The sequence below is a fragment of the Marilutibacter spongiae genome (genome assembly GCF_014145325.1).
In the GTDB taxonomy this organism is placed as follows: domain Bacteria; phylum Pseudomonadota; class Gammaproteobacteria; order Xanthomonadales; family Xanthomonadaceae; genus Marilutibacter; species Marilutibacter spongiae.
Genome location: NZ_JACHTF010000007.1, coordinates 1 through 113,911, shown reverse-complemented (window position 1 = coordinate 113,911; position 113,911 = coordinate 1). Strand labels below are relative to the sequence as shown.

General features: G+C 69.8%; 102 protein-coding genes and 2 tRNA genes (1 of these 104 cut by a window edge). 66 read left to right on the top strand and 38 right to left on the bottom strand.

The genetic code is table 11. From position 1 onward, the window contains the following. Together hisS and H4F98_RS08155 are read left to right on the top strand one after the other, a co-directional pair. A protein-coding gene (hisS, locus tag H4F98_RS08160; protein ID WP_281368135.1) for a histidine--tRNA ligase crosses the window boundary here: on the top strand, positions 1-1,096 show its 3' portion. It extends 296 nt beyond the left edge of the window; only the last 1,096 of its 1,392 coding nucleotides appear in the window; its start codon lies beyond the left edge, outside the window; it ends in the stop codon at positions 1,094-1,096. A gap of 156 nt (positions 1,097-1,252) precedes the next feature. After that, the gene (locus H4F98_RS08155) at positions 1,253-3,148 is read left to right on the top strand and encodes an HAL/PAL/TAL family ammonia-lyase (protein WP_182686595.1); all 1,896 of its coding nucleotides are present in this window, start codon (positions 1,253-1,255) and stop codon (positions 3,146-3,148) included. 9 nt (positions 3,149-3,157) lie between these two features. Here H4F98_RS08155 and H4F98_RS08150 read toward each other — a convergent pair whose 3' ends face one another. Next, on the bottom strand, positions 3,158-5,002 hold the full coding sequence (locus H4F98_RS08150; RefSeq protein WP_182686593.1) for a sensor domain-containing diguanylate cyclase: 1,845 nt from the start codon (positions 5,000-5,002) through the stop codon (positions 3,158-3,160). A gap of 183 nt (positions 5,003-5,185) precedes the next feature. On the opposite strand from H4F98_RS08150, the gene H4F98_RS08145 reads away from it, so the two are divergent. From H4F98_RS08145 to H4F98_RS08095, 11 genes are read left to right on the top strand one after another with little or no spacing between them, the layout of a single operon-like run. Continuing rightward, on the top strand, positions 5,186-5,509 hold the full coding sequence (locus tag H4F98_RS08145) for a YerC/YecD family TrpR-related protein (RefSeq protein ID WP_182686592.1): 324 nt from the start codon (positions 5,186-5,188) through the stop codon (positions 5,507-5,509). Next, positions 5,506-6,420: an ATP phosphoribosyltransferase gene (hisG, locus tag H4F98_RS08140; RefSeq protein WP_182686590.1), complete on the top strand. Its 915-nt coding sequence runs from the start codon at positions 5,506-5,508 to the stop codon at positions 6,418-6,420. The genes H4F98_RS08145 and hisG overlap by 4 nt, the downstream gene beginning before the upstream one ends. Beyond that, positions 6,417-7,715, top strand: coding sequence for a histidinol dehydrogenase (hisD, locus tag H4F98_RS08135; RefSeq protein WP_182686588.1), 1,299 nt, complete (start codon positions 6,417-6,419; stop codon positions 7,713-7,715). Before hisG ends, hisD begins: the two co-directional genes overlap by 4 nt. Then, positions 7,712-8,797: a histidinol-phosphate transaminase gene (gene hisC, locus H4F98_RS08130; protein ID WP_182686586.1), complete on the top strand. Its 1,086-nt coding sequence runs from the start codon at positions 7,712-7,714 to the stop codon at positions 8,795-8,797. The genes hisD and hisC overlap by 4 nt, the downstream gene beginning before the upstream one ends. Beyond that, on the top strand, positions 8,794-9,879 hold the full coding sequence (gene hisB, locus H4F98_RS08125; protein ID WP_182686584.1) for a bifunctional histidinol-phosphatase/imidazoleglycerol-phosphate dehydratase HisB: 1,086 nt from the start codon (positions 8,794-8,796) through the stop codon (positions 9,877-9,879). Before hisC ends, hisB begins: the two co-directional genes overlap by 4 nt. After that, positions 9,879-10,478, top strand: a complete 600-nt coding sequence (hisH, locus tag H4F98_RS08120) for an imidazole glycerol phosphate synthase subunit HisH (RefSeq protein WP_182686581.1) — start codon at positions 9,879-9,881, stop codon at positions 10,476-10,478. Before hisB ends, hisH begins: the two co-directional genes overlap by 1 nt. Continuing rightward, complete coding sequence (gene hisA / locus H4F98_RS08115) at positions 10,475-11,227, top strand: 1-(5-phosphoribosyl)-5-[(5-phosphoribosylamino)methylideneamino]imidazole-4-carboxamide isomerase (RefSeq protein WP_182686579.1); 753 nt, start codon at positions 10,475-10,477, stop codon at positions 11,225-11,227. The genes hisH and hisA overlap by 4 nt, the downstream gene beginning before the upstream one ends. Continuing rightward, positions 11,221-11,997 carry an imidazole glycerol phosphate synthase subunit HisF gene (gene hisF / locus H4F98_RS08110; RefSeq protein WP_182686577.1) on the top strand — a complete coding sequence of 259 codons (777 nt, stop codon included), beginning with the start codon at positions 11,221-11,223 and terminating at the stop codon, positions 11,995-11,997. Before hisA ends, hisF begins: the two co-directional genes overlap by 7 nt. After that, positions 11,987-12,592 carry a bifunctional phosphoribosyl-AMP cyclohydrolase/phosphoribosyl-ATP diphosphatase HisIE gene (gene hisIE, locus H4F98_RS08105; protein WP_246372995.1) on the top strand — a complete coding sequence of 202 codons (606 nt, stop codon included), beginning with the start codon at positions 11,987-11,989 and terminating at the stop codon, positions 12,590-12,592. Before hisF ends, hisIE begins: the two co-directional genes overlap by 11 nt. Positions 12,593-12,648: 56 nt before the next feature. Continuing rightward, positions 12,649-14,238 (top strand): calcineurin-like phosphoesterase C-terminal domain-containing protein, encoded by a 1,590-nt coding sequence (locus H4F98_RS08100; protein WP_182686574.1) that lies wholly within the window; start codon positions 12,649-12,651, stop codon positions 14,236-14,238. Continuing rightward, positions 14,235-14,813 carry a YdeI/OmpD-associated family protein gene (locus H4F98_RS08095; protein WP_182686572.1) on the top strand — a complete coding sequence of 193 codons (579 nt, stop codon included), beginning with the start codon at positions 14,235-14,237 and terminating at the stop codon, positions 14,811-14,813. The genes H4F98_RS08100 and H4F98_RS08095 overlap by 4 nt, the downstream gene beginning before the upstream one ends. Positions 14,814-14,846: 33 nt before the next feature. On the opposite strand, the gene mtnC is transcribed toward H4F98_RS08095, so the two are convergent. The 5 genes from mtnC to nhaC all read right to left on the bottom strand — a co-directional run bounded on the left by mtnC (position 14,847) and on the right by nhaC (position 19,694). Continuing rightward, entirely contained in the window at positions 14,847-15,563 is a 717-nt protein-coding gene (gene mtnC / locus H4F98_RS08090; RefSeq protein ID WP_182686570.1) for an acireductone synthase, read from the bottom strand. Further along, positions 15,560-16,117 carry a 1,2-dihydroxy-3-keto-5-methylthiopentene dioxygenase gene (locus H4F98_RS08085; protein WP_182686568.1) on the bottom strand — a complete coding sequence of 186 codons (558 nt, stop codon included), beginning with the start codon at positions 16,115-16,117 and terminating at the stop codon, positions 15,560-15,562. Before H4F98_RS08085 ends, mtnC begins: the two co-directional genes overlap by 4 nt. Then, entirely contained in the window at positions 16,114-16,746 is a 633-nt protein-coding gene (locus tag H4F98_RS08080; RefSeq protein ID WP_182686566.1) for a methylthioribulose 1-phosphate dehydratase, read from the bottom strand. The genes H4F98_RS08085 and H4F98_RS08080 overlap by 4 nt, the downstream gene beginning before the upstream one ends. A 67-nt stretch (positions 16,747-16,813) precedes the next feature. Then, a complete protein-coding gene (locus H4F98_RS08075; RefSeq protein ID WP_281368136.1) occupies positions 16,814-18,169 on the bottom strand; it encodes a sodium-dependent transporter in 1,356 nt (451 codons plus the stop codon). 64 nt (positions 18,170-18,233) lie between these two features. Beyond that, positions 18,234-19,694, bottom strand: coding sequence for a Na+/H+ antiporter NhaC (gene nhaC, locus H4F98_RS08070; RefSeq protein WP_246372994.1), 1,461 nt, complete (start codon positions 19,692-19,694; stop codon positions 18,234-18,236). Positions 19,695-20,047: 353 nt separating this feature from the next. Between nhaC and H4F98_RS08065 the strand changes: the two genes are divergently transcribed. Continuing rightward, positions 20,048-20,533 (top strand): NUDIX hydrolase, encoded by a 486-nt coding sequence (locus tag H4F98_RS08065; RefSeq protein ID WP_246373009.1) that lies wholly within the window; start codon positions 20,048-20,050, stop codon positions 20,531-20,533. Positions 20,534-20,594: 61 nt separating this feature from the next. On the opposite strand, the gene yeiP is transcribed toward H4F98_RS08065, so the two are convergent. From yeiP to H4F98_RS08030, 7 genes are all read right to left on the bottom strand, one after another. Further along, on the bottom strand, positions 20,595-21,161 hold the full coding sequence (yeiP, locus tag H4F98_RS08060; protein WP_141518813.1) for an elongation factor P-like protein YeiP: 567 nt from the start codon (positions 21,159-21,161) through the stop codon (positions 20,595-20,597). Between the two features lie 102 nt (positions 21,162-21,263). Then, positions 21,264-22,034: an SDR family NAD(P)-dependent oxidoreductase gene (locus tag H4F98_RS08055; protein ID WP_182686559.1), complete on the bottom strand. Its 771-nt coding sequence runs from the start codon at positions 22,032-22,034 to the stop codon at positions 21,264-21,266. A 77-nt stretch (positions 22,035-22,111) separates the two neighbouring features. Next, positions 22,112-24,688: a sensor domain-containing protein gene (locus H4F98_RS08050; RefSeq protein WP_182686558.1), complete on the bottom strand. Its 2,577-nt coding sequence runs from the start codon at positions 24,686-24,688 to the stop codon at positions 22,112-22,114. Next, positions 24,688-25,587, bottom strand: coding sequence for a hydroxymethylglutaryl-CoA lyase (locus H4F98_RS08045; RefSeq protein WP_182686557.1), 900 nt, complete (start codon positions 25,585-25,587; stop codon positions 24,688-24,690). Before H4F98_RS08045 ends, H4F98_RS08050 begins: the two co-directional genes overlap by 1 nt. Then, positions 25,584-26,279, bottom strand: a complete 696-nt coding sequence (locus tag H4F98_RS08040) for a hypothetical protein (protein ID WP_182686556.1) — start codon at positions 26,277-26,279, stop codon at positions 25,584-25,586. The genes H4F98_RS08045 and H4F98_RS08040 overlap by 4 nt, the downstream gene beginning before the upstream one ends. Next, positions 26,276-28,279: an acetyl-CoA carboxylase biotin carboxylase subunit gene (locus H4F98_RS08035; protein WP_182686713.1), complete on the bottom strand. Its 2,004-nt coding sequence runs from the start codon at positions 28,277-28,279 to the stop codon at positions 26,276-26,278. Before H4F98_RS08035 ends, H4F98_RS08040 begins: the two co-directional genes overlap by 4 nt. 162 nt (positions 28,280-28,441) lie before the next feature. Beyond that, a complete protein-coding gene (locus tag H4F98_RS08030; protein WP_182686555.1) occupies positions 28,442-29,221 on the bottom strand; it encodes an enoyl-CoA hydratase-related protein in 780 nt (259 codons plus the stop codon). A 147-nt stretch (positions 29,222-29,368) separates the two neighbouring features. Here H4F98_RS08030 and H4F98_RS08025 point away from each other — a divergent pair, with 147 nt between their 5' ends. Genes H4F98_RS08025 through H4F98_RS08015 form a run of 3 tightly spaced genes read left to right on the top strand, consistent with a single transcriptional unit; the run spans position 29,369 to position 31,745 of the window. Continuing rightward, complete coding sequence (locus tag H4F98_RS08025; RefSeq protein WP_141518807.1) at positions 29,369-29,623, top strand: FeoA family protein; 255 nt, start codon at positions 29,369-29,371, stop codon at positions 29,621-29,623. Then, complete coding sequence (gene feoB / locus H4F98_RS08020) at positions 29,620-31,485, top strand: ferrous iron transporter B (protein WP_182686554.1); 1,866 nt, start codon at positions 29,620-29,622, stop codon at positions 31,483-31,485. The genes H4F98_RS08025 and feoB overlap by 4 nt, the downstream gene beginning before the upstream one ends. Beyond that, a complete protein-coding gene (locus H4F98_RS08015) occupies positions 31,485-31,745 on the top strand; it encodes a DUF6587 family protein (RefSeq protein ID WP_182686553.1) in 261 nt (86 codons plus the stop codon). Before feoB ends, H4F98_RS08015 begins: the two co-directional genes overlap by 1 nt. Positions 31,746-31,755: 10 nt before the next feature. Here the strand turns inward: H4F98_RS08015 and H4F98_RS08010 are convergent, their stop codons facing one another. Next, positions 31,756-32,637: a M28 family metallopeptidase gene (locus tag H4F98_RS08010; RefSeq protein ID WP_182686552.1), complete on the bottom strand. Its 882-nt coding sequence runs from the start codon at positions 32,635-32,637 to the stop codon at positions 31,756-31,758. A 149-nt stretch (positions 32,638-32,786) separates the two neighbouring features. Between H4F98_RS08010 and H4F98_RS08005 the strand changes: the two genes are divergently transcribed. After that, on the top strand, positions 32,787-33,431 hold the full coding sequence (locus tag H4F98_RS08005; protein ID WP_182686551.1) for a response regulator: 645 nt from the start codon (positions 32,787-32,789) through the stop codon (positions 33,429-33,431). Between the two features lie 97 nt (positions 33,432-33,528). Here the strand turns inward: H4F98_RS08005 and H4F98_RS08000 are convergent, their stop codons facing one another. Then, entirely contained in the window at positions 33,529-36,750 is a 3,222-nt protein-coding gene (locus H4F98_RS08000) for an Rne/Rng family ribonuclease (protein WP_182686712.1), read from the bottom strand. Between the two features lie 497 nt (positions 36,751-37,247). On the opposite strand from H4F98_RS08000, the gene H4F98_RS07995 reads away from it, so the two are divergent. Beyond that, a complete protein-coding gene (locus H4F98_RS07995) occupies positions 37,248-38,225 on the top strand; it encodes an RluA family pseudouridine synthase (protein WP_182686549.1) in 978 nt (325 codons plus the stop codon). Here H4F98_RS07995 and H4F98_RS07990 read toward each other — a convergent pair whose 3' ends face one another. Beyond that, the gene (locus H4F98_RS07990; RefSeq protein WP_182686547.1) at positions 38,226-38,645 is read right to left on the bottom strand and encodes an energy transducer TonB; all 420 of its coding nucleotides are present in this window, start codon (positions 38,643-38,645) and stop codon (positions 38,226-38,228) included. It abuts the gene before it with no gap. Positions 38,646-38,666: 21 nt separating this feature from the next. Further along, positions 38,667-39,008, bottom strand: coding sequence for a 4a-hydroxytetrahydrobiopterin dehydratase (locus tag H4F98_RS07985; protein ID WP_141518800.1), 342 nt, complete (start codon positions 39,006-39,008; stop codon positions 38,667-38,669). A 123-nt stretch (positions 39,009-39,131) separates the two neighbouring features. On the opposite strand from H4F98_RS07985, the gene H4F98_RS07980 reads away from it, so the two are divergent. Both H4F98_RS07980 and H4F98_RS07975 read left to right on the top strand, forming a co-directional pair. Further along, on the top strand, positions 39,132-39,728 hold the full coding sequence (locus tag H4F98_RS07980) for an NfuA family Fe-S biogenesis protein (RefSeq protein WP_182686545.1): 597 nt from the start codon (positions 39,132-39,134) through the stop codon (positions 39,726-39,728). Between the two features lie 12 nt (positions 39,729-39,740). Next, positions 39,741-41,516, top strand: a complete 1,776-nt coding sequence (locus tag H4F98_RS07975; protein ID WP_182686543.1) for a hypothetical protein — start codon at positions 39,741-39,743, stop codon at positions 41,514-41,516. A 219-nt stretch (positions 41,517-41,735) separates the two neighbouring features. On the opposite strand, the gene H4F98_RS07970 is transcribed toward H4F98_RS07975, so the two are convergent. Both H4F98_RS07970 and H4F98_RS07965 read right to left on the bottom strand, forming a co-directional pair. Next, the gene (locus tag H4F98_RS07970; protein WP_182686541.1) at positions 41,736-42,179 is read right to left on the bottom strand and encodes a c-type cytochrome; all 444 of its coding nucleotides are present in this window, start codon (positions 42,177-42,179) and stop codon (positions 41,736-41,738) included. A 14-nt stretch (positions 42,180-42,193) separates the two neighbouring features. Continuing rightward, the gene (locus H4F98_RS07965) at positions 42,194-42,568 is read right to left on the bottom strand and encodes a c-type cytochrome (RefSeq protein WP_182686710.1); all 375 of its coding nucleotides are present in this window, start codon (positions 42,566-42,568) and stop codon (positions 42,194-42,196) included. A gap of 425 nt (positions 42,569-42,993) precedes the next feature. Here H4F98_RS07965 and H4F98_RS07960 point away from each other — a divergent pair, with 425 nt between their 5' ends. The 3 genes from H4F98_RS07960 to H4F98_RS07950 are packed head-to-tail and all read left to right on the top strand — an operon-like array spanning position 42,994 to position 50,756. Then, positions 42,994-44,151 (top strand): efflux RND transporter periplasmic adaptor subunit, encoded by a 1,158-nt coding sequence (locus H4F98_RS07960; RefSeq protein WP_182686539.1) that lies wholly within the window; start codon positions 42,994-42,996, stop codon positions 44,149-44,151. A 15-nt stretch (positions 44,152-44,166) separates the two neighbouring features. Beyond that, on the top strand, positions 44,167-47,670 hold the full coding sequence (locus H4F98_RS07955) for an efflux RND transporter permease subunit (RefSeq protein ID WP_425487581.1): 3,504 nt from the start codon (positions 44,167-44,169) through the stop codon (positions 47,668-47,670). After that, positions 47,667-50,756: an efflux RND transporter permease subunit gene (locus tag H4F98_RS07950; protein WP_182686537.1), complete on the top strand. Its 3,090-nt coding sequence runs from the start codon at positions 47,667-47,669 to the stop codon at positions 50,754-50,756. Before H4F98_RS07955 ends, H4F98_RS07950 begins: the two co-directional genes overlap by 4 nt. 154 nt (positions 50,757-50,910) lie before the next feature. Here the strand turns inward: H4F98_RS07950 and H4F98_RS07945 are convergent, their stop codons facing one another. The 8 genes from H4F98_RS07945 to ykgO form a co-directional block, all read right to left on the bottom strand. Next, positions 50,911-52,158 (bottom strand): TraB/GumN family protein, encoded by a 1,248-nt coding sequence (locus H4F98_RS07945; RefSeq protein WP_246372992.1) that lies wholly within the window; start codon positions 52,156-52,158, stop codon positions 50,911-50,913. Between the two features lie 128 nt (positions 52,159-52,286). Further along, on the bottom strand, positions 52,287-53,213 hold the full coding sequence (locus H4F98_RS07940; protein WP_246372990.1) for an alpha/beta hydrolase: 927 nt from the start codon (positions 53,211-53,213) through the stop codon (positions 52,287-52,289). A gap of 33 nt (positions 53,214-53,246) precedes the next feature. Beyond that, a complete protein-coding gene (locus H4F98_RS07935) occupies positions 53,247-53,861 on the bottom strand; it encodes a TetR family transcriptional regulator C-terminal domain-containing protein (protein ID WP_182686533.1) in 615 nt (204 codons plus the stop codon). A gap of 54 nt (positions 53,862-53,915) precedes the next feature. Further along, on the bottom strand, positions 53,916-54,485 hold the full coding sequence (locus H4F98_RS07930) for a GNAT family N-acetyltransferase (protein ID WP_182686531.1): 570 nt from the start codon (positions 54,483-54,485) through the stop codon (positions 53,916-53,918). 13 nt (positions 54,486-54,498) lie between these two features. Continuing rightward, a complete protein-coding gene (locus H4F98_RS07925; RefSeq protein ID WP_182686529.1) occupies positions 54,499-55,383 on the bottom strand; it encodes a carbon-nitrogen hydrolase in 885 nt (294 codons plus the stop codon). Between the two features lie 97 nt (positions 55,384-55,480). Continuing rightward, positions 55,481-56,515 (bottom strand): agmatine deiminase family protein, encoded by a 1,035-nt coding sequence (locus tag H4F98_RS07920; RefSeq protein WP_182686527.1) that lies wholly within the window; start codon positions 56,513-56,515, stop codon positions 55,481-55,483. A gap of 7 nt (positions 56,516-56,522) precedes the next feature. Then, the gene (locus tag H4F98_RS07915; protein WP_182686704.1) at positions 56,523-56,855 is read right to left on the bottom strand and encodes a hypothetical protein; all 333 of its coding nucleotides are present in this window, start codon (positions 56,853-56,855) and stop codon (positions 56,523-56,525) included. Positions 56,856-57,042: 187 nt separating this feature from the next. Continuing rightward, positions 57,043-57,168: a type B 50S ribosomal protein L36 gene (ykgO, locus tag H4F98_RS07910; RefSeq protein WP_029213509.1), complete on the bottom strand. Its 126-nt coding sequence runs from the start codon at positions 57,166-57,168 to the stop codon at positions 57,043-57,045. Positions 57,169-57,325: 157 nt separating this feature from the next. On the opposite strand from ykgO, the gene cmk reads away from it, so the two are divergent. The 8 genes from cmk to galU all read left to right on the top strand — a co-directional run bounded on the left by cmk (position 57,326) and on the right by galU (position 65,782). Next, a complete protein-coding gene (gene cmk, locus H4F98_RS07905) occupies positions 57,326-57,994 on the top strand; it encodes a (d)CMP kinase (RefSeq protein ID WP_182686525.1) in 669 nt (222 codons plus the stop codon). 175 nt (positions 57,995-58,169) lie between these two features. Continuing rightward, the gene (gene rpsA, locus H4F98_RS07900) at positions 58,170-59,858 is read left to right on the top strand and encodes a 30S ribosomal protein S1 (RefSeq protein ID WP_182686524.1); all 1,689 of its coding nucleotides are present in this window, start codon (positions 58,170-58,172) and stop codon (positions 59,856-59,858) included. Positions 59,859-60,010: 152 nt separating this feature from the next. Beyond that, a complete protein-coding gene (locus H4F98_RS07895) occupies positions 60,011-60,316 on the top strand; it encodes an integration host factor subunit beta (protein WP_182686522.1) in 306 nt (101 codons plus the stop codon). A 160-nt stretch (positions 60,317-60,476) separates the two neighbouring features. Next, entirely contained in the window at positions 60,477-60,770 is a 294-nt protein-coding gene (locus tag H4F98_RS07890; RefSeq protein WP_182686520.1) for a lipopolysaccharide assembly protein LapA domain-containing protein, read from the top strand. A 3-nt stretch (positions 60,771-60,773) separates the two neighbouring features. Then, a complete protein-coding gene (lapB, locus tag H4F98_RS07885) occupies positions 60,774-61,952 on the top strand; it encodes a lipopolysaccharide assembly protein LapB (RefSeq protein WP_182686519.1) in 1,179 nt (392 codons plus the stop codon). Continuing rightward, positions 61,945-62,934: an MraY family glycosyltransferase gene (locus H4F98_RS07880; RefSeq protein ID WP_425487580.1), complete on the top strand. Its 990-nt coding sequence runs from the start codon at positions 61,945-61,947 to the stop codon at positions 62,932-62,934. The genes lapB and H4F98_RS07880 overlap by 8 nt, the downstream gene beginning before the upstream one ends. Positions 62,935-62,954: 20 nt before the next feature. Continuing rightward, on the top strand, positions 62,955-64,868 hold the full coding sequence (locus H4F98_RS07875) for a polysaccharide biosynthesis protein (RefSeq protein ID WP_182686514.1): 1,914 nt from the start codon (positions 62,955-62,957) through the stop codon (positions 64,866-64,868). Further along, positions 64,868-65,782: a UTP--glucose-1-phosphate uridylyltransferase GalU gene (gene galU, locus H4F98_RS07870; RefSeq protein WP_182686512.1), complete on the top strand. Its 915-nt coding sequence runs from the start codon at positions 64,868-64,870 to the stop codon at positions 65,780-65,782. The genes H4F98_RS07875 and galU overlap by 1 nt, the downstream gene beginning before the upstream one ends. Before the next feature lie 42 nt (positions 65,783-65,824). Here galU and H4F98_RS07865 read toward each other — a convergent pair whose 3' ends face one another. Beyond that, on the bottom strand, positions 65,825-66,262 hold the full coding sequence (locus H4F98_RS07865) for a hypothetical protein (protein ID WP_182686510.1): 438 nt from the start codon (positions 66,260-66,262) through the stop codon (positions 65,825-65,827). A 45-nt stretch (positions 66,263-66,307) separates the two neighbouring features. Between H4F98_RS07865 and H4F98_RS07860 the strand changes: the two genes are divergently transcribed. Further along, positions 66,308-67,597 (top strand): NAD(P)/FAD-dependent oxidoreductase, encoded by a 1,290-nt coding sequence (locus tag H4F98_RS07860; protein WP_343064747.1) that lies wholly within the window; start codon positions 66,308-66,310, stop codon positions 67,595-67,597. Between the two features lie 17 nt (positions 67,598-67,614). Further along, entirely contained in the window at positions 67,615-67,947 is a 333-nt protein-coding gene (locus H4F98_RS07855) for a tRNA-binding protein (protein WP_182686508.1), read from the top strand. 87 nt (positions 67,948-68,034) lie between these two features. Here H4F98_RS07855 and H4F98_RS07850 read toward each other — a convergent pair whose 3' ends face one another. The 3 genes from H4F98_RS07850 to H4F98_RS07840 all read right to left on the bottom strand — a co-directional run bounded on the left by H4F98_RS07850 (position 68,035) and on the right by H4F98_RS07840 (position 72,419). Next, a complete protein-coding gene (locus H4F98_RS07850; protein ID WP_182686507.1) occupies positions 68,035-69,240 on the bottom strand; it encodes an acetyl-CoA C-acyltransferase in 1,206 nt (401 codons plus the stop codon). Positions 69,241-69,355: 115 nt separating this feature from the next. Then, positions 69,356-71,743: a 3-hydroxyacyl-CoA dehydrogenase/enoyl-CoA hydratase family protein gene (locus H4F98_RS07845; RefSeq protein ID WP_182686505.1), complete on the bottom strand. Its 2,388-nt coding sequence runs from the start codon at positions 71,741-71,743 to the stop codon at positions 69,356-69,358. A 40-nt stretch (positions 71,744-71,783) separates the two neighbouring features. Continuing rightward, on the bottom strand, positions 71,784-72,419 hold the full coding sequence (locus H4F98_RS07840) for a TetR/AcrR family transcriptional regulator (RefSeq protein WP_182686503.1): 636 nt from the start codon (positions 72,417-72,419) through the stop codon (positions 71,784-71,786). Positions 72,420-72,671: 252 nt separating this feature from the next. On the opposite strand from H4F98_RS07840, the gene ndk reads away from it, so the two are divergent. The 11 genes from ndk to H4F98_RS07785 all read left to right on the top strand — a co-directional run bounded on the left by ndk (position 72,672) and on the right by H4F98_RS07785 (position 83,740). After that, the gene (gene ndk / locus H4F98_RS07835) at positions 72,672-73,097 is read left to right on the top strand and encodes a nucleoside-diphosphate kinase (protein ID WP_182686501.1); all 426 of its coding nucleotides are present in this window, start codon (positions 72,672-72,674) and stop codon (positions 73,095-73,097) included. Between the two features lie 20 nt (positions 73,098-73,117). After that, positions 73,118-74,401, top strand: a complete 1,284-nt coding sequence (rlmN, locus tag H4F98_RS07830; RefSeq protein ID WP_182686499.1) for a dual-specificity RNA methyltransferase RlmN — start codon at positions 73,118-73,120, stop codon at positions 74,399-74,401. A gap of 13 nt (positions 74,402-74,414) precedes the next feature. Next, complete coding sequence (locus tag H4F98_RS07825; RefSeq protein ID WP_246372988.1) at positions 74,415-75,251, top strand: tetratricopeptide repeat protein; 837 nt, start codon at positions 74,415-74,417, stop codon at positions 75,249-75,251. Next, complete coding sequence (locus H4F98_RS07820) at positions 75,248-76,090, top strand: helix-turn-helix domain-containing protein (RefSeq protein WP_182686497.1); 843 nt, start codon at positions 75,248-75,250, stop codon at positions 76,088-76,090. Before H4F98_RS07825 ends, H4F98_RS07820 begins: the two co-directional genes overlap by 4 nt. A gap of 120 nt (positions 76,091-76,210) precedes the next feature. Continuing rightward, a complete protein-coding gene (locus H4F98_RS07815; RefSeq protein WP_182686495.1) occupies positions 76,211-76,840 on the top strand; it encodes a YfgM family protein in 630 nt (209 codons plus the stop codon). Then, positions 76,840-78,030, top strand: coding sequence for an outer membrane protein assembly factor BamB (gene bamB, locus H4F98_RS07810; RefSeq protein WP_182686493.1), 1,191 nt, complete (start codon positions 76,840-76,842; stop codon positions 78,028-78,030). Before H4F98_RS07815 ends, bamB begins: the two co-directional genes overlap by 1 nt. A 188-nt stretch (positions 78,031-78,218) precedes the next feature. Beyond that, positions 78,219-79,616 carry a ribosome biogenesis GTPase Der gene (gene der / locus H4F98_RS07805; RefSeq protein WP_182686491.1) on the top strand — a complete coding sequence of 466 codons (1,398 nt, stop codon included), beginning with the start codon at positions 78,219-78,221 and terminating at the stop codon, positions 79,614-79,616. 68 nt (positions 79,617-79,684) lie between these two features. Next, positions 79,685-80,293: a molybdenum cofactor guanylyltransferase gene (gene mobA / locus H4F98_RS07800; RefSeq protein ID WP_182686489.1), complete on the top strand. Its 609-nt coding sequence runs from the start codon at positions 79,685-79,687 to the stop codon at positions 80,291-80,293. Beyond that, positions 80,290-81,510, top strand: a complete 1,221-nt coding sequence (locus H4F98_RS07795) for a molybdopterin molybdotransferase MoeA (RefSeq protein WP_182686487.1) — start codon at positions 80,290-80,292, stop codon at positions 81,508-81,510. The genes mobA and H4F98_RS07795 overlap by 4 nt, the downstream gene beginning before the upstream one ends. Further along, a complete protein-coding gene (gene moeB, locus H4F98_RS07790; RefSeq protein WP_182686485.1) occupies positions 81,503-82,639 on the top strand; it encodes a molybdopterin-synthase adenylyltransferase MoeB in 1,137 nt (378 codons plus the stop codon). Before H4F98_RS07795 ends, moeB begins: the two co-directional genes overlap by 8 nt. Positions 82,640-82,822: 183 nt before the next feature. After that, a complete protein-coding gene (locus H4F98_RS07785) occupies positions 82,823-83,740 on the top strand; it encodes a DUF2272 domain-containing protein (protein ID WP_182686483.1) in 918 nt (305 codons plus the stop codon). 7 nt (positions 83,741-83,747) lie between these two features. Here the strand turns inward: H4F98_RS07785 and H4F98_RS07780 are convergent, their stop codons facing one another. Beyond that, entirely contained in the window at positions 83,748-84,536 is a 789-nt protein-coding gene (locus H4F98_RS07780; protein ID WP_182686481.1) for an alpha/beta hydrolase, read from the bottom strand. After that, positions 84,533-84,838 (bottom strand): DUF1244 domain-containing protein, encoded by a 306-nt coding sequence (locus H4F98_RS07775; RefSeq protein ID WP_182686479.1) that lies wholly within the window; start codon positions 84,836-84,838, stop codon positions 84,533-84,535. Before H4F98_RS07775 ends, H4F98_RS07780 begins: the two co-directional genes overlap by 4 nt. Positions 84,839-84,921: 83 nt before the next feature. Here H4F98_RS07775 and folD point away from each other — a divergent pair, with 83 nt between their 5' ends. From folD to tadA, 5 genes are all read left to right on the top strand, one after another. After that, positions 84,922-85,830 carry a bifunctional methylenetetrahydrofolate dehydrogenase/methenyltetrahydrofolate cyclohydrolase FolD gene (gene folD, locus H4F98_RS07770; RefSeq protein WP_182686477.1) on the top strand — a complete coding sequence of 303 codons (909 nt, stop codon included), beginning with the start codon at positions 84,922-84,924 and terminating at the stop codon, positions 85,828-85,830. Positions 85,831-85,962: 132 nt separating this feature from the next. Continuing rightward, entirely contained in the window at positions 85,963-87,420 is a 1,458-nt protein-coding gene (guaB, locus tag H4F98_RS07765) for an IMP dehydrogenase (RefSeq protein WP_182686475.1), read from the top strand. Between the two features lie 109 nt (positions 87,421-87,529). Beyond that, positions 87,530-89,095 carry a glutamine-hydrolyzing GMP synthase gene (guaA, locus tag H4F98_RS07760; RefSeq protein WP_182686473.1) on the top strand — a complete coding sequence of 522 codons (1,566 nt, stop codon included), beginning with the start codon at positions 87,530-87,532 and terminating at the stop codon, positions 89,093-89,095. Between the two features lie 40 nt (positions 89,096-89,135). Next, positions 89,136-90,137, top strand: a complete 1,002-nt coding sequence (locus H4F98_RS07755; RefSeq protein ID WP_182686471.1) for an alpha/beta fold hydrolase — start codon at positions 89,136-89,138, stop codon at positions 90,135-90,137. Positions 90,138-90,141: 4 nt separating this feature from the next. Further along, entirely contained in the window at positions 90,142-90,615 is a 474-nt protein-coding gene (gene tadA, locus H4F98_RS07750) for a tRNA adenosine(34) deaminase TadA (RefSeq protein WP_425487579.1), read from the top strand. 6 nt (positions 90,616-90,621) lie between these two features. Here tadA and H4F98_RS07745 read toward each other — a convergent pair whose 3' ends face one another. Both H4F98_RS07745 and H4F98_RS07740 read right to left on the bottom strand, forming a co-directional pair. Next, entirely contained in the window at positions 90,622-91,311 is a 690-nt protein-coding gene (locus H4F98_RS07745; protein WP_182686467.1) for a nitroreductase family protein, read from the bottom strand. A gap of 19 nt (positions 91,312-91,330) precedes the next feature. After that, complete coding sequence (locus H4F98_RS07740) at positions 91,331-92,026, bottom strand: GntR family transcriptional regulator (RefSeq protein ID WP_182686465.1); 696 nt, start codon at positions 92,024-92,026, stop codon at positions 91,331-91,333. A gap of 55 nt (positions 92,027-92,081) precedes the next feature. Between H4F98_RS07740 and fdxA the strand changes: the two genes are divergently transcribed. Continuing rightward, positions 92,082-92,408, top strand: coding sequence for a ferredoxin FdxA (fdxA, locus tag H4F98_RS07735; protein ID WP_182686463.1), 327 nt, complete (start codon positions 92,082-92,084; stop codon positions 92,406-92,408). Between the two features lie 5 nt (positions 92,409-92,413). On the opposite strand, the gene H4F98_RS07730 is transcribed toward fdxA, so the two are convergent. Continuing rightward, entirely contained in the window at positions 92,414-92,893 is a 480-nt protein-coding gene (locus H4F98_RS07730; protein WP_182686462.1) for a DUF2721 domain-containing protein, read from the bottom strand. Between the two features lie 60 nt (positions 92,894-92,953). On the opposite strand from H4F98_RS07730, the gene orn reads away from it, so the two are divergent. Then, positions 92,954-93,526: an oligoribonuclease gene (gene orn, locus H4F98_RS07725; RefSeq protein WP_182686460.1), complete on the top strand. Its 573-nt coding sequence runs from the start codon at positions 92,954-92,956 to the stop codon at positions 93,524-93,526. A 26-nt stretch (positions 93,527-93,552) separates the two neighbouring features. On the opposite strand, the gene H4F98_RS07720 is transcribed toward orn, so the two are convergent. Next, positions 93,553-94,458, bottom strand: a complete 906-nt coding sequence (locus H4F98_RS07720) for a mechanosensitive ion channel family protein (RefSeq protein WP_246372979.1) — start codon at positions 94,456-94,458, stop codon at positions 93,553-93,555. A 105-nt stretch (positions 94,459-94,563) separates the two neighbouring features. Then, complete coding sequence (gene ppsA / locus H4F98_RS07715; RefSeq protein ID WP_182686455.1) at positions 94,564-96,945, bottom strand: phosphoenolpyruvate synthase; 2,382 nt, start codon at positions 96,943-96,945, stop codon at positions 94,564-94,566. Positions 96,946-97,104: 159 nt separating this feature from the next. Here ppsA and ppsR point away from each other — a divergent pair, with 159 nt between their 5' ends. The 14 genes from ppsR to H4F98_RS07645 form a co-directional block, all read left to right on the top strand. After that, positions 97,105-97,923 (top strand): posphoenolpyruvate synthetase regulatory kinase/phosphorylase PpsR, encoded by an 819-nt coding sequence (ppsR, locus tag H4F98_RS07710; RefSeq protein ID WP_182686453.1) that lies wholly within the window; start codon positions 97,105-97,107, stop codon positions 97,921-97,923. 114 nt (positions 97,924-98,037) lie between these two features. Continuing rightward, on the top strand, positions 98,038-98,532 hold the full coding sequence (locus tag H4F98_RS07705; protein WP_182686451.1) for a DUF1249 domain-containing protein: 495 nt from the start codon (positions 98,038-98,040) through the stop codon (positions 98,530-98,532). Positions 98,533-98,576: 44 nt separating this feature from the next. After that, a tRNA-Ala gene (locus tag H4F98_RS07700) sits at positions 98,577-98,652 on the top strand. Positions 98,653-98,690: 38 nt separating this feature from the next. Continuing rightward, positions 98,691-98,766, top strand: a tRNA-Glu gene (locus H4F98_RS07695). A gap of 164 nt (positions 98,767-98,930) precedes the next feature. Then, complete coding sequence (locus H4F98_RS07690) at positions 98,931-99,362, top strand: CopL family metal-binding regulatory protein (RefSeq protein WP_182686449.1); 432 nt, start codon at positions 98,931-98,933, stop codon at positions 99,360-99,362. 130 nt (positions 99,363-99,492) lie between these two features. Beyond that, a complete protein-coding gene (locus tag H4F98_RS07685) occupies positions 99,493-101,304 on the top strand; it encodes a copper resistance system multicopper oxidase (RefSeq protein WP_182686447.1) in 1,812 nt (603 codons plus the stop codon). After that, the gene (locus H4F98_RS07680) at positions 101,301-102,323 is read left to right on the top strand and encodes a copper resistance protein B (RefSeq protein WP_182686445.1); all 1,023 of its coding nucleotides are present in this window, start codon (positions 101,301-101,303) and stop codon (positions 102,321-102,323) included. The genes H4F98_RS07685 and H4F98_RS07680 overlap by 4 nt, the downstream gene beginning before the upstream one ends. A gap of 14 nt (positions 102,324-102,337) precedes the next feature. After that, on the top strand, positions 102,338-102,949 hold the full coding sequence (locus H4F98_RS07675) for a DUF411 domain-containing protein (RefSeq protein WP_246372977.1): 612 nt from the start codon (positions 102,338-102,340) through the stop codon (positions 102,947-102,949). A gap of 116 nt (positions 102,950-103,065) precedes the next feature. Continuing rightward, complete coding sequence (locus H4F98_RS07670) at positions 103,066-103,464, top strand: heavy metal-responsive transcriptional regulator (RefSeq protein WP_182686443.1); 399 nt, start codon at positions 103,066-103,068, stop codon at positions 103,462-103,464. A gap of 95 nt (positions 103,465-103,559) precedes the next feature. Next, on the top strand, positions 103,560-105,890 hold the full coding sequence (locus H4F98_RS07665; RefSeq protein ID WP_246373008.1) for a heavy metal translocating P-type ATPase: 2,331 nt from the start codon (positions 103,560-103,562) through the stop codon (positions 105,888-105,890). Between the two features lie 25 nt (positions 105,891-105,915). Then, entirely contained in the window at positions 105,916-106,374 is a 459-nt protein-coding gene (locus H4F98_RS07660; RefSeq protein ID WP_182686439.1) for a DUF305 domain-containing protein, read from the top strand. 421 nt (positions 106,375-106,795) lie between these two features. Next, a complete protein-coding gene (locus H4F98_RS07655; RefSeq protein ID WP_182686438.1) occupies positions 106,796-109,282 on the top strand; it encodes a penicillin acylase family protein in 2,487 nt (828 codons plus the stop codon). After that, the gene (locus H4F98_RS07650; RefSeq protein ID WP_182686436.1) at positions 109,279-111,039 is read left to right on the top strand and encodes a cyclic peptide export ABC transporter; all 1,761 of its coding nucleotides are present in this window, start codon (positions 109,279-109,281) and stop codon (positions 111,037-111,039) included. The genes H4F98_RS07655 and H4F98_RS07650 overlap by 4 nt, the downstream gene beginning before the upstream one ends. Before the next feature lie 240 nt (positions 111,040-111,279). After that, positions 111,280-113,911: non-ribosomal peptide synthetase (locus H4F98_RS07645; protein ID WP_182686434.1), on the top strand; the 2,632-nt coding region annotated here is incomplete at its 3' end.

Below are 113,911 nucleotides of genomic sequence, written 5' to 3'. Positions count from 1 at the left end.
TGTCGCTGAGCACGAACACGAGCTGGCCTTCCCCTTCCGCCGCTACCAGATGCAGCGCGTGTACCGCGGCGAGCGCGCCCAGCGCGGCCGCTTCCGCGAGTTCTACCAGTGCGACATCGACGTGATCGGCAAGGACGCGCTGAGCGTGCGCTTCGACGCGGAGATGCCCGCCGTCATCCACGCCGTCTTCTCGGAAATGGCGATCGGCAAGTTCACCATCCAGCTCAACAACCGCAAGCTGATGCGCGGCTTTTTCGAGTCGCTGGGCATCGCCGACGCCGAGCGCCAGGCGCTGGTGCTGCGCGAGGTCGACAAGCTGGACAAGCGCGGTGCCGAGCACGTGCGCGCCACGCTCGAGGGCGAAGGCTTCGCGCTGGCCGCCGGGGTGGTCGACCGCATCCTCGCGTTCGTCGAGGTGCGCTCCAGCTCGCACGCCGACGCGATGGCGCGCCTGGACGCCTTGCCCGATGCCAACGACGCGATCCGCGACGGCGTGGCCGAGCTGCGCGAAGTGCTGGAGCTGGTCAGGGCGCTGGGCGTGCCCGAGTCGCACTATGCGCTCAACTTCTCCATCGCCCGCGGCCTGGACTACTACACCGGCACCGTCTACGAGACCACGCTGGACGACTACCCGCAGATCGGCTCGATCTGCTCGGGCGGCCGTTACGAGGACCTGGCCAGTCATTACACGAAGTCGAAGCTGCCCGGCGTCGGCATCTCGATCGGCCTGACCCGCCTGTTCTGGCAGCTGCGCGAGGCGGGCGTGATCGACGTCGCCGAGAGCACCGTCGAGGCCATGGTCGCGCTGATGGACGGCGACATGCTGGCCGACGCGCTGGACATCGCCCGCCACCTGCGCGCCGGCGGCATCAACACCGAGGTGCAGATGGAGCCGCGCAAGATCGGCAAGCAGTTCCAGTACGCATCGCGCGCGGGCATCCGCTTCGTGGTGCTCGCGGGCGACGACGAGCGCGCGCGCGGCGTGGTCGCGGTCAAGGACCTCAAGCGCGAGATGCAGTTCGAGGTCACCCGCGAGGAACTGGCGCGCAGCCTGCGCGTGGAACTCGAGCAAAGCCGCGCCCTGTCCGGGCGCTGAGGACACACGGCCCGCGCACCGGCGCTGCCAGCAGGCGCCGATGCGGCGGGCTTCCACCGCCGGGCCAAGCGTGGACCGGCGGCCTTTCAAGCAAGCGCGGGCGGTCGGTCGCGATCGCCGGCGAGGGTGGCAGGCCACCCAGGGAGAACACGCAAGATGAAGCCGATCCTGCTCGATGGCCGTTCGCTGTCCCGGGCCCAACTGGTCGACGTGGCGTATGGCGCGCACGTCGAACTCTCCGCCGCGCAGCTGCCGGCCGTGGAACGCGCCGCGGCCTTCCTGGCCGAGCAGGTCCGCCGCGAAGAGCCGATCTACGGCGTCTCGACCGGCTTCGGGAGCAACGCCGACCGCCTGCTGGGCGCGCACCGCCTGCGCGAGGCACTGCCCGGCGAAGCGGCCTCGGCCGAAACCCTGCACGAGGAGCTGCAGCGCAACCTGATCGTGACCCACGCGGTCTGCGTCGGCGAGCCGTTCGCCCCCGAGATCGTCCGCGCGATGCTGTGCATCCGCATCAACACCCTCATGCGCGGCCACTCGGGCATCCGCGTCGAGACGCTGCAGGCGCTGGTGGCCATGCTCAATGCCGGCGTCGTGCCGGTGGTCCCGCAACTGGGCTCGGTGGGCGCGTCGGGCGACCTGGCCCCGCTGTCGCACCTGGCGATCGTCCTGCTCGGGGGCGGCGAAGCCTTCTTCGAAGGCGAGCGCATGGCCGGCGCCGACGCGCTGGCGCAGGCCGGGCTCGCGCCGGTCGCGCTTTCCTACAAGGAGGGCCTGGCGCTGAACAACGGCACCGCGCAGATGCTTGCCTGCGGGGTGCTCTCGCTGCATCGGCTGGAGGAACTGCTCGATACCGCCGACCTGGCCGCGGCGATGAGCATCGATGCCTTCGCGGGCCGGCTCGGCGCGTTCGCCGAAGAGGTGCATGCGCTGCGGCCGCATCCAGGCCAGGTCCAGGTCGCGTCCAACCTGCGGCGCCTGCTCGATGGCTCGACGCTGTCGGACATCCCGTACCACCTGGTGCCGCGCTTCCGGCCATGGTTCCCCAGCAGCTGGTCCACGCCGGACGCGCAGGCGCTGCGCTTCGACATCGGCTGGGACTGGGTGCCCCTGGACCAGCGCCACGGCCGCGAGAAGTTCTACACCCGCTTCCGGCCCTTCCGTGGCGGCAAGAAGCACCAGCCGCAGGACAGCTATTCGCTGCGCTGCATCCCGCAGGTGCACGGCGCGGTGCGCGATGCCGCGGCACAGGCCGCGCGCGTGCTCGAAGTCGAGCTCAATGCGCTGACCGACAACCCCATCGTGTTCCCGGATGCCGAGGCCGAGCACGTCGAGCAGCAGGTGATCTCGGCCGGCCACTTCCACGGCATGCCGCTCGCGCTGGCGATGAGCTACGTCAAGGCCGCGATCCCGGTGCTGGCCAGCATCTCGGAGCGTCGCCTCAACAAGCTCGTCGACCCGGCCACCAACGACGGCCTGCCGGGTTTCCTGATCGGCAACGAGGACGCGACCGAGTCGGGCCACATGATCGTGCAGTACACCGCCGCGGCCATCGTCAACGACCTGTGCAGCCGGGCGATGCCGGCCTCGGTCTATTCGATCCCGACCAGCGCCAACGCCGAGGACCACGTCTCGATGGGCGCGAACGAGGCGCGCCACGTGCTGGCCATGGTCGCCGACCTGGGCAAGGTCCTGGGGCTGGAGCTGTACACCGCCGCGCAGGCGCTGGACCTGCGCCGGGACATGATCAACGCCGCGCGCGAACTGGCGCGCCGGGGCGATGCCGACGCCCTCGCCGCGAAGGTCGCGGGCCCGCCGGCGACCGACGCCGCCGCGCGTGGGGCGTTCCTGCGCGAGGTCGAGGGCCTGCGCGCGGAACTGGCCGGATCCGAGGAGTTCCGCCCGGGGCGCGCGGTCGCCGCCGCCCACGCGGCGATCCGCGAGGCGATCCCGTTCCTGGAGCGAGACCGGGCGATGGATGGCGAGGTCGCGATGGCGGTGCGCCTGGTCGAGGAGGGCACCGTCCTCGCGGCCGCCCGCAGCCTGGACGCCTGATCGCCGGCCTCAGCCGGGCAATGCCTCGCCCGCGCTCCTGACGCAGTCGCGGCCGTCGGACTTGGCCCGGTAGAGGGCGCGGTCCGCGCGCTCGAGCGCCTGGTCGATGCCCTCGTCGTTGGCCAGGTCCACTTCGTGCACGCCGATGCTGGTGGTGATGCGCAGCGGGGTGTCGGCCGAGTCGCATGCACTGGCCGCGAGGGCCTGGCGCGCCTTTTCCGCCAGCCGGGTGGCGGCCTCCAGGTCGTGGCCCGGCAGCGCGACGACGAACTCCTCGCCGCCGAAACGGGCCATGACCGCATGCGCCGGCCGCAGGGTGGCGGCCAGCACGCGCGCGGCCCAGCGCAGGCAACTGTCGCCGGCCAGGTGGCCGTGCTCGTCGTTGATCGACTTGAAGTGGTCCAGGTCGACCATCAGCAGCGACAGCGGCGCCGACTGGGCGCGCGCCTCCTGAAGCAGGGCGGGAAGGCGCTCGTGGAAATGGCGGCGCGTGTACAGGCCGGTCAGGGCGTCGCGCTGGCTGGATTCGCGCAGGCGGGCGTGCGCATCGCCCAGCTGCGACAGCGCGTTCTGCAGTTCGCTCGTGCGCGCCTTCACCTCGTGCATCAGCTGCTGCCGGCCGTCGCGGATGATCCGCTCGTTCTCGTTGCGCAGCGATGCGTAGCGATGCCCCAGGGCGATCGACAGCAACAGCATTTCCAGCGCCGATCCTATCTGCACGCCGTACTCGGTGACGAAGGTCTTGGGCAACAGCGCGAAGGCCACCGCGGCGAACATCGCCGTCCCGACCAGGAAGGCCGCCCAGGCGGCGAGGAAGATCTTCGCCGGGGCATACCCGCGCCGCAGGACCATGATCGCCTCCACCGCCACCCAGCCGGTGCTGACGAACACGCCCGCGGAGGCGATCGGCACCGAGATCCGGTAGGGCAGGAAGGCCGACGCGATGCCCAGCAGGGCGAACGCCGCGATCAGCAGCAGGCCCACGCGGTCGCCGCGTTTCCAGCGGTTGCCGAGGTCGAGGAACTTGCGCGCGAACTGCTGCACGCCCACCTGGGCCAGGCAGATCGACAGCGGCACCGACTTGTCGGCCAGCCAAGGCGAGCGCGGCCACAGGTACTCGAAGCCCAGGCCGTTGAGCGTGAACAGCACCAGCCCGAAGGCGGTGAGATGGAAGACGTACCAGAAGTAGCTGGAGTCCTGCGTGGTCAGCCAGAGCACCAGGTTGTAGAAGAACAGGGCGAGGAGGATGCCGTAGTACAGGCCGATCGCGAACTGGGCGTCGCGCGAGACTTCCGCGAACGCGGTCGGCGTGTACAGGCCCAGCGGGATCTGCATGGAGCTTTCGCTCTGGATCCTCACGTAGACGTCGACCGGCGTGTCCGGGGGCAGTTCGAGCCAGAAATTCGGGTGCCGGTAGCGGATCGCGCGCGACTGGAAGGGGCGGTGGTCGCCGCCTGACGCGCGTTCCCAGTGTCCGTCGGGATAGCGGGCATGGATCTCGATGTCGTCGCTCAGGGCGTACTGCTGCACGAGCAGCCATCGCGGGGTGGCGGCATCGGTGTTGAGGACGCGGGCATGGAACCAGTACGCGCCGGACTGGAAGCCGAAGGAATTCTTGCCCGGCGGCACGTCCGCGAAGCCGCCGTTGCGCTGCAGCCGATCGGCCTCGTCGGCCTGTATGCGGGCGTCGGCATCGTGCAGGTAGCCCAGGTACGGGTTGATGCCCACGACAGTGTCGCCGGGGACCAGGGACAGGGTGTCGCGCGCCTGCGCGGGCAGGGCGGCGCACAGGCCGGCCAGCACGCACAGCAGCGTGCACAGCAGCCCGATGGCCCCGGTATGTATTCGGCCCATGCCTGCTCCCTGGATGCGTTCCTCGTGTTGGACGTGCCCGGCCGTCCCTCCAGGCCATCCCGAGCGCAGTCTACTGCAGGGCCGCGCCGCGGAAGCGCGCTGAACGGGGACGCCCACGCCGTTATTGACTCGCCGGTACGTTTTCTTTAACGTATTAGCACGTTAATACATTAGAAGCCGCCAATGAAGCGCCGACACACCGACGACGAGGTCGAGGATTCTATCGCCCAGCTGGCGAGGGCCATGCTGGGCCTGCGTACCACGCAGGCCATGCAGGCGTTCCTCGTCGACCTGTGCACCCCCGCCGAACTCGAGGCCATGACCGACCGCTGGCGGGTCGTCCCGCTGGTCGCCGAGGGCGTGCCGTACCGGGAGATCCACGAACGCACCCTGGTCAGCGTGACCACGATCGGGCGGGTCGCGCGCACCTTCGAGCGCGGCGCCGGCGGCTATGCCGCGGCGCTGGCAGGCAGCCGACCGTCCAGCAACCGGGAGTCGGCGGCATGAGCCAGTCCACCGTACAGGGCGGTCGCGACCGCCTGCGCATCGCCATCCAGAAGTCCGGTCGCCTCGCCGATCCAGCGCGAGCGCTGCTGACCGCCTGCGGCCTGAGCTGGCGCGAGAGCCGCGACCGCCTGTTCTGCTACGGCGAAAGCCTGCCGATCGACCTGCTGCTGGTCCGCGACGACGACATCCCCGGCCTGATCCGCGATGGCGTCTGCGACCTGGGCGTGGTCGGCCGCAACGTCCTCGCCGAGCAGGACATCGCGCTGCGCCGCGACCAGGGCGCGTCGGCGTTCCGGGAGTGGCGCTCGCTGGGCTTCGGCGGCTGCCGCCTGTCGATCGCCATCCCGGACAGCTGGGAATGGAGCGGGGCGGAACAACTGGCCGGACTGCGGATTGCCACCAGCTACCCGGCCATCCTCGGCGACTGGCTGCACGCGCAGGGTGTGGACGCCGGCGTCGTCGAACTGTCGGGCTCGGTGGAGATCGCGCCCAAGCTGGGGCAGGCCGACGCGATCTGCGACCTGGTCGCCAGCGGCGCCACGCTTGCGGCCAACCAGCTCAAGCCCACGGTCACCCTGCTCGAGAGCGAGGCGGTCCTGGCCGGGCCGGTGAAGGCCTTCGAGGACAGCCGCGCCGCGCTCGCCGAGCTGCTGCTGCGCCGCCTCGATGGGGTGCTGCGCATGCGCCACAGCAAGCTGCTCATGTTCCAGGCCTCTCGCGAAGCCGTGCCCGGCCTGCTGCCATTGCTGCCGGATGCCGAGTCGCCCACCGTCATGCAGATCGACGGCGGCGACGGGCTGGCGCTGCAGGCCTTGTGCCACGGTGCGGTGACCTGGCAGCGGCTGGAAGAGCTCAAGCGTGCCGGTGCGCGTGGCCTGCTGGTGCTGCCGGTGGAGGGCATGCTGGCATGAACCGGGTCCAATGGAGCCGCCTCGATGCGGGCGCGCGCGCGGCATTGCTGGCGCGGCCGGCGGAAATGAACGCCCCCGACGTGAGCGAACAGGTCGCGGCCATCCTGGCCGACGTGCGCGAGCGCGGCGACCGGGCCGTGCGCGATTACACGCAGCGCTTCGACGGCATCGTACTCAACGAGCCGCGGGTCAGCGTGGCCGACATGGACGAGGCGTCGGCGACGCTGCCCGCCGCGCTTCGTACCGCCATCGAGGAAGCCGCAGCACGCATCGAGGCCTTCCACCGCGCGGGCATGGCCGCGGACTATGCACTCGATACCGCGCCCGGCGTGCGCTGCGAACGCATGCTGCGCCCGATCGCCCGCGTCGGCCTGTACGTGCCGGCCGGCTCGGCGCCGCTGCCGTCGACGGCGCTGATGCTCGGGATTCCCGCGCGGCTCGCGGGCTGCGAAGAGGTCGTGGTGTGCACGCCGCCGCGCGCCGACGGACGCGCGGATCCGGCGGTGCTGCACGCCGCCCGCGTGTGTGGCATCGACCGGGTCTACCGGATCGGAGGCGTGCAGGCGATCGCGGCCATGGCCCGCGGGACGGCCAGCGTGCCCGCCTGCGACAAGCTGTTCGGACCGGGCAACGGCTGGGTCACCGAAGCCAAGCGCCAGGTGTCTTCCGGTGCCGGCGCGGTCGGCATCGACATGCCCGCCGGTCCGTCCGAGGTGCTGGTGATCGCCGATGCAGGGGCGAATCCCGGCTTCGTCGCGGCCGACCTGCTGTCGCAGGCCGAGCATGGTCCCGATTCCCAGGTGATCCTGCTCTCGGACGACGACGCGATGCTCGACGCGGTCGACGCCCAGGTGCGTGCGCAACTCGCGCAGTTGCCCCGCGCGGGGATCGCCCGCCAGGCACTCGCGTGTTCCCACCTCGTCCGCGTGGCCAGCCTGGACGAGGCGTTCGAGATCAGCAACCGCTACGCGCCCGAACACCTCATCCTGGCCCTGCGCGACGCGCGTGCCTGGCTGCCCCGCGTCCGCCGCGCGGGATCGGTGTTCCTCGGCGACTGGGCCCCGGAAGCGCTGGGCGACTATTGCAGCGGCACCAACCACGTGCTGCCGACCAGCGGCGCGGCACGCTATTGCAGCGGCGTCAACGTGTCCAGCTTCCAGGTGGCGATCACCGTGCAGGAAGTCTCGGCCGAGGGCCTGGCCCAGGTGGGTCCCTGCGCGGCCGAGCTGGCCTCGGCCGAGGGCCTTGAGGCGCATCGCCGCGCCGTCACCCTGCGCCTGGAGGCCGCGGCATGAGCGTGATGGACCTGGTGCGCGAGGACCTGCGCGACTTCGCCGGCTACCAGTCGGCACGCAAGGCACGCATCACCGGCGATGTCTGGTTGAACGCCAACGAATCGGCATGGGAGAACGCGGGTGTCGGCGATGCCGTGCTGCGCCGGTATCCGGAACCGCAGCCGCCGGGCCTGCGCGATGCCCTGGCCGGTCTGTACGGCTGCGCACCGGAGCGCCTGCTCGCCGGTCGCGGCAGCGACGAGGCCATCGACCTGCTGATCCGCGCCTTGTGCCGGCCCGGCGGCGACGCCATCGTGGTCACGCCGCCGACCTTCGGCATGTACGCCGTCTGCGCGCGCCTGCACGGCGTGCCGGTCGTGGAAGCGCCGCTGGTCGACGACGGACAGGGCTTCGCCTGCGACTTCGACGGCGTGGAGGCGCGTTGCCGTGACGCGCGCGCACGCCTGGTGTTCCTGTGCTCGCCTGGCAACCCGGTGGGTGCGGCGCTCCCGCTTGAGCGCGTCGCCTGGCTGGCCGCGCGCCTGCGCGACCAGGCCGTCGTGGTGGTCGACGAGGCCTACGTGGAGTTCGCCGGCGGAGCGTCCGCCATCGGGCTGATCGACGCGCATGACAACATCGCCGTGTTGCGGACCCTGTCGAAGGCGCACGCGCTGGCCGCCGCACGCATCGGCGTGGTGGTGGCCGCCGCGCCGCTCATCGAGGTCCTGCAGCGCTGCCAGTCGCCGTACCCGATCGCCTCGCCCTGCGCGCAGGTCGCGCTCGAGGCCTTGGCCGACGACGCCCGCGCCGTCACCTCGGCCCGTGTCGAGGCCGTCGTCGCCGAGCGTGGACGGCTGGCCGCCGCGTTGGCGGACGCCCCCGGCGTGCGTACGGTCTACCGCTCCGACGGCAATTTCCTGCTGGTGCGGCTGGTCGATGCCGGGCGCGCCTTCCGCGCCCTGCTTGAAGCCGGCATCGTCGTGCGCGACGTGCGTGCCCAGGCCGGCCTGGACGACGCCTTGCGCATCAGCATCGGCACCCCGGCGCAGAACGATCGCGTGATCGCCGTCGTGGCGGCGCTCGAAGCGGAGGTGGACGCATGAGCGGCACGAAGGCACCGGTGCTGTTCGTCGACCGCGACGGCACCTTGATCGAGGAGCCGGCCGACCACCAGGTCGACCGCTTCGAGAAGCTGCGTTTCGTCGCGGGTGTCGTTCCGGCCATGCTCCGCCTGCGCGATGCCGGCTATCGCTTCGTCATGGTCACCAACCAGGACGGGCTTGGCACCGACGCCTATCCGCAGGCCGATTTCGACGGACCGCAGGGCTTGATGATGCAGCTGTTCGAGAGCCAGGGCATCCGCTTCGAAGAGGTGCTGGTGGACCGCAGTTTCCCCGCGGACAACGCGCCCACGCGCAAGCCGGCCATCGGCCTGGCGATGCACTACCTCAAGGACCGATCGATCGACTGGGATCGCTCGGCGATGGTCGGCGACCGCGAGACCGACAACGCCTTCGCGCGCAACATGGGCATCCGTGCCTTCCAACTGCGCACGGATGAGTTCGGCGGCGAGTGGGACTGGCCGGGCATCGCGCACGCGCTGGCCGACGCGCCGCGCGTCGCCCGCGTCCGGCGCGACACGCGCGAAACCCGCATCGAGGTCGAAGTCGACCTGGACCGGGTCGCCGAGCCCCACGCGAGCACCGGCATCGGCTTCTTCGACCACATGCTCGAGCAGGTCGGCAAGCACGGCGGCTTCGCCCTGCGCGTGGAATGCGAGGGCGACCTGCACATCGACGAACACCATACCGTCGAGGATTGCGCCCTCGCGCTGGGCCAGGCCCTGCGCGAAGCGCTGGGCGACAAGCGCGGGATCGGGCGCTACGGCTTCACCCTGCCGATGGACGAGACCCTGGCCAGCGCGGCGCTGGATTTCTCGGGGCGACCATACTTCGTGTTCGACGGCCGGTTCGACAGCGAACGCGTCGGCGCGCTTTCGGTGCAGATGGTCCCGCATTTCTTCCGCTCGCTGTGCGAGACCGCCGGGCTCAACCTCAACCTGCAGGTGCGCGGCGACAACGATCACCACAAGGTCGAGGCCTGTTTCAAGGTGGTCGCGCGCGCACTGCGCCAGGCGATCCGCCGCGAGGGCAGCGAGTTGCCCAGCACCAAGGGCGTGCTCTGATGCGCGTGGTCCTGATCGATTCGGGTGGCGCCAACATCGGATCGGTGCTGTACGCGCTCGAACGCCTGGGCGTGGACGCGGTGCTGAGCGCGGATGCCGGGACCATCCTCGGCGCCGACAAGGTCATCCTGCCCGGCGTCGGCGCGGCCGGCGCGGCGATGGCGCGCTTGCGCGCGCACGGGCTGGTCGAGGTGGTGCGTTCGTTGTCGCAGCCCTTGCTGGGCATCTGCCTGGGCATGCAACTGCTGTACGAATCCTCGGAAGAGGGCGATGTCCAGTGCCTGGGCCGGATCGCCGGCCGGGTGCGCCGCATGGAGGGCGGCGAGGGGCTGCGCATCCCGCACATGGGATGGAACACCCTGGACATCGTCGCTGCATCGCCACTGCTCGAGGGCGTGGCGACCGGGCAGAATGCGTACTTCGTGCATGGCTTCGCGGCACCGGTGGGCGCCGACAGCCTGGCGACGAGCACGCACGGCCAGCCGTTCACGGCGGTGGTCGGGCGCGGTCGATGCTTCGGTGCCCAGTTCCACCCCGAGCGTTCGGCCGACGTCGGCGCGAGGATCCTCGAGAATTTCATCGCCCTGGAGGCGACATGAGTGCGTTCACCGTATTGCCCGCGATCGACGTGCGGGAGGGGCGCGTCGTGCGCCTGCACCAGGGCGACTTCGCCCGCGAGACCCGTTATCCCGTCGAGCCGCTCGCGGCGGCACGGAACTACGCCGAGGCGGGCGCGCAATGGCTGCACCTGGTCGACCTGGACGCCGCGCGCAACGGCGGCTTCGGGCTGGCCGCCCTGGTCGACTCGATCAAGGCCTGCACTTCGCTCAAGGTCCAGACCGGGGGCGGCGTGCGTCGCGCCGCCGACGTGCAGGCGATCCTGGACGCCGGCGCCGACCGCGTCGTCGTCGGCTCGCTGGCGGTGCGCGAGCCCCAGCGCGTGATCGAGTGGGCCACGGCGCATGGCGCCGAGCGCCTCACCGTCGCGCTGGACACGCGTCGCGACGCCGATGGCCAGTGGCGCCTGCCCGTCGCGGGCTGGACCGAGCGCAGCGAACTGACCCTGGCCGAGTTGCTGGGCATCTATTCCACGGCCGGCATCCGCCACCTGCTGTGCACCGACATCGACCGCGACGGCACCCTGGCCGGGCCGAACCTGGCCCTGTACCGCGAGGTGCTCGCACTGGCCCCGCGCCTGCGCCTGCAGGCGTCGGGCGGCATCCGCGACCTCGCCGACATCCAGGCCGCGCGCGAGTCCGGTTGCGCGGGCGCGGTCCTGGGCAAGGCCCTGCTCGAGGGCCATTTCGAACTGGCGGACGCGCTCGAGCTGGAGGCCCCGGCGTGCTGAGCCGGCGCATCATCCCCTGCCTGGACGTCCGCGATGGGCGGGTCGTCAAGGGCGTGCGTTTCCGCGACCACGTGGACATGGGCGACATCGTCGAACTGGCGCTGCGTTATCGCGACGAGGGTGCCGACGAGCTGGTCTTCTACGACATCACCGCCAGTCCCGAAGGGCGCTGCGTGGGCCGCGACTGGGTCGAACGGGTTGCGCGCGCGATCGACATCCCGTTCTGCGTCGCCGGCGGCATCCGCAGCGTCGAGGACGCGCGGACCGTGCTGCACGCCGGAGCGGACAAGATATCGGTCAACACGCCCGCGCTGGACCGGCCCGGACTGCTGGGCGAGTTGGCCGCGGAGTTCGGCATCCAGTGCGTGGTGGTGGGCGTCGACAGCCTGCGCGACGACGACGGCGAGTGGCGCGTGCGCCAGTACACCGGCGACCCGTCGCGCACCCGGGCGCTGCCTCGGCGCACGCTCGACTGGATCGTCGAGGCGCAGGAACGTGGCGCCGGCGAGATCGTGCTCAACTGCATGGGCAGCGATGGCGTCCGCCAGGGCTACGACATCGAACAGCTGCAGCAGGCGCGTCGCCTGTGCCGCGTGCCGCTGGTGGCCTCGGGTGGCGCGGGCGCGGTCGGGCACTTCGCCGAGGCATTCGGCGTGGCCGACGTGGACGGTGCGCTCGCGGCCAGCGTGTTCCACACCGGCGCCATCGCCATCCCGGCATTGAAGCGCGAACTCCAACGCAATGGCATCGAGGTGCGGCATGTTGACTGAACCAGGGGCGCTCGACTGGGACAAGCAGGCCGGATTGTTGCCGGTCGTGGTGCAGGACGCGAGCACGCTGCGCGTCCTGATGGTGGGGTACATGGACCGCGAGGCCCTGGCCGCGACGCTCGAGAGCCGCCGGGTGACCTTCTACAGCCGCACGCGCCAGCGCCTGTGGATGAAGGGCGAGCAGTCCGGCAACGTACTCGAGCTGGTGTCGCTGGAGGCCGATTGCGACAACGACACGCTGCTGGCCCTGGTCCATCCGCGCGGGCCGACCTGCCACCTGGGCACGCGCAGCTGTTTCCGGCAGGCGCCGGGCAACTTCCTCGGCGAACTCGAGCAGGTGGTGGTACGGCGCCAGCTCGAGCGACCCGAAGCGAGCTACACCACGCGCCTGTTCGAGGCGGGCACGCGCTCGATCGCGCAGAAAGTGGGCGAAGAGGCGGTGGAGACCGCGCTCGCCGCGGTAGTGCAGGACGAGGCGGCGCTGTGCAACGAATCGGCGGACCTGCTCTACCACCTGCTGGTGCTGCTGCATGCGCGCGGGCTGTCGCTCGAAGACGTGGTCGACGTGCTCAAGCAACGCCACCAGATCCGTTGAGCGACACCGGACGGGCACGGGCATAATTCCCGGATCGATCCGACCGGGATACGTGGATGTCCGTTTCGTTCGCACTGTCGTTCGTGCTTGCCGCCGCCCTGGCGATACCGGGCCAGCCCAGGGCCGCGCCCGCATGCCCGGGTGGCATCGTGTATCGCGATGCGGACCGCGACGGCCGCCACGGCCCCGACGAGCCGGGCGTTGCCGGCGTGCGCGTGTCCGATGGCGTCGATATCGTCGAAACCGATGCCGAAGGGCGCTACCGGCTGCAGGCCCGCGCCGATCGCCCGCGTTTCATCGTCAAGCCGCCCGGCTACCGGGTCCCCGACGCCACGAACGGCCTGCCGGCATTCTGGCGGACGCCCGACGAGACGGGCGCCGCTTGCGGCGATTTCGCCCTCTGGAGCGCCGACGCCCGTCCGGACGACGCCCCGCTTGAGGTCCGCGTCATGGCCGATCCCCAGCCCAAGTCGACGGTCGACGTCGACTACTACGCGCGCGACATCGTCGAACCGCTCCTGGCGTCGAGCGGACCGGGCGACGCGCCTGCCGACCTCGGCCTGAGCCTGGGCGACATCGTCAACGACGACCTGTCCCTGTATCCGGCGATGATCGCCCAGACCGTGCGCCTGGGCGTGCCCTGGCTGCACGTGGCGGGCAACCACGACCTCGACGGGGGGGCGGCCGACGACTCGGCCTCGCTGGCGACCTTCCGACGCCACTTCGGTCCCGACACCTTCGCCTGGGAGACGCCGCAGGCGAGCTTCCTGTTGTTCGACGACGTGGTGCACATGCCCGGGGCTTCGCCCTCGTACGTCGGCGGCCTGCGCGAGGACCAGTTCCGCTTCATCGAGGCCTACCTGGCCGGCGCGCGTCGCGACCGCCTGCTGGTCCTGGGCGTGCACATCCCCTTCTTCGATGCGGCGCCGGGACGGGAGACCTTCCGGCACGAGGATCGCGCGCGCCTGTTCCGCCTGCTCGAACCGTTCGACCGCGTACTGCTGTTGAGTGGGCATGGGCACGTGCAGCAGCATGTCTGGCACGGGCCCTCGAGCGGATGGCACGGCCCCCGGCCGCTGCACGAATACAACGTCGGCGCCGCGTGCGGCGCGTTCTGGTCCGGCGTCGCCGATGCCCAGGGCATTCCCGACGCGACGATGAGCGACGGCACGCCCAATGGCCACGCTCGGATGGACATCGATGCGGGCGGCGATTACCGGCTCGCATGGCTGCCCGCGCGCGATGCGACGGGCGAGCGCAGCGGCATGTCGTTGCACGCGCCTCGGGTGTTGCGGCGCGGTGCCTGGCCGGGCTTCGCGGTGTACGCCAACGTCTTCATGGGCGATGCCGACAGCCGGGTCGAATACCGCATCGACGGCGGCGAATGGACCCCAATGACGCGCGTCGTGCAGGCCGATCCCAGGGTCCTGGCGACCAACCTCGCCGACGATGCCGCCGAGACCTTGCGTGGCTACGACCGCGCGCCTGAGGCCAAGCCGTCGCAGCACCTGTGGCGGGGCAGCCTGCCGACCGACCTCGCGGCCGGCGAGCACCGGATCGAGGTACGCGCCCGGGACCGCTGGCGCGGCGAACTGCAGGCGTGGAGCGCCTACCGCCTGGTCGAGCGCGAGGTGGGCGTCGAATGAGCGCGCAGCCCACGGACCTGCCGGTCAGGCGCTTCGCCACGGAAGCGGCGTGGGAGCGTTGGCTGGAAGCGCACGAAGGCTCGCCCGGGATCTGGTTGAAGATCGCCAAGAAGGACGGCGGCGCACGCAGCATCAGCTACGCCCAGGCCCTGGACGTGGCGCTGTGCCATGGTTGGATCGACGGCCAGAAGCGCAGTCTCGACGCGCAGTTCTTCCTGCAACGCTTCACCCCGAGGCGTCCGCGAAGCCTGTGGTCGAAGGCCAACGTGGCGAAGGTGGAGGCCCTGGTCGCCGCCGGCCGCATGCGCACCGGCGGCCAGCGCGAGGTCGACGCCGCCAGGCATGATGGGCGCTGGGAGGCTGCCTACGCGTCGTCCAGCCGCATGGAGGTGCCCGAGGCGCTGGCCCGGGCGCTTGAAGGCAACGCGAAGGCGCGGGCGTTCTTCGAGACGCTGGACCGGGCGAATCGCTATGCCTTCTGCTGGCGCGTGCACACCGCGAAGAAGCCCGAAACCCGGTTGGCGCGCGCGGAGAAGTTCGTGGCGATGTTGGCCCGGGGCGAGACGCTGCACTGAGGCAGCGTCGAGAGTACCCGCCGTCCCGGGGCCTCAGGCGAGCGCGTCGAAGCCTTCGATCCGCGCGTGGCCGTGGGTGGCCTCGCCCGTGCGCGGGTCCGGATAGTCCTCCAGGCGGTCGACCAGCACCGTGTCGAGGCCGGCCTCGCGGGCGGCGTCGAGCTCGGCGACGACGTCCGACAGGAACAGCACGTCCCCGGCGGGCAGGCCGATGGTCTCGATGATGCGCCGGTAGCTGGCCGCTTCGCGCTTGCCGCCGATCTCGGTGTCGAACCAGCCGGAGAACATCGCGGTCATGTCGCCCGCGTCGCTGTGCCCGAAGAACAGGCGCTGGGCGGGTACGCTGCCCGAGGAGTAGACATACAACGGGATCCCGTCGGCATGCCAGCGCTTGAGCGACTCGGCGGCGTCCGGGTAGATGTGGGCGGTGAAGTCCGCGCTGCGGTAGCCGTCCGCCCAGATCATGCCCTGCAGTGCCTTGAGCGCGGTGTGCTTGCGGTCCTGGTCGATCCAGCCCTGCAGCACCTCCGCGATCATCCGGTCGCTGCACATGCCGCCGTTCTCCGTGGCGACCGCATCGAGCCACTTGCGGACCGCGGGCTCCCGCCCGCGGGTCTGCACGAAGGCGGGCAGGGCGCGCCGGGCGTAGGGGAACAGCACGTCCTTGACGAATGAAATGCTGCTGGTGGTGCCCTCGATGTCGGTCAGGATCGCCTTCGGCCGGCGGGCGGTGTCGCTGGCGGCGCTCACAGCGCCTGGCCCTTCTCGTAGCGCGGGAACCGCTGGGCGATGTCGGTGCCGGTGAAGTGGCCGACCCAACCATCGGGCTCGGTGAAGAAGCGGATGGCCACGAAGCTCGGCGACGGGCCCATGTCGAACCAGTGCGTGGTGCCGTCGGGTACCGCGATCAGGTCGCCGGCCTCGCACAGCACTTCATACACCGCGTCGTCGACGTGCAGGGTGAACAGGCCCGAGCCGGCGACGAAGAATCGCACTTCGTCTTCCTTGTGGAAGTGCTCGTCGAGGAACTTCGCGCGCATCGCCGCGCGCTCGGGATGGTCGGGTGCGATGCTGACCACGTCGACCGAGCGGAAGCCGCGTTCGGCGACCAGGCGGTCGATGTCGCCGCGATAGGCGTCCATGATGGCCTCCGGGCTGTCGCCGGGGGCGACCGGCTGCCGCGCCTCCCACTGCTCGAAGGCGACGCCGATGCGCGAAAGCTCCGTGGCCATGCGCGCGGGATCGTCGGTCGACAGTCGTGGGGTCGCGGGATCGGCGTCGCCGAAGATGCGCAGGCGGCTCATTTCAGTTTCCTCGTTTCGAGTTCGCAGGCGAGCAGGAATTCGAACGCCTCCAGGTGGCGCCGGGCCTCGGCCATGTCGCGGCCCCAGGCGTACAACCCGTGCCCGTCGATCAGGTAACCCCACATGCACTGGGCGTCCAGGAGGGCATCGACCTGCGCGGCGAGCACGGTCATGTCCTGGCTGTTGGGCAGGACCGGCAGCTCGATGGCCATTTCATGGGTGCTGTTGCCAGCGAAGGCCTTGAGCAGCTCGTAACCCTCCAGGTGCACGTGGCCGGCGCCGGCGTACAGGCGCGAGGCGACGGTCTGCACCAGCGAATGGGTATGCAACACGCAGCCGACCTCGCCGAAGCGCTGGTACAGGCGCGTGTGCAGCAGGGTTTCGGCCGAGGACCGGCGGTCGGTCGCGACCGGCCTGCCTTCGAGGTCGACGACCATGATGCCGTCCTCGGTCAGGCGGCCCTTGTCGCCGCCCGAGACGGTGATGGCGGCATGCCGTTCGTCCATCCGCATCGAGAAGTTGCTGCTCGTGGCCGGGGTCCAGCCCCGGGCGGCGAGCTCGCGGATGTTGACGATGAGTTCGCCCGTGCAATGGGACAGGCGTTCGGGGTCGTAGGGGAGAGCGCTCATGCCCCCAAGTTTAGGCGTTGTTGGCCCCCCGGGAGTAGGCCAACAACGCAAATGCCCCAAAGCCGGTTCAGTCGAGCACGAACGGACTGATCAGCACCGCCAGCACCAGCAGCGGCGCCACCACCCGGACCACCCAGCGCCAGAGCGCCAGCACGCCCGGCGACAGGGTGTCGAGTTCGTCCTTGAGCAGGCTCTTCTTGACCACCCAGCCGGCGAACAGCGCGATCAGCAGGCCGCCCAGGGGCAACATCAGGTTGTTCGAGACGAACTCGATCATGTCCATGACGTTCTTGTTGCTGATCACGCCCATGCCCTCGGGGACCCGGACGCTGGACCAGATGTTGAACGAGAACACCGTCGCCAGCCCGACGATCCAGCAGATGCCCGCGACCAGCAGCGCGGCCTTGCGACGGGTCATGCCGACGCGCTCGACCAGGTAGGCGGTGGCCGGCTCCATCAGCGATATGGAGGAGGTCCAGGCCGCCACCGAGAGCAGGGCGAAGAACAGCAGGCCGTACGCGATGCCGAAGGGCATGGCGTTGAAGGCATGCGGCAGCGAGGTGAAGATCAGGCCCGGCCCGCCGCCCTGCGGGTCGATGCCGAAGGAGATCACGATCGGGAAGATCGCCAGGCCCGCCAGCAGCGCCACGCCGGTGTCGGCCAGGGCCACGGTCACGCCGACCTGCGGGATGGACACGCCCTTGGGCAGGTAGGCGCCGTAGGTCATCATCGTGCACATGCCCAGGCTCAGGGTGAAGAAGGCCTGGCCCATCGCGTCGATGAAGGTGCGGCCGCTGATCTGGGACCAGTCGGGCTTGAACAGGAATGCCGCGGCCTCGCTGAGGTGACCGGTGGTGGCGCCGTAGATGACCAGGGTCAGCAACAGGATGAACAGGGCCGGCATCAGGAAGCGCACCGCGCGCTCCAGGCCTTTTTCCACGCCCAGCGCGACCACTGCCACGGTGAGCACCATGAACACGGCGTGCCATGCGGAAAGTTCCAGCGGGTTGCCCAGCAGGCCGCTGAAGGTGGCGCCGGGATCGGTGATCGCGGGTGCGCCGAACAGCTGCGAGAAGTACAGCCAGCTGTAGTGCAGCGTCCAGCCGGCGACCACGCTGTAGAAGCTCAGGATGAGCACGCCGGCGACCATGCCGATCCAGCCGATGCTGATCCAGCCCTTCGAGGCGCCGAGGTCGCGGACCAGGTCGGTCAGGGCATTGACCGGGCTGCGGCGGCCGTGGCGGCCCAGCAGCACTTCCGACATCAGGATCGGCAGGCCGACCAGGGCGATGCAGGCCAGGTACACCAGCACGAAGGCGCCGCCGCCGTTGTCGGAGGCCATGTAGGGGAACCGCCAGATGTTGCCCAGGCCCACGGCCGACCCGGTGGCCGCGAGGATGAATGCCATGCGGGAGGACCACATGCCGTGGATCGAAGTCTTTTCCATATGCAGTGTCGGTAGTCGGTTCGGGCCGTGAGGCGGTGGGTCAGGAATGGGTCACGACGTTCGGCGAGGGCGTGGTGCGCAGGATCTTGAAGCCCGCGTAGGCCAGCAGCGCCGAGAGTATCGGATTGATGAGGTTGAAGAAGGCGAACGGCAGGTAGTCCAGCGTGGCCACGCCGAGCGTGGCCGCCATGTAGGCGCCACACGTGTTCCAGGGCACCAGCGGCGAGGTGATGGTGCCGGCATCCTCGAGCGCGCGCGACAGGTTGACCGGCGCCAGGCCGCGGCGTTCGTACTCGGGGCGGTACAGGCGGCCGGTCAGCACGATCGACATGTACTGGTCGGCGGCGACTGCGTTGGAGCCGATCGCGGTGGCCAGGGTCGCGGTGATCAGCGCGCCGGTCGACTTGGCGGCCTTGAGCACGCTGCGGACCATGCGCTCCAGGAGGCCGGTCTTCTCCATGATCGCGCCGAAGCCCATCGCGCAGAAGATCAGCCAGATCGTGTTGAGCATGCTGCTCATGCCGCCGCGGCTGAGCAGCTCGTCCACCGCCGCGTTGCCGGTGTTGGCCTTGTAACCGTCGGCGAGCGCGCTCCAGACGCCGGTCATCAGCGCCATCGGCTGCGACAGGCCCTCCTTGCCGGCCAGCTTGACCACAAGCTCGGGCTGGAAGAGCACTGCGAACAGGCCACCGAGCAGCGCGCCGATCATGATCGTCGGGTAGGCGGGGAACTTGAGCACCGCCAGCGCGAACACCACCAGCAGCGGGATCAACAGGTGCAGGCCCAGGTTGAACTGGCTGCCGAGGATGGCCGGCAGGTCGCCGAAGCCGCTGTCGGTGCCGGGCGCGGGCGTGCTGCCCAGGCCGACGGCGGTGAACAGCAGCAGGGCCAGCACGATGCTGGGGCCGGTGGTCCACACCATGTGGCGGATGTGAGCGAACAGTTCGCTGCCGGCGGCCGCGGGGGCGATGTTGGTGGTGTCCGACAGGGGCGACATCTTGTCGCCGAAGTAGGCGCCCGAGATGACGGCGCCGGCGGTGATCGCGGGCGACATGTGCAGGCCGCTGGCGACGCCGATCAGGGCCACGCCCAGCGTGCCGGCCACTGTCCAGGAGCTGCCGATCGCCAGGGCCACGATCGCGCAGATCAGGCAGGCGGCCGGATAGAAGAAGGAGGGGTGCAGGAGCTTGAGGCCATACACGATCAGGGTCGGCACGGTCCCGCAAAGGATCCAGGTGCCGATCAGGGCGCCGACGGCGAGCAGGATGAAGATGGGCACGATCGCCAGCGAGATGCCGTGCACCAGGCTTTCCTGCATCTCGCCCCAGCGCAGGCCGTTGCGCAGGCCGACCAGGGCGGCGACGCCGGCGGCGAGCATGAGAGAGACCTGGTTGGCGCCGTAGGACGCATCGGCACCGTAGACGCGAACCGCCCAGGCCAGGAGGGCGGCGAGGAAGAACAGGGGCAGGAAGGCCTGGAGCAGGCTGGGCGAGCGGGTCATCGGCGGCATCCGCGGGCGTTCCCGGCATGGGCGTTGGCGGCCGGACGGCCCCGTGCATCTGCGTTGTTCGGCATCCGGTTCCCCAAGGAAGAAGCACGCCCGCGTGGCGTGGATCGCGCGCACGGCGAGTCGTGCGGCGGGCCACCATAACCCAGTGAAGAAAAGGTGAGCAAGGGAGGGCGCAACACGCTGGATTTGCGCATACTCCCCCGCGTTTCCCCCCGCAAGGCTTCAACGCAATGCCAGAACATCACCCCCCCTGTCCGATCGGGACGCGCCAGGGCGCAGGACCCGATCCGGCCGCCCTGTTCGCCGACTACGCCCGGCGCTGGCCGGATGAACAGGCGGTGGCGATGCAGTTCGCCGGGCTCCTCGACGACCCCGCGGACCCCTTCGTGAGGGGCCGGCTGGCGGGCCACTTCACCGGCTCGGCCTGGCTGGTGGACATGGCCGGCGAGCGCGTGTTGCTCACCCACCACCGCAAGCTCGGGCGCTGGCTGCAACTGGGCGGCCATGCGGACGGGGATCGCGACCTCGCCCGCGTCGCCCTGCGCGAGGCGGAAGAAGAGTCCGGGCTCCCTGGGCTGGTGGTGGAGGACCTGCCGTTCGACATCGATCGCCACTGGATCCCGGGCCGCGACGACGTGCCGGGCCATTGGCACTACGACGTGCGCTACGTGGTGCGGACCACGGGCGGCGAAGACTTCGTCGTCAGCGACGAGTCACTGGCGCTGGCGTGGCGGGACATCCGCGAGATCGCGATGGATGCGGCGTCGGATGCGTCGATGGAACGGATGGCCCGCAAGTGGCTGGCGCGCACGGAAGCATCCGTGCGCTAGCGGGGCGCCGCGATGGCGGCGCGGGGAGCGGGGCATCGCCGCCGCACCCCCGCCGAAAGGGTCAGTCGGCGCGGCCGGAGAACTCGCCGGTCGTGGTGTTCACCTGCACGCGCTCGCCGTTGCTGATGTACTCGGGCACCATGATCTCCAGGCCCGTGGAGAGTCGCGCGGGCTTCGGCCGCTTCGTTGCGGTCCCGCCCTTGAGCTCGGGCGGGGTGTCCACCACTTCCATCACCACGGTCTGCGGCAACTGCAGGCCCACCGGCGCATCGTCGATCAGCTGCACGTAGCAGCCGGCCAGGTCCTGGACGATGTAGCCCGCGTCGTCGCCGACCACGTTCGCGTCGAGCATGTAGGGGCTGTAGTCCTCGTCGTCGAGGAACACGAAGGCATCGCCGTCGCGGTAGGAATAGGTGGCCTGGCGACGGCTCAGCTCGACTTCCTTCAGGTCGTCGTCGGCATCGAAACTGGCATCGGTCTTGTTGCCGCCCGGCACGCTGTACATGGTGAAGCGGAAGCGCACGTTGCCGCCGCGGCCCTGCGGCGAGCTGCGCTCGATGTCGCGGATCTGGTACACGCCGTTGTTGTGCTCGACGACGTTGCCCTTCTTGATATCGCTGGCTTTCATGAGCTTGGTAATTCGTGATTGGTGATTGGTGATTGGGGTTCAGTGATCGCTTTTGGTTTTTCGCTCTTGCGAACGACGAATAACGAATAACGAATCACCACCTCACTTGGGGGCCAACCGCGTCGCGCCGTCCAGGCGGATGGTCTCGCCGTTGAGGTAGGTGTTGCCGAGGATGTAGGCGACCAGGTCGGCGAACTCCTTCGGCTGGCCGAGGCGGGAGGGGAAGGGGATCGACGCGGCCAGCGATTCCTGCACCGAATCGGGCATGCCGTCGACCATCGGGGTCCAGAACACGCCCGGGGCGATGGTCATGACACGGATGCCGAAACGGGCCAGCTCGCGGGCCATCGGCAGGGTCATGCCGACCACGCCGCCCTTGGAGGCGGAGTAGGCGGCCTGGCCGATCTGGCCTTCGTAGGCGGCGACCGAGGCCGTGTTCACGATCACGCCGCGCTCGCCGTCGGTGCCGGCGGCGTTGTGCTGCATGAGGTGGGCGGCGGCCTTGGCGACGTTGAAGCTGCCCACCAGGTTGACCATCACGGTGGCCTGGAAGTTGCCCAGCGGCATCGGCGCCTCGCGGCCGAGTACGCGGCCCGCGCCGAGGATGCCGGCGCAGTTGACCACGGTGTTCAGCCCGCCCAGGAACTCGTGCGCGGCGGCGACGTTGCCGCTCACGCCGTCCTCGGAGGTCACGTCGGTCTTGAAGTAGCGTGCGTTCGCCTCGCCGAGCGCGGCCACCGCCGCGGCGCCCTTTTCGTCGTTGACGTCGAACAGGGCGACCTTGCCGCCGTGGGCGACCAGGTGCTCGGCAACCGCGAGGCCGAGGCCGGACACGCCGCCGGTGATGATGGCGAGGGAAGAGGCAAGCTGCATGAGGGGATCCAGTGGCTTGGGGAAGCCGGTGATTCTACCCGCTCGCCGGGCCCGGGCGCAGGTCCGCGCCGGCATGCTCAGCGCGAGTGGGCCAGCGGTTGCCCAGCGTAGCGCTGCAGCAGCTGCGCGGGCATCAGGCCGGGCGCGTACAGGAAGCCCTGGCCGGTGCGGATCCCCATCGAGAGCAGGTAGTCGCGCTGGGTCACCTGCTCGATGCCCTCGGCGACGACCCCGAGCCCGAGGCTGTTGGCGATCCCGGTCACCGCCGAGCAGACGGCGACATCGGATTCGTTGTCGGGGATTCCCTGCACGAACAGCTGGCTGAGTTTCAGGCCGGTGATCGGCAGGCGGCGCAGGTAGTTCAGGGCGCTGTAGCCCTCGCCGAAATCGTCGATCGACAGCGCCACGCCCATGGCGCGGAGCTCGTCGAAGGCCCGGCGGGTGTCGGGCTCGTCTTCGATGAGCACGCGCTCGGTGAACTCCAGCTCGAGCATGCGACCTTCCAGGCCGGTTTCGCCCAGGGCTTCGCGCACGCTCTGGATCAGGTCCTGGCTGAGGAACTGGCGGTAGGACACGTTGACCGCGATGCGCTCGATGGCCAGGCCGTCCTGCCGCCAGTCGCGCAGCTGGCGGCAGGCTTCCCTCAGTACCCAGCGGCCGATGCCGACGATGTCGCCGGTGGTCTCGGCGTGGTCGATGAAACGGTCCGGGCGCATTTCGCCCAGCGAGCGGTTGCGCCAGCGGATCAGGGCTTCCGCGCCGCTCAGGCGGCCGCTCTCGAGGTCGACCTGCGGCTGGTAGACCAGGTGGAATTCGTCGTTGCGCACCGCGCGCCGCAGGTGGGTCTCAAGCTGCAGCCGCTGCAACTGCTGTTCGGCCAGTTCGGGCGTGAAGCTCTGCCGCCCGTTGCGTCCGCGACGCTTGCTGTCGTACATCGCCACGTCCGCGCTCTGGATCAGCTGGGGCGACCCCATCCCGTCCTGAGGCGAGCGGGCGATGCCGATGCTGGCGGTGATGCTGAACTCCTCGCCGTCGACGCGGAAGTTCTCGGCGAAGCTGGCCAGGATCGCGTCGGCCAGCCGCTCCGGCCGGTCGGGATCGTCGTGGAGCATGCACACGACCAGGAATTCGTCGCCGCCGAAGCGCGCGAGCAGGCCCTCGACGTCGACCACGCGCTCGATGCGCTTGGCCGCCGTCGCCAGCAGGCGGTCGCCGGCGGCGTGGCCGAGCACGTCGTTGACGACCTTGAAACGGTCCAGGTCGATGTAGAGCACGGCGATCTGTGCGTTGCGCGCGTCCTCCAGCCAGCTCTCGAGCTCCTGCAGGATCGCGTCGCGGTTGAGCAGGCCCGTGAGCGGGTCGGTACGGGCCTGTTGGCGCAGGGACTCCTCGGCATGCCGGCGGTCTGTGATGTCCTGCAGGGTGCCGGTCAGGCGTGCGCTGTGCGCCGAGCCGACGATGGCCTCGCCGATGACCCGGATCCAGAAGGACTGGCCGCTGCCGCGCACGCCCTCCAGTTCCAGGTCGATGCCGTAACCGGTCGCCAGGGCCCGGGCGATCGCCTCCTGCAGGCGGGCCCGGTCGGGATCGCGCAGGCAGTCCAGCAGGCCGTCCATGTCCTGTGGCGCGGGATGGTTGCCGATGATCCGCTGGGCCTCGTCGGTGAGGTAGAGGTGGTTGCGGCCGGTGTCCCATTCCCAGCCGCCGATCTGCGCCAACGACTGCGCCCGGTCGAACAGGGCGCTGTCGCGCTTGAGCGCGGTCACGTCGGTGAACAGCGACAGGACCTGGCGCGGGCGGTCGCCGCCGGCCGGGTAGTGGGGTACCGAGGTGACCGAGAGCCAGGTCAGGTGGCGGCGTTCGCGGTGGTAGAAGCCCAGCAGGGTGCTCTCGATCGTGCGTCCCCAGTGCAGGGCGCGCTGCGCCGGCAGTTGGCTGGCCGAAATCTCGCGGCCGTGCTCGTCGATGATGCGCCAGTGCTGGGGCTGCAGTTCGTCCTCCAGCTGGCGACCCTTGCCGATGCCGAAGATCCGCATCGCCGTGGCGTTGGCGAACAGGTAATGGCCCGCGGCGTCCTGCACGAGGATGCCCTGGTCCAGCGTTTCCACCAGCTCGCGATAGCGCAGTTCCGCGTCGCGGCGGCCGCTGAGGTCGCGCGCGACGGCGACCAGCGCCGGACGGCCGTCGTACTGCATCGCCGCCGAGTGGACTTCCACCGGGAAGCGCGTGCCGTCGGCGCGCATGTTGGTGACTTCGATGACGTAGGTGTCGCCGCGGTCCAGCGTCTCCAGGACCGGCACGAGGTGGTCGCGCGGCAGGTCCGGATTGAGGACGTGGATCGGCCGGCCGATGATCTCGCCGCGGCTGCGGCGGTAGGCGGCGATGCCGGCCTTGTTGAGGTCGAGCACGATGCCATCGTGGTCGATGATGCTGACCGGGTCGGGCACCGCGTCGAACAGGGCGTCGTAGCGCTGTCGCGCGTGCTCGGCGGTCTCCAGCGATGCGTGCAGCGCGTCGCGGGCATCGGCGAGCAGCGCGCGGATGTCGTCGGGGATGTCGTCGCGCGACATCGCCAGGTCGAGCGCATCGACCGTGCCGGCCCCCGTCATCCGGGGGGTGCCCGCAGGCGGCGATGCGCTCGGGTGGCGGCTCATCAGCCGGCTCCGCCGCCCAGCGCCCGTCCGACCTTGCTGCCGGTCTCCCGGCCGAGCCGGCCCGCGAGCCAGCGTCCGGTATCGGCCAGCGCGGCCAGGTCGACCCCGGTCTCGATGCCCAGGCCCTGGAGCATGTAGACCACGTCCTCGGTGGCGACGTTGCCGCTGGCCCCCTTGGCATAGGGACAACCGCCGGCGCCCGACACGGAGGCATCGACCACGGCGACGCCGGCCTCCAGGCAGGCGAGGATGTTCGACAGCGCCTGCCCGTAGGTGTCGTGGAAATGCACCGCGAGCGCCGGCATCGGCACTTCGGCGGCGACGGCCAGGAGCATGTCGCGCGCCTTGCCGGGCGTGCCCACGCCGATCGTGTCGCCCAGCGAGACTTCGTAACAGCCCATCGCGTGCAGCTGCCGCGCCACGCGGACCACGTCGGCCAGCGGCACCTCGCCCTGGTAGGGACAGCCCAGCACGGTCGATACGTAGCCGCGGACGCGCACGCCGTCTTCGCGGGCGCGCTCGAGCACCGGCGAGAAACGCGCCAGCGATTCGTCGATGGAGGCGTTGATGTTCTTGCGGTTGAACGTCTCCGAGGCCGCGGTGAACACGGCGATCTCCTCGACGCCGACCTCGCGGGCGCGCTCGTAGCCCTTTTCGTTGGGGACCAGGACCGGGTAATGCACGCCCTCGCGACGTGCGATCCCGGCGTAGACTTCGGTCGCGTCGGCGAGCTGCGGCACCCAGCGCGGGCTGACGAAACTGGTCGCCTCGATGCTCCGCAGCCCGGTCGCGGAGAGGCGGTCGATCAGGGCGATCTTGTCGGCGGTCGCGACCTGCGTCTTCTCGTTCTGCAGGCCATCGCGCGGACCGACCTCGACGATGCGGACGGCCGGCGTCATGGCAGCACCCCCAGGTCCAGCGCCCCCAGGTAGGGCGCGTACAAGGCCAGGGCCTGGTCGTGGTCCCGCACCGGCGCGTCGCATTCGATCGTGAGCACGTAGCGGTCCTTGAGCACCGACAGCAATGGCTCGCTGCCGGGTTCGGCGTCCGCGGACGCGGGGACCGAGATCGCATACGCGTCGCCACTGGACGTGCTGCCGACCACCGGCAGCGCCGCCGGACCGCCGCGCACGCGCAGCATGACCGGGTCGCCCTCCAGCGACTTGCGCGACTCGGCCAGCATCTCGATGTTGGCGCGCGCCATCTCGCGGATCAGCCCGCGCGTGTTCTCGAGGGTTTCCTGCATGCCGAGCGCTCGGGCGCTCTCCGGGATCGGGTAGCGCGAGTCCGCGATCTCGATGCGGCAGCTGTCATCGCCGTTGCCGTCGGCGTCCTCCTCGCCATAACTGGCGACCACTTCCTGGACCGAACACTGCGTCCAGGCCAGCGGCCGCCCGGCGATGATGGTCGCCGCGGGCAGGGCCCGTGCCATCGCGATGTCGTCGCAGTCGTCGTCGGTGCCGGCGTCCGTCTTGCCGGGTGCGATCGCCGCGGCCTTGCCGGGGTCGACGACGTCCTGGCCACATGCCGAAAGCACCAGCAGCAGGACCGCCGCACCGGTGCGGCGCAGGGCAGGGCCGGGCAGGCTCACGCCACCTCCAGGGCGACGAGGACGGCGTCGGCTTCGACGAATTCGCCTTCGGCGGCGGAAATGCGGGCGATGGTGCCGTCGCGGGGAGCCTTCAGGCTCAGCTCCATCTTCATCGCTTCGATCACCATCAGCTCCTGTCCCGAGACCACCGTGTCGCCCACCGCCGATTTCACCACCACCACGCGCCCCGGCATCGGCGCGAGCACGTTGTCGGCGGCGGCGCTGTCGCTGCCCCCTTCGCGGCGGTACATCGCGACGGACTGCAGCCGCAGCCGCTGGCGACCGTCGTGGACCACCCACATCGATCCGTCCACGTTCACCGAAACGCGCAGGCCCTGACCGTCGATACGCAAACCGAGGGCGCCATCGGCCAGCGTACGGGCGCCGCGGACCTCATGGACATGGCCGTCGAACTCGATGCGGTAGTCGCCGCCACTGCCTTGCGCGTGCAGTTCCAGGCGCTGGTCGCGGTGCAGGAACGCGAGGCTGCGGCGACCGCCGTGGCCGAGCCGCCAGCCGTCGCTGGTGGCCCAGGGCGAACCGGGATCGTGCGAGGCGAGTGCCCGCTCGCGGCTCTCGCGCTCCTGCGCCATCAGGCGCGCGGTCGCGGCGGCGAGCAGCATCCGCGCATCGACCGCCTCGTCGACGGCGGTGAATTCCTCCAGGTGGCGGTCCAGGTAGCCGGTGTCGATCGTGCCGTCGACGACCGCCGGGTGCCGGGCCAGGCGCTCGAGGAAGGCGATGTTCGACTTCGGGCCCTCGATCGCGCACGCGGCGAGCGCGTCGCGCAGGCGCGCGAGCGCGCGCGGCCGGTCCAGGTCCCAGACGATCAGCTTGGCGATCATCGGGTCGTAGTGGATGGTGACGGTGTCGCCTTCCACCACGCCCGAGTCGATGCGCACGTGCGCGCCCGGGGCCGGCAGGCGCAGCCGCTCCAGGCGTCCCGAGCCGGGCAGGAAGCCCGCTTCCGGGTCCTCGGCGTAGAGCCTGACCTCGATCGCGTGCCCATTCTGGCGGACCGCGTCCTGGGACATCGGCAGCGCCTCGCCGGCGGCGATGCGCAGCTGCCATTCCACCAGGTCCAGCCCGGTGACCATCTCGGTGACCGGATGCTCCACCTGCAGGCGGGTGTTGATCTCCATGAAGTAGAACTGGCCGTCCTGGCCGACGATGAACTCCACGGTGCCGGCATTGACGTAGTCGATCGCCAGCGCGGCCTGCACCGCGGCCTGGCCCATCGCCTGGCGCAGCTCGGGGGTCAGGAACGGCGACGGCGATTCTTCCAGTACCTTCTGGTAACGGCGCTGGGCCGAGCATTCGCGCTCGTTGAGGTGCATCGCCGCGCCATGGCTGTCGCCGAAGACCTGGATCTCGATGTGGCGCGGCTTCTCGACGTAGCGCTCCAGCAGCACGCGATCCTTGCCGAAGGCGTTGCGGGCCTCGCGCTGGCAGCTCTCGAGGTTCGACATGAACTCCCCGGTGGCGCGGACGATGCGCATGCCCTTGCCGCCGCCGCCGTGCGCGGCCTTGATCATCAGCGGATAGCCGATCCGGTCGGCCTCGGCCTGGAGCAGGTCGGCGGACTGGTCCTCGCCGGTGTAACCGGGCACCACCGGTACGCCGGCCGCCTGCATCAGGTCCTTGGCGCCGGCCTTGCTGCCCATCTTGCGCATCGAGGCCGCGCGGGGGCCGATGAAGGCGATGCCGGCGGCCTCCACCGCATCGGCGAATTCGGCGTTCTCGCTGAGGAAGCCGTAGCCGGGATGGATGGCCTGGGCGCCCGTGCGGCGCGCGACCTCGAGGATCGCGTCGCCGCGCAGGTAGCTGTCGGCCGGCCGGGGGCCACCAATGCAGTGGGCTTCGTCGGCCTGTCGCACGTGCTGGGCATCGGCATCGGCCTCGGAGAACACCGCGATGGTGCGGATGCCGAGCCTGCGGCAGGTGCGGATCACCCGGCAGGCGATCTCGCCCCGGTTGGCGATCAGGACGGTGTCGAACATCGGCTGGGGCTGCTTGGGCGGCATCATGCGGTCTCTTCGGTGGCGGGACGGACGACGCCAGGACGCACGGAAGCGTCGTCGTGCGGTGGGCGGGGCGGGCGGGCGGGACGTGCGGCGGGGGCGGCCATCGGGGCGGTCATGGACGTGATCGCGGCGCGGCGCTCAGGCCCACTGCGGCCTGCGCTTGTCGAGGAAGGCCGAGAGCCCTTCCTGGCCCTCGGGCGAGACCCGCAGGCGGGCGATCAGGGCCGCGTTGTCGGCATCGTGGCGGTCGCGCTCGGCGTGGGAGGCGACCTGGCGGACCAGTGCCTTCGCCGACGCGGAGGCGATCGGGCCGGCCTTGAGCAGGAGCTCGACCTGGCGGGCGATCGCCGCGTCCAGCGCCTCGGGTTCGACGGTCTCGTGCAACAGGCCCATCCGCGCGGCCTGGTCGGCATCGAAGATCTCCGCGGTGGCGAACCAGCGCCTTGCCTGGCGCGGACCCATCGCCTCGACCACGTAGGGCGAGATGACCGCGGGCAGCAGGCCGAGCTTGCTTTCGGTGAGGCCGAACTTCGCGCCGCGGGCGCCGATGGCGATGTCGCAACAGGCCACCAGGCCGACGCCGCCGCCGAAGGCAGCGCCATGGACGCGGGCCACGGTCGGCCTGGGCAGCTCGTCCAGGGTGCGCATCAGGCGCGCGAGGGCGAGCGAATCCTCGCGGTTCTCCGCCTCGCTGGCGGCGGCCATGCCGCGCATCCAGTTGAGGTCCGCGCCGGCCGAGAACGAGGCCCCTTCGGCCTCCAGCACCACCACCCGCACCGCCGGGTCGCGGCCCAACGCTTCCAGCGACCCGGTCAGGGCCGCGATCAGCCCGGCGTCGAAGGCATTGTGGAGGTCGGGCCGGTTCAGCCGCAGGTACGCCACGGCGCCCTCCGTCCGGCTCAGCAAGGGTGGGTTCATCCGCGCACCATACCTGTCATGTCCGTAAGCCCTTCATGATAGCCGGAGGCCGGGGCGGGGGACGATGCGGCCACATCCGGGCACGTTCGCGGCGGGCGCTAGGATGCTATTATTGAGAACAATTCGTATTTGCTCCCAGGTGCTCATTTGAAGCTGTCTGAACTGCCGCGCCGCACCGCGGCCACGGTCGAATGCGTGGAGGACGCGCTGCCCAACGACGCCATCGCCCGTCGCCTGCGCGAACTGGGCTTCGTCGCCGGCGAGCGCGTGGAGCTGATGGCGGCCGGCCCGTTCTCGGCCGAGCCGCTGCTGGTCCAGGTCGGCTATACGCGCTTCGCCCTGCGTCGCAGCGAGGCCGCGCGCGTGCGCGTGTCCACCGCTGCCGTGGGAGAGGCGGCATGAGCGCCGCCGCCATGCGCCTGGCCCTGGTGGGCAACCCGAACTGCGGCAAGACGGCGCTGTTCAACCAGTTGACCGGCAGCCGGCAGAAGGTCGCCAACTACAGCGGCGTGACCGTGGAGCGCAAGGAAGGCGCATTCAGCGCGCCGTCGGGCCGCCGCTACGCGATCCTCGACCTGCCGGGCGCCTACAGCTTCCATGCCGCCAGCCTCGACGAGGCGGTGACGCGCGACGTCTGCCGCGGCTTCTATCCGGGCGAGGCGCCCCCGGACGTGGTGATCTGCGTCGTCGACGCGACCAACCTGCGCCTGCACCTGCGCTTCGCCCTGGAGGTGCGCGAGCTGGGCAAGCCGATGGTGCTGGCGGTCAACATGATGGACGCCGCCGAGCGCCGCGGGGTCCGGGTCGACCTGGAGGCGCTCGAGCGCGAGCTCGGCGTGCCGGTCGTGCCGACCGTGGCGGTGCGGCGCGACGGTGCGCGCGAACTGGTGGCCCGGCTCGACGGCATGACCGCCGCCGCGCAGCCGCCGGGAAAACGCATGCCGGAGGGCACCGCCGAGGATGCCGAGGCGCTGCACGCCGAGACCCGGCGCCTGCTGGCGCTCGCGGTGAGCATGCCGCGGCGCACCGCGAGCATCGACGACGCGCTCGATCGCTGGTTGCTGCACCCGGCGTTCGGCCTGGCGGCCCTGGCCACGGTGATGTTCCTGATCTTCCAGGCGGTCTACGCCTGGGCGACGCCGCTGGCGGACGGCATCGAAGCGGCCACCGGCGCGCTCGGCGGCTGGACGGCCGCTGTTCTGCCGGCGGGTCCCGTCAACAGCCTGTTGACCGACGGCATCATCGCCGGCCTCGGCGGGGTGATCGTGTTCCTGCCGCAGATCCTGATCCTGTTCACCTTCATCCTCGCCCTCGAGGAATCGGGCTACCTGCCGCGCGCGGCCTTCCTGCTGGATCGCCTGATGGCGTCCGCGGGACTGTCGGGCCGGTCCTTCATCCCGTTGCTGTCGAGCTTCGCCTGCGCGATCCCGGGCATCATGGCGACGCGCTCGATCCAGGATCCGCGCGACCGCCTGGCGACGATCATGGTCGCGCCGCTGATGACCTGCTCGGCGCGCCTGCCGGTCTACACCTTGCTCATCGGTGCCTTCATCCCGGCCCAGAAGGTGGGCTGGTTCAACCTGCAGGGCCTGGTGCTGTTCGCGCTCTACATGGCCGGCATCTTCAGCGCGCTGGTGGTGTCGTGGGTGATGAAGAAGTGGCGTCGCGACAAGAGCGAGCACGCGCTGATGCTCGAACTGCCGTCCTACCGCATCCCGCATCCGCGCGATCTCCTGATCGGGCTGTGGGAGCGCGCCTGGATCTTCCTGCGCCGGGTCGGCGGCATCATCCTGGCCCTGACCGTCCTGCTGTGGTTCCTCGCAAGCTACCCGGCGCCGCCGGAGGGCGCCATCGGACCCGCCATCGACTACAGCCTGGCCGGCCGCATCGGCCATGCGATGACGGCGGTGTTCGCGCCGCTGGGCTTCAACTGGCAGATCTGCATCGCGCTGATCCCGGGCATGGCCGCGCGCGAGGTGGCGGTGTCCTCGCTGGCGACGGTGTACGCGCTGTCGTTCACCGACGACGATGCCGCGATCGAAGCGCTCAAGCCGATCATCAACGACGGCTGGTCGCTGGCGACCGCGCTGGCCCTGCTGGTGTGGTTCATCTACGCGCCGCAATGCATCTCCACGCTGGCCACGATCAAGCGCGAGACGGGCTCCTGGAAGCAGGTCGCGATCAGCGCCGGCTACCTGTTCGGGCTGGCCTACCTGGCCGCGTTCGCGACCTACCAGATCGCCGTCGCCCTGGGGGCCGGATGATGGATGCCTCGCTGTTCGCGCAGTACGTGGCGATCGCGCTGGCGGTGCTTGCCAGTGCCGTCCATGTACTGAACCGGCAGCTGCCAGGGCCGATGCGGCGCCTGCGGGTCGCGTGCGCGGTGCCCCTGTTGCGGGCGGGACGGCCGGCCTGGGCCGCGCGCCTGGGCCGCTGGATCGCGCCGACGCCCGCCGCCGGCAAGACCGCCTGCGGTGGCTGCGACGGCTGTGGCCCCGGCGAGACCGCGACCCGCCAGCACTGAGGGGCGACGCTCAGCCCGCCATCGCGTCCCAACGGCGCAGGGCGTCCTCGACCACGTCCAGTGCCCGCGCGGCGGCTTCGGCGTCGACCTTCTCGACGGTGTCGTGCTCGCTGTGGATGACTTCCATCACCCGAGGCGCCGTCGCCGGCGGCTTGCCTGCGTACATCGACAGGATGCCCTCGATCTCGGACGCGCCGACCAGCGAATAGGACACCGCCGGCCAACCGGCCTTCAGGAAGGCCTGGTGGTCGGTGGGCGGGTACTGCTCGCCGACCGACAGCCCGATGCCCGCCTCGCGCGCGCCCTCGCGCGTGGCACGGGCGAGGGCGCCGTCCGCGTCGGGGCTCATCATCCAGATCGTGTCGCCCCAGCCGAAGACGTCGAAATTGACATAGAGGGCCGGGCGCTCGCCGTCCTGTTCGACATAGGCGTGCGCGCCGACCAGGCCGCGCTCCTCCAGGTCCCAGAGTGCGACCGCGACGCGGTGGTGGGCCAGTGGGCGTGCGCGCAGCCGCTCGGCCAACGCCAGCACGACGGCGGTCCCGCTGGCGTTGTCGGTCGCGCCACGACCCGTGTCCACGCGGTCGAAATGCGCGCCAAGCAACAGCAGCGGCGCATCGGCCATGCCCGCGACCGGCGCCAGCAGGTTGGTGCCGCGCTCGTCTTCGCGGGCGAAGGGCGCGGCCCGCCAGTCCAGGCCGATCGCCGACAGGCGGCGTTCGACGGCCTTGCGACGTCCGTCCGCATCGTCGGCGGTCGCGATCGCGGCGACGTCCTGGCGCCAGGCGTCGGCAAGGCTGCCCGGTGGGGGCGCGGGCATGTCGGCGGGTGCGTGCGCACAGGCCGCCAGCGCGAGGCCGAGCAGGGCGAGGGTGGTGTGGCGGATCGACATGCGGTGTTCCCCTGTAGGTCTGCCCGCAGTGTGCCGCAGTCGCGGGCCCGCGGCGTAGGCCAGGGGTCACGAAGTTGCGCGGGTCCGGGGCTGCGCGTAGCCTCCCGCGGAGTCACGGAACGAATTGCCTCAAGGCAGGTGGTGCAAGGATGACGATCCGGGTGTACCTCATCGACGACCATGCGCTCGTGCGCGCCGGCATGCGCATGATCCTGGCCGGCGAGACCGATATCGAGGTGGTCGGCGAGAGCGAGAGCGGCGACGCCGGCCTGCCGGAGATCCGGCGGCTGGCGCCGGACGTGGTGCTGTGCGACCTCCACCTGCCGGGGATGAGCGGGCTGGAGGTGACCGAGCGCATCGTCCGCTCCGGCGGTCCGCGGGTGATCATTGTTTCCGTCCTGGAGGACGGGCCCATGCCGCGCCGCCTGCTCGACAGCGGCGCCTGCGGTTACGTCGGCAAGGGCGGCGATGCCAGCGAGCTGCTCAATGCCGTCCGCGATGTCTCCCGCGGCAAGCGTTACCTGGCGAGCAGCGTCGCGCAGCACCTGGCCTTTTCGAGCATCGACGGCGACCGCTCGCCCTTCGAGGCGCTGTCGGCGCGCGAACTCGAGGTGGCGATGCTGCTGGTGCAGGGCATCCGCCAGGAGGAGATATCGCGGCGCCTGAGCCTGAGCCCCAAGACCGTCAGCACGCACAAGCGGCGCCTGTTCGCCAAGCTGGGCGTCGAGGACGCCATCGCGCTGGCGCGGCTGGCCGATCGCCACGGGCTCAGCGACCCGGCCCTGCTGGGCTAGGCGTCCCCCTGGCCAGCGTCGCGGCCACGAAAAAGGCCGCCCGGAGGCGGCCTGTTCGCTGGTTTCGAGGCGGGGCGCCAGGGCGCCCCGCGTGCGCTCAGGCGTGGCGCTTGTCGGCTTCGCCCGGGTTCGCGTCACCGTCCTGGGTCGCGACGGTTTCCTCTTCTTCCTCGGCGTCGCCGCTGGCGGTCGCCTCGTCGGTCGTGGCCGGCGTATCGAAAAGGGACGCGGTGCGGGGCATCGCGGCCACCGCTGTCGCGGCCACGTCGGCGGGCGCGGATTCGCGGGCGACCTCGGCCTCGGCGACCCCGCTTGCGACCTCGACGGCATCGGCGCTGCTCGCCGCTTCGACCGGTGCGGGCGCGGAGCGGGGGGCCGGTGCGTCGTTCACTTCGGCCGCGATTGCGGGCTCGTCTGCCGGCGTCGCCGCCGGCTCGGCTGCCACGACCTCGCGGGACACGGCTTCGCTGGACGCGACCTCGGCCTTTTCCGGGCGGTCTGCTGCGCTGGCGCCCGCGGCCGCGGCCGCGGCCACGTCCGCAGCCGCTTCGGTCGCCGGCTGCGCGCGCGTGCCGGGTTCGGCTTCGGCTGGGGCGGGAGTTGCCTGCGCCGTATCCGCCACCGCACGGGGGGCTTCAGGCGGTGCAGCCGCGGCGACCTCGTCGCGCCGGGCGCCAGCCTGGGCCGCGTCCGCGCGTGCCGCGGCCTTGGCGGCGGGGGCGGGGAGGTCGTCGAAGTCGAACTCGGGCTGCGATCGGCTGACGTCGAGCGTGACCGCCGGCGCTTCCTCGGCCGTCGAGCTTGCGGTCGGGCCCGGGGTCGGTGCTTTCGCCTCCGCGTCCGCGGTCCGCGACTCGGAGTCGGCATCGTCGTGGTGCGACCCGGTTGCGCCGGTGCTCGTGGCCTCGTCGGCGTTCGTCATCGACTCGCCCGACTCGTTGCCTTCACCGGCACCCCCGCTGCGGCGACGGCGACGGCCACCGCGACGGCCGCGACGACGGCGTGCGCCGCCCTCGCCGCCATCCTGCGCGCCGTTCGGGTCGTGCTGCGGCGTGGCCTGGGCATCGCCCTGTGCCGCGCTGGCGGCATTCGCATCCTGGGTCGGTGCGACCGAATCAGCGGCCTGCGCGGTCTCGACCACGGGTTCCGGGGCCGGGGCTGCCGCGATCGCGGCAGCAGCCGGGGCCTCGGGGCGGGGCCTGGAAGCGGGCCTGGTCTCGGCGGCCTCGGACGCGTTCTGCGTGCGGGTGTCGACGGTGTCGGCGCTGCCGGATTCCTGGCGGCCCTGGCGGCCTCCGCGCGAACGACGGCCGCGGCCCTCGCCCTGGCGCGATTCGCCCTTGGCCTCGCTGGACTTGGCGTCCTGCTTGGCGTCGCGGGGCGCGTTGGCCTTGGCCGCTTCGCGCGTGGCGTCGCGCCCGGCGTCCTTCTGGCCGTTGCCGCGTCGCCCGTCGTCGCGACGGTTCGAGGCCTTGCGGCCGTCGCGGCCATCGCGACGGCTGTTGCCGCGCGACTCGCCCCGGCCTTCGCCGCGGTCGTTGCCACGCTCGGCGCGCTTGGAAGATCCCTCGGGCTTGCGCGCCGGCTTGGGCGCCTCTTCCGAGGTGCCGCCACGGAAGAAGCGCAGGATGCGCTCGACCATGCCGACCGAATGGGTCGGGGCGGCCACCGGTGCGGCCGCGACCGGCGCGGGTTCGGCTTCGGGTGCGGGCTCGCGCAACGGCGCGGGACGGGTCGGCTTGACCTTGGTCACGGCCGGCGCCGCCGGGATGTTGAGGTGGGCCTTGGTCAGCGCATGCGTCGGCAGCTTGCGCGGCGTGCCGCGGCGGTAGCTGGGCTTGTTGCTTTCCTCGTCCAGCTCGTTCTCGCGGATGCGGGTGACTTCGTAATGGGGCGTGTGCAGCTGTTCGTCGGCGACGATGACGATGGGCGCATCGTGGCGCTGCTCGATCTCGCTCAGTGCCCGGCGCTTTTCGTTCAGCAGGAAGGTCGCGATCTCGGTCGGCGCCTGCACCAGTACCTGCCCGGTGTTGTCCTTCATCGCGTGCTCTTCGGCCAGGCGCAGGATCGACAGCGACAGCGACTCGACGCTGCGCATGCGGCCATGGCCTTCGCAGCGCGGGCAGACGATCTGGCTGGATTCGCCCAGCGACGGACGCAGGCGCTGGCGGCTCATCTCGAGCAGGCCGAAGCGCGAGATGCGGCCGACCTGGACGCGGGCCCGGTCCTGCTTGAGCGCCTGGGCGAGGCGGTTCTCGACCTCGCGCTGGTGGCGGTTGGAGGACATGTCGATGAAGTCGATCACGACCAGGCCGCCCAGGTCGCGCAGGCGCATCTGGCGGGCGACCTCCTCGGCCGCCTCCAGGTTGGTGTTGAACGCCGTTTCCTCGATGTCGCCGCCCTTGGTGGCGCGCGCGGAGTTCACGTCGACCGCGGTCAGGGCCTCGGTCTGGTCGATCACCAGCGCGCCGCCGGACGGCAGGCGCACCTCGCGCTCGTAGGCGCTCTCGATCTGCGACTCGATCTGGAAGCGGTTGAACAGGGGCGTGTCGTCGGTGTAGTGCTTGAGCTTGCGCAGGTTGTGCGGCATGACCTGCTCGACGAACTCGCGCGCCTCGGCGTACATCTCGTCGGTGTCGACCAGGATCTCGCCGATGTCCGGGCGCATGTAGTCGCGCAGCGCGCGGATGATCAGGCGCGACTCCTGGTAGATCAGGAACGGCGAGGGCTTGCTCAGCGCCGCGCCGGTGATCGAGGTCCACACGCTGACCAGGTAGTCCAGGTCCCACTGCAGCTCTTCGGCATCGCGGCCGACGCCGGCGGTGCGGATGATCACGCCCATGTCGTCGGGGATCTGCAGTGCGTCCATCGCGCGCTTGAGTTCGGCGCGATCCTCGCCCTCGATGCGGCGGGAAACCCCGCCGGCGGTCGGCGAGTTGGGCATCAGCACCATGTACCGGCCGGCCAGGGAGATGAACGTGGTCAGGGCCGCGCCCTTGTTGCCGCGTTCTTCCTTCTCGACCTGGACGACCACTTCCTGGCCTTCCTTCAGGAGCTCGCGGATCGACGCCTTGTTGTGGTCGACGCCGGACTGGTAGTAGTCGCGGGAGATTTCCTTCAGCGGCAGGAAGCCGTGGCGCTCGGAACCGTATTCGACGAAGGCGGCTTCGAGGGAGGGCTCGAGTCGGGTGATCTTGCCCTTGTAGATGTTGGACTTCTTCTGTTCCTGGGCCGGCTGTTCGATGTCGATGTCGTACAGGTTCTGCCCGTCCACGATCGCGACACGCAGTTCTTCTGCCTGCGTTGCGTTGATCAGCATTCGCTTCATTGTTGCGTCCTCGCGCGCTTCGACCGCGCGGAACGCCATGGCGTTTCGCCTCTGGACACTGCGGCCCTGCCGTCGCTACGCCCGTGGCGCGCGCCGGCAAGGCTTTCAATTTCCAGCGCTACGACACCACGGCACGCCGCGGGAGCGCTTGTTGTTGCTTTCCAGTTGGAGCCCCGGCGATGCGGGCATCATCGGGGCAGGGACCGATGGCGGTCGGGCCGGAGCCGTCGCGCCACGCGGTGGTTTGTTCATCTTGACGGTTTGACCCGTCCGGCGAACGCAGGTTCCGCCGGCCGCACTTGCTAACATGGCTGTCCCGAGGACAGGGGTCAGACGCGGACGGATTCGCAGGCCGGGCTTTCGGCCCCGTGTCTCCGCGGGTTCCAGGCGTTGCGGACGTGCCGCGACGGGATTGGAACTGGCGGGTCGACTTCCTGCGAAATCAAAACCTTAGCTCGCGTCGCGAGTGTATCAGATAAGCCCCGAGAATGAGCCTTCCAGACGCCCCAGAAGCCCGCGCCGGCGCACGTATCGTGCGCGTCCCCGAAGACCGTGCCGGCCAGCGCCTGGACAACTTCCTCCTGGGGCAGTTGAAAGGCGTGCCCAAGTCATTGATTTACAAGATCGTCCGCTCCGGCCAGGTGCGGGTGAACAAGGGCCGGGCCAAGGCCGAGCGGAAGCTGGAGGCCGGCGACGAGGTGCGGGTGCCGCCCATCCGTGTCGCAGAGCAGGGTGAGACAGTGCCGCCGCCGAAGGGCTTCCTGGCGGCGATGGAAGCGGCGATCGTCTTCGAGGACGCGCGCCTGCTGGCCCTGAACAAGCCCTCCGGCGTGGCCAGCCACGGCGGTAGCGGCATCAGCCACGGCGCCATCGAAACCCTGCGGGCGCTCCGCCCCGGACAGTCGCTGGAGCTGGTGCACCGCCTGGACCGCGATACCTCGGGATTGCTGGTGGTCGCCAAGAAGCGCTCGGCCTTGACCGAGTTGCAGGCGCTGATGCGCGAGGATCCCTCGGTCAAGGGCCAGCGCATCGCCAAGCGCTACCTGGCGCTGCTGGTCGGACGCATGCCCGATGGCGTGATGAGCGTGGATGCGCCGCTGCACGTCGGCCTGCGGCAGGGCGGCGAGCGCCACGTGCAGGTGAATCCGTCCGGGAAGCCCTCGCTCAGCCATTTCAGCGTGATCGAACGGCGCGGCGGGCATTCGTTCTGCGAGGTCCGCATCGAAACCGGGCGCACCCACCAGATCCGCGTCCATGCCCAGCACATCGGCCATGCGGTCGCCGGCGACCCCAAGTACGGCGATGCCGACGTCAACCGGCGCCTGCGCGAACAGGCCGGCCTCAAGCGCATGTTCCTGCATGCTTCGACGCTGGAGTTCAGCCTCGACGACGGTCGCGTGCCCTACCTGCTCAATGCCCCGCTGCCACCGGAACTGTCGGCCGTGCTGGACGCGCTGTCCGGCTGATCACAGCTCGTTGGGCGCGCGCTGGTCGCGTGCCAGGCACAGTTCCGAATCCGGGGTGGGGGTGAAGTTCATCGGCACCTGGATGGTCTGCGACACGGGCGCCCCATTGCGCGTGGCAGGCTTGAACTCCCAGGCCTGCACGGCGTCGCGGGCCGCGGCGTCGAGGGCCTCGGCACCGCTGCCGGCGAGCACCACGATCTCGGTCGGTGTGCCTTCGGGGCCGACCACGACCTTCATCGTGACCTTGCCGCCGACGTCGTTGCACGACAGGTCGAGCGGATAGTCCGGTGGCGGGGTGTGCACCGCCATCACTTCGGTCGAGCGGACGACCGGCGCCCCGGTGTCGGCGGGCTGGCAGCCGGCGACGGCCAGCAAAGCGGCGACGACGAGGGCGGGACGCGGCGGCGTGGAAAGGTGCATGTCGTGCTCCGGGGGGCGGGGTCAGGCCGCGAGGGCCTCGGCCTTCGCGGCGCATATGAAGTCGTTCTCGCTCAGGCCACCCACGTCATGGGTGGAGAAGCGCACCACGCACCGGTCGTAGTGCACGCCCAGGTCGGGGTGGTGGTCCTCGCGGTGCGCGATGAAGGCGAGCGCGTTAACGAAGGCCATCGTCTGATGGTAGTTGTCGAAGGTGAAGGTCTTGCACAGGGCGTGTTCGTTTTCCGCCAGCGACCAGCCCGGCAACTGCGGCATCAGCTCCCGGATGCGTGCCTGGCTGAGGCGGTGCTCCTTGCCGCTGCGCGGGACGCAATGGGCCTGGGCGAGGGGAATGAGGTCGTTCATGGTGGACGGTCCTTGCATGACGGGGCGGCGGCCGGACGCGTCCAGATGAACGGTCCGCAAGCATCCTGCCCCAGTAGGCGGGGAGGCGGCGCGATGGCGCGTGCATCCCGTTAGAATACCGCCATGATCCAGATTTCCGAATCCGCGCAATCGCATTTCCGCAAGCTGATCGAGCGCGAGGCCCTGCCTGGCCTCGGCGTCCGCCTGTCCGCCGTCAGGCCAGGCACGCCCAGCGCCGACGTGCGCCTGGAGTTCGCCGAGCCGGCCGACCTGGCGGGCGACGAATGGGCGGTGGACTGCGAGGGCTTCACCCTCTGGCTGGACAGCGCGAGCACGAAATACCTCGACGGGGCGGAGATCGATTACGAAACCCGCGCCACCGGAGGCCAGCTGCAGATCCGTGCGCCTCGGATCAAGGGCGAGGCGCCGGCCGAGTCCGCGTCGCTGGTCGAGCGGGTGCGCTGGATCGTGGAGCAGGAGATCAACCCGCAGCTGGCCCAGCATCGCGGCCACGTCGAGGTGCAGGAGGTCACGGCCGAAGGCGTCGTCTACCTGCGATTCGGCGGTGGCTGCCATGGCTGCGGCATGGCCGATGTCACCCTCAAGCAGGGCATCGAGACCACGCTGCTGTCGAAGGTGCCCGGCGTGACGGCGGTGCGCGACGCGACCGACCACGACACCGGCACCGCGCCCTACATCAGCCGCGATCCGGCGGCCTGAGCACCGGGCGGCATGTTTTCGGCCGCTGATCTCATCGATGCCGTCCAGCGCAAGCTGCGGCTGACCCACCGACGCGCACACCCCCCGGGGGAATTCCCGCCGGGCTGGGCGCAGTGGTTCGAGGCCATGCGCGAAGCGCGTGGCCAGGTCAGCGGCGCGCCGGCCGAGGCGATGGTCGCGCTGCTGCTGGCGCGCCAGCCCGCGCCGCCGGCGCGCGGGCCGTTCCGCGACCTGGGGCGCTGGCAGGCGTTCAAGTCGGTCCTGCGCCAGGACGTGTCCAACGCGCCTGCCGGGGATCGCGGGCTCCGGATCGCATCGGGCGTGCTGTCCCTCCTGCTCAATGCCTTCTTCGCCGTGATGCTGTTGTGGTTGCTGTTCGCACCGGCACGCATGGAGCCACCCGCCGCCGAGGGCGAAGAACTGGTGGTGCAGGTGGAGTATGTCGGCGAAGGCACGCCGGAACCCCCCGGTGGCGGGCCCGGGACGCCGGTAACCGAGCCGGTCGAGACAGCGCCGCCCACGCCGTCCCCGCGCCCGGTCGAAACGCCCGCGCCCCGGCCGCCGGCGACCGCGGAGGTCACTCCCGTCGCGCCTGCCGAGCGGCCCCCGCCGGTGTTGCCCCCGGTCGATGCGAGCACGCCGCCGCCCGAACTCACCGCGCCCAGCAGCGCGGTCGTCGAGCGTGAAGTGCCGACGCCGCGTCCGCCGGCGCCGACGGTCGAACAGCGCGTGATGGTCAGCGAGCCGGCGCCGGATACGACCGATGCCGTGTTCCTGCCGCCGCCCACGCCGGTGGTGGCGCCCACCCTGGACGCGCCCGAGCTGGTCAGCGAACAGCCGGCGGTCCAGCCACGCGATGTCCCGGTGCCCGAAGCCGCCCCGACGCCCCCTGTGCTCGAGGTGCAGGCACGCGAGGTCGTGGCGGCGCCGGCTCTGGAGGGCGAGGCCATGCCCGTGCAGGCACGGGACGTTCCCACGCCGGTACGGCGTCCCGAGTTGAACGCCCGGCCGGCCCCCGCGATCGACGCACCGGCCCTGCAGGCCAGCGAGCCGGTCGCCGTGCGCGAGAGAAGCATTCCCCAGCCGGCGCCGCGCGAAGCGCCGTCGGCCCCGGACACGCCCACGAGTCCGTCGGCATCCGCGCCGAGCGCGACCGCGCCGGCGCCGGTCGTGGCAAGCGAAGGCGCGCAGACGCCGGTCCAACCGCCCACGGCGCCGGGCGCGACGGCGTCCACCGCGCCCTCCGCTGCCGCCTCCGGCGGACCCCGTCCGACGCCCGCGCCCGGAGGCTGGCCGACGCCGGCGCGTTCGGACGACTTTGGCGCATCCGACCGCAACGTGCCGGGGGGGCAGCGCGGCAACGACGGGCCGGGCCTGTTCAACAGCGATGGCAGCGTTCGGCTGGGCGAGCAGCCCGGCTCGGCGGCGCCCGCGCAACCGCCGGGGGCCTATACCGAGGAAATCACCTCGCTCGACCGCAACGGCACCTGGCTCAAGCGCCCGCCGGTCGGCTACGAGCCGACACTGTTCGACCGCTACTGGCGGCCGAACGAGAACCTGCTGCAGGAATGGGTGCGCCGCGGCATCAAGACGGTATCGATCCCCATCCCGGGTACCGGCAAGAAGGTCGAGTGCGCAGTGTCGCTGCTCGCGCTCGGCGGTGCCTGCGGCATCAGCGACCCGAACCTCAACGAGCAGCCGGCCACCGCTCGACCGCCGCCGGACATCCCGTTCAAGCCCGCATTGCAGGACGACAACGGCAGCATCCGGCCCGACGACGGCGGCTGAGGCCACGCGCCCGGTGCCGCGCGCCCCATGGCAGGGGCTTTGGCAGGCGCAGGGGCGGATGGGCGTGCAGCGAGCCCGCCCGCGCCCGCGTGGCCACCATGGCGGCGCCGTCCTGCGTCGCCGGACCCCGACACCCGTCGCGAGCGCCGGGCGGCAAGCCGCGAAACGAAAAAGGCCCGCGATCGCGGGCCTTCTTGCGTGGTCCGGTGGAAGCCGGCCTCAGTGGACACCGTGCAGGTCGCGCAGCTGGCTCTCGCGCGAGCTGAAATACGCGGCGAGGTCGGCGATCTGCTGGTCGGTCAGGTTGCGGGCCTGGCTCGACATCAGCGCGTGGTCGCGCTGGCCGTTGCGGTACTGCTGCAGGGCATGGCCCAGATAGTCGGCGTACTGGCCGCCGAGCTTGGGGTAGGTCGCGTCGATCGGCGCGTTGCCTTCCGAACCGTGGCAGTCCACGCAGGACTGGCCGGTGGCCTCGCCCTTGGTGCTGGCCAGCTGCTCGCCGGCGCTGACGTTGCCGCTGGGCAAGCCGGCGGAAGAGGAGGTCGGGGCGGCGTGCTCGCCTTCGGCGGCATGTTCGCCTTCGCCGCCGCCGGAACAGGCGGCCACGGCCAGGCAGGCCAGTGCGATGAGGGCAGGGGCGATGGCGCGGATCTTGGTCGTCATGGTCGTCTGCGGGCTCACTTGATGCTGGACAGGAAGGCGGCGATGTCGGCGATGTCCTGGTCAGAGAAGCTCTGCGCCTGGGCCTGCATCGTCGGGTGCTGGCGCGTGCCCTTCTGGTACTCGTGCAGCGCGTTCGCCAGGTACTCGGCCGACTGGCCGCCGATCCGCGGGACGCGGTAGCTCGGGTAGGCGTTCTTGTAGCCGGTGATGCCGTGGCAGCCCTGGCAGGTGTAGGTGAGCATCTTGCCCTTCCCGGCGTCGCCCTGGAGGGCGCCGTTGCTGGCGGCGTTGGCGGCCGGGGCGGGGGTGGCTTCGTCCTGCGCACGTACCGGCGCGGCGGCCAGCAGGGTGGTCAGGGCAAGGCTGGCGGCGATCGTCAGCGGTCGCATCATGTCTATGTCCGCAATCTCGAATGGCTGGCTGGAAAGGCTGGCCGGCCGTGTCCCGGATGCCGTGGAGGCAGGTCCCGGGGCGCCCGGCCGCGCGCAATCTGGCCAGTATAGCCTGCGTGGCGCGCGCTGTTTAGCTTTGCGTGCGCGCCCGGAGGCCGGGGGCGATCCCTGACCACTGGGACATGACAATGCAACGCTCCCGCCGGAGCATGCATCCATCCCACCACGATGTCGCGCGGAGCGCCCGGAACGACCGGGCGGGCCGCGCGACTGCCGTGCGCAGGGACGGTCCCGCGCCCATGAACAGGGCATGGCGACAGTCACCATGACCTTCGACACGAGGGGTTTTTCGTGTCTAGTGATATACCTATCTACAACACCGGCATACATCGGCCGGCACCACCACCATCGGGGCCCCCCACATGCAACTCCCTCTCCCAGCCCAAGGCGTTTCCCGCGGCTCGTTCCGCGCCCGCAATGCCGTCCTGATCCTCGTCGCCTGCCTGGTCCTGGCCGCCTGCAAGGGGGGCAACGGCGAGGCCGAGGCGAAGGAAGGCAAGGACAAGGCCGCCGAGGCCGTGCCGGTCGAAGTCGCCCAGGCCACCCATCGCCCGATCGCCGCGAGCTACACCGGCACCGCGGCGCTGGAAGCACTGGCCGAGTCGCAGGTGATCGCCAAGACCTCCGGCGTCGCGCTCGACGTCATGGTCGAGGAAGGGCAGGCGGTCAAGGCCGGACAGCAACTGGTGCGCCTGGACGCGGACCGCGCCCGCCTGCAGGCGGCGCAGACCGCGGCGCAGATGACCAAGCTGCAGAACAACTACGAGCGCGCCCGCCAGCTGTCGGCGCAGAAGCTGATCAGCGCCAACGAGACCGACCAGCTCAAGTACGACCTGGAGAACGCGCGCGCGGCCAATCGACTGGCCAACCTGGAGCTGTCGTACACCAACGTCACCGCGCCGATCTCCGGTGTGGTCGCCTCGCGTTCGATCAAGCCGGGCAACTTCGTCCAGATCAACACGCCGATCCTGCGCATCGTCGACATCTCGCGCCTGGAGGCCACCCTCAACGTGCCCGAGCGCGAACTGGCCACGCTCAAGGCCGGCCTGCCGGTGCGCATGCACGTGGACGCGCTGCCGGGCAAGGTCTTCGAGGGCACCGTCGACCGCGTGGCGCCCGTCGTCGATGCCGGCAGCGGCACCTTCCGCGTGATCTGCGCCTTCGACAGCCAACAGGTGCTGCAGCCGGGCATGTTCGGCCGCATCAGCATCGACTACGACCAGCGCGCGAATGCGCTCGTCGTGCCGCGCAACGCGCTGATCGAGGGCGAGAACGACCCGGCCCTGTTCGTGGTGCGCGACGGCAAGGTCCGCCGGGTCACGGTCAAGCTGGGCTACATCGACGGCGAGTGGGCCGAGGTGCGCGAGGGCGTGGAGGCGGGCGACAGCGTCGTCACCGCCGGCAAGTCGGCCCTGCGCGACGACTCCATCGTCCAGGTGATCGGCGCCCCCGGCGCGGAAGACAAGGCCGTCGCGGCCAACGAAGCCGGCGATGCCGGCGACGAAACGACCCAGCAGTAAGCGCCGGAGCCCCACGTGAGCGATCCCAAAGTGAGCGATGCCAACCCCGGCGACCCGCAGGCGCCCGCTGCCTTCAACCTCGTCGAGTTCTCCACCCGCCGTCGCGTCACGATCGCGATGTTCACCATCAGCCTGCTGCTGTTCGGACTCATCTCGCTGGGCAACCTCAAGGTCAACCTGCTGCCCGACCTGAGCTTCCCGACCCTGACGGTGCGCACCGAATACACCGGCGCGGCACCGACCGAGATCGAGACCCTCATCACCGAGGCGGTCGAGGAGTCGGTGGGCGTGGTCAAGGGCCTGCGCAAGCTGAAGTCGGTCTCGCGCACCGGCCAGAGCGACGTGGTGCTCGAGTTCGCGTGGGGCACGGACATGGACAAGGCCATGCTCGACGTGCGCGACAAGATCGAGGTGCTGCAGTTGCCGCAGGAAGCCGAGCAGCCTGTGCTGCTGCGCTTCAATCCCTCCACCGAACCGGTCATGCGCCTGGCCCTGAGCGCGCGCGAGGGCGGCGACGCCATCCGCCAGCTGACCCTGATGCGCCGCTTCGCCGAGGACGACCTCAAGAAGAAGCTCGAGCCGGTCGAAGGCGTGGCCGCGGTCAAGATCGGCGGCGGCCTGGAGGACGAGATCCAGGTCGACATCGACCAGCAGAAGCTCGCCCAGCTCAACCTGCCGATCGAGACCGTGATCAACCGCCTGCAGCAGGAGAACGTCAACGTCTCCGGCGGTCGCCTGGAAGAGGGCTCGCAGCGCTACCTGGTGCGCACGGTCAACCAGTTCGCCAGCGTCGACGAGATCCGCGAGATGCTGGTGACCACGCAGAGCGGCGGGGGCGGCGATGCCGCCAGCGCAGCCGAGCAGATGGCGCGCGTCGCGGCCGCGACCGGCGACGCCAGCGCGATGGCCGCGGCCGCCTCGGTGCAGAGCGCGTCCTCGGCCGGGCAGAGCGTCGCCGCGGGCGGCATGCCGGTGCGCCTGAAGGACGTCGCCGACGTGCGCCAGGGCTACAAGGAACGCGAGGCGATCATCCGCCTGGGCGGCAAGGAAGCGGTCGAACTGGCGATCTACAAGGAAGGCGACGCCAACACCGTCGCCACCGCCGATGCCGTGCAGGCGCGGCTGAAGCAGATCCAGGACTCGATGCCGCCGGAGTTCGAACTCACCGTCATCGACGACCAGTCGCAGTTCATCCGCCACGCGATCAGCGACGTGAAGATGGATGCGGTGATCGGCGGCGTGCTGGCGATCCTGATCATCTTCCTGTTCCTGCGCGACGGCTGGAGCACCTTCGTCATCAGCCTGTCGCTGCCGGTGTCGATCGTGACCACCTTCTTCTTCATGGGGCAGATGGACCTGAGCCTCAACGTCATGTCGCTCGGCGGCCTGGCGCTGGCCACCGGCCTGGTGGTCGACGACTCGATCGTGGTGCTCGAGTCGATCGCCAAGGCCCGCGAGCGCGGGCTGGGGATACTCGAAGCGGCGATCGTCGGCACCCGCGAAGTGAGCATGGCGGTGGTCGCCTCGACGCTGACCACGATCGCGGTATTCCTGCCGCTCGTCTTCGTCGAGGGCATCGCCGGCCAGCTGTTCCGCGACCAGGCGCTGACCGTGGCGCTCGCGATCGGCATCTCGCTGCTGGTGTCCATGACCCTGATCCCGATGCTCAGCTCGCTGAAGGGGCGCCCGCCGATGGCGTTCCCGGAGGAGCCGGCGCATCCGCAATGGCGGCCGTCGTCCAAGCTTCAGAAGCCGATCGCGGCCACCGGCCGCGGCGTGGGCGCCGCGACGCGCGGCGGCCTGTTCGGCATCGCCTGGGTGTTCGTGCGGATCTGGCGCGGCATCGCGGCCGTCGTCGGCCCGGTGATGCGCAAGGCCAGCGACCTGGCGATGGCGCCCTACGACCGCGCCGAGCGCAGCTACCTGAAGCTGCTCCCGGCGGCGCTCGGCCGCCCGGGCCTGGTGCTCGGTGTCGCCCTGGCCGCCTTCCTGGCGACGCTCGCGCTGGTGCCGATGCTGGGTGCGGACCTGATCCCGCAGCTGGCCCAGGACCGGTTCGAGATGACCGTCAAGCTGCCGCCCGGCACGCCGCTGCGCGACACCGACGCCCTCGTGCAGGACATCCAGCGCCGGCATGCCGACGACCCGGGCATCCACGCGATGTTCGGCGTCAGCGGCACCGGCACGCGTCTGGACGCGAACCCGACCGAGAGCGGCGAGAACATCGGCAAGATCAGCATCGTGATGGCCGATGGCGGCAGCGAGAAGATCGAGGCCGAGGAAACCGAGCGCCTGCGCGCCACGATGGAGGGCCATCCCGGCGCCGAGGTCGACTTCAGCCGGCCGGAGCTCTTCAGTTTCTCCACGCCGCTGGAGATCGAGCTGCGTGGCGAGGACCTGGCCACCATCGAACAGGCCGGCAAGCAGATGGCGGCGATGCTGCGCGGCAACGCCCACTATGCCGACGTCACCTCCACGGTCGAGCAGGGCTTCCCCGAGATCCAGATCCGTTTCGACCAGGATCGCGCCGGTGCCCTGGGCCTGACCACCCGCCAGATCGCCGACGTGGTGGTGCGCAAGGTGCGCGGCGAGGTCGCGACCCGCTACAGCTTCCGCGACCGCAAGATCGACGTGCTGGTGCGCGCGCAGGAATCGGACCGCGCTTCGGTCGAGGACATCCGCCGCCTGGTCGTCAACCCCGGCAGCAGCCGGCCGGTGACGCTGGAAGCGGTGGCCGACGTCGTCGCGACCACCGGCCCGAGCGAGATCCATCGCGCCGACCAGGTCCGCGTGGCGGTGGTGTCGGCCAACCTGCGCGACATCGACCTGGGCACCGCGGTCAAGGACGTGGAGGCGATGGTCGCCGCGCAGCCGCTGACCGCCGGCGTGCGCATGCACATCGGCGGCCAGGGCGAGGAACTGGCCGAGTCGGTGAAGTCGCTGGTGTTTGCCTTCGGCCTGGCGATCTTCCTGGTCTACCTGGTGATGGCGTCGCAGTTCGAGTCGCTCCTGCACCCCTTCGTGATCCTGTTCACCATCCCGCTGGCGATGGTCGGCGCCGTGCTGGCCCTGCTGGTCACAGGAAACTCGATCTCGGTGGTGGTGTTCATCGGCCTGATCCTGCTGGTGGGCCTGGTGACCAAGAACGCGATCATCCTGATCGACAAGGTCAACCAGTTGCGCGAGGCCGGTGAGAGCAAGCGCGATGCGCTGGTCGAGGGTGCGCGCTCGCGCCTGCGCCCGATCACCATGACCACCCTGTGCACCCTGTTCGGCTTCCTGCCGCTGGCGATCGCGATGGGCGAGGGCGCGGAGGTGCGTTCGCCGATGGCGATCACCGTCATCGGCGGCCTGCTGGTCTCCACGCTGCTGACGCTGGTGGTGATCCCGGTGGTGTACGACCTCCTCGACCGTCGTGGCGACGCCTACTATCGCGAGCGTGGCCGTCGTGGCCTGCACGCGGCCGCGGGTACCGTCGCTGGCGGTCGCGCCGATGCCGATGGAGAACAGCCCGCATGAGCGTCGCCGAGCTCAGCCTGAAGCGTCCCGTCACCACGGTGATGCTGTTCGTGTCGATGTTCGTCATCGGCCTGATCGCCGCGGTGAGGCTGCCGCTGGAAGCCCTGCCGGACGTCTCCGCGCCCTTCATGTTCGTGCAGCTGCCGTACTCGGGCTCCACGCCCGAGGAGGTCGAGCGCACGGTACTGCGCCCGGTCGAGGAGGCCCTGGCGACCCTGAGCGGGATCAAGCGCATGGGCGGCGGTGCCCAGGCCGACGGCGCGTACGTGTTCATGGAGTTCTCGGACTGGGACAAGGACATCTCGATCACGGCCTCGGAAGCACGCGAGCGGATCGACGCGATCCGCGACGAGCTTCCGGACGACTTCCAGCGCTACTTCGTGCACAAGTTCTCGACCAGCGACGAGGCCTTCCTTCGCGTTCGCCTGGCCGCCGACACCGACCTGACCGGCGCCTACGACCTGATCGACCGCGAGATGAAGCGGCGCATCGAGCGCGTGCCCGGCGTGGCGCGGGTGGAGGTCAGCGGCGCGCCGCCGAACGAAGTCGAGATCGCGATCGACCCCGAGCGCCTGACCGCGCACGGGGTGAACCTCAACGACCTCAACAGCCGCCTGCGCACGGTCAACTTCTCCGTGTCCGCGGGCGAGATCCAGGACGCCGACCTGCGCCTGCGGGTGCAGCCGATCGGCGAGATCCGTACCCTCGACGAGCTTCGCAACCTGGTGCTCAACGAGCGCGGACTGCGCCTGTCGGACATCGCCGAGGTGCGGCTCAAGCCCGCGCGCATGGACTATGGCCGTCGCCTGGACGGGCGCGTGGCGGTGGGCCTGGACATCTACAAGGAGCGCAACGCCAACCTGGTCGAGGTCTCGCGGCAGGTGTTGGCGACGGTGGAGGAGATCCGCGAGTCGCCCGAGCTCAACAACATCGACCTGAAGGTCATCCAGAACCAGGGCGAGGAGGTCACCGACTCGCTGGTCGAGCTGGCCGAGGCCGGCGCGATCGGCCTGCTGCTGTCGATCGCGGTGCTGTTCTTCTTCCTGCGGCACTGGCCGTCCACGCTGATGGTGACGCTGGCGATCCCGATCTGTTTCGTCATGACGCTGGGCTTCATGCATTTCTTCGGCGTGACCCTCAACGTGCTGACCCTGATGGGCCTGCTGCTGGCGGTCGGCATGCTGGTCGACAACGCCGTGGTCGTGGTGGAGAGCATCTACCAGGAGCGCGAGCGCATGCCCAACGACCCGGTCAAGGCCTCGATCGTCGGCACCCGGCACGTCGCCATCGCGCTGTCGGCCGGCACGCTGTCGCACTGCATCGTGTTCCTGCCCAACCTGCTGGGCGAAACCAACCAGATCAGCATCTTCATGGCCCAGATCGCGATCACCATCTCGGTGTCGCTGCTGGCGTCGTGGCTGGTCGCGGTCAGCCTGATCCCGATGCTGTCGGCGCGGATGAAGACGCCGCCGGCGGTGCAGAACGAGAAGGGCCTGATCTCGCGCCTGCAACGGCGCTACGCCCGGGTCCTGCGCTGGACCCTGGAACATCGCGGCTGGAGCGTGCTGGGCATCATCCTGATCGTGGCGCTGAGCATCGTGCCGATGACCCAGACCAAGTTCGACATGTTCGGCGGCGGGGGCGGCAAGGAAGCGCAGCTCTACTACCAGTGGAACGGCGGCTACACCAAGGAGCAGATCTCCGACGAGGTCCTGCGCGTGGAGAAGTACCTGGAAGCGAACCGCGAGCGCTTGAACATCAAGCAGATCTACTCGTGGTACAGCGAGCAGGGCGACGCCAGCACCATGATCACCTTCGACGACTCGATCGGCGACATCAAGCCGCTGACCGAGACGATCAGCAAGGAATTGCCGAAGTCGGCGCGCATGGAAGTCGGCATCCGCGGCCAGGGCGGTCGCGACGGCGGCAACGAGGGCGTGCAGGTGCAACTGGTGGGCGACTCGACGAAGGTGTTGAGCGAGATCGCGCGGGACATCGTGCCGATCCTTTCGGCGCGCAAGGAGTTGCGCGACGTCCGCATCGATGCCGGCGACACCAACAACGAGCTCATCGTCACCGTCGATCGCGAGCGTGCCGCGGCGTTCGGCTTCAGCGTGCAGGAGGTGTCCAGCTTCGTCGGCCTGGCCCTGCGTGGCGCCCAGTTGCGCGAATTCCGCCGCGGCCAGACCGAAGTGCCGGTGTGGGTGCGCTTCGCCGGCGCGGAGACCTACGGCGTCGAGGACATGGAGAGCTTCATGGTGCGATCGCCCGACGGGCGTTCGGTGCCGCTGCTGAGCATGGTCGACGTCAACGTCGTGCCGGCCGCCACCCACATCAACCGCTACAACCGCCAGACGACCGTCACCATCGCCGCGAACCTGGCAGGGGAGACCACCACGCCCGATGCGCGCAAGGCACTGGAGTCGACCCTCAAGACCGTCGCGTTCCCACCGGGCTATAGCTATTCCTTCGACGGCAGTGCGTTCGAGCGCGACAACGAGGCGGTCAACCAGATGATGTTCAACACGTTGCTGGCGCTGGTGATGATCTACGTGGTGATGGCGGCGGTCTTCGAGTCGCTGCTGTTCCCGGCGGCGATCATGAGCTGCGTGCTGTTCTCGGTGTTCGGCGTGTTCTGGCTGTTCTGGATCACCGGCACGGCGTTCAGCATCATGGCCTTCATCGGTATCCTGGTGTTGATGGGCGTGGTGGTGAACAACGGCATCGTGATGGTCGAGCACATCAACAACCTCAGGCGGCGCGGCATGTCGCGCACCGATGCCCTGGTCGAGGGCAGTCGCGAACGCCTGCGCCCGATCATGATGACCATGGGCACGGCGATCCTGGCGATGATCCCGATCTCGCTGAGCGACACCGTCGTGCTCGGCGGCGCGGAGTACTCGCCGATGGCGCGCGCGGTGGCCGGCGGCCTGGCGTTCTCGACCGTGGTGAGCCTGATGTTCCTGCCCACCATCTACGCCCTGCTCGACGATGCCCGCAACGGCGTCATCCGCATCGTGAGGCGGGCACGCGGCAAGGACGTCCGCGGCGATGTCGCGTCGGTGACGGCGCTGCACGTGGACTGACCCCGCGCCGACCTGCCGCTCCCGCGGGCGTGCGGGTTGACGGTCCCGGCCGGTCGACAAAGAGAAAGGGCGCTCCCTCGGTGGCGCCCTTCTTTTTTCCGTGTCCGGTGGCCGATCCCTGCCACGACGCCTTCGGTGCGCGCGGTCGAGGGCATCAGCCCACCAGTTTGCCCAGCATCCTCAAACCGCCGGTCCAGACTCCGATGGCGGTGCCCAGGCTGGTCAGGAAGAAGTTCAGCAGCACCCGGGCCACGCGGTTCCGCCACCAGCCCTTGAGGGTGCCGACGTCCTCGCGCAGGGCCATGAAGTCGGCATAGGTGGGCTTGCGCAGCCAGGCTTCGGTGAGCGCGCTGAGCGTCCCCGATGCCAGCGCCGGGTGCAGGGGCGTGATCGGCGAGGCGACGAACGCGACCAGGATGCTGAGGGGATGCCCGCCGGCGATCGCGCAGCCCAGAGCGCCCAACAGTCCAGTGGCCAGCACCCATTGCAGCAGCAGGTCGGAGCCGACGTCGATGCCGCCCTGCCAGAAGCCCCAGGCGAAGCCGCCCAGGACGAAGGTGGTCAGGATGATCGTGAACCACGGAACGTCGCTCTTCTTCGGCAGGGCCTCCAGCTCGTCGCGGATGGCCGTGGCCGGGCGGTCTTCCTCGCGCAGGTAGCCGGCCATGCCGCGCAGGTGGCCGGCGCCGACCACGGCCAGCACCTCGCGCGGGGCGGGGCCCGCGCCAGCGTCGCTGGCCGTGCTCTCGCGCAGGCGCGCGGCCATGTAGCGGTCGCGTTCGTCGATGATCGTGTCGTAGAGCGCCGGCGTGTCGCTGGCGAACTCGCTGAAACTGGACTCCAGCATGTCGCCGGTCTTGAGCTTCTCGATGTCGTCCTCGGCCACGGGCTCGTCGACCAGCAGACCGGCGAGCAGGCCGCCGGCCAGTTTCGCCCGCCCCCAGAAGCCGAGCTGGGCGGAAGCGCGCTTGAAGGTCAGCCCGACTTCGCGGTCGATCAGGTGCACCGGCAGTTCGCGATGGCGCGCCTCGAGCACGGCGCGCTTGAGTTCCGCGCCCGGCTGCACGCCCAGTTGTTCGGCCAGCCGTCGCTGGTAGGCCGCCAGCGCGAGGTTGGCGGCGAACAGCGCGGTACGGCCACTGCGGATGACCTCCACCAGGTCCAATCGTGCCAGGGCGTCGGGATCGGTCAGTGCCTGCAGGCGCTGGGGGTCCAGTTCGACCGCCACGGTGTCGAACTCGCCGCTGCCGATGGCGTCGCGCACCGCGTCGACGCTGGCCTGGGAGACATGGGCCGTCCCGAGCAGGGTGTAGCGGACGCCATCGCGTTCGACGACCTCGTGCGGCTGGTCGCGCCAGTGCGGCGCGTCGGCGGTGGGGACGGTGGCGGGGGTATCGGTCATCGTGGCTCTCATGGCGGGACGTTCGGCCGGGCCGATCCGTCGATATTGGGGCCATGATGAAGCAGACAAGCCGGCGTGGCGTGTTCCCGGCGGCACTTCGGCACGATCGATGTCGCGATTCGGGCGGTTCAGGCCAAACCGAACGGGAGATTGGGGCTGGACACCACGCGCTCGCCGACAGGCCGACCCTGTACGAAAGCGCAGGCGGCGTCGATGACGCCCGCGTCGTCCATGATCCGATGATGGCCCAGCCCCTCGGTGCTGAGCAGCCGCGCCCGCGGCCAGTGGCGGGCGTAGCGCTCGCCTTCGCACCAGGGCACCTCGCGGTCGCGCAGGTCGTGCACCACCAGCGCCGGGCACCCCAGGGCCGGTACGACGCGGTGGGCCTGCATGCCGGCGAACTTGATGCCGTATCGACGTTCGAAGCCGCGCATCATGCGCAGGCAGGCATGGCGGGCCAGGCCGATCATGCCGGCGAAGCGCAGGCCGGCGTCGATCGGGTCGGCGGCCGGCGCGACCAGCACCACGCGATCGGCGCGGAGCCCGCGTTGCATCGCCAGGACCGCTGCCGCGCCACCGAGCGAGTGTCCAAGGAGCACGCGCGGCGGCCCGAAGTGCGCCCCGACCGCGAGCAGGTGCTCGACGAAACTGGGGAGGGTGGCGAAGTCGCCCGGGCTGAGCCCGTGCGCGTACTGGTCGAAGGCGACGACCGCCAGGCCGGCTCCGCGCAGCCCGGGCAGCCAGCTCGCGATCCGGGTGCCATGGCTGGACCAGCCGTGGGAGAACAGTACATAGGGCTGCGTGGCGGGATCGCCCCAGACGTAGGCCTGGACGTGATGGTCGCCGACCTCGATACGGCGTTCGCGGGCGCCATGGCGCGGTGCCTGGCGGGCTCGCGCGTGCGAGCTCCGCATCGGCGTGCCGAACAGCCGCCCCGCGCGAACCGCGGCCGCGTCCGGCGCGAAGGCGCTGGCCACGCGGAATCCCATGCGCAGGATAGCCAGTTGCAGGTTAGTTCGAACGGTCGTGCTAATTTTTGACGGAGGGCGGGGCATGACGGTCATCCTCGTGGGGGAGGTCGGCTCAGGTCAGGAGGGGGAGGTCGGCGCGTGGCGCTGCAGCAGGCGGTCGAGGCCCGCCAGGCCGCGCGCGAGGCTGTCGGGATACCCGAAGAGGCCGGCATCGTGGTGGACGCCGAGGGCCAGGCAGTAGAGCTCGAAGGACAGCTGCATGGGATCGGTGGCCGGATCCAGCTGCCCGCGCTCGATCGCATGGCCTGCGGCGCGGGCGATGTCCTGCCGCCGGCGCCGTTGCTGGGCCACGACCCGGTCGCGCAGGGCGCCCGGGCGGTCGTCGTACTCGCTGACCGCCGCCACCAGCAGGCAGCCGCCTTCGTTCTGGCGGACCCAGTCGAACCAGCCTTCCATGATCGCTCGCAGCCGGTCCAGGCCCCGCTCGGCCTTCAGCGCAGGCACCAGGACGGCGTCGAAGAAGCGCGCGGCGGCATTGTCCAGGACGGCCAGTTGCAGGTCTTCGCGCGAACCGAAATGGGCGAACACGCCGCTCTTGGACATGCCCACCGCCTGCGCCAGCGGACCGATCGAGAGGCTTTCCAGGCCGCCCGCGCAGGCAATGCCGTAGGCGCGGTCGATGATGCTGTCGCGGGTGGCGACGCCCTTGGAGGTAGCGGTCAGTGCATTCACGCAGAAAAAATAGCACGGTCGTTCAAAAACGTGCAAGCACCGCCTGTCGGGGGGTCAACCCGGCCAGTGGGGCACGGCGGGACCCGGGGGCGCGCTTGCATCGCCCGCGCCGAGCGCGCGTTGCATCTGCACGGTGTCCAGCCAGCGCCCGTGCTTGCGGCCCAGGCCCCGGTAGACGCCGACGGTGCTGAAGCCCAGGCGCTCGTGCAGGCGGACCGAAGCGGCGTTGCTGCCGTCGCCGATCACCGCGACCATCTGCCGGAAGCCCTGTGCCTCGCAGGCGTCGATCAGGGCCTGGAGCAATGCCCGGCCCACGCCGCGCCCCTGCTGGCCGGGATCGATGTAGATCGCGTTCTCGACCGTCCACTGGTAACCGATGCGACTGCGATACGGCCCCGCGTAGGCGTAGCCCGCGAAGCCGTCCGCGGCTTCCGCGACCAGGTAGGGAAACCCGTGGTCCACCAGCCGGCGCCATCGCGAGTGCATGTCCTCCAGGCTTGGGACCTCGTATTCGTAGGTGGCCACCCGCTCGCGGACCTCCTGCGCATACAACGCGGTGATCGCGGGCAGGTCGGCCTCGGTCGCGGCCCGCACGCGCGGGTGGGTGTCGGTGGACGGGGGCATCGGGCCCGTTGCCTCAGTCGCGGTAACGCTTGAGCAGGTCGCCGTAGGCGTCGATCCGGCGATCGCGCAGGAAGGGCCAGATACGGCGGACGTGTTCGCTGCGCTGCATGTCCACCTCGGCCATCAGGATCGTGGGATCGGTGCCGGCCTCGGCCAGGAACTCGCCCTGCGGCCCGAGCACGTGGCTGTTGCCCCAGAAGTCGATGCCCGACGCGGCCAGCGGCGAAGCCTCGTGGCCGACCCGGTTGCAGCTGAGCACCGGCAGGCCATTGGCGACCGCGTGGCCCCGGTGGCTAAGCACCCAGGCATCGCGCTGGCGGTGCTTCTCGTCCTGCGCGTCGTCCGGGTCCCAGCCGATCGCGGTGGGGTAGAGCAGCAACTCCGCGCCCGCCAGCGCCATCAGGCGCGCGCCTTCGGGATACCACTGGTCCCAGCAGACCAGCACGCCCAGGCGACCGACGGACGTGTCGATCGGCTCGAAACCCAGGTCGCCGGGCGTGAAATAGAACTTCTCGTAGAACCCGGGATCGTCCGGGATGTGCATCTTGCGGTACTTGCCGGCGATCCGGCCGTCGGTCTCATAGACCACCGCGGTGTTGTGGTAAAGGCCGGCGGCGCGCTTCTCGAAAAGCGAACTGACCAGGACCACGCCATGTGCCCGGGCCAGGGCGCCCAGGCGTTCGGTGCTGGGCCCCGGGATGCGCTCGGCGAGGTCGAACTCGTCCACCGATTCGTGCTGGCAGAAGTACGGTCCGTTGTGGAGCTCCTGCAGGAGCACGAGCCGGGCGCCCGAGCGGGCGGCTTCGGCCACGCGATCCTCGATGACGGCGAGGTTCTCCCCGGCGCCGCCGTGGTTCTTTTCCTGGATGAGGGCAACGGGCAGGGTCTTGGTCTTCATGCCGGCATTGTATGCATACGGGGTGCAGGCCCCGTGGTCGGGAGCGACGCGCGCCAGGGGCGCCAACGGGGGGAGGTTCGGGGCAGGATTGCCGGGCTCAGCCCAGCACGCCTTCCGGCAACTGCATGGTGATGCAATGCAGGCTGCCGTTCTGCCAGATCAGCGGGCGGCAGGGCACCGGGACGATCTCGCGGTCCGGGAACGCGCGCGCCAGCACCTCCGCCGCGGCCGCGTCGGCCTCGTCGCCGTAGGCCGGCATCAGCACCGCGCCGTTGATGATCAGGAAGTTGGCATAGCTCGCGGCCAGGCGGCGACCTTCGTCGATCACCGGGCGGGCCCAGGGCAGGGGGAACAGGCGGTAGGGATGGCCGTCGGCGGTCCGCAGCGCGGCCAGCTCGTGCGCCATTGCCGCGAGTTCGGCATGGTGGCTGTCGTCGGGGTCGTCGCAGGCCTGGTAGACGATGGCATCGGGCGCGGCGAAGCGGGCGAGGGTGTCCACGTGGGCGTCGGTATCGTCGCCCTCCAGGTAGCCGTGGTCCAGCCACAGCACGCGATCCTGCCTGAGCCAGGTGGCCAGGCGTTCGCCCAGGGTGTCCCGGTCCAGCTCGGGATGGCGCTCGTGCAGGCAGGTCCAGGTGGTCAGCAGCGTGCCGGCGCCATCGGTGTCGATGGCACCACCTTCTAGTTCGAAATCAATCTCTTGCCGCTCACTGTTCGCGAACAGCTGGAGGTTTTCCAGCGTGCCCACCAGCGCATCGTCGCGGCTGGCCTCGAACTTGCCGCCCCAGCCGGTGAAGCGGAAGTCCAGCAGGCGGTAACCGTCCGGGCCACGCAGGGTGATCGGTCCCGAGTCGCGCAGCCAGGTGTCGTCGTAACCGGCCTCGATGAAGCGCACGCGGTCCATGTCCACGCGCGCCGACGAGAGCCGGGCCCGTGCGTAGGCCTCGACGTCCGCATCGGCCACGCACGCCACCACGGGCTGGAAGCGGGTGATCGCCGCGACCAGGGCGATATAGGTGTCCTCGACCCCGTCGAGGCGCCCGGCCCAGTCGGTATCGGCATGCGGCCAGGCGATCAGGACGGCGGACTGGGGTTCCCACTCCGCGGGGAAGCGCAACGCGTTACGGGGCATCGATGGCTCAGTTGATCGGGGGCTTGGGGCCGATCTCGTCGGCGCTGGCCTGGTTGGCCACGGCGTCGATGACGCGGCTCTTCTCGAAATAGACGGTGAAGGCGGGGTAGACCCAGCGGTTGATCGTCGGCCACTGGCGCTTCTGGCCGCCACGCGGATCCATGCGCTCGCTCGGCGCGCCGTACTTGGCCTCGACCTGGGCCATGGTCATGCCGCGGGCCGGCAGCGCCGCGTTGGCGGTTTCCTGCACGCGCTCGATGAGGAGGGTTTCGGCCGAAGCGGCACCGGACAGGGCGATCAGGACCGACAGGGCGGCCAGCTTGCTGCGGAAGAGCGTCATCGTGGCGATACCTCGCATGGAATTGCTGGATTGTATGCACAACGGGCCGCCGGCGGGCAGCGGGTCGCCGTCACGGAACGCGAACGCAGCGGGCCCAGGCCGTGGCACGCCAGGCGGGCCAGGGGCCCCAGACGCAGAAAAGCCGCCTTCCGGCGGCCTTTCCGTTACGGCAGTGCCGAACCCGGACTCAGCGCTGGCGCGCCTTGAAACGGGGGTTCGACTTGCAAATCACGAAGACCTTGCCACGACGGCGGACGACTTTGCAGTCGCGGTGACGGGACTTCGCCGACTTCAGGGAGGACAGGACCTTCATGACAGACCTCGGCAAACGGGGTTAAGAGAATCAAGCCGCCAATTATGCAGGCTATTTCTTTGGCGATCAAGTGTTTGTGGGCGACGGTTCATGCGCCGCACCCGCCCGAGGGCGTGGCCGGGCTGGCGACGGCGCGGCGAGCGGACATAATGCCCGCATGACGACCGACACCCCCGTACTGACCATCGACGGCCCTTCCGGTTCCGGGAAGGGCACCATCAGCCGACTCGTCGCCCAGCGCCTGGGCTGGCACTACCTGGACTCGGGGGCCCTTTACCGGGCCATCGGGCTCGCGGCCGGCTGGGCCGACATCGACCTCGACGACCATGGCGCCCTGGTGCGCTGCACCTTCGATACCCGGATCGGCTTCCGCGACGACGGCGACGAGCTGCGGGTGCTGGTCAACGACGTCGATGCCACCGGGGAACTGCGCACCGAGACCGCCGGCGCGGCGGCTTCGGCGATCGCCGCGATCCCAGAGGTGCGGGCCGCGCTGAAGGACCGTCAGCGCGCATTTCGCCAGCCGCCGGGCCTGGTCGCCGACGGCCGCGACATGGGGACGGTGATCTTCCCGGACGCCCCGTTCAAGGTGTTCATGACCGCCAGCGCCGACGAACGGGCGCAAAGGCGCTATAAGCAGTTGAATGACAAGGGGGTTTCGGTTACATTGGACGGTCTGCTGCGGGAGATTCTCGCCCGCGACGCCCGCGACGCCCAGCGCGCGGTGGCTCCGCTGAGGCCGGCCGAAGACGCCGTCCGCATCGATACCACCGGCCTGAGCATCCCGGAAGTCGTCGAGCAGGTGTTGGCGCAGGTGGCCCGCTGAGGGCCCCGGGGCCGGCATCCCGCCGCAGGCAACCAGCCCCGCCGCAATCCCGCGGCGGATCAATCCATGCACGTGGCGTAGCCGCATCGCGCCATATCTCAACGGGTGGGTCGGCGGCATCGAGTGCCTCGTCAAGCACGCCCCCGGCCCGTGTGTTCAACCGAGTATCCAAACAATGACCGAATCATTTGCAGAACTGTTCGAGCAGAGCCAGCAGAACCTGGCGAAGCTGAAGCCGGGCGCCATCGTCACCGGTACCGTCGTCGAGGTCCGTGGCGACGTGGTCGTGATCAACGCCGGCCTGAAGTCCGAAGGCATCGTGCCGATCGAGCAGTTCCGTAACGACGCCGGCGAGATCGACGTCGCCGAAGGCGACGAAGTCAAGGTCGCCCTCGACTCCATCGAGAACGGCTTCGGCGAGACCGTGCTGTCGCGCGAGAAGGCCAAGCGCGCGATGGTGTGGGACGAGCTCGAGCAGGCGCTCGAGAACAACGACACCATCACCGGCCGCATCAGCGGCAAGGTGAAGGGCGGCTTCACCGTCGACATCAAGGACGTCCGCGGCTTCCTGCCCGGCTCGCTGGTCGACGTGCGCCCGGTCCGCGATTCCGCGTACCTGGAAGGCAAGGAGCTGGAGTTCAAGCTGATCAAGCTGGACCGCAAGCGCAACAACATCGTCGTCTCCCGCCGTGCGGTGGTCGAGAGCGAGTACAGCGCCGAGCGCGAACAGCTGATGGAGAAGCTGGTCGAGGGCGCCGTCCTGAAGGGCGTCGTCAAGAACCTGACCGACTACGGCGCGTTCGTCGACCTGGGCGGCATCGATGGCCTGCTGCACATCACCGACATGGCCTGGAAGCGCGTGCGCCATCCGTCCGAGGTGGTCGAGGTCGGCCAGGAGCTGGAAGTGCGCGTGCTCAAGTACGACCGCGAGCGCAACCGCGTCAGCCTGGGCCTGAAGCAGCTGGGCGAGGATCCGTGGGACAACATCTCGCGCCGCTACCCGTCGCAGACCCGCGTCTTCGGCAAGGTCTCCAACGTCACCGATTACGGTGCGTTCGTCGAGATCGAGCCGGGCGTCGAGGGCCTGGTGCACGTCTCCGAGATGGACTGGACCAACAAGAACGTCAACCCGTCGAAGATCGTCCAGGTGGGCGACGACGTCGAGGTGATGGTCCTGGACGTGGACGAGGAGCGCCGCCGCATCTCGCTGGGCATGAAGCAGGTAAGCTCCAACCCGTGGGAGACCTTCGCGGTCATCCACAAGAAGGGCGACAAGGTCGAGGGCCAGGTCAAGTCGATCACCGACTTCGGCATCTTCATCGGCCTGGACGGCGGCATCGACGGCCTGGTCCACCTGTCCGACATCAGCTGGAACACCACCGGCGAGGACGTGGTCCGCAACTTCAAGAAGGGCGACACGCTCGAAGCCGTCGTCCTTGCGGTCGATCCGGAGCGCGAGCGCATCAGCCTGGGCCTGAAGCAGATGGAACAGGATCCGCTGGGCCAGTTCATGGCGTCCAACGCCAAGGGCTCGATGCTGAGCGGCACCGTCAAGGAAGTCGACGCCAAGGGCGCCGTGATCGAGCTGAGCGACGGCGTGGAAGGCTACATCGCCGCCCGCGACATCTCGGAAGAGCGCGTCGACGACGCCACCAAGCACCTCAAGGCCGGCGATCCGATCGAAGCGCGCTTCATCGGCATGGACCGCAAGGGCCGCGTGATGCAGCTGTCGATCAAGGCCAAGGACGCCGCGGAGATGCAGGAGGCCGTGGCCGACTACAACCGCGCCAATGCCGACGCCGCCAGCGGCACCACCAAGCTGGGCGCGCTGCTGCGCGAGCAGCTGGGCGGCAAGTCCGAGTAAGTCGAAGCAAACCGCAGTACCCAGGGCGGCCCGGTCGATGGCCGGGCCGCCCTGACTGAGGTGCCGGACTCGTCCAGGGGGGCGATGCCGGATGACGGTCGCCCCTGGCGATCGTTCAATCCAGTTATCAACGCGAGCGACCCGTCCCACCCATGACCAAGTCCGAACTGATCGAGATCCTTTCGCAACGTCAGGCGCACCTGAAGAGCGATGACGTGGATCTGGCGGTCAAGGCCTTGCTGGAGATGATGAGCAGCTCGCTGGCCACCGGCGACCGCATCGAGATCCGCGGCTTCGGCAGTTTTTCCCTGCACTACCGGCCGCCGCGCATGGGTCGCAACCCGAAGACCGGCGAGTCGGTCGCGCTGCCCGGCAAGCACGTGCCCCATTTCAAGCCCGGCAAGGAGCTGCGCGAGCGCGTCAGCGACGTGATGCCGCAGGGCGACACCGCGGGCTGAGTCCGTCGTCCGACCTCGCTGGTCGGTGCAGTACCACTTCCTCGCCTCGACCGAACGGGTCCCGTGTCGCATTCGCGACGCGATTGAATGCCTCAATGGCTTCTGGAGTACCGGGATCACCGGTAAGCTAGTGCCACCCCCATTGCACCACGAGGCCACCATGCGCCTGATTCGCCTGATCATCGCTTTCGTCTGTCTTGCGGTGGGTGCCATCCTCGGGGCGTTGAATCGGGACCTGGTCGACATCGACTTCGCCGTGGCCCGGGTGACGACCACCCTGGGCGTGGCCCTGATCGTGTCCTTGCTGTCCGGCGTGCTGCTGGGCGGGCTGGCGATCGCCGCCAGCGTCGTGCTCCCCTTGCGCCGCCGCCTCGGCAGGCTCGAGCGACAAACGGTTCCCCGGGCAGCGACCGCGCCGCAGCCGGTGGTTCCCGGTGACCAGGGAGGGCGCTGAGCCGTGGCCTTCATCAGCGAATGGTTCTGGTTTTTCCTGCTGTTGCCGGTCGCGGCCGTCAGCGGCTGGATCATCGGGCGGCGTGGGGGCGAGCGCCACAGCAGCACCCAGGTCAGCCGACTGTCCACGACGTATTTCCGCGGCCTGAACTACCTGCTCAACGAACAGCCCGACAAGGCGATCGAACTGTTCCTGCATATCGCCGAACTCGACAAGGACACCTTCGAGACCCAGGTCGCCCTGGGCCACCTGTTCCGCCGCCGCGGCGAGGTCGATCGCGCCATCCGCCTGCACCAGGCCCTGGTGCAGCGCCCCGGCCTCAGCGACGCGCAGAAGGTGCAGGCCCTGCTGGCCCTGGGCGAGGACTACATGCGCTCGGGACTGCTGGACCGCGCGGAAACCGTGTTCAGCGACCTGGTCGCGCTCGACATGCGCGCGCCGCTGGCGCTGCGGCACCTGATCGGCATCTACCAGTCCGAGCGCGATTGGGACAAGGCGATCGAGAATGCGCGTCGCTACGAGGCGGCCACCGACGAGCCGATGGGCAAGCTGATCGCCCAGTTCGAGTGCGAACTCGCCGAGCGCCACCGCGCCGCCGGCGACGTCGAGGCCGCGCGCGCCGCGGTCGCCCGGGCCTACGAGGCCGATGCCAACTCGGTGCGCGCGGGCATGATCGAAGGCCGCATCGAGGTCGAGGCGGGGCGCGATGCCAGTGCGATCCGGGCCTTCGAACGCGTGGCCCGTGCCGACCCGGACTACCTGCCCGAAGTCCTGCCGGCGTTGCTGGCCTGCTATGCCAACACCGGTGAGACGACCGGCGCGCGGACCTTCCTGGCGGAAATGTGCGAACACTACCGCGGCATCGCCCCGGTGCTGGCGCTGACGCGCATGGTCGAGGCCGAAGAGGGCGTGGCCGCGGCGCGCGCCTACCTCGCCCGCCAGCTCAAGGACCGGCCGTCGGTGCGCGGCGAGGCGGCCCTGATCGACCTGACGCTGGCCGAGAGCGCCGACCCACTGGCGACCCTGCACGACCTCAAGCACATCACCGACCAGTTGCTGGTGCGCAATCCCAGCTACCGCTGCAGCCGCTGCGGATTCGGTGCCCGCAGCCACCACTGGCAATGCCCCAGCTGCAAGGAATGGGGTTCGGTCAAGCCGCTGCTGAACTATGCCGTTGTCTGACGGCCCGTACCTCTGGCTGTCCGTGTTCTTCTGCCTGGGTGCCATCGGCACCTGGGCCGCGCGTCGCTACGCCCTCGGGCGGCGCCTGCTCGACGCGCCCGGCGAGCGGCGAAGCCACAGCGTGCCCACGCCCCGGGGCGGCGGCATCGCGATCGTGGCCGGCACGGTCCTCGCGGCCCTCTTCCTGGCGATCCGGGGGCCGTCGCCCATCCTGCTGGCGTTCGGGCTGGGCACGGGGCTCGTCGCTGCGGTGGGCTGGGTGGACGACCATCGCCCGCTGTCCCCCTGGCTGCGTTTGGGGGTCCATGCCCTCGCGGCAGCGGTCTTCGCGGCGGTGCTGGCGCGCGAGGGCGCCGGCGCGATGGCGGTCGCGGTGGGCTTCCTGGCCCCGCTGGTCCTGACCAACATCTGGAACTTCATGGATGGCATCGATGGCATCGCGGCCACCCAGGCCGTGATCGTCGTGCTGGCCTGCCTGCCGTTCCTGGCCGGTCCCCACGATGCGCTGGCGATGGCCCTGGTCGCCGCCTGCATGGGCTTCCTGCCGTTCAACTTCCCGCGGGCGAGAATCTTCATGGGCGACGTCGGCAGCGGTGCGCTCGGTTTCGCGATCGGCGCGTTGCTCGCCCTGGCGGTGGCGACGACCGGGGCCCACGGGGCCGCCTGGCTGCTGTTGCCGCTGGCGCCCTTCCTCGTCGACGCCGGGCTGACGCTGTCGCGGCGGATGCTGCGGGGCGAGCGCTGGTGGACACCGCATGTCCAGCATGCCTACCAGGTCGCGGCACGCCGGTTCGGCCACGTGCCCGTCACCATGGCCTATGGCGTAGTGGCCGCGGCGGGGCTCGCGGTGGCCTGGTATTGCCGCGATGCGTCCGGGTCCTTCATGTCATTTAGCCTGCTCGCGTGGTATACGTCCGCCGCGGTTTTGTGGCTGTGGCTGCAAGGCATCGAGCGCGATGGAGACCGGCACGCCCGGCCTTGATAAGGAGATATACGAGTCCAATGAGTGCATGGCGCGACCGATTGAGCGCGATCGCCCCCCGGGTGGCGGTGGTGGCGCACGACCTGATCATGGTCTGGCTGGTGTGGGAGGGACTGCACCGCCTGCGGTTCGGCATCCTCCCCAATCCGCCGGAAATGCCCCTGTGGTCGACCGAGATCGCGCTGGTGCTCGCCGCGCAGGGGCTGGTGTTCTGGCAGGTCGGCCTGTATCGCGGCCTCTGGCGCTTCGCCAGCGTCCCGGACCTTTGGAACATCTTCAAGGCCTGCGCGCTGGGCCTGTTCGCGATCGCACTGGGCCTGTTCCTCTATAACCGCCTGGACCTGGTGTCGCGGACCGTGCTGGTCCTGTATCCGCTCAGCCTGATGGCCTTGCTGGGCGCCCCCAGGCTGCTCTATCGCGCGTGGAAGGACAGCTCCACCGAGCGCAGCGCGGCGGCCTCGGTACGCATCCTGATCCTGGGCGCCGGGCACGCGGGCGAGGCACTGGTCCGCGACCTGCGCCGCCTGGGCACCTACCAGCCTGTCGGCTTCCTGGACGACGCCGCGCGCATGCGCGGCACCAAGGTCCAGGGCGTCCCGGTCCTGGGCAAGGTCAGCGATGTCGCCGAAATCGCGCGGGAGACCGCGGCCAAGCTGCTGGTCATCGCCATGCCTTCGGCCGATGCCACCGCCCTGCAGCGCGTGGTCATCGCCTGCGAGCGGACCGGGCTGCCGTTCCGGATGGTGCCCAAGCTGTCCGATGTCCTGGAAGGGCGCTCGCTGCCGGGCGAACTGAAGGAGGTCGCGATCGAGGACCTGCTCGGCCGCAAGCCGGTGCTGCCCGACTGGAAGGCCATCCGCCACTGGCTGGGTGCGCGCTCGGTGCTCGTGACCGGCGCCGGCGGCTCGATCGGTTCCGAGCTGTGCCGGCAGTGCGCACGCCACGGCGCGCGGCGCATCGCGCTGGTCGAGATCGACGAACTGGCGCTGACCACGACCGAGGCCGCGCTCAAGCGCGACTTCCCGGACCTGGAGTACATCTCGGTGCTCGGCGACTGCGGCGACCCCGCCGTCATCGCGCACGCGCTGCGCCTGTCCGAACCGGAGGCGGCGTTCCATGCCGCGGCCTACAAGCAGGTGCCCCTGCTGGAGACGCAGCTCCGCGAGGCGGTGCGCAACAACGTCCTGGCGACCACGACCGTGGCCTCGGCCTGCCGCGACGCGGGCGTGGGCACCTTCGTCCTTATTTCCACCGACAAGGCGGTCGACCCGGTGAACGTGCTGGGCGCGACCAAGCGCCTGGCCGAAATGATGTGCCAGTCGCTGGCCCTGGAGCGGAACACGCGTTTCGTCACCGTCCGCTTCGGCAACGTGCTCGATTCGGCGGGCAGCGTGGTGCCGCTGTTCCGCGAACAGATCCGCCGGGGCGGCCCGGTCACCGTGACCGACCCCGACGTGACCCGCTACTTCATGACCATCCCCGAGGCCTGCCAGCTGATCCTCCAGGCCTCGGCGATCGGCACCCACGAGGCGATCTATACCCTCGACATGGGCGAGGCCGTGCCGATCCGCCTGCTCGCGGAGCAGATGATCCGCCTGGCCGGCAAGCAACCGGGTCGCGACGTCGCCGTGGTCTACACCGGGCTGCGTCCAGGCGAGAAGCTCCACGAGACCCTGTTCCATGCCGACGAGCGCTACCGACCCACCGCGCACCCGCAGATCCTCCAAGCCGAACCGCGCCGGATCGTCGCCAAGGAGATCGCCCACGCGGTCGCGGCCATGCGCGATGCCTCCCAGGCCTACGACGTGGAACGCCTCGCCGACCTGCTCCGCGAGGCCGTGCCGGACTTCGTTCCGGAACAGGCCACCGAGGATCCGCTGCTGCCCAGTCCCACGGTCGTACCGTTCCCCGCACGCAACGCCAGGAAGATTTGATGCCCCAAGCCCCCGCTGCACGCCGTATCCGCAAGGCCGTATTCCCCGTCGCCGGACTGGGTACCCGATTCCTCCCCGCGACCAAGACCGTTCCCAAGGAGATGCTGCCGATCATCGACCGGCCGCTGATCCAGTACGCCGTCGACGAGGCCATCGAGGCGGGTTGCGACACGCTGGTCTTCATCACCAACCGCTACAAGCACGCGGTCGCCGACTACTTCGACAAGGCGTATGAACTGGAGCAGCGCCTGGAGAAGGCCGGCAAGCACGAGCAGCTCGAGCTGGTCCGGCATGTGCTGCCCGAGGGCGTCACCGCGATCTTCGTCACCCAGTCCGAGGCCAAGGGGCTCGGCCACGCGGTGCTGTGCGCGAAGGAAGTCATCGGCAACGAGCCTTTCGCCGTCCTGCTGCCCGACGACCTGATCTGGAATCGCGGCGCGGGCGCGCTGAGCCAGATGGCCGACGCGGCGCAGGCCAGCGGCGCCAGCACGATCGCGGTGCAGGACGTGCCGCAGGCGCAGACCGGAAGCTACGGTATCGTCGCCACCGAGGATTTCGCCGATCGCCAGGGGCGTATCACCGCGATGGTCGAGAAGCCCGCGCCGGAGGATGCCCCCAGCACGCTTGCCGTCGTCGGGCGCTATGTATTGACCCCCCGCATCTTCGAGTTGCTTGAGTCCACCACGCCCGGCTCGGGCGGCGAGATCCAGTTGACCGATGCCATCTCGGCGCTGCTGGAAGAGGAATCCGTCAATGCGTACCGGTTCAAGGGCACGCGCTTCGACTGCGGTACCCACCTGGGGCTGATCGAAGCGACGATCCGCTATGCGCTCGACCACGAGAAGCTCAGCGACGCGGCGGCACGGATGATGCAGGACGCGCTCTACGAACTGGGCGTTCGCGAGATCCAGTAGCGCACGCCGACGGCGCTCGCGCCCGTCGTGCGGGTCGCCGGCTCAGGCATAGTGCGCCAGCGCCCAGAGCGATCCCAGCAGCGAGGCCAGCGCGATCGTGGCGGCGGCGTCGCGGGCCCAGCCCAGGCGCCGGCCCCAGGCCAGCGCGGGCGGACCGCGCAGGACCCTGACGTCGCGGATCGTCCGCCAATGCGGCGGGGGCAGGGTCGCGGTCTCGAGGATGTCGCGCCGCCTGCGTCCGATCGCGGCGGCCACGCCCGTCGCCGCGGCGCCCAGGCCAAGGCCCAGGCCGGCAAGCAGGACGCGCAGGCCCTGGCGGCGCTCCAGCGGCGAGGCCAGTCGCAGGGACTCGCCGACCTCGCCGAGCCAGTGCCCGAAGAACGCCAGCATCGGCATGCCAAGCAAGGCGGCGATCGACAACAGCCAGGCCAGTCGGCGGCGGTAGGCCCGGTCGGCGGGGTGGGTGTCGAATGTCTTCATCGCCTATGCTTGCCGGCCATCCGGTCGCTCCGGGAGTCGCCCCCATTGGACACCTATTACGCCGCCGATCCAATGCTCCAGTCCCACCGGCATCCGAGCCTGGAGGGGCGGCGGGAGGTGCGCACCTGCGTCATCGGCGGCGGTTTCGCGGGTCTCAACACGGCGCTCGGCCTGGTGGAGCGCGGCCATGACGGGGTCCTGCTGCTGGAGGCCGGGCGCATTGGCCACGGCGCTTCGGGTCGAAACGGCGGCTTCGTCTTCGGTGGCTATTCCCGGGACGAAGCGACCCTGCTTGCCGACCTCGGGCCAGTCCGGGCGCGCGAGCTCTACGCGGGCACGCGGGAGGCGGTGGAGCTGATCCGGCGGCGCATCCGGCAGGGCGCCATCGAATGCGAGCTCAGCGAGAGCGGCGTCATCTGGGCCAACTGGTTCCGCGATCCCGGTCCCCTGCGCGAACGCCAGCGCCTGCTCGCGGATGCCTATGGCGTGTCGTGGGAATGGCTGTCGCGCGAGGAGATGGCGTCGCTGCTGAGGACCAGGCGCTATGGCGAAGGCCTGTTCGAACGCGATGCGTTCCACTTCCACCCCTTGAAGTACGTGCATGGACTGGCGCGCATGGCCGTCGAGCGGGGCGCCTGCGTCCACGAGGCATCCCCGGCCATCGGCCTGCAGCGCCGGGGCGCGGGCTGGCGTGTGCAGACCCCCGGGGGAAGCGTCGAGGCCGAAACGGTCGTACTGGCCTGCGGTGGCTACCTGGCGGGCCTGGTGCGCCACGTGGACGCGGCCGTGCTGCCCATCTCGACCTATGTCATGACGACCGCGCCCCTGGGGGATCGGCTGGACGAGGTGATGGCCACGCGCGCGGCCGTCTACGACACCCGCTTCGCGTTCGACTACTATCGCCCACTCGCCGACACCCGCCTGCTCTGGGGGGGCCGGATCTCGATCCGCGAGCGCTCGCCGCGCGCCGTCAGGCGACTGCTGTACCGCGACATGCTCAAGGTCTTCCCGCAGTTGGACGGGGTGGAGATCGAGCATGCATGGTCCGGCCGCATGAGCTACGCGCGCCACCAGATGCCGCAGATCGGGGCCATTGGCGAGGGCCTGTGGCTCGCGCAGGCGTTCGGCGGGCACGGCGTCGCGCCGAGCACCCATGCCGGGGACCTGCTTGCCAGCGCCATAGCCGAAGGCGACACGCGTTGGAGGCGCTTCGATGGTTACGGCCTGGTGTCGGCGATGAAGCCGCTGGGATTCGCCGCGGCCCAGTCGAGTTACTGGTGGGCCATGGCGCGCGACGGATGGAAAGCGTGGCGGGAAGGGAGGGCGACGGCGTGACGCAGGACGAAGCCGGAATGGCGAAGATCGAGTGGGCGGATTTTGCGCGCGTGCAGATGTGCGCGGGCACGGTGCTGCGCGTGGAGGACTTCCCGGAGGCCCGCAAGCCGGCATGGCGCCTGTGGGTCGACTTCGGACCGCATGGCGTGCTCAAGACAAGCGCGCAGGTGCGCGACCTCTATGCGGCGGAAGCGCTCGTGGGACGGCAGGTGGTGGGCGTGCTCAACTTCCCCCCAAAGCAGGTGGGCCGGTTCATGTCCGAGTTCCTGCTGACGGGCTTCCCGACCGAGGCGGGCGTCGTGCTCACAACGCTCGAGCGTGCGGTGCCCAACGGTACCCGCATGGCTTGAGGACCGCCCGTCCCGGCGGCAACGAAAACGGCGCCCATGGGCGCCGTTTTCGCGTGCGTTCCGGCGGCTGCAGCCGGGCGGGGTGGCTCAGAGCGATTCGAAGATGCCCGCCGCGCCCATGCCGGTGCCGATGCACATCGTCACCATGCCGTACTTCTGCTGGCGACGGCGCAGGCCGTGCAGGATCGTCGCCGTGCGGATCGCGCCGGTCGCGCCCAGCGGATGCCCGAGGGCGATCGCGCCGCCCAGCGGGTTGATCTTGCCGGGGTCCAGCTCGCAGTCGCGGATGACGGCAAGGGCCTGCGCGGCGAAGGCTTCGTTGAGTTCGATCCAGTCCAGCTGGTCGCGGGTGAGGCCTGCCTGCGCCAGTGCCTTCGGGATCGCGGCGATCGGACCGATGCCCATCACCTCGGGGCGCACGCCGGCGACGGAGAAGCTGACGAAGCGGGCCAGCGGGGTCAGGCCGTAGTCCTTGACGGCCTGCTCGGAGGCCAGCAGCACCGCGCCGGCGCCATCGCTCATCTGCGAGCTGTTGCCGGCGGTGACGCTGCCGCCGAACTGGCCGTTGCGGAACACCGGGCGCAACCTGGCCAGGCCTTCCATGGAGGAATCCGGGCGCGGGCCCTCGTCGTTCTCGACCAGCAGCTTGCGCAGTCGAACGGTGTTGCCGGCCAGGTCGGGCTGGTGCGACACCACTTCGTAGGGGCTGATCTCGTCGCGGAACTCGCCGGCCTCGATGGCGGCGATGGCCTTCTGGTGCGAGGCGAGGGCGAACGCATCCTGCTGCTCGCGCGAGACCTTCCATTCCTCGGCGACCTTCTCGGCGGTGATGCCCATGCCGTAGGCGATGGCGACGTTCTCGTCGCGCGCGAACACCTCGGGACTCAGCGCGACCTTGTTGCCCATCATGGGCACCATCGACATCGACTCGGTGCCGCCGGCCAGCATCAGGTCGGCATTGCCCAGGCGGATCTCGTTGGCGGCCAGGGCGACCGCCTGCAGGCCGGAGGAGCAGAAGCGGTTGATCGTCTGGGCGGCCACCGTGTTGGGCAGGCCCGCCAGCAGCACGCCGATGCGCGCCACGTTCATGCCCTGCTCGCCCTCGGGCATGGCGCAGCCGATCACCGCATCGTCGATCCGGCTGGTGTCGATGCCCGGCGCCTGCGCGACCACGCTGCGCAGCACGTGCGCGAGCATCTCGTCGGGCCGGGTGTTGCGGAACACGCCGCGCGGCGCCTTGCCGACCGGGGTACGGGTGGCGGCAACGATGTAGGCGTCTTGTACTTGTTTCATGGCTTTCTCCGAAAGCGTGATTCGTCATTGGTGATGGGTGATGAGGGAAGCGAGTGGGGAAGCACGAGCCGGCTTCCACCAATCACCTGTTCCGGATCACCCATCACGGCTGTTTTCAGTTCCTGAGCGGCTTGCCGGTCTTGAGCATGTGGGCGATGCGCTCCTGGGTCTTGGGCATCTGCGCCAGGGCGACGAAGTGCTCGCGCTCCAGGCGGATCAGCCAGTCCTCGTCCACCAGGGCATCCTTGTCGACCTCGCCCCCGCACATGACGGTCGCGATGCGGCTGGCGATCTCGTAGTCGTGCGGCGAGATGAAGCGGCCCTCGAGCATGTTGACCAGCATCATCTTGAAGGTGGCGATGCCGACGTCGCCGGCGACGCGGACCCGGCGGGCGGGCAGGGGCGGGCGGTAGCCGCTCTCGGCCATCGCCAGCGCCCGCGCCTTGGCCACGTGCAGCAGCTCGAACGCGTTGAACACGACCGTGTCGTCCCCGCGCGCCAGCCCCAGGGCCTTGGCTTCCATCGCCGAGGTCGCGACCTTGGCCATCGCCACGCTCTCGAAGGCCGTCTTCAGCTCGGCGAAGACGTCGCCGCTGTCGCCGGCGCGCTCGGAGGCGCGCACCGCGAACTCCTTGAGGCCACCACCGGCCGGCAGCAGGCCGACGCCGGCCTCGACCAGGCCGACGTAGCTCTCCAGGCCGAACACGGTGTGCGCGGCGTGCATCTGGAATTCGCAACCGCCGCCCAGCGCCAGCCCGCGGACCGCCGCGACCACCGGTACCAGCGAGTACTTGATCCGCTGGCTGGTCGCCTGAAAGTTGGCCACCATCGCCTCGAAGCCCTTGACGTCGCCCGCCTGCAGCAGGCCCAGCGCGCCGGACAGGTCGGCGCCCGCCGAGAAGGGCTCGCGCGGCTGCCAGATCACCATGGCGCGGAAGTCGCGCTCGGCGATGCCGATCGCCTCCTGGATGCCGTCGAGCACCTGGTCGTTGACCGTGTGCATCTTGGTCTTGAAGCCCAGCACCGCGATGCCGTCGCCATCGCCGTCGGCCCCGTCCACCCACATGCGCACCCCGTCGTTCTCGAACACGGTGCGGCCCTGCGGGAACTGCTCGCCGAGCAGCGGGTCGGGGAAGCGCTGGCGGGCGTAGACCGGGTTGGTCGAACGCGGCACCTTCGCGTCGCGGGACGGGCTGTAGCTGCCGTCGGTGGAGTGCACGCCCTCGCGGCCGTCGAATACCCAGTCGGGGAGCGCCGCGGCGCTCATCGCGTCGCCGGACACGATGTCCTCGGCGATCCACTCCGCGACCTGCTTCCAGCCGGCCGCCTGCCAGCTCTCGAACGGGCCCATCGACCAGCCGTAGCCCCAGCGCATCGCGAAGTCGACGTCGCGCGCGGTGTCGGCGATCGACTCCAGGTGGTAGGCGCTGTAATGGAAGGTGTCGCGGAAGCATGCCCACAGGAACTTCGCCTGCGGGTGCGCGCTGGCGCGCAGCGCGGCGAACTTCCGGGCCGGATCGCGTTCCTTGAGCAGCGCGGCGACCTCGGGATCGAGCTCGCCCGCCGTGGGGCGGTAGCCCTGCGCCTCGAGGTCCAGGACCATGATGTCCTTGCCCTGCTTGGTGTAGACGCCGGCGCGCGTCTTCTGGCCCAGTGCGCCCTTCTCGATCAGCCCCAGCAGCCACTTGGGGGCCTTGAAGTACTTGTGCCACGGATCCTCGGGCAAGGTGTCGGCCATGGTCTTGATGACGTGGGCCATGGTGTCCAGGCCCACCACGTCGGCGGTCCGGTAGGTGGCCGACTTCGGGCGCCCGATCAGCGGGCCGGTCAGCGCGTCGACCGTGTCGAAGCCCAGGCCGAACGCTTCGGTGTGGTGCATCGCGGCCAGCATCGAGAACACGCCGATGCGGTTGCCGATGAAGTTGGGGGTGTCCTTGGCGATGACCACGCCCTTGCCCAGGGTGGTGGTCAGGAAGGTTTCCAGGCCGGCCAGGACGCTGGCGTCGGTCGAGCGGGCGGGGATCAGCTCGGCCAGGTGCATGTAGCGCGGCGGATTGAAGAAGTGCACGCCGCAGAAGCGGTGGCGCAGCTGTTCGGGCAGCACGTCGGCCAGGGCGTTGATGCCCAGGCCCGAGGTGTTGCTGGCGAGGATCGCGTGGTCGGCCACGAAGGGGGCGATCTTGCGGTAGAGGTCCTGCTTCCAGTCCATCCGCTCGGCGATCGCCTCGACGACCAGGTCGCACCCCTGCAGCAGTTCCAGCCCCGTCTCGTAGTTGGCCGGGGTGATCCGCGCGGCCAGGGCCTTGTCGGCCAGCGGGGCCGGGCTCAGCTTGGCCAGGTTGGCGATGGCGCGGGTGACGATGCCGTTCGGGTCGCCGTCCTTGGCCGGCAGGTCGTACAGCACGGTGTCGACGCCGGCATTGGTGAGGTGGGCGGCGATCTGGGCGCCCATCACGCCGGCGCCCAGGACCGCGGCACGGCGTACAGAAATGTTCTTAGACATGTCTTTCAAGTCCTTGTTGTAAAACGATAAAATAAGAGGCTCAGCTCTTGAAGCCGGCGGCGGCGAAGCGGATCAGTTCGCGGGCCGCCCGCTCGCGGTGGGCGGCTTCGGTGACGCCCGCGGGGCGCTTGATCAGGCCGAAGTCGGCCATGGCATAGGTCAGTGCCCCCGCCAGGAAGTCCAGGCGCCAGTACAGCTCTTCCTTGCTCAGGGCGGGGACGCAGGCCGAAATGGCCTTGGCGAACTCGCGCAGTACGTGGCCGTAGTGGTCGGACAGGAACTTGCGCAGGCTGTCGTTCTTCTCGGCGTAGGCACGGGCGACCACGCGCACGAAGGATGCCCCGCCGTGGCGGTCCTGGGCGAGAGCCAGGGCCGGCTCGACGAACGCGGCGAGGATGGGCTCGAGCTCGCCCGGCGCATCCGCCACCGCGGCCCGCAGCGCGGCCAGGCGCTGGGCGCTCATGTCGTCCATGCGCCGCCGGAACACCTCGTTGACGAGGTTCTCCTTGCTGCCGAAGTGGTAATTGACCGCGGCGATGTTGACGTCGGCACGGCTGGTGACCTGGCGCAGCGAGGTGCCTGTGAAGCCGAACTGGGCGAACAGTTCTTCGGCGGCGCCGAGGATGCGGTCCTTGGTCGAGAAGTGCCGCGTCGGAGCAGGGGCAGTGGCCGCCATGGGCGTCTCGTGTGGGGAGGGAAGGGCGTAATGAATCAAACGCTTGTTTGATCGTAGGCGCGGGCGGGGCGGTCGTCAATGGAGGCCGCTGCCGGGGATGGTTCAGACTTCCGGTGACAAGCGCGTCGTCAATTCGTTAGAATTACCGCAGCCATATCGGCTAAACCCGTGCCACTGCACGGGTTTTTCTGTTACTCTCGGGCACTCGCCAAGGATCCGGCGAGAGCGGCCCGCCTACCCGGAGAAATTTCCATGGCGCTGGAGCGCACCCTTTCGATCATCAAGCCCGATGCCGTCGCCAAGAACGTCATCGGCGAAATCTACTCCCGCTTCGAGAAGGCGGGCCTGAAGGTCGTCGCCGCGAAGATGAAGCAGCTGTCGCGCCAGGAAGCCGAAGGCTTCTATGCCGTGCACCGCGAGCGTCCGTTCTTCAACGCCCTGGTGGAGTTCATGATCTCCGGCCCGGTGATGGTGCAGGCCCTCGAGGGCGAGGGCGCCGTGCTCAAGAACCGCGAGCTGATGGGCGCGACCAACCCGAAGGAAGCCGAGGCGGGCACGATCCGCGCCGACTTCGCCGACAGCATCGACGCGAACGCGGTGCACGGTTCCGACAGCCTGGAGAATGCCGCGATCGAGATCGCCTACTTCTTCCCGGCCACCGACGTGTTCGCACGCTGATCCCACACGCACGCCCGACGATGTCCATCCAGCACGACAACCCGAACGCGCACGACGGCACCGCCAACCCGGTCGCCGCCGATGCCGTCGTGGACCTCGACGGGCAGGCGGCGAAGGCGGAGCCGGCAGCGGCTCCGCCTTCCGCCAGGACGGGGGCGGGCGTCGACGGCCGCCGCAACATCTTCGACCTCGACCGCACCTCGCTGGAGGACTTCTTCGAGCAGGAGCTGGACGAGAAGCGCTACCGCGCGCACCAGGTGATGAAGTGGATCCACCACCGCCATGTCACCGACTTCACCGACATGACCGACCTGGGCAAGGTGCTGCGCGCCAAGCTCGAGGAGCGCGCCGTGGTGCGCGCGCCGATCGTCCTGTTCGACAAGCCCTCCGCCGACGGCACCCACAAGTGGCTGCTGGGCATGGATGCGAAGAACGCGATCGAGACGGTCTACATCCCCGAGAAGAGCCGGGGCACGTTGTGCGTGTCCTCGCAAGTGGGCTGCGCGCTCAACTGCCAGTTCTGCTCCACCGCGACCCAGGGCTTCAACCGCAACCTGTCGACGGCCGAGATCATCGGCCAGGTCTGGGTCGCCGCGCGCCACCTGGGCAACGTGCCGCACCAGCAGCGCCGCCTCACCAACGTGGTGATGATGGGCATGGGCGAGCCGCTGGCCAACTTCGACAACGTCGTCCGCGCGATGAGCATCATGCGCGACGACCTGGGCTACGGCCTGGCCAACAAGCGCGTCACCCTGTCGACCGCCGGCATGGTGCCGATGATCGACCGCCTCGGCCAGGAGAGCGACGTCTCCCTGGCGGTATCGCTGCATGCCGCCAACGACGAGCTGCGCACCGAGCTGGTTCCGCTCAACAAGAAGTACCCGATCCACGAGCTGATGGCGGCCTGCCAGCGCTACGTCAAGCGCAAGCCGCGTTCGTCGATCACCTTCGAATACACCCTGATGAAGGGCGTCAACGACCAGCCCCAGCACGCCCGCGAGCTCGCCCGCCTGATGCGGCAGTTCGGCAACGCGGTGCAGATGAAGGATGCGGCCAAGGTCAACCTGATCCCCTTCAATCCCTTCCCGGGCACGCGTTTCGAGCGCTCCGACGACGCCGACATCCACGTGTTCCAGAAGCTGCTCCAGGACGCGCGCGTGCTGACCACGGTCAGGCGCACCCGAGGCGACGACATCGACGCCGCCTGCGGCCAGCTCAAGGGCCAGGTGACCGACAAGACCCGCCGCCAGGCGGCTTTCCTCAAGACACTGCAGTCGCAGGGAGCAGGTGATGCCGCGGCGTGAAGCCCGATTGCCGATGACTTCGACCGGGCTGGCCCGACTGGCCCGCCCACTTATCCTTTCCGCGCTGGTGCTGTTTGCCGCCGGGGCCTGCAGCCGCCTCAGCTTCGTCCGGCCCGACCTCAGCGACGTCGACTACACCCAGGTGGCGCCCGACTACCAGGCCAGCGACGGCGATCGCGGGCAATCCTCGTCCCGCGCGCTGCTGGCGGCGCGCGAGGGCCAGCAGGCCCTGGCCGAGGGGCGCCTGGACGATGCCGAGGCCGCGGCGCGCAAGGCCATCCGCTTCGACGACCATTCGGTCGCCGGCCTGACCCTGATGGCGGCGGTGGAATCCCGGCGGGGCCGCGAATCGAGCGCGGGCGACTACTACCGCAAGGCGGCCGAGGTCTACCCGCGCGGCACCAGCTTCAACAACTATGGCATCTGGATGTGCCGCCAGGCCGGGCGCGAGGGCGAGTCGCTGGACTGGTTCAACCGCGCGCTGGCGGACCCGGGCTATGCCACGCCGTCGTTCGCGATGGCCAACGCCGGCGCCTGCGCCGACAAGGCCGGCATGTCCGCTCGCGCGGGGCAGTACCTGGAGGCCGCGCTGAAGGTCGACCCGGCCAATCCGGTGGCGCTCGGGGTCATGGCCGAACGCGAGTTCCGGGCCGGCCGGGCCTTCCAGGCACGCGCTTTTTCCGAGCGCAGGCTGGCCGCGGCACCGGCGGACCCGCAAGCGCTGATGCTTGCGTCACAGATTGAGCGCCAACTCGGCGACAACGCCGCCGCGGATCGCTATGTTCAGAGACTGAGGGCGGAGTTCCCGGCTGCGGTGGGCTCCGATACGGGGGAGAGTGGTACACCATGAATGAGTTGAACCCAACCCAATCCGGCCCGGCGTCCGTGGGCGCGGACTTGAGTTGCGGCGATCGCCTGCGGCTGGCCCGCGAGGGCGCCGGTCTCACGCGCGAGGAAGTCGCCTCCCGGCTGAAGATGCCGGCGAGGATCGTGCAGGCCCTGGAGAACGACGACTGGAGCGCCCTGGGCGCGACGATCTTCGTTCGCGGGCAGCTCCGCAGTTATGCGCGCCTGCTCAAGCTCGACCTCGACGTGGATGCCTGCCTGGACCGGGCGGAAGTCGCGCCGGTGGCGCCGCCCGAACTGGTGAGCTATACCCACACGCCGCGATACCGCCGCGTCCTGGAGCAGGCCACCAAGCGGGCGGTCTATATCGTCATGACACTCGCGCTGGCGGTGCCCGTCTGGTACTACACGGGCCCGCACCTGGGCCGGAAGGCGCCGGCCACGCAGTCGCTGGAGGTGCCCGACGACCTCGCGGCGCCTTCTCCGGCCCCGATCGAGCCGAGCCACGCGCCGGTCGTGCGCCGCACGCCGGTGGTCGCGTCGATGACACCGCGCACCTCGCCGGTCGACGATGGCGAGGGCGACCTGGTGCTCAAGTTCAACGGCGAGAGCTGGGTGGAACTGTTCGACGCCGAGGGCCGCTCGGTCGAGAAGGGGCTGCTCGCCGCCGGCCAGGAACGCCGCTTCGAGGCGGGCGAAGTCGCCAGCGTCAAGTTGGGCAATGCCGCCGCGGTCGACGTCACCGCCGACGGCCAATCCCTCGATCTGGCACCGTTCAGTCGAGGCACGGTGGCGCGCTTTAAGCTATCCTCTGACGGTTCCGTGGTGCCGGCATCGGACTAAGCGATTCCGGCCATCGCGGCTTGAATCCCTCCACTGGCCCAGGCCAGAGACCGGGACCCGACAGCCGGCCGCAAGGCCGGCTGTGGTGTTTCCCCCGACCGTGCAGGTAGCTCAGACCCAATGGCAATCGACGAACTTCTCGACGAACACGAACAAAGCGAGCGCGTGCTCCAGTGGCTGCGCAACAATGCGCTGGGCCTGCTGGGCGGCATCGCGCTCGGCCTCGGGGCGATCGGCGGCTGGAAGTGGTGGCAGCAGCAGGCCACCCAGAAGCGCCTGGCCGAGGCCGACCGGTATTCCGTGGCCGTCGAGGCCATCGACGCCGGGCAGGCCGACGCCGCGCAACTGAGCGCCGCGCTCGAGCCGGGCATGCTTTCGACACTCGCCGCGCTGGAACTGGCCAAGTCGCAGGCCGCCGCTGGCGAGGCCGACAAGGCGATCGCCACCCTGCGTGGCATCCAGCAGGCCGATCCGGCGCTCAAGGCCGTGATCGACCAGCGCCTGGCCCGCCTGCTGATCGATTCGGGCAAGGCCGAGGAGGCCGCCCGCCTGGTGGCGGCCGAGGACAGTGCCAGTGGCCTTGAGGTGCTGGGCGACGCCCACTACGCCCTCGGCGACCAGGACGCCGCCCGCGGTGCCTACGAGAAAGCCCTGGCGAAGATGGATGTCGGGTCGCCGCTGCGCCGCCTGCTCGAACTCAAACTCACCGAAGTCGGTGGTACGCCTGCCGAAGACGAGGCCAAGTCCTGATGAAGTCCGCTCCCACGCGTCCGCTGTCCTTCCTGATCCGTGGCACCCTGGTGGTGTCCTGCGTGTTCGCCTTGGCCGCCTGCAGCACCGTGAAGGGCTGGTTCGGCGGTGGCAAGGTCAAGCCGAACGAGCCGGCCGAGCTGGTGGAGTTCGCTCCCAGCCAGACCGTCGCCGAGCTGTGGTCGACAAACGTCGGCAAGGGCGAGGGCCGCATGGGCGCCCGCCAGGGCCCGGTCGTGCTCGACGGGCGCGTCTATGCTGCCGCGGTGAAGGGCGGCGTATCGGCGCTGGACCTGCAAAGCGGCAACCGGCTGTGGCACTACGACAGCGACCTGCCGGTCAGCGGCGGTCCCGGCGTCGGCGACGGCCTGGTCGTGTTGGGCACGCTCGATGGCGTCGTCATCGCGCTCGATGCCGAGACCGGTGCCGAGCGCTGGCAGGCGCAGGTGCCCAATGAAGTCATCGCCGCGCCGGCGATTGGCATGGGCCTGGTGCTGGTGCGTTCGAACGACAACCGCGTGACCGCGTTCGACGCCGCCAGCGGCGAGCGCCGTTGGTTCTGGAACCACGACGTCCCGGCGCTTTCGGTGCGCGGCAACGACGCGCCGCTGCTCGGCCCCGGCTTCGTCTTCGTCGGCAACGACGACGGCACGGTGTCGGCGCTGTCCCTCAACGATGGTCGCCCGCTCTGGGAACAGGCAGTCGGGCAGCAGGAAGGCCGCACCGAACTCGACCGCATGTCCGATGTCGATGGCACGCCGGTCCTGGACGGTCAGATCATCTTCGCCACCAGCTATGAGGGCCGCACCCTGGCCATCGACGGACCGAGTGGCCGACCCTTGTGGGCGGCCGAGGAAGGCGGTGCCGGCCGCATCGGCGTCGCGTCCGACCGCCTGGTGGTCTCCTCGCCGACGGGCAGCGTCTATGCGCTGGACAAGCGCAGCGGCTCGGCGTTCTGGCAGCAGCCCGCGTTGGCGCGCCGCAGCCCGACGGGTGCCGCGGTGCAGGGCGATTACGCCGTCGTGGGCGACTTCGAGGGTTACCTGCACTGGATGAAGCTGGACAACGGCGAGTTCGCGGCGCGTGTCCGCGCCGGTCGCGATCCCCTGCGGGCCGCGCCGGTGGTGGCCGACGGCATCCTCCTGGTGCAGAACGTCGATGGCCGGCTGAGCGCGTTCGCGCTCCGGTAGGCGACGCATCCCGGTCGGGCCCCGATGGGGTCGACCGGGTCTCCCCGCGGGCGGTCCGGATGCGCGCGCCCGCGCTTTGATACACACTGCCACGGTCGACGGGCGCCCCGGTGCCTGCCGACCGTTGTCGTTTCCATCCACCGCGGGCGTCTCCCGGCCCCGCGACTGCACACTGCCAGGCTCGTCCTATGCTTCCGCTCGTCGCCCTCGTCGGCCGCCCCAACGTCGGCAAGTCCACGTTGTTCAATGTCCTGACCCGCACCCGGGACGCGCTTGTCCATGACGAGCCGGGCGTGACCCGCGACCGCCATTACGGGGTCTGCCGCCCCGAGGGGCGGCGGCATTTCGCGGTCGTCGACACCGGCGGCATCGCCGGCGAGGACGAGGGCCTGGTCGGCGCGACCACGCGACAGGCGCGCGCCGCCGCGGAAGAGGCCGACCTCGTCCTGTTCATCGTCGACGGGCGCGAGGGCGCTTCGGCGCTGGACGACGAGATCCTGGCCTGGCTGCGCAAGACCGCGCGACCGACCCTGCTGGTGGTCAACAAGACCGACGGCCTGGACAGCGACGCGGCCATCAACGAATTCTCTCGCTACGGCTTCAGCGATGCCGTCGACGTCTCGTCCGCGCATCGGCGGGGCATCGACGAGTTGATCGACGAGGTGATCGGGCGCTTGCCGGAGGAGGGCGCGCAGGTCGAACTCGACAGCGATCCCGACCGTGTCCGCATCGCCTTCATCGGCCGGCCCAACGTGGGCAAGTCGACGCTCGTCAACCGCCTGCTCGGCGAGGAGCGGATGATCGCCTCCGAAGTGCCCGGCACCACGCGCGACTCGGTCGCCATCGACATGGAGCGCGACGGGCGCCTGTACCGGCTCGTCGACACCGCCGGCGTGCGCCGCAAGTCCCGCGTGGACGAGGCCGTCGAGAAGTTCTCGATCATCAAGACGCTGCAGGCGATCGAGCAGTGCCAGGTGGCGGTGATCATGCTCGACGCCACCGAGGGCGTGACCGACCAGGACGCCACGGTGCTGGCGCTGGCGCTCGATGCCGGCCGCGCCCTGGTGGTGGCGATCAACAAGTGGGACGGCCTGAGCGACTACCAGCGCGAACAGGCGGAGGCCATGCTGGCCCGCAAGCTCGGCTTCGTCAGCTGGGCCGAAGCGGTGCGCATCAGCGCCAAGCATGGGTCCGGCCTGCGTGAGCTGTTCCGCGCGGTGCATCGCGCGCATGCGTCGGCCACGCGCGTGTTCGGCACCACCGAGGTGAACAACGCGCTCGAGGCCGCCTATGCCAGCAACCCGCCGGCGACCGTGCGCGGGCACGTGGCCAAGCTGCGCTTCGGCCATCCCTCCGGCACCAATCCGCCGACCTTCGTGATCCACGGCACCCGCCTGCGCACCCTGACCGAGAGCTACAAGCGCTACCTGGAGAACTTCTTCCGCAAGCGTTTCAAGCTGGTCGGTACCCCGGTGCGCTTCGTCTTCAAGGAAGGCAGCAATCCCTACGAGGGGAAGAAGAACACGCTGACCGAACGGCAGATCGCCAAGAAGCGCCGGCTGATCAAGCACGTCAAGCGTCGTTGATCGCCGCTTTCGCGCTGGCCGGCCCCGGATGGGCGCGGCACAATGGCACTTTGCGCGCCGGGTCTGCGATGCCTGCAAGAGTTTCCCCCGATACGGTGACCGTCGGCCTGCTGGCCGGCGGGCGCGGCACGCGACTGGGCGGCGTCGACAAGGCCTGGCTGGAGCGCGATGGCCAGTCCCAGGTTGCATGGCTGGCCGGGCAACTGGCGCGCCGGGCCTGGCCCGTCCTCGTCAGTGCCAACACCCATGCCGGTCGCTATCGCGATCTGGGCCTGCGCGCGATCCCCGACCGCCGGCCGGACCAGGGACCGCTGGCCGGCATCGCGGCGCTGGCCGCGGCCTGCCAAACGCCGTGGCTGTTGACCTTGCCGGTCGACCTGGTCGCGCTGGAGCCGGGCCTGGACGTGCTGCTGGACACGGTCGGCGCGAGCGGGGGCGTGGCCGCGGACGACGAGGGCCCGCAGCCGCTGGTGGCGCTCTGGGAGGTGGCCAGGTTGCGCCCGGCGGTATCGGACGCCCTGGACGCGGGTCGCCTGGCCGTCCATGACCTGCAGGCGCGCCTGGGGATGCCCACCTGCCGCCTGCCGGGCGTGCGCCTGGGCAACCTCAACACCCCGCAGGACCTGGCCAATGCCGGCCTGCCGATCCCCACGCCGGTGGAGGCACCTGCCCGATGAGCCATGATTTCCCGACCCGGTTGGGCTTCGACGACGCCCTGGCCATCGTCCGCGAGGTCGGCGCACGGCACCGCCTTGAGACGGAAACCGTGCCCTTGCGCCATTGCCATGGACGGGCATTGGCTGCCGACGTGGTGGCGCCGATCGCGCTGCCGCCGTTCGACAACAGTGCGATGGACGGCTTCGCCGTGCGCCATGCCGACCTGGCAGGCGAGGGCGTTTCGCTGGCGCTCGTTGGCGAACAGTTCGCCGGGGTGGCCACGGGACGGGCAGTCGGGACCGGGCAGGGCCTCCGGATCACCACCGGCGCACCCATGCCCGAAGGTGCCGATACCGTGGTCGTCAAGGAGGACGCGCGCGTGTCGGGCGATGTCGTGTGGGTCCCCGGGGGCATGGCGCGGGGCACCCACGTGCGCCACGCCGGAGAGGACGTCGCCGTAGGCGACACGGTCCTGCATGCCGGCGAGCGCCTGTCGCCGGCGCGCGTGTCGCTGGCCGCGTCGCTGGGCCTGCCTGCCCTGGCGGTTTCGCGCCGGCCGACGGTGGCGGTTTTCACCAGCGGCGACGAACTGGTGGAGCCCGGGCTGCCGTTGCAGCCGGGCCAGATCCACGACAGCAATCGTGAACTGCTGATGGGCCTGCTGCGCGCCGAAGGCCTGGAGCCCACGGCGTGGCCGCGCCTGCCCGACGAGCCGCGCCAGGTCGAGGTCGCGCTTCGCGACGCGGCCTGCGCCTTCGACCTGGTGATCACCTGCGGCGCGGTGTCGGCGGGGGAGAAGGACCATATCCCGGCCGTGCTGCAGCGCTTCGGCGAGGTCCACTTCTGGAAGGTCATGATGAAGCCGGGCATGCCGCTGTTGTTCGGCGGCATGGACCGCTGCCGGTTCCTGGGCCTGCCCGGCAACCCGGTCTCGGTGCTGGCGACATGGCTGGCCCTGGGCCGGCCCCTGGTCGATGCGATGCAGGGTTTCGGGGAGGCGCGCCCTGCCTGGCGCGCGCGGCTGGTCGCGGGGATCGAGAAGCCGCATGCGCGGCGCGAGTTCCAGCGCGCGCGACTCTTCGCATCGGACGACGGCGTGTTGTGGGCCGATCCGAATCCGGCGACCGGCTCCAACCGGTTGCGCGCGGTCGCGGACTCCAATGCGCTGATCGTGGTCCCCGAAGGCCCGCAATCGCTGCCTGCCGGCAGTGCCGTCGAGGTGATGGTGTATGCGTGAGGCCCGCATCGAACGCATCGCGCCGGAGGAGGCGCTGCGCCGGCAGCGCGCCGGCGCGCTGCTGGTGGACGTGCGCGAGTCGCATGAGCGCGCCCTCGGATACGCGGCGTCGGCAGTGGGGATCCCGCTTGGGAGCCTCGCCCAGGGACTGGCCGCGCACGCGGTGCCGGCCGGGCAGGCGCTGCTGTTGATCTGCCAGGTGGGGGGGCGCTCGCTCAAGGCGGCCGAAACCCTGGTCGAGTCCGGTTACGCCCACGTGGCTTCGGTCGAAGGTGGGACCGAGCGCTGGATGGCCGAGGGGCTCCCCATCGAGCGGCCCGACGGCGACCGCGACTACTTCGAGCGCTATTCGCGCCACCTGCGGTTGCCGGAGATCGGCGAAGCCGGCCAACAGCGCCTGCAGGCGGCCCGCATCGCGATGGTCGGGGCCGGCGGCCTGGGATCGCCGGCAGCGTATTACCTGGCCGCGGCGGGCGTGGGCACGCTGGTGCTGGCCGACGACGATGTCGTCGACCGCAGCAACCTGCAGCGGCAGATCCTGCATACCGAGGCCCGCGTCGGCATGGCCAAGGTCGAGTCCGCGCGCCTGGCGCTGTCGGCGCTCAACCCGCGCGTCCGGATCGAGACCTTTCCCGAACGCATCACCTCCGACAACGTCGAGGCCCTGATCGGCGCGGCCGACGTGGTGATCGACGGCGCCGACAATTTCCCGGCCCGTTACCTGCTCAACGATGCCTGCGTGAAGCTCGGCAAGCCCCTGGTCTACGGCGCCGTGCATCGCTTCGAGGGCCAGGCCAGCGTGTTCGATGCCGGTCGCCACCGCGGCAGCGCACCCTGTTACCGCTGCCTGTTTCCCGAACCGCCAGCGCCGGAGGATGCGCCCAACTGCGCGGAGGCGGGTGTGCTGGGGGTGTTGCCGGGCGTGGTCGGCATGCTCCAGGCCACCGAGGCGCTCAAGCTGGTGCTCGACCTCGGCGAGCCGCTGCGGGGTCGGCTCCTGCATTTCGACGCGCTGGCGATGCGCTTCCGCGAAACGCGCTTGGCCGCCGACCCCGACTGCCCGGTCTGCGCGGCGGGTCGTGCCTTTCCCGGCTACATCGACTACGCCCGCTTCTGCGGCGGTGCCTGAAACCGTCGACGCGTGGCGCTCACCCGCCGGCGACATCGGCTCTGGAACGATGTAGGCCGGTCGAGCGGGGATTGCGCCATGCGGAGCAGGGGTCTGGCAGGACAGGTCGTGGGGTTCGCGCTGCTCGCGTGCGCCGCATGGCTGGGGTGGCCGGGCGCCGCGCTCGCAGCCGGTTGCGGGTTCATGGACCCTGCGCACGCGCGCGACCTGCCGACACGGATTTCCGCGGTCGCCTGCCGCGAGAACCGCCTGTGGTTCGAGCCATTCATCGACACCGACGGCCGCCTGGCCAGCGCCGGCGCCGCCGAGATGGAAGCCGCGCCCCTGAGCGACGGTGTCACGCCCGCCTGGAAACGCGTGGTCGATTACTGGCGCGGCAGCGGCCTGCTGCACGCGATGGCCTCACGTCCCGGCGCGAGCACCTGCGAGTTCGTCAACAACAACAGCTATGCATCGCCCAACTGCCGTGGGTTCCTGATCGACACCCCCTGGTCGGCGGCGTTCATCTCATACGTGATGGTGCAGTCGGGCGTGCCGGGCTTCCGGTCGTCTCCCAGCCATGTCGACTACGTGCGCGATGCCTATCGCAATCCCGACAGTCCGTTCACCCTGCTCGACCCCGACAACGCCGCGCCGGCGAGGGGCGACCTGCTCTGCTTCGTGCGTGGCGACGCATCCTCGGTCGATGGTCACGCGGGCCTGGTGCGCTGGCTGGCCGCGAACCCATCCAGTTCACTTGCGATGCATTGCGATGTCGTCGTCAACGTGGACGGCAGGCAGGCCGACCTGGTCGGCGGCAATGTCCAGCACAGCGTCACCATGCGAATGCTGCCGGTCAACCGCAACGGGCGCTTCTGGAACCTGCCGCATGGCCGCAACGCCACCTGCAGCCCGGCCAACCCGAAGGGCTGCAGCTTCAACGAGCAGAACTGGGCGGCGCTGCTCAAGCTCAAGCCCGGGCTGCCGATGCTGGCGCCGCCGTCGACCCCGGCCTGGGACGGCCCGCCACGGCCGCAGCAGTGTTGCGTGAACTGCGTGGTGGGCTCGGGGGTGCCGCGTTGCCCGAAGCCGGCCAGCGGCGTGCCCGTGCCGCGCGACTGAGCGGTCCTCAGTCGCTGGCGGGGCGGTCGTCCAGGAAGGCCTGCAGCGCCCGCGCATAGGCCGGGGCGGCATCGAATCCGTTGTGCCCGGCGCCCTCGAGCACCACGATCCGGGGCGGCTGCGGCAAGGCCTCGGCCAGGCGCCGCGTGCTGTCGGCCGGGATGAGCGCGTCGTGCTCGGCGCGCACGACCAGCACCGGGCCCCGGTAATCGGCCAGGTGGCGGGCGGAGTCGTAGCGGTCGCGTGCCAGCCACTGCACCGGCAGCCACGGATAATGCGCCTGTCCGACGGCCGCCAGGCTGTCGAAGGGGGTCACCAGGACCAGGCGTGCGATCGGGCGGTTGGCGGCGAGCTGGCTGGCGACGCCGCTGCCCAGGCTGCGACCGATCACGTCGACCGAGCGGTGCCGGCTGGACACGACGTCGAACAGGAAACGCGCGTCCGAGACCAGTGCCGCTTCCTCCGGCGTGCCCGTGCTGGCGCCGTAGCCGCGATAGGCCACCAGGTAGACCGCGTGTTCGGGGAACCAGCGGGCGAAGGCCGCGCGGTTGGCGGCGACCGCCTCGGCGTTGCCGCCGAAGTAGAGCAGGGCGCGTTCGGCGTCCCGGTTCAGCACCCAGCCGCGCAGGGTTTCGCCCTCGTGCCGGAGCACGAAGTCCGTCTCGCGCGCCGCCACCCGCGTCGCGGCCGGGAAATAGACCATCTGGCGCTGCCCGGCATACAGCCAGGCGCACAGGGCGGCATAGCCCAAGGCCAGGGCGAGCAGCGTGCCCAGGGCTGTCCGGCCAGCGCTCATTCCCGCTTCCGCGCCACCTCGAAGGCCGCCAGCTGTTCGGCGGTCGCCTCGCGCTGGTGCAGCGCCTTCCATTCGGCGAAGGGCATGCCGTAGACGGCCTCGCGGGCCTCATCGCGGCTCATGGTGATGCCGCGCGCCTGGGCGGCTTCGCGGTACCAGTCCGCCAGGCAGTTGCGGCAGAAGCCGGCGAGGATCATCAGGTCGATGTTCTGCACGTCCGGGCGCGCCTGCATGAGGTGGTCGCGCAGCCGGCGGAAGGCCGCGGCCTCCAGGTGGAGGGTTTCGTGGTCGATGTCGGTCATGGTGCGTCCGTCGGGCTCGGCCTCGTCGGCCGGATGGGCGATAATGGCGGGCCCCGACTCTAGCGCAGCCTCCCGGAAACCGCATGACCGACCCGCAACCCTCCCGACCCGCCGCGCTGGCCGGGACCGCACGGATCCTCGATGGCAAGCGCATCGCCGAGGACCTGCTCGACTCGCTCAGGACGCAGGTCGACGCGCGCCTGGCCGCCGGCAAGTCCCGGCCCGGCCTGGCGGTCGTGCTGGTGGGCGACGACCCGGCGTCCGCGGTCTACGTGCGCAACAAGCGCCGGGCGGCCGAGAAGGTCGGCATCCGCGCGATCGACCACGACCTGCCGTCCGATACCAGCGACGCCGAGCTGCTGGCGCTGATCGACCGCCTCAACGCCGATCCTGCCATCCACGGCATCCTGCTGCAGCTGCCGCTGCCTGACCGGCGCGACGCCACCGCGCTGATCAACCGGATCAGCCCGGCCAAGGACGTGGACGGGTTCCATCCCGAAAACGTCGGCCACCTGGCCCTGCGCCAGTTCGGCCTGCGCCCCTGCACCCCGCGTGGCATCACCACGCTGCTGGCCTACACCGACCGCCCCGTGCGGGGCCAGAGCGCGACCATCGTCGGCGTGTCCAACCACGTCGGCCGGCCGATGGCGCTGGAACTGCTGATCGCCGGCTGCACCGTCACCAGCTGCCACAAGTTCACCCCGCCCGACGTGCTGGAAGCGGCCGTGCGCGGCGCCGACATCCTCGTGGTGGCGGTCGGGCGTCCGGGGCTGATCCCCGGGGAGTGGGTCAAGCCCGGCGCGGTGGTGATCGACGTGGGCATCAACCGGCTGGACGATGGCCGCCTGGTCGGCGACGTCGGCTTCGAGGCGGGACTGCAGCGCGCCAGTTGGATCACCCCTGTACCGGGTGGCGTCGGGCCGATGACGGTGGCCACGCTGATGCAGAACACCCTGGAGGCGGCGGAGTCGGCCGACGGCGACGCCGCCTGAGCGCGTTCGCTGAACGGCGGCCAAGCCGGCGCCGTCGTCGCCGCCGCTGGAACGCTCGGTTGCCCCACGGGGCAGCGCCAGCGGGGGCCGAACAGGTTACAATGACGCGCTTCATCCTCCCCGGGCCCGCCCATGCTGCGCATCCAGGCTGAAGCGCTTACCTACGACGACGTATCGCTCGTTCCGGCGCATTCCACCGTCCTGCCGAAGGACGTCTCCCTCACGACCCGCCTCACCCGCGACCTCAGCATCCGCCTGCCGATCCTGTCGGCGGCGATGGACACGGTCAGCGAAGCGCGCCTCGCCATCGCGATGGCCCAGCTCGGCGGCATCAGCATCATCCACAAGAACATGAGCGCGACGGCGCAGGCCGCCCAGGTCGCCCAGGTCAAGACCTTCGAGGCCGGGGTGATCAAGGAGCCGTTCACCGTCGGTCCCGAGACGACCATCGGCGAGGTCATCAACCTGACCCGCGCGCGCAACATCTCCGGCGTCCCCGTCGTCGATGGCGGCACCCTGGTCGGCATCGTCACCAGCCGCGACATGCGCTTCGAGAAGAAGCTCGACGATCCGGTCCGCCACATCATGACCAAGAAGGAACGCCTGGTGACGGTGGGCGAGGGCGCGTCCGACGAGGAAGTGCTGGAGCTGCTGCACAAGCACCGCATCGAGAAGGTGCTGGTGGTCAACGACGGCTTCGAACTGCGTGGCCTGATCACGGTCAAGGACATCCAGAAGAAGCGCGACAACCCCAACGCCGCCTACGACAGCAGCGAGCGCCTGCTGGTCGGCGCGGCGGTCGGGGTGGGCGGCGACACCGAAGCGCGCATCGAGGCGCTGGCCGCCGCGGGCGTGGACGTGGTGGTGGTCGACACCGCGCACGGCCACTCGCAGGGCGTGCTCGAGCGCGTGCGCTGGGTCAAGAAGACCTTCCCGCAACTGCAGGTCATCGGCGGCAACATCGTCACCGGCGACGCCGCCCTGGCCCTGATGGACCATGGTGCCGACGCGGTCAAGGTGGGCGTGGGCCCCGGCTCGATCTGCACCACCCGCATCGTTGCCGGCGTCGGCGTGCCGCAGGTCACCGCGGTCGCCATGGTGGCCGAGGCGCTGCAGGACCGCATCCCGCTGATCGCCGACGGCGGCATCCGTTACTCGGGCGACATCGGCAAGGCGATCGTCGCCGGTGCCTCCACGGTCATGGTCGGCGGCCTGTTCGCCGGCACCGAGGAAGCCCCCGGCGAGGTGGAGCTGTTCCAGGGGCGCAGCTACAAGAGCTACCGCGGCATGGGCAGCCTGGGAGCGATGGAGCAGGGCTCCAAGGACCGCTATTTCCAGGACGCCTCCGACGCCGACAAGCTGGTGCCCGAGGGCATCGAGGGACGCGTCCCTTACCGGGGCCCGCTGGGCAACGTCGTCCACCAGCTCGCCGGAGGCCTGCGCGCGACCATGGGCTACGTCGGCTGCGCGACCATCGAGGACATGCGCCGCAAGCCCAGCTTCGTGCGCGTGACCAATGCCGGCAGCCGCGAGAGCCACGTCCACGACGTGCAGATCACCAAGGAACCGCCGAACTACCGTGCCGGCTGACGCCGGCACGGCGTGATTGGTGATTCGGGGATTCGTGATTCGCGAACATCCGGACCGCAGGCCGTTGCCGCCAATCGAATCACCCATCACCCAATACCCATCACCCACCATGACCGACATCCATAGCGACAAGATCCTGATCCTCGACTTCGGCGCGCAGTACACGCAGCTGATCGCCCGCCGCATCCGCGAGATCGGCGTCTATTGCGAGATCTGGGCCTGGGACCACGACCCGGCGGAAATCGCCGCGTGGGGCGCGAAGGGCATCATCCTGTCGGGAGGACCGGAGTCGACCACCGTCGAAGGCGCGCCGCGGGCGCCGCAGGAGGTCTTCGACGCCGGCCTGCCGATCCTGGGCATCTGCTACGGCATGCAGACCCTGGCCGCGCAGCTGGGCGGCGAGACCGAGGCGGCCGACGCCCGCGAGTTCGGCCACGCCGAGGTCGACCTGGTGGCGCACGACGCCCTGCTGGGCGGCCTGAGCGACCACGACGGCCGCCCGCGCATCGATGTGTGGATGAGCCACGGCGACCATGTCGCCAAGGCGCCGCCGGGCTGGACGGTCACGGCCACCACCGAGCGCATCCCGGTCGCGGCGATGGCGCTGGAGGACAAGCGCTGGTACGGCGTGCAGTTCCATCCCGAGGTCACCCATACCCGCCAGGGCCAGGTGCTCCTGCGCCGCTTCGTCACCGAGATCTGCGGCTGCCAGACCCTTTGGACCGCCGCCCACATCATCGAGGACCAGATCGCCCGCGTGCGCGAACAGGTCGGCGACGACGAGGTCATCCTCGGCCTGTCGGGCGGCGTCGACTCGTCCGTGGTCGCTGCGCTGCTGCATCGGGCGATCGGCGAGCAGCTGACCTGCGTGTTCGTCGATACCGGCCTGCTGCGCTGGAACGAGGGCGACCAGGTGATGGCGATGTTCGCCGAGCACATGGGCGTCAAGGTCATCCGCGTCGACGCCGCCGACCGCTATTTCAGCGCCCTCGAAGGCGTGTCCGACCCCGAGGCCAAGCGCAAGATCATCGGCAACCTGTTCGTCGAGATCTTCGACGAAGAGTCGTCGAAGCTGCGCAATGCCAAGTGGCTGGCCCAGGGCACGATCTACCCCGACGTGATCGAATCGGCCGGCAGCAAGACCGGCAAGGCCCACGTCATCAAGAGCCACCACAACGTCGGCGGCCTGCCCGAGCACATGAAGCTCGGCCTGGTCGAGCCGCTGCGCGAGCTGTTCAAGGACGAGGTGCGCCGGCTGGGCGTCGAGCTCGGCCTGCCCGAGTCCATGGTCTACCGCCATCCGTTCCCGGGCCCTGGCCTGGGCGTGCGCATCCTCGGCGAGGTCAAGCGCGAGTACGCCGAGCTGCTGGCGAAGGCCGACCACATCTACATCGATGAACTGCGCAAGGCCGGCCTGTACGACAAGACCAGCCAGGCCTTCGCGGTGTTCCTGCCGGTGAAGTCGGTCGGCGTGGTCGGCGACGCCCGTGCCTACGAATGGGTCATCGCGCTGCGCGCGGTCGAGACCATCGACTTCATGACCGCGCACTGGGCGCACTTGCCCTATGAGTTCCTTGGGCGCGTATCGAACCGTATTATCAATGAGTTGCGCGGTATTTCTCGCGTTGTTTATGACATCAGCGGAAAGCCGCCCGCGACGATCGAGTGGGAGTGACGCGGGCGCGTTCCACCTGTAGGCGAATCGGAGCAAGCCAATGAAGCACGGGGTCCTGGCCGTCCTGCTGGCCGCGATCGGACCGGTGGCCCAGGCCCAGTCCTACGGCGCGCGGCTGGAGGGCTTCGACTATTCGTATCCGGTGTCGACCTTCCGCCTGCAGTCTCAGGGGCAGGCACTGGAGATGGCCTACATGGACGTGCCGCCGGCTGGCGCACCCAACGGCCGGACCGTCGTGTTGTTGCACGGCAAGAACTTCTGCGCGGCGACCTGGGACGCCACCATCGGGGTGCTGTCCGACGCCGGATTCCGCGTGATCGCCCCCGACCAGGTCGGCTTCTGCAAGTCGAGCAAGCCCGCCGCCTACCAGTTCAGCTTCCACCAGCTGGCAGCCAATACCCACGCGCTGCTGGCCGGTGCCGGCGTCGAGCGGGCCATCGTCGTGGGCCACTCGATGGGCGGCATGCTGGCCACGCGCCATGCGCTGGATTTCCCCGATGCGGTCGAGCGCCTGGTGCTCGTCAACCCGATCGGGCTCGAAGACTGGCAGGCCAAGGGCGTGCCCTATGCCAGCATCGACGCCCTGTTCGCGGGGGAACTGCGTACCGACGCCGCCTCCATCAAGGCCTACCAGTCGCGCTTCTACTACAACGGCGCGTGGAAGCCGGAGTACGACCGCTGGGTCGACATGCTCGCCGGCATGTATGCCGGGCCGGGCGGACGCCAGGTCGCCTGGAACCAGGCCCTGGCCAGCGACATGCTGTTCACCCAGCCGGTGGTGCACGAGTTCGGGTCCATCCGCGTGCCTGTCGTGCTGATGATCGGCGGCAAGGACCGGACCGCGCCGGGCGCCGGGCGCGCGCCGCCGGAGGTTGCCGCGCGCCTGGGCGACTACCCGGTGCTGGGCCGGCAGGCGGCCGAAGCGATCCCCGAGGCGACCCTGGTCGAGTTCCCCGAGCTGGGCCATTCGCCCCAGGTCGAGGCGCCGGCGCGCTTCCACGCGGCCCTGCTCGACGTCCTGGTCGATGCCGCCGATGACTGAGCGCATGACCCAAGACGAACGCTGGATGCGCCATGCCCTGGCCCTGGCCACGCGGGCGGAACGCGAGGACGACGAGATCCCCGTCGGCGCCGTGCTGGTCTCGGACACGGGCGAGGTGCTGGGCGAGGGCTGGAACCGCAACATCACCGAGCACGACCCCACCGCGCATGCCGAGATCGTCGCCATGCGCCAGGCCGGGCGGCGCCTGGGCAACCACCGCCTGCTAGGCAGTACGCTCTACGTGACCCTCGAGCCCTGTGCGATGTGCGCGATGGCGATGGTCCACGCGCGCGTCGCGCGCGTCGTCTACGGCGCCAGTGATCCCAAGACGGGGGCGGCGGGCAGCGTGTTCGACCTGCTGGCCGATCCGCGGCACAACCACCGCGTCGAGGCGGCGGGTGGCGTGCTGGGCGAGGAGGCGGGTGCGCGGCTGACCGCCTACTTCAGGGCCAAGCGCGGCAAGCCCCGAGCAGGCTGAAGCCCATCAGAAGAAGCTGGCGATCTCTTCCAGCGACCGCTTCTCGGTCGCATGCCGGGGAATGGTCGCACCGGCCCTGGGGTAGCCCACCACCAGCAGGATGTACGCCTTGTCGTGCGCCGGCCGCCCGCAGACTTCGTTGAGGAAGTTCATCGGGTTGGGCGTATGCGTGAGCGTGGCCAGCCCGGCATGGTGGAGCGCGGCGATCAGGAAGCCGGTGGCGATGCTCACCGACTCGGGCACGTAGTAGTTCTTGCGCAGCACGCCGTCCGCCGAGACGCTCTTGCGCTCGCCGAAAATGCAGATCAGCCAGGGCGCTTCTTCCAGGAAGGGCTTGTCGGCGTCAGTCCCCAGCGGCTTCAGGGCGTCCAGCCATTCCTCTCCCGCCTTGCCCTCGTAGAACGCACGCTCCTCACGCTCGCCGGCCTCGCGGATCCGGCGCTTCATGCCGGCGTCGCCGATGACGCTGAAATGCCAGGGCTGGTGGTTGGCGCCATTGGGGGCGGTGCCCGCGGCGCGCAGGCAGGTTTCGATGATGTCGCGCTGCACCGGTCGACTGTCGAAGTCGCGCACGCTATGGCGCGTGCGCATGCGTGCATGGAAGGCCAGCGCGTTGGCGCGCATCGCATCGAGCGGCAGCTCCTCGTAGTCGGGCAGGGGAATGGGCACGTAGTCGTGGGTCGGGGCAGCGGGCATCGGCGTGTCCTTCCGGGTGTCAGGCGAAGTGGTGGTCGGGCAGGGCCTGGATCAGGCGCCGCGTGGTTTCCAGGTGGGCGCGCACCGCGCCTTCTGCAGCGTCCGCGTCGTTCGCGAGGATGGCCTGCACGAGCCGATGGTGCTGCGCATGCGTGTCGAAGGCCTTGCGGGGCTCGACCATCAAGCGGAACTGCAGCCCGTGGATCGAATGGCCGAGCCGCTCGAGGAGGGTGGCCAGATGGGGGTTGCCGGCAGCGCGCGTGCAGCGTTCATGCAGTTCGCGGTTGAGGTCCGAGTAGCGACGGATGTCGCCATCGCCGACCGCTTCGTCCATGGCATCGAGAAGCAAGTACAGGACCGCCGGATCGCCCGCGAGTACGGGCGTGGCCTTGCGGATGGCGAGCGATTCGAGCGCGATCCGGACCTCGAACCAATCCTCGACTTCCTCGCGCGACAGCTGGCGGATGGTGACCCCGCGGTTGGGTATCGCGGCGAGCAGCCCGTCGGCGACCAGTCGCTGGAACGCCTCGCGTACCGAAGATCGCGAGACCCCCAGCCGACGAGCGAAGTCCAGCTCGACCAGGCGCTGTCCCGGAACGAACTGGCCGTCGCGGACGGCACGGGTGATGGCGTCGACGACCGCGTCCACGGCCGACGGTGGTTCGACCGCAGCGATGGCGGTGGCGGTTCCTGGCTTGGGCGTGGCGGCTTGCATTGCGTGATATTGTCAGACAACATCAGCGGACAATCAATGCAACGCGCTCCCGCTCATGACCTACGTCGTCACCGACAACTGCATCCGCTGCAAGTACATGGACTGCGTGGAGGTCTGCCCGGTGGACTGCTTCCACGAGCTCGACGCGATGCTGGTCATCGACCCGGAGGCCTGCATCGACTGCGGGGTCTGCGAACCCGAGTGTCCCGTCGAGGCGATCCAGCGCGACGACGAGGACGCGTTGGGGCCCTGGATCGCGTTCGCCGCCGAGCAGTCGGCGCACGCACCCGTGATCACCCGCAAGGGCGAGCCGCCGGCGGATGCGGCCAAGTGGGAAGGGCGCCCCGGCAAGTTCGCGATCGTGTTCGGCCGGTCCCTTTAGCCCGATCAGCGTCCGCGGGTCCGCCGGGCCGTGGCCCGGGCGTGGCCGTGGTCCATTTCGTCGTTGATGACGCGCACGGCCAGGCTCGACTCGTAGGCGAGCAGCACGCTCGCCGCCAGCAGCATGGTCACGCCCAGGGCCGCGAGCGCCGTGGGCGCGGACACGAAGCGGTATCCCAGGAAGGCGTCCGCGGCCACGGTCAGGCTGGTGCCGACGAAGCAGCTGACGGCGATGTACAGGAGCTGGCCGCCATACAGCGTGATCCGGCTGCGCCGCCGCTGGATGGCGATCTGGCTTTCGATCCTGCGAAGCTCCTGCTCATCCGATGCGCTCTCCAGCTCCTGCAGGAGCGTCCGCGCCCGGTCGATCACGCGGGCCAGGCGCGCGTTCGCCGACATCAGCAACGACGCGGTGGCGGTGAGGAAGAACGCGGGCGCGAGCATCGCGGTCAGGATGGTGTAGTGGGCGGCGGCGTCCTGGAGCATGTCGGTACGCGATGGCGGGGTTGCCGCTATCATGCCCGGACACGACAGCAGCGGCGAGACATGACGACGAAGACAGGGAAGGGCGACCGGCTCATCTGGATCGACCTGGAAATGACCGGCCTGGATACCGACAACGACTCGATCCTCGAGATCGCGACGCTGGTGACCGACGCAAACCTGGATATCCTGGCCGAGGGCCCCGAGCTGGCGATCCGCCACAGCGAGGCGTGCCTGCAGGCGATGGACGACTGGAACCGCCGGCAGCACGGCGGCTCCGGCCTGTGGAAGCGCGTGGTCGAGAGCGACGTGGACATGGCCGAGGCCGAATCGCGCACGCTGGCGTTCCTGCAGGAGTGGGTGTCGGCGGGCGCCTCCCCGATGTGCGGCAACTCCATCTGCCAGGACCGGCGCTTCCTGCATCGCCTGATGCCCGCGGTGGAGCGCCACTTCCACTACCGCAACCTGGACGTGAGCACCATCAAGGAGCTCGCGCGCCGCTGGGCGCCCAGCGTGCTGTCGGGCGTGCAGAAGCAGGCGCGCCACACGGCCCTGAGCGACGTCCACGACTCCATCGCCGAGCTGCGCCACTACCGCGGCTTCATGGGACGCCTGTCGGGGCTGGACGGCGCCTGAGCGCCGCCGCCGGGCCTGCTCGCGCCTCAGGCGCCGGCGGCCGGATCCTGAGGCGCCGCCAGGCGCTCCTGCACGGCCGCCGGCAGCGGTGCGCCCTCGATCACCTGGCCGTCGACGTGGTGGTACATGTGCACGTCGCGCTGCGGGAACGGGATGCTGACGCCCGCCCGGTCGAAGCCCTTCTTGATCCACTCCGTCAGCTCGCACTTGGTGACGAAGTAGTCCGCGTTGCCGACGTGGCAGCGGATGCCCAGGTTGACGCTGTTGTCGCCCAGTCCGTAGACCAGCACGTCGGGCGCCGGCTCGGCTAGCACGCGTTTGTCGCCGTTCATCAGGTCCAGCGCGATCCTGCGTGCCTCGTCGATGTCGTCGCCGTAGCCGATGCCGATCACGATCTCGACGCGGCGCATGACGTCCGGGGTGAGGTTGATGATCGAGTCGGTCGTGATCAGGCTGTTGGGCAGCACGATGGTGTTGTTGTCCGGCCCGCGCAGACGGGTCTGGAAGATGCTGATCGACTCGACCTTGCCGGTTTCGCCGTTGATCGTGACTACGTCGCCGACCTTGAAGGGCTTGAGCGTCACCAGCATCACGCCCGAGGCGATGTTCGACAGCGAATCCTTCAGGGCCAGGCCCACGGCCAGGCCGGCGGCGCCCAGCAGGGCGAAGGCCGAGGTCATCGGCACGCCGAGGATGCTCAGCGAGGTCAGCGCCAGCAGCACCAGCAGCGCGACATAGGCCACCTTGCGCAGGAACATCACCGCGGTCGGCTCGACCTGGGCGCGGGTGAGGCCCTTCTCTGCGAGTCCCGCCACCCATTTCACCAGCCGCATGCCGATCACGAAGATCACCAGGGCCCAGAACAGTTTCATGCCCCACGTCACCAGGAACGCGGTCACCTGCGTCGACTCGAGGTCGTTGAACCACTCCATTCGCATCTCCGGATTCTTCAAATGCGGAGCCCCGCTTGATGCGGGGCTCCGGTTGTGGCGGCCAGCATAGATGCCGGCGCGTTAGCGTTGCGTCATGCCGCCGCTTCAGCCCTTCGCGGCATCCTTGGCCTTGGCCAGCTTGAGCCAGGTGTCGACGACGGTGTCGGGGTTGAGCGAGACCGAATCGATGCCCTGTTCCATCAGCCATTGCGCCAGGTCGGGGTGGTCGCTCGGGCCCTGGCCGCAGATGCCGACGTACTTGCCCTTGGCCTTGGCGGTCGCTATCGCCATCGCGAGCAGTTTCTTGACGGCCGGGTCGCGCTCGTCGAACAGGTGGGCGATCAGGCCCGAATCGCGGTCCAGGCCCAGGGTCAGCTGGGTCAGGTCGTTGGAACCGATCGAGAAGCCGTCGAAGATCTCCAGGAACTCCTCGGCCATCAGCGCGTTGGACGGAAGCTCGCACATCATGATGATCTTCAGCCCGTCCTTGCCCTGCTCGAGGCCATTCGCCTTGAGCACCTCGACCACGCGCCGGCCCTCGTCGAGGGTGCGAACGAACGGGATCATCACCCAGCAGTTGGTCAGCCCCATCTGCTCGCGGACCTTCAGCACCGCACGGCACTCCAGCGCGAAGGCCTCCGAGAACGCCGGGTCGACGTAGCGGCTGGCGCCGCGGTAGCCGATCATCGGGTTCTCTTCGTGCGGTTCGTAGCGGCTGCCGCCGACCAGGTTGGCGTACTCGTTGGACTTGAAGTCCGAGAGCCGCACGATCACCGGGTTGGGCGCGAACGACGCGGTGATCGTCGCGATGCCCTCGGCCAGCCGGTCGACGTAGAAGTCGACGGGGTTGCCGTAGCCGGCGGTGCGCTCGTCGATGCGCTTCTTCGTCTCGGCGTCCTGCTGGTCGTACTCGAGCAGGGCCTTGGGATGCACGCCGATGTGGCTGGCGATGATCATCTCCAGTCGGGCCAGGCCAACGCCGGCATTGGGCAACATGGCGAAGTCGAACGCGCGCTCGGGGTTGGCGACGTTCATCATCACCTTGAGCGGCGCCGGCGGCATGTGCTCCAGGTCGGCGGTGTGGCGCTCGAAGGGCAGGGCGCCGTCGTAGATGAAGCCGGTGTCGCCCTCGGCGCAGCTGATCGTCACCACCTGGCCGTCCTGGATCGTGTCCAGCGCGTTGCCGGTGCCGACCACGGCCGGCACGCCCAGTTCGCGGGCGATGATGGCGGCATGGCAGGTGCGTCCGCCGCGATTGGTGACGATCGCCGCCGAGCGCTTCATCACCGGCTCCCAGTCCGGATCGGTCATGTCGGCGACCAGCACGTCGCCGGGCTGCACGCGGTTCATGTCGTCGAGGGAACGGACGACGCGCGCCACGCCGCTGCCGATCTTCTGGCCGATCGCGCGCCCCTCGCAGATCACCGGGCCGCGCTCGCCGAGCTGGAAGCGCTCGATCTGGGTGGCCTTGGCGCGCGACTTCACCGTCTCGGGGCGCGCCTGGACGATGAAGAGCTTGCCGCTGACGCCATCCTTCGCCCATTCGATGTCCATCGGGCGGCCGTAGTGCTTCTCGATGACCATCGCCTGCTTGGCCAGCTCGTGCACGTCCGCGTCGTCGATCGAGAAGCGGTTGCGCAGTTCGGCCGGCGTGTCCTCGATGCGCACGCGCTCGCCGGGCTGGTCGGAGTAGACCATGCGCAGCTGCTTGGCCCCGATCGCGCGGCGCAGGATCGCCGGGCGACCCTCGCGCGCGGTGGGCTTGTAGACGAAGAACTCGTCGGGATTGACCGCGCCCTGCACCACCATCTCGCCCAGGCCATAGCTGGAGGTGATGAAGACCACGTCGCGGAAGCCCGACTCGGTGTCCAGGGTGAACAGCACGCCGGAGGCGCCGACGTCGGAGCGGACCATCAGCTGCACGCCGGCCGACAGGAACACGTCCTCGTGCTTGAAGCCGTGGTGGACGCGGTACGCGATCGCGCGATCGTTGTAGAGGCTGGCGAAGACTTCCTTGACCTTGTGGACGACGTCGTCCTCGCCGGTCACGTTGAGGAAGGTCTCCTGCTGGCCGGCGAACGAGGCATCGGGGAGGTCCTCGGCGGTCGCCGAGGAACGCACCGCGACGGCGACCTCGCCTCCGCCGTTCTGGTCGCAGAGGCGGCGGTAGGCCTCGCGGATGGCCGCGTCCAGGTCGGGCTGGAGCGGCGCATCCGTCACCCAGCCGCGGATCTCCGCGCCCGCGGCCGTCAGCGCCGGCACGTCCTCCACGTCGAGCGTGGCCAGGCGGTCGAAGATGCGCTGGTGCAGGTTGTTGTGTTCGATGAAGGACTTGAACGCCTCCGACGTGGTGGCATAGCCGCCGGGGACCGAGACGCCGAGGTTGGCCAGGTTGCCGATCATCTCGCCGAGCGAGGAGTTCTTGCCGCCTACGCGGGCGAGGTCGGACAGGCGCAACTCATGCAGCCAGAGGATGTTCTCTTTCAAGACGGGGGACTCCTGGTACGGCGCGACATCGGGGCTGGGGCGGGGCGGGCGCACATGTCCCGCGGACAAGCCGCTATGATCGCCTGTGCGCCGGGCGCTTACAAGGTTGATCCGGCGGGCTTTTTCGTATGGGCACGGCATTCTCCGGGGGAGCCAGGCATGGGTTTGCGACCGGTTTTCTATGTTTCCGACGGCACCGGCATCACCGCCGAGACCATTGGCCACACCTTGTTGACCCAGTTCCAGGAGACCCGCTTCGTCAGCGAGCGGATCTCATTCGTCGACAGCGTCGAGCGCGCCCGGGAGGCCGCCGAGCGCATCCGCAAGGCGGCCGAGATGCACGGCGTGCGCCCGGTGATCATCAATTCCTGCGTCGACAACAAGGTCAGCGCGGTGCTCGAGGAGAGCGGCGGGCTGTTGCTGGACGTGTTCGCCCCGTTCATCGCACCGCTGGAGGAGGAGTTCGGCGAGACCCGCCGCCATGCGGTCGGACAAGCGCACGGCCTGGTCGACTTCGAGACCTATCACCGCCGCATCAACGCGATGAACTACGCGCTGACCCACGACGACGGCGCCAGCATCGACTACGCCGAGGCCGACCTGATCCTGGTGGCGGTGTCGCGGGCGGGCAAGACGCCGACCTGCGTCTACCTGGCGCTGCACTACGGCATCCGCGCGGCGAACTATCCGTTGACCGAGGAGGACCTGGAGCACGACCAGCTGCCCCCCCGCCTGCGCCCTTACCGCAACAAGCTGTTCGGCCTGACCATCGACCCGGTCCGCCTGCAGCAGATCCGCCAGGAGCGACGCCCCGATTCGCGCTACGCGCGTTTCGAGACCTGCAAGCGCGAGGTGGCCGCGGCGGAGATGATGTTCCGTGCCGAGCGGATCCCCACGCTGAGCACCACCCATACCTCGATCGAGGAGATCTCCAGCAAGGTCCTGTCGACCCTGGGCATCCGCCGCGAGATGTTCTGAGCCGGGGCAGGGAACCGGCACGCGCCTTCGCGCGGGGTGAATCCTGAAGGTATGCCCCACGACGGCCGCGGTCAACGCTGCCGCGGGCGTCGATGCGCGTGTAGGATCGAAGCCATGCCGATGCTCGCCACCACCGCCGAACGCCTCCCACGCCTCAACCGGTTCGGTTGGTTGATGGGGCTCTACGGCGAGAACCACGGGCGTTTCCAGCGCCTGTTCGCGCCGGCGCGCCTGGCCGTCGGCCGGCATCGTTCCTCGGTGGGCGACGGCCTGGACCTGCACCTGGACGTGATCGAGCAGCACCGCTACACGACCGAGCTGCGCCTGACCTACGCGATGCCCGACCCGGTGACCGGCGAGCCCGATCCCTCGGCATGGCTGCGCGTGTACCACGACACACGCCAGCTCGAGGCCACGCACTGCTACATCGGGCGGCGCTGGCAGGACGTGATCGGCCTGTATCCGCCGCCTGCCGAGGTGGTCGGGCACCGCATGCGGATGAACACCTTCCTGGGCAAATGGCTCGAATACCTGGGCGAACGCGGCCACGGCATCGCGACCTTGCATGGGCCGGAAATTGTTTCGGAAGAAGTCATCAAAACCGCTTGACGACTTCGAAAACGACCCCTAACATAGCCGTCTTTCCAGCACGTGGGGCCATAGCTCAGCTGGGAGAGCGCTACAATGGCATTGTAGAGGTCGGCGGTTCGATCCCGCCTGGCTCCACCACTTTCCTGGAAATAGAAGTACCTCTAAAGCAACACCTCGTCCCCATCGTCTAGAGGCCTAGGACACAACCCTTTCACGGTTGCGACCGGGGTTCGAATCCCCGTGGGGACGCCATACACCGAAGCAGAAGCCCGCCTTGCGCGGGCTTCTGCTTTTTCGCGCCCCGCGTTTCGACGGGGCCGGGGCGCAAGGACTCCGGGCGCCCTCCAGAGTTGCCGCGGTCGGCACGGATGGCGCAGTATTCGCGCCGTTAACCCGTCCTGGCGTACGATCTGCCCATGCCTCTCCGTTCGCTCGCGTTGCGTGTCCTGGTCGCGCTGCTGCTGGTCCTCAATGGAGCCGGTGGCGCGGCGGCGTCGGTGCGCATGGCGTTCGTGCATGCCGGCATCCACGACACCGCGGCCGATGCGGGGACGGGGCACGAGGCGACGGTCGCCATTGCGTCGGCCCCCTGCCACGACGAGGGAACGCCACTGCCCGTCGCGGACGCCGACGCCTCCTCCTTGGCGGCGCACGCCGGCCATGCCGGTGGCGACGACTGCTGCGCGGGCGACAGCTGCGTCTGCGCCTGCCTTTTACATGCTTCGGCGTTGCCTCCGGCCGTTTTCGCGGCGATGCGGCCAACGCCGGGACCGCTGCGGCTCGATCGCACCGGCGAAGGCGCGCCCGACCCCTTGCGCACGCAGTTGATCCGACCGCCGATCGCCTGAGCCCGTCCGGCACCCTCGTGCCGTGCCAGGCTCGATCGCCGTCGCGGCCTTCGCCGCGATGGCCCGTCGAGCGGCCGCCTGCCGGCCTTCCGTTGCGGAAGGTCCCGTCGATGCTCCCACGGAGTCCAGCATGTCTTTCTTTTCCCCCAAGGGCGCGGACGCAGTCCCCGGCGCCCTCTCGCGCCGGCGTTTCGTCCAGGGCCTGGCCGCCGGTGGCGTCGTCGCCGGCCTGGCCCCCTGGGCCGGTCGCGCATGGTCGTCGCCGGCAGCAACGCCGGGCGCGGTGCTCACCGGCACCGAGTTCGATCTCGCCATCGGTGAATCGCCGGTCAATTTCACCGGCCGCACGCGACCGGCCATCACCGTCAATGGCCGTCTTCCCGCGCCGCTGCTGCGCTGGCGCGAAGGCACCACCGTCAACCTGCGCGTGCACAACCGCCTGCCGCCGGGCTCCATGCATGGCGATGCCACGTCCATCCATTGGCACGGCATCATCCTGCCGGCGAACATGGACGGCGTGCCCGGCCTGAGCTTCGACGGTATCGGCCGCGGCGAGGCCTACCACTACCGCTTCGACGTCAACCAGGGTGGCACCTACTGGTACCACAGCCACTCCGGTTTCCAGGAGCAGGCCGGCCTGTACGGTCCACTGGTGATCGACCCGGCCGCACCGGAACCCTTCGCCTTCGATCGCGATCATGTGGTGATGCTCTCGGACTGGACCGACCTGGATCCGTCGGCCCTGTTCGCGCGTCTCAAGAAGATGGCCAGCTACGACAACACCTACATGCGCACTGTCGGCGATTTCGTGCGCGACGTCGAACGCAAGGGCCTGGCCGACACCCTGGACGACCGTGGCATGTGGGGCGAGATGCGGATGACGCCGACCGACCTGTCCGACGTCAACGCCAACACCTACACCTACCTCATGAACGGCACCACCTCGCTGGGCAACTGGACGGGACTGTTCCGCAGCGGCGAGAAGGTCCGCCTGCGCTTCATCAACGGCTCGGCGATGACGTATTTCGACGTCCGCATCCCCGGGCTGAAGATGACGGTGGTCGCCTCCGACGGCATGTACGTGCACCCGGTCACCGTCGATGAATTCCGCATCGCCGTCGCCGAGACCTTCGACGTCATCGTCGAGCCGAGCGGGCAGGACGCCTTCACGATATTCGCGCAGGACATGGGACGCACCGGGTATGTCAGCGGCACGCTCGCGACCCGCGAAGGCCTGCGTGCGCCGGTGCCGGCGGTCGACCCGCGTCCCATCCTCACCATGGCCGACATGGGTCACGGCGGCATGGGCGGCATGGACCACGACATGGGCGCGATGAAGGGCATGGAAGGCGGCTGCGGTGCGAACATGGGGCACGGCGGCAGCCACGACATGTCGGCCATGTCGCATGGCGGCGGCATGCAGTCGCATCCGGCCAGCGAGGCGGGCAATCCGCTCGTCGACATGCAGACGATGGCGCCCGAGCCCCGCCTTGCCGATCCGGGCGTCGGCCTGCGCGACAACGGCCGGCGCGTGCTCAGCTATGCCGACCTGCGCAGCCGGTTCGAGGATCCGGACGGCCGCGATCCCGGGCGCACGGTCGAACTGCACCTGACCGGGCACATGGAGAAGTTCGCCTGGTCCTTCGATGGCATCAAGTTCGCCAGCGCCGAACCGCTGCGGATGAATTATGGCGAACGCCTTCGCATCGTGCTGGTCAACGACACGATGATGACGCATCCGATCCACCTGCACGGCGTCTGGAGCGACCTGGAGGACGAGGACGGCAACTTCATGGTGCGCAAGCACACCGTGGACATGCAGCCGGGTACGCGACGCAGCTACCGGGTGCGCGCCGACGCACTGGGTCGCTGGGCCTACCACTGCCACCTGCTGTATCACATGGAAGCCGGGATGATGCGGGAAGTGAGGATCGAGGCATGAACGCCCCCGTATCGAAACACGCGACGCTTTCCGTCGCCCTCGCCACGGCCCTGGCGACTCTCGCCTGGTCGTCGATGGCCCGGGCACAGGACCCCCATGCCCACCACCGTGCCGCGACATCCGCGACCGCGCAGGATGCGCCGGGCGACGATCCGTCCGAGGCTCCCGGACATGTGCCGCCGACCACGCAACAGGCGGCGATGGACCATTCGAAAATGGACCACTCCACGATGGATCACTCGGGCATGGACCATGCCGCGATGGGACATGGCGTGTCCGGGCCCGGGTCCGCGACCGCTGCACCCAGGACGCCGATCCCGCCCATCAGCGAGGCCGACCTGCGTGCCGCATTCCCCGACCTGCATGCCCACGCCACCCACGGCGACAGCGTGCACAGCTACTGGTCGATGGACCGCCTGGAGGCCTGGGACGCCGACGAGCACGGGACCGGCACCGCCTGGGAAGCGCTGGCATGGATCGGCGGCGACGTCGATCGGGTCTGGTTGCGCAGCGAGGGCGAACGCAGCGACGCCGGCACCGAGTCGGCCGACCTGGAGGTCCTCTACGGCCACGGCATTTCCCGCTGGTGGGACGTGGTGGCCGGCATCCGCCACGACTTCGGTGGCGAGGGGCCGTCGCAGACATTCGCCGCGTTCGGCGTGCAGGGCCTGGCGCCGTACAAGTTCGAAGTGTCGGCGACTGCGTACCTGGGCGAGTCGGGGCAGAGCGCGGCGACGTTCGAAGCCGAGTACGACACGCTGCTCACCAATCGCCTGATCCTGCAATGGTCGGCCGAGGCGGAATTCAACGGCAAGGACGACCCGCGTCGTGGCATCGGCAGTGGGCTGGGTCACCTCGAAGCCGGCGCGCGCCTGCGTTACGAGTTCAGCCGGCGCTTCGCGCCTTATGTGGGCGTGAGTTGGGAGCGGGCCTACGGGGGCACCGCCGACTACCGGGTGGCGGGGGGCGAAGACCGCGACGACACGCGCCTGGTCATGGGCCTGCGCTTCTGGTTCTGAACAAGGAGGACAGCATGAACGAACGACTTGATCCGCGCCGGGCAAGGCGCATGTCCACGCGCATCCTGTTGGCGCTTTCGATCGGAAGTGGCGTGGTCGCCTGTGCCGAGGGCGGCTCGCCCGCCGGCTTCGCGCAGGCCTCCGTCGTCGCACCGTCGGCGGCGATGCCTGCCGCAGCGCCCGCGAGCGACACCGCGCGACCACCCGGGCCTGCCGGGACGCAGGCCCATGACGCCGCGTCGGACTGGCCCCCGGTGATCGTCCACAAGAGCCCCACCTGCGGGTGCTGCACGCTGTGGGTCGAGCACCTGGTCGACGCCGGTTTCAGGGTCCAGACGCGCGAGCACGCGCCCGACGCGCTGGAGGCGCTCAAGCGCGGCCTCGGCATCCCGTACGGCAAGGGCTCGTGCCACACCGCCGAGGTCGGCGGCTATTTCGTCGAGGGCCACGTGCCGGCGGAAGACGTCAAGCGCATGCTCACCGAGCGCATCGACGCCCGCGGCCTGGTGCTGCCGGGAATGCCGATGGGCTCGCCGGGCATGGAGATGCCCGATGGCCGCAAGGTGCCGTTCGCGGTCGAGCGTGTCGACGCTGACGGATCGACCACGGTCTACGTGCAACATTGAGCGTGTCCCGCCCCGCGGCCCCATGGGGGCAGGGCGGGGCGGGGGCTTGACTCTGGACCATGGTCCAGCCTGCAGACTGCAGCGATCCCCACATCCGGACACGGACGGAGCACTGCATGAAGATCGGAGAACTCGCCCGCAGGACCGGCGTCGGCATCGACACCGTGCGGTACTACGAACAACAGGGACTGATGCGTCCGGCCTCGCGCCTGCCCTCCGGCTATCGCCTGTTCGACGACCAGGACGTGTCGCGCCTGCATTTCATCCGCCGGGCGAAGGCGCTTGGCTTCACCCTGGTCGAGATCCGCGAACTGCTGGCGCTGTCGGACAACCGCGACGACGACATGGCCACGTTGAAGGCCACCGCGCAGGAAAAGCTGCGCGATGTCGAGCAGCGCATGCTCGAACTGGCGCGCGTGCGCGACGGCCTTCGCAGCCTGGTCGACGCCTGTCCCGGGCACGGCGCGCTTGATCGATGCCCCATCCTCAACGCACTGGCGGAGGACGGGGCATGAGCAACGGCGCCCATCAAGACGATCGCACGGGCCATTGCTGTGGCGCGGAGCAGGCGCAGGCCCGTGCGGGCCATGCCACCGATCCTGTGTGCGGCATGGACGTGGACCCGGCGACCAGCCCCCACAAGGCGACATTCGAAGGGGAGACGTACCACTTCTGTTCCGATCGTTGCCGGCAGAAGTTCGAGGCCGATCCGGCGCGCCATCTCGACGGAAAGGACGGCGCGGCCGGGGACGCCGGGCCAACGCCCCCGGCCGGCGCCATCTACACCTGTCCGATGCATCCGGAGGTGCGCCAGGAAGGGCCGGGTACCTGTCCCAAGTGCGGGATGGCGCTCGAGCCGGAGATGCCCGGCCTGGAGGACGAAGAGAATCCCGAACTGCGCGATTTCAGTCGGCGCTTCTGGTGGACGTTGCCGCTGAGCGCGATCGTGTTCGTGCTCGGCATGTTCGGCCAGCACTTGCCCGTACCGGACGCCGGGGCGCGCAGCTGGATCGAGCTGGTACTCGCCACGCCGGTGGTGCTGTGGGCGGGCTGGCCCTTCCTGGAGCGCTGCGTGGCGTCGATCCGCAATCGCAGCCCCAACATGTGGACGCTGATCGGGATCGGCGTCAGCGCGGCCTACCTCTATAGCGTGGTCGCCACCGTCGCCCCGGGCATCTTCCCCGCTTCGTTCCAGTCGCATGGACGGGTGGGCGTGTACTTCGAAGCCGCTGCGGTGATCGTGTCGCTGACCTTGCTGGGGCAGCTGCTGGAGCTTCGTGCGCGTTCGCAGACCTCCGCGGCGATCAAGGCGTTGCTTGGCCTGGCGCCGACCACGGCACGACGCCTGCGCGACGACGGCACCGAGGAGGACGTCCCGCTCGCGCACGTCCACGTCGGCGACCGGTTGCGGGTCAGGCCCGGCGAGAAGGTGCCGGTCGACGGCACCGTGCTGGAAGGACGTTCGAGCGTGGACGAGTCGATGCTGACCGGCGAGGCGATGCCGGTCGCCAAGGGTGTCGACGATGCCCTGATCGGCGCGACGATGAACGGCAACGGCAGCCTGGTGATGCGCGCGGACGAGGTCGGTTCGGGTACCGTGCTGGCCCGGATCGTGCAGCTCGTCGCCCAGGCCCAGCGCTCGCGTGCCCCGATGCAGCGCATGGCCGACAAGGTGGCCTACGGATTCGTCCTCGCGGTGCTGGCGGCCGCCGTGGCGACCTTCTTCGCATGGGGCTTCTTCGGTCCGGAGCCCGCCTGGACCTTCGCCGTGCTCAACGCGGTGTCGGTGCTCATCATCGCCTGTCCGTGTGCGCTGGGGCTGGCCACCCCGATGTCGATCATGGTCGCCACCGGCCGCGCCGCAAGCGTCGGCGTGCTGTTCCGCGACGCGGAGGCGGTCGAACGCTTCCGCGAGGTCGACGTGCTGGTGGTCGACAAGACCGGCACCCTGACCGAAGGCCGGCCTGCGTTCCACGATGCGATCGGGATCGAGGGCGTGGAACCGGACGCGCTCCTGCAGGTCGCGGCGAGCCTGGACCAGGGCAGCGAGCACCCGCTTGCCGAAGCGATCGTCGAGGAAGCGCGCCGACGCGACCTCTCGTTGAAGGCGGCGGAGGACTTCGAGTCGGTGACCGGGCTGGGGGTGCGCGGCCGTGTCGCCGGGCGCGAGGTCGTCCTCGGCAACAGTCGACTGATGGAAGAAGCCGGTATCGATCCCGCGCCCATGCGCGAGGCCGCCGAGCGCCTCCGGGAGGAGGGCGCCAGCGTCATGTTCCTCGCCGTCGCCGGGCGACTGCATGGACTGATCGCGGTCGCCGATCCAGTCAAGGCGTCCAGCAAGCCGGCCATCGATGCATTGCACGAGGCCGGCATCCGCGTGGTCATGGCCACCGGCGACGGTGAGACCACTGCGCGGGCCATTGCCGGCAGGCTCGGCATCGACGAGTTCCATGGCGAGGTGCGTCCGGAGGAAAAGGCGGCCCTCGTCAAGCGCCTGAAGGAGGAGGGCGGCTGCGTGGCGATGGCCGGCGACGGCATCAACGACGCGCCGGCACTCGCTGCCGCCGACGTCGGCATCGCCATGGGCACCGGCACCGACGTGGCCATGTCCAGCGCCCAGGTGACCCTGGTCAAGGGCGACCTGCGCGGCATCCTGCGCGCCCGTGCGCTGTCGGAGGCCACGGTCCGCAACATGAAACAGAACCTCGGCTTCGCCTTCCTCTACAACAGCATCGGGGTGCCGGTCGCGGCCGGCGTGCTGTACCCGTGGCTGGGCCTGCTGCTCAGCCCGATGGTCGCGGCGCTTGCGATGAGCCTGTCGTCTGTCTCGGTGATCTCCAACGCGTTGCGGCTCAGGCACGGTGCGGTCGCCGATCCGGGGGGCGATCCGGTGCCCGCCGACGGGGCGAGCCCGGAGCGGTCCCCCGGGGCCCATTCATGATGTCCTTTGAAGGAGATTCGATCCAATGAACAAGTACGCGAAATTCGCCGCCATGATCGCCACGTCCACCCTGGTCATGTTCGGGCTCATGTACCTGAACACCTACAGCCTGGACCACGTGTTCTTCAGCGAGACGCGCGCATACATGGCCATGGTGATGGGCGCCTCGATGGCCGTCGTGATGCTCCTGTTCATGCTGGGCATGTACGACGACGCACGCGCCAATATCGCGATCCTGGCGGGCAGCGCGCTCGTGTTCGCGGGTGCGTTGTGGCTGGTGCGCAGCCAGGAGACCGTCGACGACGTCTCCTACATGCGGGCCATGATCCCGCACCATTCCATCGCCGTGCTGACCAGTCGCCGTGCCCACATCTCCGACCCGCGCGTCCGCGAGCTGGCCGACGGCATCATCGACGCCCAGGTCCGCGAGATCGACGAAATGAAGGCCCTGATCCGGGACCTTGAAGCGCAGCCGGAAGACTGAACGCGCCCAACCGTCCCGCAACGGCCGCGCAGCGGGCCCGGCCCGGGCACGCCGTCCCGCCGCGGGTCGCGTCGTGTCCCCCCGCGGGCGCTTCCCGCGTTCGTCCTGGCTGCGGAACACGAGACTCCAAGGGTGGACACGGATTCACCACCCGCGGTCCCGTGCCGTGCGCGACAGGCTGAACGGAGGACGCGCCGATTCCCCGCTTTCGAATACGCCGGATCTGTAATAGTGTGTCATCCAAGGGGCGTATGTTGATGCGGACCGATGGCGACGGAAGCGTCGCGATCCGGCGGCATCGGTGGATCGCGAGGGAAGCCCCGGGTCGGTTGGTCGTGGTGCCCGCCAGTGATGGCAGGTGGCGCCGCGCTCTTCCCATCCGGGATCGCGGCATGCGAAGCTAGGACATCAGGGAAGGGGCATGTACAGGATGTACAGTAGGTATCCGTTGGTCGTTCGACTGGTGTTGCTCGTCGTCCTGCCTGCGCTGTTGGCCATCGGATACGGCTATTGGCTCCTCGCCAGGAGCCTGCCGCTCGTCGAGGGGCAGGCGAGCGTGGAGGGCCTCCGCTCACGGGTCGTCGTCGAGCGCGACCGCCATGGCGTCCCCACCATCACCGCCGCCAGCGACCACGACGCGTTCTTCGCGCTCGGATACGCGCACGCGCAGGATCGCCTCTGGCAACTCGAACTCCAGCGCCGCATCGCCGGCGGACGCCTGAGCGAGGTGTTCGGCAAGCAGAGCGTGCAGCAGGACATCTGGTTCCGCACCCTGGGGCTCGAGCGCGCGGCCCATGCATCGTGGTCTTCGCTCGGTGGTGAGGCGCGTGCGTCGCTGCAGGCCTACGCCGATGGCGTCAACCAGTACCTGGCGTCCGGGCATCCCCTGCCACCGGAGTTCCTCCTGCTCGGCATCGAGCCCGAGCCCTGGACCGTCTACGATTCGCTGGCCTGGGCCAAGGTGTTCGCGCTCAACCTCGCCGGCAACCAGTCGCGTGAACTCGAGCGCCTGGTGGCGGGCCAGGCCTTCGACGCGCGACGCATGGCGCTGCTGTTCCCCGAGTACGAAGCCTCCGGCGCCACGTCGCAGCTCGTGCTGGCGCCCGGCGACGTCGATGCCTATGCGCGGATGTCCGGTTTCCAGGCCTCCCTCGAGGAAGAGCTGCGCATCGGCGGGCGCTTCGTCGGCAGCAATGCCTGGGCGGTATCGGGCCGGGTGACCGGCGCTGGAGCGTTGCTGGCCAACGATCCGCACCTCGGCCTGCAGATCCCGTCCCTGTGGTACATGGCGTCGCTCAAGGGCGACCGGCTCGACGCCTCCGGGGCCACCCTCGTCGGCCTGCCGGTGGTCATCTTCGGGCGCAACCAGTCGATCGCATGGGGCGGCACGAACCTGATGGCCGACGTGCAGGACCTCTATTTCGAGCAGCCCAGGACCGACGATCCCACGCAGTACCGCGCGGGCGAGGCCTGGTTGCGCTTCCAGTCGCGCACTGAGTCGATCCAGGTGCGACAGGACTTCCCCGAGCAGCTCCGCGGCCCCTTGCGACCGGTGGAGATACGGGTCCGCGCCTCGCGCCACGGGCCCATCGTCAGCGACCTGTTCCAGGCCCTTGGCCAGCCCGCGGCCTTGCGCTGGACGGGCCTCGACGACGACGACACTTCGTACGAATCGTTCCTGCGGCTGAACTATGCCAGCGACTGGAGCGACTTCGAGGAGGCGCTGCGCCACCACGTGGTGCCCGCGTTGAACATGCTCTACGCCGACCGCCACGGCAACATCGGCATGCTTTCGGCCGGGCGCATACCGGTGCGCAGCGAAGGCGACGGCACGATCCCCGTCCCGGGCTGGACCGATGCCCACGACTGGACCGGGCACGTACCGTTCGAGGCGCTCCCGCGCGCCTACAACCCGCCCAGTGGCTTCCTGGTGTCGGCGAACAACAAGCCCGTGGATGCGGCCTATCCTTACCTGATCTCCAAGGACTGGGCGCCCCCGGGGCGCGCCGACCGCATCACGCTGCTGCTGGAGGAGGCCATCGGCGCGGGCAAGCCGGTGGACCTGTCGACGATGGCGCGCATCCAGGCCGACGAGCACAGCGAGCCGGCCCTCGCGCTGCTGGCCCGGCTGCTCGAGCACGAACCCAACAACGACGCCCAACGCACCGCGTTCGCCCACCTTCGCGAGTGGAACGGGTCGATGGATGCCGCCAGCCCGGCAGCGACGATATTCAACGAGTGGACGCGACAGGTCCGAAAGACGCTCCTGGCCGACGATACGCGCGGCTACTGGAACGCCGCCCAGGAGCGCCGCGTCCTGCAGGCGCTCGCGCAGTCCGTCGGACCGCAGGCGCTTCGCCAGATGCTCGACGATCCCACCGGTGCGTGGTGCGACAACCGCGGCACGCCCGACGAGCGGGAATCCTGCGACGAAGTCATCGACGTCGCCCTGGACCGGGCCCTGCGCGAGCTGGCCAAGCTGGAGTCGGACGACTCGATGGACGACTGGGCCTGGGGCGACGTGCATCGCACGCTTTACCGCCACGTGCCGTTCAGCGACAGTCGCCTGCTCAAGCGCGTGTTCGAACGCCGCATCGGCGCCGGCGGCACGCCGGACACGGTCAACGTCGCGAGCTTCGAGCCCGACCCATCGGGCAACGGCTACGTCCAGGACTTCGGCGCCGGCTTCCGGCAGCTGTTCGCGATGACGCCCGCCCGGGTTCGCCACCTGTACATGAACTCCACCGGCCAGTCGGGCCACCTGCTGAGCGGCCACTACGACGACATGGTCGAACCGTTCCGCGACGTCGATTTCCTCGAGATGGGCGATGCGGGCGGCGTACCCGCCTCGACGCTCGAGCTCCTGCCGCGCGCGCGCGCATCCGCCGCCACCGGGACATCGCAATGAACATGTTCGGTGCATTCTCGGCCAAGGCGCCCAACCGCATGTTCGCCGCGCTGCTGCTTGGCGCCATCGCCGGCATCGCCTACGCGGGCATCATCCCGCTGGTCCTCGCCGCCCTGGCCGATCCCGGCGCTTTTCCTGGCGTGCGCGACAACAAGGCCTACGTGCTGGGCTGGGAGATCAGCAACTTCGGCTTCGCCGCGTCCTTCCTCGGGCTGTGCGTGCTGATCCTGCTGGCACGCACGGCCTCGCAGGTCATCCTGATCCGTTTGTCGCTGGACGTCTCCACCGACATGCGCCGTCGCCTGTACGAGCGGGTCTCGTCGGCGCCGATCGCCGAGCTCGAGAAGGTCGGCATGCCGCGACTCGTCGCGGCGATCACCTCGGACGTGCCGATGGTGGTCGCGGGCGCCCGGCTGTTGCCCGACCTGTTCACCAACATGGTCACCCTGGTCGGCATGCTGGGCTACCTGTTGTACCTCAACGCGCCGGTGTTCTGGTTCGTGATGGGCTGCATCGGCTTCGGCGTGGTCACCTACCAGGTGCCCGCGCTGATCGCCAGGCGCTACCTGGTGCGCGCGCGCAACCATCTCGACGGGCTGCACGAATCCATCCGCGGACTGGTCCATGGCGCCAAGGAGCTCAAGCTCAACGATGCGCGCCGCGAGGACTACTTCCGCCGGGTGCTCGCCGAGGCCGAGCATCGCGTGCGCGACGACGGCAAGACCGGACAGACGGTGATGCGCATCGCGCAGAACTACGGGGACCTGATCACCTTCTTCGTGATCGGCGCCACCGCCTTCGTCTTCGTCAACTACCACGCGATCTCGCGACCCGAGCTGGTGGGCGTGATCATGGCGCTGCTCTACGTCACCGGCCCGATCGCGATCCTGCTGAACTTCATCCCGCAGATCATGATGGCCAGGATCGCGCTTCGCAAACTCAACGCGCTCTTCGCCCGGATCCCGGAGGAGGCCGTGGCGCGGGACGTGGCGCCGCGCCGCGACTGGCAGGCGATGCGTTTCGAAGGCGTGGGCTACCGCTATCTCGACGACGCGGGCGAGGCGGGCTTCGAGATCGGTCCGCTCGACCTGGAGATCCGCAAGGGCGAGATCACCTTCATAGTGGGCGGCAACGGTTCGGGCAAGTCGACGCTCGCCAAGCTGGTGACGATGCACTACCAGCGCCTCGACGGCGAAGTGCGCTTCGACGACGAGGTCCTGGGCCCGGCCAACATCGCCGGCTTCCGGCAGGGCGTGTCGGCGATCTTCTCCGACTACTTCCTGTTCGATCGCGTCCTCGGCCGCGAGGGCGCGGAGCTCAAGGACGAGGTCGACTCGCACCTCGTCGCGCTGGGCCTGGCGGGCAAGGTGGAGTATCGCGACGGGCGTTTCACCACGCTGGCGCTTTCGGACGGGCAGAAGCGACGCCTGGCGCTGGTGGCTGCCTACCTCGAAGACGCCGAGCTCTATCTGTTCGACGAGTGGGCGGCCGACCAGGATCCCGCTTTCAAGGCCTTCTTCTACAACGCGATCCTCCCCGGACTGAAGGAGCGCGGCAAGGCCGTGGTCGTCATCAGCCACGACGATCGTTACTTCGACGTAGCCGATCAGCTGGTGGTCATGGAGGACGGCCGGATCACCGACAGGAACCTGTCGGGAGCGACGCTCGCCCGCGCGCGGCAGGTCGCCAGCCAACAGCACGACCACGGCCGGCGCGTCGCGCCCGGGCCGCGTCCGGTCGATGCGACGGTGGCATGAGGCCGGAATGACACATAACGCCGCGATCATCAGTCCTCCAGCCCCGGCGCCGCGCGGCCAGCGCGGACGGCACCGTTGCGCGCGCCTGGCCTGGTGGTGCGCCCGCGGCCACGGCGCCGCCCACGCGCCCGCGGGAGGCCCAAGCGCCTGAGCGGAGGGGGTGCGTCGACCGTGGAGCGGTCGGCATTGCAGGGAGCGAGGCGGCGGCTTCGTTCGGGGGAACAGGGCAGGGAAGCACGAATGGATACGGACGCGAAGATGGACATGGACAGCCAGTGGGTGCCCTTGGCGGCGACCCAGCAAAGTCGCTGGTTCCTCTACCAGCTGGACCCGGAAGCGCGGGGCAACCACAACAATGTGTTCGTCGCCACCCTCAGGGGCGGCATCGATCCGGCGCGGCTCTGCGCCGCCATCGCCACCCTGGTCGAGCGCCATCCGATGTTGCGCGCGCGGATCGCCCGCCGCGAAGACGGCGAGCCGGTGCAATGGATCATGCCTGCCGATCCACTGCTGGAGCCCCTGCAACGCGTCGATGTCGCGGGACTGGACGACGAGAGCCTGCGGCGGCGCGTCGATGCCGAGGCATGGCGGCCCTTCACCGACCCCTGCGAACCGCTGATGCGCGCCGTTCTGTATGGCCGCACGGCGGAAGAGTCGGTGCTGCTGCTGGCGTTCGACCATCTGGTCTGCGATGGCTGGTCCTACTGGGTGATGCTCGACGAGCTCAAGGCGCTGATGGGCGACGCGCCTGCCGCTCCCCCCCGGAACGACGGACGCCACCGCTACTTCGACCACGCACGTGCGCAACGCGACTGGCTGGCCTCGCCCGCGGCGGAGCGGAAGCTGGCGTACTGGCGGGAGCTCTTCGCGGAAGAGCCCGACGTGCTCGCACTGCCGGTCGACCGGCCGCGTTCCCGGCGCGGCGCCGCCGAACAGGCTTTCCACACCTTGACCCTCTCGCCGCGACAGAGCTGGATGGTCAAGGCCCTCGCGTCCGCGCATGGCGGCTCGGTGTTCGCCGTGCTGCTGTGCGCCTACCAGGTGATGCTGCACCGTTACAGCGGGCAGGAGCGGGTCGTCGTGGGCTCGGCGCTGCCCGGGCGTTCGCGCGGCGACTGGGAGCGCGTGGTCGGCGACTTCGTCAACCTCGTGGCCCTGCCCGCGGACTTCAAGGGCGATCCGACGGTGGCCGAACTCCTGCGCAGCACCCGGCGCGGCGTCCTGAAGGCCATCGCGCACCAGGCCTATCCCTTCCCGATGCTGGTCGAGCGCCTGGGCGCGGGTCGAGACAGCGGCGAGCATCCGCTGTTCCAGACCTCGTTCGTCTACCAGAACCCCCGCCACGCGGGTGAACTCCGTGCCCTGTGGGAGCCCGAAGCCGATTCGGCGCCCGTGTCGCGCTGGGGCGGGATGACGGTGCACGCCTTTCCGCACCACCACCGTGTCGCCAACGACCGATTGCCGCTGTCGCTCCATGCGATGGAGCTGACCGAACGCATACGCTGCGACTTCGTCTTCGATCCGGACTGCTTCGAGCGCGCCTCCGTGTCCGGCCTGGCGGCCGCGTTCGAGTCCATCCTGCTGGCGATGACCGAGTCGCCAAGCGCCCGCGTCTCGGCGCTGCCCTATCTCGGGGAAGGCGAGCGGCATCGCTTGCTGGAGACGTTCAACGACACCGCCGTGGAGATCCCGCGTGCCGCGTCGTTGTCCGCCCTGTTCGACGCCCAGGCTGCACGCTCGCCCGCCGCGCCCGCCATCCGGTACCGCGGGCAGATCATGACCTACGCGGAGCTCGCCGACCGGGCCGACCGCATCGCACGCGGACTGCGCGCCTGCGGCATCGGCAGCGAAACGCGCGTGGCCATCTGCATGGAACGTACGCCGGCGATGGTGGCCGCGATCCTCGGGGTGTTGAAGGCGGGGGGTGCCTACGTGCCGCTCGATCCCCGCTATCCCGGCCAGCGCCTGCAGGGCATCCTCGACGACAGCGGGCCGCGCCTGGTGCTCACCGACGACGCGCCGGCGGATGTGCTGGGCACGCTGCGGCTGGAGGGCATCGGGTTGCGCTCGCCCGACGCGCTGATGCGGGCCGGCTCCGCCGAGGGTGCCTCCTGCCTGGCCGAGGATGGCCCGCGCGCGGACCATCTCGCCTATGTGATCTACACCTCCGGGTCGACCGGTACGCCCAAGGGCGTGGCCATCGAGCACCGCAACGCCGTCAACCTCCTGGCATGGGCGCATGCGTCGTTTTCGCCAGAGGAGTGGTCCAACACCCTGTTCTCGACCTCGATCAGCTTCGACCTGTCCGTGTTCGAGATGTTCGGGCCCCTGACCTGTGGCGGCTCGCTCACCCTGGTCCGCGACCTGCTCGAGCTGGCCGAGACGGCGGAACTGCCACCCGTCACGCTGCTCAACACCGTGCCCTCGGCGATGGTCGCCCTGCTCGACAGTGGCCGGGTCCCGGCGACGGTGCGCACGGTGAACCTGGCCGGTGAAGCCCTCAGGGACGAACTGGTCGAACGCATCTTCGCGTCGACGCCGGCGACGGCGGTGGCGAACCTGTATGGCCCGTCCGAGACGACGACATATTCGACCTGGGCGCGCTTCGAGGCTGGCGAGCCGGTTGGCGTCCACATCGGCCGGCCGCTATGGAACACGCGGCTGTACGTGCTCGATGCGTATGGCCAGCCGGTGCCGGTGGGGGTGTCGGGCGAGCTGCACATCGGCGGGGCGGGCGTGGCGCGTGGTTACCTGGGGCGCGAGGCGCTGACGGCGGAGCGTTTCGTGGCCGACCCGTTCGCGGGCGAGGCGGGTGCGCGGATGTACCGCACGGGCGACCTGGTGCGCTGGCGCGCGGACGGGACGCTGGAGT

Coding starts and splice junctions, on each gene's coding strand:
- galU (WP_182686512.1), top strand. CDS start 64,868: ATGCCCCAAGCCCCCGCTGCACGCCGTATCCGCAAGGCCGTATTCCCC.
- H4F98_RS08015 (WP_182686553.1), top strand. CDS start 31,485: ATGGATGCCTCGCTGTTCGCGCAGTACGTGGCGATCGCGCTGGCGGTG.
- H4F98_RS08030 (WP_182686555.1), bottom strand. CDS start 29,221: ATGAACCCACCCTTGCTGAGCCGGACGGAGGGCGCCGTGGCGTACCTG.
- H4F98_RS08145 (WP_182686592.1), top strand. CDS start 5,186: ATGAAGCGCCGACACACCGACGACGAGGTCGAGGATTCTATCGCCCAG.
- rlmN (WP_182686499.1), top strand. CDS start 73,118: ATGTCCATCCAGCACGACAACCCGAACGCGCACGACGGCACCGCCAAC.
- rpsA (WP_182686524.1), top strand. CDS start 58,170: ATGACCGAATCATTTGCAGAACTGTTCGAGCAGAGCCAGCAGAACCTG.
- H4F98_RS07660 (WP_182686439.1), top strand. CDS start 105,916: ATGAACAAGTACGCGAAATTCGCCGCCATGATCGCCACGTCCACCCTG.
- hisIE (WP_246372995.1), top strand. CDS start 11,987: ATGTTGACTGAACCAGGGGCGCTCGACTGGGACAAGCAGGCCGGATTG.
- hisD (WP_182686588.1), top strand. CDS start 6,417: ATGAACCGGGTCCAATGGAGCCGCCTCGATGCGGGCGCGCGCGCGGCA.
- H4F98_RS08010 (WP_182686552.1), bottom strand. CDS start 32,637: ATGTCGATCCGCCACACCACCCTCGCCCTGCTCGGCCTCGCGCTGGCG.
- hisH (WP_182686581.1), top strand. CDS start 9,879: ATGCGCGTGGTCCTGATCGATTCGGGTGGCGCCAACATCGGATCGGTG.
- H4F98_RS08005 (WP_182686551.1), top strand. CDS start 32,787: ATGACGATCCGGGTGTACCTCATCGACGACCATGCGCTCGTGCGCGCC.
- moeB (WP_182686485.1), top strand. CDS start 81,503: ATGCGTGAGGCCCGCATCGAACGCATCGCGCCGGAGGAGGCGCTGCGC.
- hisB (WP_182686584.1), top strand. CDS start 8,794: ATGAGCGGCACGAAGGCACCGGTGCTGTTCGTCGACCGCGACGGCACC.
- H4F98_RS08075 (WP_281368136.1), bottom strand. CDS start 18,169: ATGTGGTCCTCCCGCATGGCATTCATCCTCGCGGCCACCGGGTCGGCC.
- ndk (WP_182686501.1), top strand. CDS start 72,672: ATGGCGCTGGAGCGCACCCTTTCGATCATCAAGCCCGATGCCGTCGCC.
- H4F98_RS07815 (WP_182686495.1), top strand. CDS start 76,211: ATGGCAATCGACGAACTTCTCGACGAACACGAACAAAGCGAGCGCGTG.
- hisC (WP_182686586.1), top strand. CDS start 7,712: ATGAGCGTGATGGACCTGGTGCGCGAGGACCTGCGCGACTTCGCCGGC.
- H4F98_RS07655 (WP_182686438.1), top strand. CDS start 106,796: ATGTACAGGATGTACAGTAGGTATCCGTTGGTCGTTCGACTGGTGTTG.
- feoB (WP_182686554.1), top strand. CDS start 29,620: ATGAGCGCCGCCGCCATGCGCCTGGCCCTGGTGGGCAACCCGAACTGC.
- H4F98_RS07965 (WP_182686710.1), bottom strand. CDS start 42,568: ATGCGACCGCTGACGATCGCCGCCAGCCTTGCCCTGACCACCCTGCTG.
- H4F98_RS07960 (WP_182686539.1), top strand. CDS start 42,994: ATGCAACTCCCTCTCCCAGCCCAAGGCGTTTCCCGCGGCTCGTTCCGC.
- tadA (WP_425487579.1), top strand. CDS start 90,142: ATGACCCAAGACGAACGCTGGATGCGCCATGCCCTGGCCCTGGCCACG.
- H4F98_RS07720 (WP_246372979.1), bottom strand. CDS start 94,458: ATGGAGTGGTTCAACGACCTCGAGTCGACGCAGGTGACCGCGTTCCTG.
- H4F98_RS08035 (WP_182686713.1), bottom strand. CDS start 28,279: ATGTTCGACACCGTCCTGATCGCCAACCGGGGCGAGATCGCCTGCCGG.
- H4F98_RS07865 (WP_182686510.1), bottom strand. CDS start 66,262: ATGAAGACATTCGACACCCACCCCGCCGACCGGGCCTACCGCCGCCGA.
- H4F98_RS07915 (WP_182686704.1), bottom strand. CDS start 56,855: ATGACGCTCTTCCGCAGCAAGCTGGCCGCCCTGTCGGTCCTGATCGCC.
- H4F98_RS07795 (WP_182686487.1), top strand. CDS start 80,290: ATGAGCCATGATTTCCCGACCCGGTTGGGCTTCGACGACGCCCTGGCC.
- H4F98_RS07850 (WP_182686507.1), bottom strand. CDS start 69,240: ATGAAACAAGTACAAGACGCCTACATCGTTGCCGCCACCCGTACCCCG.
- yeiP (WP_141518813.1), bottom strand. CDS start 21,161: ATGAAAGCCAGCGATATCAAGAAGGGCAACGTCGTCGAGCACAACAAC.
- H4F98_RS07690 (WP_182686449.1), top strand. CDS start 98,931: ATGCCTCTCCGTTCGCTCGCGTTGCGTGTCCTGGTCGCGCTGCTGCTG.
- H4F98_RS07775 (WP_182686479.1), bottom strand. CDS start 84,838: ATGACCGACATCGACCACGAAACCCTCCACCTGGAGGCCGCGGCCTTC.
- H4F98_RS08000 (WP_182686712.1), bottom strand. CDS start 36,750: ATGCTGATCAACGCAACGCAGGCAGAAGAACTGCGTGTCGCGATCGTG.
- H4F98_RS07875 (WP_182686514.1), top strand. CDS start 62,955: ATGAGTGCATGGCGCGACCGATTGAGCGCGATCGCCCCCCGGGTGGCG.
- H4F98_RS07920 (WP_182686527.1), bottom strand. CDS start 56,515: ATGCCCCGTAACGCGTTGCGCTTCCCCGCGGAGTGGGAACCCCAGTCC.
- H4F98_RS07980 (WP_182686545.1), top strand. CDS start 39,132: ATGATCCAGATTTCCGAATCCGCGCAATCGCATTTCCGCAAGCTGATC.
- H4F98_RS07820 (WP_182686497.1), top strand. CDS start 75,248: ATGAATGAGTTGAACCCAACCCAATCCGGCCCGGCGTCCGTGGGCGCG.
- H4F98_RS07975 (WP_182686543.1), top strand. CDS start 39,741: ATGTTTTCGGCCGCTGATCTCATCGATGCCGTCCAGCGCAAGCTGCGG.
- H4F98_RS08050 (WP_182686558.1), bottom strand. CDS start 24,688: ATGAGCCGCCACCCGAGCGCATCGCCGCCTGCGGGCACCCCCCGGATG.
- H4F98_RS08095 (WP_182686572.1), top strand. CDS start 14,235: ATGAGCGCGCAGCCCACGGACCTGCCGGTCAGGCGCTTCGCCACGGAA.
- H4F98_RS08155 (WP_182686595.1), top strand. CDS start 1,253: ATGAAGCCGATCCTGCTCGATGGCCGTTCGCTGTCCCGGGCCCAACTG.
- H4F98_RS08080 (WP_182686566.1), bottom strand. CDS start 16,746: ATGAGCGCTCTCCCCTACGACCCCGAACGCCTGTCCCATTGCACGGGC.
- H4F98_RS07755 (WP_182686471.1), top strand. CDS start 89,136: ATGAAGCACGGGGTCCTGGCCGTCCTGCTGGCCGCGATCGGACCGGTG.
- H4F98_RS07665 (WP_246373008.1), top strand. CDS start 103,560: ATGGACGTGGACCCGGCGACCAGCCCCCACAAGGCGACATTCGAAGGG.
- H4F98_RS07680 (WP_182686445.1), top strand. CDS start 101,301: ATGAACGCCCCCGTATCGAAACACGCGACGCTTTCCGTCGCCCTCGCC.
- ykgO (WP_029213509.1), bottom strand. CDS start 57,168: ATGAAGGTCCTGTCCTCCCTGAAGTCGGCGAAGTCCCGTCACCGCGAC.
- mobA (WP_182686489.1), top strand. CDS start 79,685: ATGCCTGCAAGAGTTTCCCCCGATACGGTGACCGTCGGCCTGCTGGCC.
- H4F98_RS07930 (WP_182686531.1), bottom strand. CDS start 54,485: ATGCCCCCGTCCACCGACACCCACCCGCGCGTGCGGGCCGCGACCGAG.
- H4F98_RS08055 (WP_182686559.1), bottom strand. CDS start 22,034: ATGCAGCTTGCCTCTTCCCTCGCCATCATCACCGGCGGCGTGTCCGGC.
- H4F98_RS08085 (WP_182686568.1), bottom strand. CDS start 16,117: ATGAGCCGCCTGCGCATCTTCGGCGACGCCGATCCCGCGACCCCACGA.
- hisA (WP_182686579.1), top strand. CDS start 10,475: ATGAGTGCGTTCACCGTATTGCCCGCGATCGACGTGCGGGAGGGGCGC.
- H4F98_RS07730 (WP_182686462.1), bottom strand. CDS start 92,893: ATGCTCCAGGACGCCGCCGCCCACTACACCATCCTGACCGCGATGCTC.
- H4F98_RS07740 (WP_182686465.1), bottom strand. CDS start 92,026: ATGCAAGCCGCCACGCCCAAGCCAGGAACCGCCACCGCCATCGCTGCG.
- H4F98_RS07650 (WP_182686436.1), top strand. CDS start 109,279: ATGAACATGTTCGGTGCATTCTCGGCCAAGGCGCCCAACCGCATGTTC.
- H4F98_RS07825 (WP_246372988.1), top strand. CDS start 74,415: ATGACTTCGACCGGGCTGGCCCGACTGGCCCGCCCACTTATCCTTTCC.
- H4F98_RS07745 (WP_182686467.1), bottom strand. CDS start 91,311: ATGCCCGCTGCCCCGACCCACGACTACGTGCCCATTCCCCTGCCCGAC.
- orn (WP_182686460.1), top strand. CDS start 92,954: ATGACGACGAAGACAGGGAAGGGCGACCGGCTCATCTGGATCGACCTG.
- nhaC (WP_246372994.1), bottom strand. CDS start 19,694: ATGACCCGCTCGCCCAGCCTGCTCCAGGCCTTCCTGCCCCTGTTCTTC.
- H4F98_RS08065 (WP_246373009.1), top strand. CDS start 20,048: ATGCAGTTCGCCGGGCTCCTCGACGACCCCGCGGACCCCTTCGTGAGG.
- H4F98_RS07890 (WP_182686520.1), top strand. CDS start 60,477: ATGCGCCTGATTCGCCTGATCATCGCTTTCGTCTGTCTTGCGGTGGGT.
- H4F98_RS07945 (WP_246372992.1), bottom strand. CDS start 52,158: ATGACCGATACCCCCGCCACCGTCCCCACCGCCGACGCGCCGCACTGG.
- H4F98_RS08045 (WP_182686557.1), bottom strand. CDS start 25,587: ATGACGCCGGCCGTCCGCATCGTCGAGGTCGGTCCGCGCGATGGCCTG.
- H4F98_RS07990 (WP_182686547.1), bottom strand. CDS start 38,645: ATGCACCTTTCCACGCCGCCGCGTCCCGCCCTCGTCGTCGCCGCTTTG.
- H4F98_RS07780 (WP_182686481.1), bottom strand. CDS start 84,536: ATGAGCGCTGGCCGGACAGCCCTGGGCACGCTGCTCGCCCTGGCCTTG.
- H4F98_RS07940 (WP_246372990.1), bottom strand. CDS start 53,213: ATGCCCCGCCCTCCGTCAAAAATTAGCACGACCGTTCGAACTAACCTG.
- cmk (WP_182686525.1), top strand. CDS start 57,326: ATGACGACCGACACCCCCGTACTGACCATCGACGGCCCTTCCGGTTCC.
- H4F98_RS07985 (WP_141518800.1), bottom strand. CDS start 39,008: ATGAACGACCTCATTCCCCTCGCCCAGGCCCATTGCGTCCCGCGCAGC.
- H4F98_RS07970 (WP_182686541.1), bottom strand. CDS start 42,179: ATGACGACCAAGATCCGCGCCATCGCCCCTGCCCTCATCGCACTGGCC.
- H4F98_RS08150 (WP_182686593.1), bottom strand. CDS start 5,002: ATGGGCCGAATACATACCGGGGCCATCGGGCTGCTGTGCACGCTGCTG.
- H4F98_RS07685 (WP_182686447.1), top strand. CDS start 99,493: ATGTCTTTCTTTTCCCCCAAGGGCGCGGACGCAGTCCCCGGCGCCCTC.
- H4F98_RS07855 (WP_182686508.1), top strand. CDS start 67,615: ATGGCGAAGATCGAGTGGGCGGATTTTGCGCGCGTGCAGATGTGCGCG.
- H4F98_RS07785 (WP_182686483.1), top strand. CDS start 82,823: ATGGACCCTGCGCACGCGCGCGACCTGCCGACACGGATTTCCGCGGTC.
- der (WP_182686491.1), top strand. CDS start 78,219: ATGCTTCCGCTCGTCGCCCTCGTCGGCCGCCCCAACGTCGGCAAGTCC.
- guaA (WP_182686473.1), top strand. CDS start 87,530: ATGACCGACATCCATAGCGACAAGATCCTGATCCTCGACTTCGGCGCG.
- H4F98_RS08100 (WP_182686574.1), top strand. CDS start 12,649: ATGTCCGTTTCGTTCGCACTGTCGTTCGTGCTTGCCGCCGCCCTGGCG.
- H4F98_RS07705 (WP_182686451.1), top strand. CDS start 98,038: ATGCCGATGCTCGCCACCACCGCCGAACGCCTCCCACGCCTCAACCGG.
- H4F98_RS07925 (WP_182686529.1), bottom strand. CDS start 55,383: ATGAAGACCAAGACCCTGCCCGTTGCCCTCATCCAGGAAAAGAACCAC.
- H4F98_RS07845 (WP_182686505.1), bottom strand. CDS start 71,743: ATGTCTAAGAACATTTCTGTACGCCGTGCCGCGGTCCTGGGCGCCGGC.
- guaB (WP_182686475.1), top strand. CDS start 85,963: ATGCTGCGCATCCAGGCTGAAGCGCTTACCTACGACGACGTATCGCTC.
- ppsR (WP_182686453.1), top strand. CDS start 97,105: ATGGGTTTGCGACCGGTTTTCTATGTTTCCGACGGCACCGGCATCACC.
- H4F98_RS07670 (WP_182686443.1), top strand. CDS start 103,066: ATGAAGATCGGAGAACTCGCCCGCAGGACCGGCGTCGGCATCGACACC.
- H4F98_RS07950 (WP_182686537.1), top strand. CDS start 47,667: ATGAGCGTCGCCGAGCTCAGCCTGAAGCGTCCCGTCACCACGGTGATG.
- bamB (WP_182686493.1), top strand. CDS start 76,840: ATGAAGTCCGCTCCCACGCGTCCGCTGTCCTTCCTGATCCGTGGCACC.
- H4F98_RS07840 (WP_182686503.1), bottom strand. CDS start 72,419: ATGGCGGCCACTGCCCCTGCTCCGACGCGGCACTTCTCGACCAAGGAC.
- H4F98_RS07675 (WP_246372977.1), top strand. CDS start 102,338: ATGAACGAACGACTTGATCCGCGCCGGGCAAGGCGCATGTCCACGCGC.
- hisG (WP_182686590.1), top strand. CDS start 5,506: ATGAGCCAGTCCACCGTACAGGGCGGTCGCGACCGCCTGCGCATCGCC.
- H4F98_RS07995 (WP_182686549.1), top strand. CDS start 37,248: ATGAGCCTTCCAGACGCCCCAGAAGCCCGCGCCGGCGCACGTATCGTG.
- H4F98_RS07895 (WP_182686522.1), top strand. CDS start 60,011: ATGACCAAGTCCGAACTGATCGAGATCCTTTCGCAACGTCAGGCGCAC.
- folD (WP_182686477.1), top strand. CDS start 84,922: ATGACCGACCCGCAACCCTCCCGACCCGCCGCGCTGGCCGGGACCGCA.
- fdxA (WP_182686463.1), top strand. CDS start 92,082: ATGACCTACGTCGTCACCGACAACTGCATCCGCTGCAAGTACATGGAC.